This window comes from Fibrobacter succinogenes (assembly GCF_902779965.1).
Taxonomy (GTDB): domain Bacteria; phylum Fibrobacterota; class Fibrobacteria; order Fibrobacterales; family Fibrobacteraceae; genus Fibrobacter; species Fibrobacter succinogenes_F.
Genome location: NZ_CACZDK010000017.1, coordinates 57,672 through 173,014 on the forward strand (window position 1 = coordinate 57,672; position 115,343 = coordinate 173,014).

General features: G+C 47.2%; 94 protein-coding genes, 4 tRNA genes and 2 pseudogenes (2 of these 100 cut by a window edge). 54 read left to right on the top strand and 46 right to left on the bottom strand.

Annotation, left to right across the window (positions count from 1 at the left end):
• Window positions 1–1,983: the 5' portion of an MMPL family transporter gene (locus HUF13_RS09020; protein WP_173474818.1), read on the bottom strand. It extends 435 nt beyond the left edge of the window; the window shows 1,983 of its 2,418 coding nt (coding positions 1–1,983); its start codon is at window positions 1,981–1,983; its stop codon lies off the left edge, out of view.
• A 31-nt stretch (window positions 1,984–2,014) separates the two neighbouring features.
• On the opposite strand from HUF13_RS09020, the gene HUF13_RS09025 reads away from it, so the two are divergent.
• The 8 genes from HUF13_RS09025 to HUF13_RS09060 all read left to right on the top strand — a co-directional run bounded on the left by HUF13_RS09025 (window position 2,015) and on the right by HUF13_RS09060 (window position 9,374).
• A complete protein-coding gene (locus HUF13_RS09025; RefSeq protein WP_173474819.1) occupies window positions 2,015–3,466 on the top strand; it encodes a hypothetical protein in 1,452 nt (483 codons plus the stop codon).
• Between the two features lie 156 nt (window positions 3,467–3,622).
• Window positions 3,623–4,381, top strand: a complete 759-nt coding sequence (locus HUF13_RS09030) for a hypothetical protein (protein WP_173474820.1) — start codon at window positions 3,623–3,625, stop codon at window positions 4,379–4,381.
• Between the two features lie 93 nt (window positions 4,382–4,474).
• Window positions 4,475–5,572 carry an exo-beta-N-acetylmuramidase NamZ domain-containing protein gene (locus HUF13_RS09035; protein WP_173474821.1) on the top strand — a complete coding sequence of 366 codons (1,098 nt, stop codon included), beginning with the start codon at window positions 4,475–4,477 and terminating at the stop codon, window positions 5,570–5,572.
• Window positions 5,572–6,651, top strand: a complete 1,080-nt coding sequence (locus HUF13_RS09040; RefSeq protein ID WP_173355913.1) for an ABC transporter permease — start codon at window positions 5,572–5,574, stop codon at window positions 6,649–6,651. The genes HUF13_RS09035 and HUF13_RS09040 overlap by 1 nt, the downstream gene beginning before the upstream one ends.
• Window positions 6,644–6,805, top strand: a complete 162-nt coding sequence (locus HUF13_RS09045; RefSeq protein WP_173474822.1) for a hypothetical protein — start codon at window positions 6,644–6,646, stop codon at window positions 6,803–6,805. Before HUF13_RS09040 ends, HUF13_RS09045 begins: the two co-directional genes overlap by 8 nt.
• Window positions 6,798–6,959, top strand: coding sequence for a hypothetical protein (locus HUF13_RS09050; RefSeq protein WP_173474823.1), 162 nt, complete (start codon window positions 6,798–6,800; stop codon window positions 6,957–6,959). Before HUF13_RS09045 ends, HUF13_RS09050 begins: the two co-directional genes overlap by 8 nt.
• 205 nt (window positions 6,960–7,164) lie before the next feature.
• On the top strand, window positions 7,165–8,331 hold the full coding sequence (locus tag HUF13_RS09055; protein WP_304039012.1) for an ABC transporter ATP-binding protein: 1,167 nt from the start codon (window positions 7,165–7,167) through the stop codon (window positions 8,329–8,331).
• Between the two features lie 101 nt (window positions 8,332–8,432).
• Window positions 8,433–9,374, top strand: coding sequence for an FISUMP domain-containing protein (locus HUF13_RS09060; RefSeq protein WP_173474824.1), 942 nt, complete (start codon window positions 8,433–8,435; stop codon window positions 9,372–9,374).
• A gap of 181 nt (window positions 9,375–9,555) precedes the next feature.
• Here HUF13_RS09060 and HUF13_RS09065 read toward each other — a convergent pair whose 3' ends face one another.
• Both HUF13_RS09065 and HUF13_RS09070 read right to left on the bottom strand, forming a co-directional pair.
• Window positions 9,556–10,245, bottom strand: coding sequence for an NAD-dependent deacylase (locus HUF13_RS09065; protein ID WP_173474825.1), 690 nt, complete (start codon window positions 10,243–10,245; stop codon window positions 9,556–9,558).
• An 18-nt stretch (window positions 10,246–10,263) separates the two neighbouring features.
• On the bottom strand, window positions 10,264–11,634 hold the full coding sequence (locus tag HUF13_RS09070) for a M20/M25/M40 family metallo-hydrolase (RefSeq protein ID WP_173474826.1): 1,371 nt from the start codon (window positions 11,632–11,634) through the stop codon (window positions 10,264–10,266).
• Between the two features lie 118 nt (window positions 11,635–11,752).
• Here HUF13_RS09070 and HUF13_RS09075 point away from each other — a divergent pair, with 118 nt between their 5' ends.
• From HUF13_RS09075 to HUF13_RS09090, 4 genes and pseudogenes are all read left to right on the top strand, one after another.
• Window positions 11,753–12,928, top strand: coding sequence for a dihydroorotate oxidase (locus HUF13_RS09075; protein ID WP_173474827.1), 1,176 nt, complete (start codon window positions 11,753–11,755; stop codon window positions 12,926–12,928).
• 39 nt (window positions 12,929–12,967) lie between these two features.
• Window positions 12,968–13,495, top strand: a complete 528-nt coding sequence (locus HUF13_RS09080; RefSeq protein WP_304039039.1) for a hypothetical protein — start codon at window positions 12,968–12,970, stop codon at window positions 13,493–13,495.
• 9 nt (window positions 13,496–13,504) lie between these two features.
• The gene (locus HUF13_RS09085) at window positions 13,505–14,272 is read left to right on the top strand and encodes a thioredoxin-like domain-containing protein (RefSeq protein WP_173474828.1); all 768 of its coding nucleotides are present in this window, start codon (window positions 13,505–13,507) and stop codon (window positions 14,270–14,272) included.
• A gap of 197 nt (window positions 14,273–14,469) precedes the next feature.
• Window positions 14,470–15,382: pseudogene (locus tag HUF13_RS09090) on the top strand (type I glyceraldehyde-3-phosphate dehydrogenase).
• A gap of 253 nt (window positions 15,383–15,635) precedes the next feature.
• On the opposite strand, the gene HUF13_RS17350 reads toward HUF13_RS09090, so the two are convergent.
• From HUF13_RS17350 to HUF13_RS09100, 3 genes are read right to left on the bottom strand one after another with little or no spacing between them, the layout of a single operon-like run.
• Entirely contained in the window at window positions 15,636–15,761 is a 126-nt protein-coding gene (locus HUF13_RS17350) for a hypothetical protein (RefSeq protein ID WP_304039014.1), read from the bottom strand.
• A gap of 39 nt (window positions 15,762–15,800) precedes the next feature.
• On the bottom strand, window positions 15,801–16,652 hold the full coding sequence (locus HUF13_RS09095) for a hypothetical protein (RefSeq protein ID WP_173474829.1): 852 nt from the start codon (window positions 16,650–16,652) through the stop codon (window positions 15,801–15,803).
• 17 nt (window positions 16,653–16,669) lie between these two features.
• Complete coding sequence (locus tag HUF13_RS09100) at window positions 16,670–17,683, bottom strand: hypothetical protein (RefSeq protein WP_173474830.1); 1,014 nt, start codon at window positions 17,681–17,683, stop codon at window positions 16,670–16,672.
• Window positions 17,684–17,811: 128 nt separating this feature from the next.
• Between HUF13_RS09100 and HUF13_RS09105 the strand changes: the two genes are divergently transcribed.
• The 4 genes from HUF13_RS09105 (at window position 17,812) to HUF13_RS09120 (ending at window position 21,290) form a co-directional block, all read left to right on the top strand.
• Window positions 17,812–17,884, top strand: a tRNA-Lys gene (locus HUF13_RS09105).
• Between the two features lie 85 nt (window positions 17,885–17,969).
• Window positions 17,970–19,082: a DegT/DnrJ/EryC1/StrS aminotransferase family protein gene (locus HUF13_RS09110; protein WP_173474831.1), complete on the top strand. Its 1,113-nt coding sequence runs from the start codon at window positions 17,970–17,972 to the stop codon at window positions 19,080–19,082.
• Window positions 19,072–20,403 (top strand): O-antigen translocase, encoded by a 1,332-nt coding sequence (locus HUF13_RS09115; RefSeq protein ID WP_304039016.1) that lies wholly within the window; start codon window positions 19,072–19,074, stop codon window positions 20,401–20,403. The genes HUF13_RS09110 and HUF13_RS09115 overlap by 11 nt, the downstream gene beginning before the upstream one ends.
• Window positions 20,388–21,290: a glycosyltransferase gene (locus tag HUF13_RS09120; protein WP_304039017.1), complete on the top strand. Its 903-nt coding sequence runs from the start codon at window positions 20,388–20,390 to the stop codon at window positions 21,288–21,290. Before HUF13_RS09115 ends, HUF13_RS09120 begins: the two co-directional genes overlap by 16 nt.
• A 52-nt stretch (window positions 21,291–21,342) precedes the next feature.
• On the opposite strand, the gene HUF13_RS09125 is transcribed toward HUF13_RS09120, so the two are convergent.
• Genes HUF13_RS09125 through HUF13_RS09135 form a run of 3 tightly spaced genes read right to left on the bottom strand, consistent with a single transcriptional unit; the run spans window position 21,343 to window position 23,935 of the window.
• Entirely contained in the window at window positions 21,343–22,464 is a 1,122-nt protein-coding gene (locus tag HUF13_RS09125) for a hypothetical protein (protein WP_173474832.1), read from the bottom strand.
• A complete protein-coding gene (locus HUF13_RS09130; RefSeq protein ID WP_173474833.1) occupies window positions 22,461–23,426 on the bottom strand; it encodes a glycosyltransferase in 966 nt (321 codons plus the stop codon). Before HUF13_RS09130 ends, HUF13_RS09125 begins: the two co-directional genes overlap by 4 nt.
• Window positions 23,414–23,935: a hypothetical protein gene (locus HUF13_RS09135; RefSeq protein WP_173474834.1), complete on the bottom strand. Its 522-nt coding sequence runs from the start codon at window positions 23,933–23,935 to the stop codon at window positions 23,414–23,416. The genes HUF13_RS09130 and HUF13_RS09135 overlap by 13 nt, the downstream gene beginning before the upstream one ends.
• Before the next feature lie 116 nt (window positions 23,936–24,051).
• Between HUF13_RS09135 and HUF13_RS09140 the strand changes: the two genes are divergently transcribed.
• A complete protein-coding gene (locus HUF13_RS09140) occupies window positions 24,052–24,612 on the top strand; it encodes a hypothetical protein (RefSeq protein ID WP_173474835.1) in 561 nt (186 codons plus the stop codon).
• Window positions 24,613–24,623: 11 nt separating this feature from the next.
• Window positions 24,624–25,112, top strand: a complete 489-nt coding sequence (locus HUF13_RS09145; RefSeq protein WP_173474836.1) for a hypothetical protein — start codon at window positions 24,624–24,626, stop codon at window positions 25,110–25,112.
• 206 nt (window positions 25,113–25,318) lie between these two features.
• Here the strand turns inward: HUF13_RS09145 and HUF13_RS09150 are convergent, their stop codons facing one another.
• A complete protein-coding gene (locus HUF13_RS09150) occupies window positions 25,319–25,906 on the bottom strand; it encodes an L-threonylcarbamoyladenylate synthase (RefSeq protein WP_173387750.1) in 588 nt (195 codons plus the stop codon).
• Between the two features lie 87 nt (window positions 25,907–25,993).
• Here HUF13_RS09150 and HUF13_RS09155 point away from each other — a divergent pair, with 87 nt between their 5' ends.
• On the top strand, window positions 25,994–27,364 hold the full coding sequence (locus HUF13_RS09155; RefSeq protein WP_173474837.1) for a chloride channel protein: 1,371 nt from the start codon (window positions 25,994–25,996) through the stop codon (window positions 27,362–27,364).
• A 381-nt stretch (window positions 27,365–27,745) separates the two neighbouring features.
• On the opposite strand, the gene HUF13_RS09160 is transcribed toward HUF13_RS09155, so the two are convergent.
• The 7 genes from HUF13_RS09160 to typA all read right to left on the bottom strand — a co-directional run bounded on the left by HUF13_RS09160 (window position 27,746) and on the right by typA (window position 39,104).
• On the bottom strand, window positions 27,746–28,780 hold the full coding sequence (locus HUF13_RS09160; RefSeq protein ID WP_173474838.1) for a peptidoglycan DD-metalloendopeptidase family protein: 1,035 nt from the start codon (window positions 28,778–28,780) through the stop codon (window positions 27,746–27,748).
• A gap of 352 nt (window positions 28,781–29,132) precedes the next feature.
• Window positions 29,133–29,921 (bottom strand): hypothetical protein, encoded by a 789-nt coding sequence (locus HUF13_RS09165; RefSeq protein WP_173474839.1) that lies wholly within the window; start codon window positions 29,919–29,921, stop codon window positions 29,133–29,135.
• A gap of 204 nt (window positions 29,922–30,125) precedes the next feature.
• On the bottom strand, window positions 30,126–31,976 hold the full coding sequence (locus tag HUF13_RS09170) for an MBOAT family protein (RefSeq protein WP_173474840.1): 1,851 nt from the start codon (window positions 31,974–31,976) through the stop codon (window positions 30,126–30,128).
• A gap of 22 nt (window positions 31,977–31,998) precedes the next feature.
• Complete coding sequence (locus HUF13_RS09175) at window positions 31,999–33,873, bottom strand: GDSL-type esterase/lipase family protein (protein ID WP_173474841.1); 1,875 nt, start codon at window positions 33,871–33,873, stop codon at window positions 31,999–32,001.
• Window positions 33,874–35,511: a hypothetical protein gene (locus tag HUF13_RS09180; RefSeq protein WP_173474842.1), complete on the bottom strand. Its 1,638-nt coding sequence runs from the start codon at window positions 35,509–35,511 to the stop codon at window positions 33,874–33,876. It lies immediately after the preceding gene.
• 112 nt (window positions 35,512–35,623) lie between these two features.
• On the bottom strand, window positions 35,624–36,928 hold the full coding sequence (hisS, locus tag HUF13_RS09185; RefSeq protein ID WP_173474843.1) for a histidine--tRNA ligase: 1,305 nt from the start codon (window positions 36,926–36,928) through the stop codon (window positions 35,624–35,626).
• A 340-nt stretch (window positions 36,929–37,268) separates the two neighbouring features.
• Window positions 37,269–39,104 (bottom strand): translational GTPase TypA, encoded by a 1,836-nt coding sequence (typA, locus tag HUF13_RS09190; RefSeq protein ID WP_173474844.1) that lies wholly within the window; start codon window positions 39,102–39,104, stop codon window positions 37,269–37,271.
• 90 nt (window positions 39,105–39,194) lie between these two features.
• Here typA and ruvX point away from each other — a divergent pair, with 90 nt between their 5' ends.
• Together ruvX and HUF13_RS09200 are read left to right on the top strand one after the other, a co-directional pair.
• Window positions 39,195–39,608 (top strand): Holliday junction resolvase RuvX, encoded by a 414-nt coding sequence (gene ruvX / locus HUF13_RS09195; protein WP_173388267.1) that lies wholly within the window; start codon window positions 39,195–39,197, stop codon window positions 39,606–39,608.
• A 389-nt stretch (window positions 39,609–39,997) separates the two neighbouring features.
• Window positions 39,998–40,456, top strand: coding sequence for a hypothetical protein (locus HUF13_RS09200; RefSeq protein WP_173474845.1), 459 nt, complete (start codon window positions 39,998–40,000; stop codon window positions 40,454–40,456).
• A 184-nt stretch (window positions 40,457–40,640) separates the two neighbouring features.
• On the opposite strand, the gene HUF13_RS09205 is transcribed toward HUF13_RS09200, so the two are convergent.
• Both HUF13_RS09205 and HUF13_RS09210 read right to left on the bottom strand, forming a co-directional pair.
• Window positions 40,641–41,888: a lamin tail domain-containing protein gene (locus tag HUF13_RS09205; protein WP_173474846.1), complete on the bottom strand. Its 1,248-nt coding sequence runs from the start codon at window positions 41,886–41,888 to the stop codon at window positions 40,641–40,643.
• 279 nt (window positions 41,889–42,167) lie between these two features.
• Window positions 42,168–42,659 (bottom strand): peptide chain release factor-like protein, encoded by a 492-nt coding sequence (locus HUF13_RS09210; protein ID WP_173474847.1) that lies wholly within the window; start codon window positions 42,657–42,659, stop codon window positions 42,168–42,170.
• Between HUF13_RS09210 and HUF13_RS09215 the strand changes: the two genes are divergently transcribed.
• The 4 genes from HUF13_RS09215 to HUF13_RS09230 all read left to right on the top strand — a co-directional run bounded on the left by HUF13_RS09215 (window position 42,654) and on the right by HUF13_RS09230 (window position 49,537).
• On the top strand, window positions 42,654–43,373 hold the full coding sequence (locus tag HUF13_RS09215) for a hypothetical protein (RefSeq protein WP_173474848.1): 720 nt from the start codon (window positions 42,654–42,656) through the stop codon (window positions 43,371–43,373). The two genes, HUF13_RS09210 and HUF13_RS09215, sit on opposite strands and share 6 nt — an antisense overlap.
• 24 nt (window positions 43,374–43,397) lie before the next feature.
• Window positions 43,398–44,282, top strand: a complete 885-nt coding sequence (locus HUF13_RS09220) for a hypothetical protein (RefSeq protein ID WP_173474849.1) — start codon at window positions 43,398–43,400, stop codon at window positions 44,280–44,282.
• A 269-nt stretch (window positions 44,283–44,551) separates the two neighbouring features.
• Entirely contained in the window at window positions 44,552–48,658 is a 4,107-nt protein-coding gene (locus HUF13_RS09225; RefSeq protein WP_173474850.1) for a C25 family cysteine peptidase, read from the top strand.
• A 3-nt stretch (window positions 48,659–48,661) separates the two neighbouring features.
• Window positions 48,662–49,537: a hypothetical protein gene (locus HUF13_RS09230; RefSeq protein ID WP_173474851.1), complete on the top strand. Its 876-nt coding sequence runs from the start codon at window positions 48,662–48,664 to the stop codon at window positions 49,535–49,537.
• Window positions 49,538–50,201: 664 nt separating this feature from the next.
• On the opposite strand, the gene HUF13_RS09235 is transcribed toward HUF13_RS09230, so the two are convergent.
• The gene (locus HUF13_RS09235) at window positions 50,202–51,083 is read right to left on the bottom strand and encodes a YicC/YloC family endoribonuclease (RefSeq protein ID WP_173474852.1); all 882 of its coding nucleotides are present in this window, start codon (window positions 51,081–51,083) and stop codon (window positions 50,202–50,204) included.
• Between the two features lie 263 nt (window positions 51,084–51,346).
• Between HUF13_RS09235 and HUF13_RS09240 the strand changes: the two genes are divergently transcribed.
• Window positions 51,347–52,273, top strand: a complete 927-nt coding sequence (locus HUF13_RS09240; protein ID WP_173474853.1) for a hypothetical protein — start codon at window positions 51,347–51,349, stop codon at window positions 52,271–52,273.
• 60 nt (window positions 52,274–52,333) lie between these two features.
• Here the strand turns inward: HUF13_RS09240 and HUF13_RS09245 are convergent, their stop codons facing one another.
• A complete protein-coding gene (locus HUF13_RS09245; RefSeq protein WP_304039019.1) occupies window positions 52,334–54,127 on the bottom strand; it encodes a homoserine O-acetyltransferase in 1,794 nt (597 codons plus the stop codon).
• A gap of 560 nt (window positions 54,128–54,687) precedes the next feature.
• On the opposite strand from HUF13_RS09245, the gene HUF13_RS09250 reads away from it, so the two are divergent.
• The 6 genes from HUF13_RS09250 to HUF13_RS09275 all read left to right on the top strand — a co-directional run bounded on the left by HUF13_RS09250 (window position 54,688) and on the right by HUF13_RS09275 (window position 63,862).
• Window positions 54,688–55,422: a thioredoxin domain-containing protein gene (locus tag HUF13_RS09250; protein WP_173474854.1), complete on the top strand. Its 735-nt coding sequence runs from the start codon at window positions 54,688–54,690 to the stop codon at window positions 55,420–55,422.
• A gap of 102 nt (window positions 55,423–55,524) precedes the next feature.
• A complete protein-coding gene (locus tag HUF13_RS09255) occupies window positions 55,525–58,686 on the top strand; it encodes a carbohydrate binding domain-containing protein (RefSeq protein WP_173474855.1) in 3,162 nt (1,053 codons plus the stop codon).
• Between the two features lie 205 nt (window positions 58,687–58,891).
• Window positions 58,892–60,211 carry a hypothetical protein gene (locus tag HUF13_RS09260; RefSeq protein ID WP_173474856.1) on the top strand — a complete coding sequence of 440 codons (1,320 nt, stop codon included), beginning with the start codon at window positions 58,892–58,894 and terminating at the stop codon, window positions 60,209–60,211.
• A 137-nt stretch (window positions 60,212–60,348) separates the two neighbouring features.
• Entirely contained in the window at window positions 60,349–60,975 is a 627-nt protein-coding gene (locus HUF13_RS09265; protein ID WP_173474857.1) for a DJ-1/PfpI family protein, read from the top strand.
• On the top strand, window positions 60,972–62,417 hold the full coding sequence (locus HUF13_RS09270; RefSeq protein WP_173474858.1) for a hypothetical protein: 1,446 nt from the start codon (window positions 60,972–60,974) through the stop codon (window positions 62,415–62,417). Before HUF13_RS09265 ends, HUF13_RS09270 begins: the two co-directional genes overlap by 4 nt.
• A gap of 92 nt (window positions 62,418–62,509) precedes the next feature.
• The gene (locus tag HUF13_RS09275) at window positions 62,510–63,862 is read left to right on the top strand and encodes a Na+/H+ antiporter NhaC family protein (RefSeq protein WP_173474859.1); all 1,353 of its coding nucleotides are present in this window, start codon (window positions 62,510–62,512) and stop codon (window positions 63,860–63,862) included.
• A 131-nt stretch (window positions 63,863–63,993) separates the two neighbouring features.
• Here the strand turns inward: HUF13_RS09275 and HUF13_RS09280 are convergent.
• The 4 genes from HUF13_RS09280 to HUF13_RS17355 all read right to left on the bottom strand — a co-directional run bounded on the left by HUF13_RS09280 (window position 63,994) and on the right by HUF13_RS17355 (window position 64,829).
• A tRNA-Lys gene (locus tag HUF13_RS09280) sits at window positions 63,994–64,066 on the bottom strand.
• A 125-nt stretch (window positions 64,067–64,191) separates the two neighbouring features.
• Window positions 64,192–64,264, bottom strand: a tRNA-Lys gene (locus tag HUF13_RS09285).
• A 125-nt stretch (window positions 64,265–64,389) separates the two neighbouring features.
• Window positions 64,390–64,462: transfer RNA gene (locus tag HUF13_RS09290), tRNA-Lys, on the bottom strand.
• A gap of 79 nt (window positions 64,463–64,541) precedes the next feature.
• Window positions 64,542–64,829 carry a hypothetical protein gene (locus HUF13_RS17355; RefSeq protein WP_304039044.1) on the bottom strand — a complete coding sequence of 96 codons (288 nt, stop codon included), beginning with the start codon at window positions 64,827–64,829 and terminating at the stop codon, window positions 64,542–64,544.
• Between HUF13_RS17355 and HUF13_RS09295 the strand changes: the two genes are divergently transcribed.
• The 5 genes from HUF13_RS09295 (at window position 64,819) to HUF13_RS09315 (ending at window position 71,213) form a co-directional block, all read left to right on the top strand.
• Window positions 64,819–66,588 (top strand): FISUMP domain-containing protein, encoded by a 1,770-nt coding sequence (locus HUF13_RS09295; RefSeq protein WP_304039040.1) that lies wholly within the window; start codon window positions 64,819–64,821, stop codon window positions 66,586–66,588. The two genes, HUF13_RS17355 and HUF13_RS09295, sit on opposite strands and share 11 nt — an antisense overlap.
• Entirely contained in the window at window positions 66,585–67,502 is a 918-nt protein-coding gene (locus HUF13_RS09300) for a tyrosine recombinase (RefSeq protein WP_173474861.1), read from the top strand. The genes HUF13_RS09295 and HUF13_RS09300 overlap by 4 nt, the downstream gene beginning before the upstream one ends.
• Before the next feature lie 298 nt (window positions 67,503–67,800).
• Complete coding sequence (locus HUF13_RS09305) at window positions 67,801–69,000, top strand: hypothetical protein (protein ID WP_304039021.1); 1,200 nt, start codon at window positions 67,801–67,803, stop codon at window positions 68,998–69,000.
• Window position 69,001: 1 nt separating this feature from the next.
• The gene (locus HUF13_RS09310) at window positions 69,002–70,549 is read left to right on the top strand and encodes a hypothetical protein (protein WP_173474862.1); all 1,548 of its coding nucleotides are present in this window, start codon (window positions 69,002–69,004) and stop codon (window positions 70,547–70,549) included.
• Window positions 70,550–70,583: 34 nt separating this feature from the next.
• Window positions 70,584–71,213, top strand: a complete 630-nt coding sequence (locus HUF13_RS09315) for a hypothetical protein (RefSeq protein ID WP_173474863.1) — start codon at window positions 70,584–70,586, stop codon at window positions 71,211–71,213.
• Between the two features lie 148 nt (window positions 71,214–71,361).
• On the opposite strand, the gene glgB is transcribed toward HUF13_RS09315, so the two are convergent.
• Window positions 71,362–73,578: a 1,4-alpha-glucan branching protein GlgB gene (gene glgB, locus HUF13_RS09320; RefSeq protein WP_173474864.1), complete on the bottom strand. Its 2,217-nt coding sequence runs from the start codon at window positions 73,576–73,578 to the stop codon at window positions 71,362–71,364.
• Between the two features lie 374 nt (window positions 73,579–73,952).
• Between glgB and HUF13_RS09325 the strand changes: the two genes are divergently transcribed.
• The gene (locus tag HUF13_RS09325) at window positions 73,953–74,384 is read left to right on the top strand and encodes a thioesterase family protein (RefSeq protein ID WP_173474865.1); all 432 of its coding nucleotides are present in this window, start codon (window positions 73,953–73,955) and stop codon (window positions 74,382–74,384) included.
• On the opposite strand, the gene HUF13_RS09330 is transcribed toward HUF13_RS09325, so the two are convergent.
• On the bottom strand, window positions 74,385–75,656 hold the full coding sequence (locus HUF13_RS09330) for a hypothetical protein (protein WP_173474866.1): 1,272 nt from the start codon (window positions 75,654–75,656) through the stop codon (window positions 74,385–74,387).
• Entirely contained in the window at window positions 75,653–77,059 is a 1,407-nt protein-coding gene (locus tag HUF13_RS09335; protein WP_173474867.1) for a tetratricopeptide repeat protein, read from the bottom strand. Before HUF13_RS09335 ends, HUF13_RS09330 begins: the two co-directional genes overlap by 4 nt.
• 133 nt (window positions 77,060–77,192) lie before the next feature.
• Here HUF13_RS09335 and HUF13_RS09340 point away from each other — a divergent pair, with 133 nt between their 5' ends.
• Together HUF13_RS09340 and HUF13_RS09345 are read left to right on the top strand one after the other, a co-directional pair.
• On the top strand, window positions 77,193–77,948 hold the full coding sequence (locus HUF13_RS09340) for a YkgJ family cysteine cluster protein (RefSeq protein WP_173474868.1): 756 nt from the start codon (window positions 77,193–77,195) through the stop codon (window positions 77,946–77,948).
• Window positions 77,945–78,739 carry a hypothetical protein gene (locus HUF13_RS09345; RefSeq protein ID WP_304039023.1) on the top strand — a complete coding sequence of 265 codons (795 nt, stop codon included), beginning with the start codon at window positions 77,945–77,947 and terminating at the stop codon, window positions 78,737–78,739. Before HUF13_RS09340 ends, HUF13_RS09345 begins: the two co-directional genes overlap by 4 nt.
• Window positions 78,740–78,849: 110 nt before the next feature.
• Here HUF13_RS09345 and HUF13_RS09350 read toward each other — a convergent pair whose 3' ends face one another.
• Both HUF13_RS09350 and HUF13_RS09355 read right to left on the bottom strand, forming a co-directional pair.
• Window positions 78,850–80,442 carry a transporter substrate-binding domain-containing protein gene (locus HUF13_RS09350; protein ID WP_304039025.1) on the bottom strand — a complete coding sequence of 531 codons (1,593 nt, stop codon included), beginning with the start codon at window positions 80,440–80,442 and terminating at the stop codon, window positions 78,850–78,852.
• Window positions 80,443–80,599: 157 nt separating this feature from the next.
• Window positions 80,600–81,199: a TIGR01440 family protein gene (locus HUF13_RS09355; protein WP_173474870.1), complete on the bottom strand. Its 600-nt coding sequence runs from the start codon at window positions 81,197–81,199 to the stop codon at window positions 80,600–80,602.
• A gap of 159 nt (window positions 81,200–81,358) precedes the next feature.
• On the opposite strand from HUF13_RS09355, the gene HUF13_RS09360 reads away from it, so the two are divergent.
• On the top strand, window positions 81,359–83,053 hold the full coding sequence (locus tag HUF13_RS09360; RefSeq protein ID WP_173474871.1) for a hypothetical protein: 1,695 nt from the start codon (window positions 81,359–81,361) through the stop codon (window positions 83,051–83,053).
• Between the two features lie 133 nt (window positions 83,054–83,186).
• Here HUF13_RS09360 and lgt read toward each other — a convergent pair whose 3' ends face one another.
• From lgt to orn, 3 genes are read right to left on the bottom strand one after another with little or no spacing between them, the layout of a single operon-like run.
• Window positions 83,187–84,062 (bottom strand): prolipoprotein diacylglyceryl transferase, encoded by an 876-nt coding sequence (gene lgt / locus HUF13_RS09365; protein ID WP_173474872.1) that lies wholly within the window; start codon window positions 84,060–84,062, stop codon window positions 83,187–83,189.
• 33 nt (window positions 84,063–84,095) lie between these two features.
• On the bottom strand, window positions 84,096–85,430 hold the full coding sequence (locus HUF13_RS09370; RefSeq protein ID WP_173474873.1) for a penicillin-binding transpeptidase domain-containing protein: 1,335 nt from the start codon (window positions 85,428–85,430) through the stop codon (window positions 84,096–84,098).
• 4 nt (window positions 85,431–85,434) lie between these two features.
• Complete coding sequence (gene orn, locus HUF13_RS09375) at window positions 85,435–85,974, bottom strand: oligoribonuclease (RefSeq protein ID WP_173389213.1); 540 nt, start codon at window positions 85,972–85,974, stop codon at window positions 85,435–85,437.
• 461 nt (window positions 85,975–86,435) lie between these two features.
• Here orn and fabF point away from each other — a divergent pair, with 461 nt between their 5' ends.
• From fabF to HUF13_RS09395, 4 genes are all read left to right on the top strand, one after another.
• Entirely contained in the window at window positions 86,436–87,680 is a 1,245-nt protein-coding gene (gene fabF, locus HUF13_RS09380) for a beta-ketoacyl-ACP synthase II (RefSeq protein WP_173474874.1), read from the top strand.
• The gene (locus tag HUF13_RS09385) at window positions 87,680–88,663 is read left to right on the top strand and encodes a DUF2279 domain-containing protein (RefSeq protein WP_173474875.1); all 984 of its coding nucleotides are present in this window, start codon (window positions 87,680–87,682) and stop codon (window positions 88,661–88,663) included. The genes fabF and HUF13_RS09385 overlap by 1 nt, the downstream gene beginning before the upstream one ends.
• 20 nt (window positions 88,664–88,683) lie before the next feature.
• Entirely contained in the window at window positions 88,684–90,090 is a 1,407-nt protein-coding gene (locus tag HUF13_RS09390; RefSeq protein ID WP_173474920.1) for a sodium-dependent transporter, read from the top strand.
• Between the two features lie 396 nt (window positions 90,091–90,486).
• The gene (locus tag HUF13_RS09395) at window positions 90,487–91,224 is read left to right on the top strand and encodes a hypothetical protein (protein WP_173474876.1); all 738 of its coding nucleotides are present in this window, start codon (window positions 90,487–90,489) and stop codon (window positions 91,222–91,224) included.
• A 61-nt stretch (window positions 91,225–91,285) separates the two neighbouring features.
• Here HUF13_RS09395 and HUF13_RS09400 read toward each other — a convergent pair whose 3' ends face one another.
• The 3 genes from HUF13_RS09400 to hflX all read right to left on the bottom strand — a co-directional run bounded on the left by HUF13_RS09400 (window position 91,286) and on the right by hflX (window position 94,383).
• Window positions 91,286–92,236 carry a hypothetical protein gene (locus tag HUF13_RS09400; protein ID WP_173474877.1) on the bottom strand — a complete coding sequence of 317 codons (951 nt, stop codon included), beginning with the start codon at window positions 92,234–92,236 and terminating at the stop codon, window positions 91,286–91,288.
• 107 nt (window positions 92,237–92,343) lie between these two features.
• Window positions 92,344–92,961 (bottom strand): phosphatidylglycerophosphatase A, encoded by a 618-nt coding sequence (locus tag HUF13_RS09405; protein ID WP_173474878.1) that lies wholly within the window; start codon window positions 92,959–92,961, stop codon window positions 92,344–92,346.
• Window positions 92,962–93,183: 222 nt separating this feature from the next.
• Complete coding sequence (gene hflX / locus HUF13_RS09410) at window positions 93,184–94,383, bottom strand: GTPase HflX (RefSeq protein ID WP_173474879.1); 1,200 nt, start codon at window positions 94,381–94,383, stop codon at window positions 93,184–93,186.
• Between the two features lie 305 nt (window positions 94,384–94,688).
• Between hflX and HUF13_RS09415 the strand changes: the two genes are divergently transcribed.
• From HUF13_RS09415 to HUF13_RS09440, 6 genes are all read left to right on the top strand, one after another.
• Window positions 94,689–96,176, top strand: coding sequence for a hypothetical protein (locus HUF13_RS09415; protein WP_173474880.1), 1,488 nt, complete (start codon window positions 94,689–94,691; stop codon window positions 96,174–96,176).
• 159 nt (window positions 96,177–96,335) lie between these two features.
• Window positions 96,336–97,001 (top strand): hypothetical protein, encoded by a 666-nt coding sequence (locus HUF13_RS09420; RefSeq protein WP_173474881.1) that lies wholly within the window; start codon window positions 96,336–96,338, stop codon window positions 96,999–97,001.
• 94 nt (window positions 97,002–97,095) lie between these two features.
• A complete protein-coding gene (locus tag HUF13_RS09425; RefSeq protein ID WP_173474882.1) occupies window positions 97,096–98,508 on the top strand; it encodes a glycine--tRNA ligase in 1,413 nt (470 codons plus the stop codon).
• A gap of 255 nt (window positions 98,509–98,763) precedes the next feature.
• The gene (locus tag HUF13_RS09430) at window positions 98,764–99,723 is read left to right on the top strand and encodes an FISUMP domain-containing protein (RefSeq protein WP_173474883.1); all 960 of its coding nucleotides are present in this window, start codon (window positions 98,764–98,766) and stop codon (window positions 99,721–99,723) included.
• Between the two features lie 60 nt (window positions 99,724–99,783).
• Window positions 99,784–100,113 (top strand): multidrug efflux SMR transporter, encoded by a 330-nt coding sequence (locus HUF13_RS09435; RefSeq protein ID WP_173474884.1) that lies wholly within the window; start codon window positions 99,784–99,786, stop codon window positions 100,111–100,113.
• Entirely contained in the window at window positions 100,113–100,763 is a 651-nt protein-coding gene (locus HUF13_RS09440) for a hypothetical protein (protein WP_304039031.1), read from the top strand. The genes HUF13_RS09435 and HUF13_RS09440 overlap by 1 nt, the downstream gene beginning before the upstream one ends.
• 83 nt (window positions 100,764–100,846) lie before the next feature.
• Here HUF13_RS09440 and hisI read toward each other — a convergent pair whose 3' ends face one another.
• The 4 genes from hisI to HUF13_RS09460 form a co-directional block, all read right to left on the bottom strand.
• Window positions 100,847–101,194 (bottom strand): phosphoribosyl-AMP cyclohydrolase, encoded by a 348-nt coding sequence (gene hisI / locus HUF13_RS09445; RefSeq protein ID WP_173474885.1) that lies wholly within the window; start codon window positions 101,192–101,194, stop codon window positions 100,847–100,849.
• A 166-nt stretch (window positions 101,195–101,360) separates the two neighbouring features.
• Window positions 101,361–102,632 (bottom strand): glutamate-5-semialdehyde dehydrogenase, encoded by a 1,272-nt coding sequence (locus tag HUF13_RS09450; protein WP_173474886.1) that lies wholly within the window; start codon window positions 102,630–102,632, stop codon window positions 101,361–101,363.
• Between the two features lie 180 nt (window positions 102,633–102,812).
• Entirely contained in the window at window positions 102,813–105,644 is a 2,832-nt protein-coding gene (locus HUF13_RS09455; RefSeq protein WP_173474887.1) for a sugar-binding domain-containing protein, read from the bottom strand.
• A gap of 463 nt (window positions 105,645–106,107) precedes the next feature.
• The gene (locus HUF13_RS09460) at window positions 106,108–107,844 is read right to left on the bottom strand and encodes a hypothetical protein (RefSeq protein ID WP_173474888.1); all 1,737 of its coding nucleotides are present in this window, start codon (window positions 107,842–107,844) and stop codon (window positions 106,108–106,110) included.
• Window positions 107,845–108,331: 487 nt separating this feature from the next.
• Between HUF13_RS09460 and rplU the strand changes: the two genes are divergently transcribed.
• Both rplU and HUF13_RS09470 read left to right on the top strand, forming a co-directional pair.
• Window positions 108,332–108,817 carry a 50S ribosomal protein L21 gene (gene rplU / locus HUF13_RS09465; RefSeq protein ID WP_173474889.1) on the top strand — a complete coding sequence of 162 codons (486 nt, stop codon included), beginning with the start codon at window positions 108,332–108,334 and terminating at the stop codon, window positions 108,815–108,817.
• Window positions 108,818–108,820: 3 nt separating this feature from the next.
• Window positions 108,821–109,047: pseudogene (locus HUF13_RS09470) on the top strand (50S ribosomal protein L27).
• Window positions 109,048–109,113: 66 nt separating this feature from the next.
• On the opposite strand, the gene HUF13_RS09475 reads toward HUF13_RS09470, so the two are convergent.
• From HUF13_RS09475 to HUF13_RS09500, 6 genes are all read right to left on the bottom strand, one after another.
• The gene (locus HUF13_RS09475) at window positions 109,114–109,479 is read right to left on the bottom strand and encodes a type II secretion system protein (RefSeq protein ID WP_173474890.1); all 366 of its coding nucleotides are present in this window, start codon (window positions 109,477–109,479) and stop codon (window positions 109,114–109,116) included.
• On the bottom strand, window positions 109,476–109,826 hold the full coding sequence (locus HUF13_RS09480; protein WP_173474891.1) for a hypothetical protein: 351 nt from the start codon (window positions 109,824–109,826) through the stop codon (window positions 109,476–109,478). The genes HUF13_RS09475 and HUF13_RS09480 overlap by 4 nt, the downstream gene beginning before the upstream one ends.
• Entirely contained in the window at window positions 109,816–111,042 is a 1,227-nt protein-coding gene (locus HUF13_RS09485) for a Tfp pilus assembly protein FimT/FimU (protein ID WP_173474892.1), read from the bottom strand. Before HUF13_RS09485 ends, HUF13_RS09480 begins: the two co-directional genes overlap by 11 nt.
• A gap of 4 nt (window positions 111,043–111,046) precedes the next feature.
• Window positions 111,047–112,423: a GspE/PulE family protein gene (locus HUF13_RS09490; RefSeq protein ID WP_173474893.1), complete on the bottom strand. Its 1,377-nt coding sequence runs from the start codon at window positions 112,421–112,423 to the stop codon at window positions 111,047–111,049.
• Between the two features lies 1 nt (window position 112,424).
• Window positions 112,425–112,817, bottom strand: a complete 393-nt coding sequence (locus HUF13_RS09495; protein WP_173474894.1) for a hypothetical protein — start codon at window positions 112,815–112,817, stop codon at window positions 112,425–112,427.
• 106 nt (window positions 112,818–112,923) lie between these two features.
• A complete protein-coding gene (locus tag HUF13_RS09500) occupies window positions 112,924–113,775 on the bottom strand; it encodes an FISUMP domain-containing protein (RefSeq protein ID WP_173474895.1) in 852 nt (283 codons plus the stop codon).
• Window positions 113,776–114,186: 411 nt separating this feature from the next.
• Between HUF13_RS09500 and HUF13_RS09505 the strand changes: the two genes are divergently transcribed.
• On the top strand, window positions 114,187–115,343 hold the 5' portion of the coding sequence (locus HUF13_RS09505; RefSeq protein ID WP_173474896.1) for a hypothetical protein. 6,622 nt of this gene lie beyond the right edge of the window; 1,157 of the gene's 7,779 nt are visible here — the first part of the coding sequence; it begins with the start codon at window positions 114,187–114,189; its stop codon lies off the right edge, out of view.

Below are 115,343 nucleotides of genomic sequence, written 5' to 3' on the forward strand. Positions count from 1 at the left end.
AACAAGCATGAATAAGAATACAAGTACGCCGCCTGCTTGCAATGGCCTACGAATATGGTTTGTGATGCGGTCTAGGAAAATAGCTCGTGTGATGGGAATGCCTGCAATGAGATAACTCCCGTTGTTGATTCCCTTAATTTGGTGGAGCTCGTTAAATAGCTTTGTAACTTCGCTGCCGTAGTTTTCTTGAATATCCGTGAATATGAATGCGAATCGCCCTTGATCCCCTTGCTTGTCGCGAAACTTTTTTGCGATGTACTCGGGTGGCTCAAATTCGTCACCTTCGTCAAATTCAAGAGCTTGTTCCACTTTTTCAAGATTGACGAGTTCGCTCTTCGAAAGCGCTTCGCGAAATTCCCGGGTGACCATGCTGTGCAATTGTCTGAGCTTCTCCATTTTTCGCTGTTGCAAATTTGGGGAAAACTGTGCCAGTGTAAATATGGAATTGACGGTAGAAATGGCGCCGCTTTCCTTGAGCTTGTTGAACTGTTCCAACAGCGTTTCGCTTTCGGATTTATCGGGAAGCATGACGATGATTGGAGTCTTGTTCAAAAATCCAGTTTGCGCAATCAGCGAATCAATTGTCTCGTCTTTGTAATTGATTTCCGTTGCCGAAAAATCGTTACGGATATGAATCCGTGTACCGCCGATATAGAGACCTGCGAGACTTGCCGCGATGATAATCGAAAATATAATCCAGTTCAAGCGATTGGACAGCATGGATATTTTGTATTCATGATGGATTTGTGCGTGTCTAATCGAGAATGGTTTTTGGCGTTGTGTAACTTGCAAAAGGGCGGTGGAGAAAAGGAGTGTTATGGCCCAGTTTAAAATGCATCCGGTGGACCCGAGAACGCCAAGTTCTTGAAGGCCTGGTAGTGGAATCAAGATAAGGCATGCAAACAAGGCTGCGCATGAAAAACTTGAAACTGCGGTTGAAGGCCCGATGCCAAGGAGTGCACTTTCAATGCAAAGTTGCGGGCTTAAATTGTGTTCTCGTTCCCAAAAGTAACGGTTGAGAACGTGGTTGATAATTTGCAAAGCCTGTCCTGGGAGCACTATCGCAAGCAATAGCGTGAACAAATTGATGCGCCCGTAAAAAACATAGGAACACGCCAGAGTGGTAACAATGGGGGTTGCAATCGGCAATGCCGAAATGAAAATCAATTGCGGTTGTCTATAGAAATGTAGAATGAGGAGCAACAAAATCAAAATGGCGGTGACGATGCCGACCATCTTTGCTTCGGGCAAAAGTCGTTTTCCGGTTTGGATGGATTCGTAAACTTTTCCTGCAAAATGGATTCGCAAATCTGCGGGCTTGGTTTCTTTTTTCAGTTGTTTTTTGACTTCGTAGAATAAGTTGCGGTTTGCCTGCAAATCTGAGATTGAATGTGTCGGGTAAATTTCGACAATGCGGATGGTCCCGGTTTTGTTGGAATGGCTGGTGGCGAGTTTGTCGAAATACTTCTTTTCGAGGTCGCTTAAAAGCTGTTCGCGCTGTTTCGAAGTCGATTGTTTGAGGGAATCAATCGCACTCTTGAGGTCGATGTACAGCGGATTGTTTTTCATGATGTAGCGGTGCTTGAGTTCTTCAATGCGGCGCACCATGATGTCTATATCGTTTTCGCTGGCGTACAAGAACTTGTACTTCTTGTAAAAATCAATGTCTGTTTCGAAGTCTGCAAAATGAACAGAGCTGCTCTGTTGCATCTTGTTCGCGAGGTCTTTAGCGATACGGTAATTTGCTGCCGAATCCTCTGATTGCAGAATGACGATGAGGCTCCCGAGCCCGCCAAAAGCATCTTCGATTTTTTGAATGTTGCTTGGTTCGCGTGCACTTGTAATGGTATCTTGTAGTTGCAAGTCCCAGCGCAAATGCATGATGGGGTAAATGCTTAGGATGCCGATTGTGAAGAAAACCGTAAGGATAATCTTCGGATAGGTTGCTAATTTTTTGATAATTTTTGAAAAAAGAGAAAACATCGTACTTAATATAACTATATATTAGGGGAAAATGAAACGTTTGGTGACATTACTGGTGCTTATAGGTGTGCTGTGTTTGCCAGTACACGCGAAGAATGCGCACGAAGCAGTGCCGGATACTTCTTCGAGTTCCACGTCGTTCATTGAAATTATTTTTTGGCCGTTTGTTCATATTGTCCAGCCTGTTTTTGGAATGCTTGTCTATCCGGTGGCAGCTCCGCTGCATTATGCGGTTGATAATGGGGCTGCCGACAAGGCTGTGGACCTCATTACGTTTGGTGAAAATCGTAATATCCTCATTTATCCGATGTTTAACCTGAAGCCGGGGAGTTCCTCGATGATAGGCTTGTGCTACCGGCATAGGAACCTTTTTCAGCAGGGAGGGTATGGAGTATTTGAAGGTCATTATTATGCGAATAGCGATTTTGATATAAAATTACGTTATTCAAAACAAGGGCTCTTTGGAAAAAAACTCTATGGCTCGACAAGCTTCAATATGTATATGGACCGCGATAATGGTTATACATTGCCGGGAACCAAAGTGTCTTTTGATCAGGCCGATACGACGTATAGCTTTAGTGCGCAGCTTAGTTTTCCGATTACGGAATCGAGAAATTTGAACTTCAGTTTTGGCACAGAATTTGTTTATCATAAGGCCGATTTTACGGATACGAAAGATTCTGTGCTGGATGATCCCGTGTATCCGATTGAGGATCGAGGCTTGTACCAAAGCCACTTTGAAATACCTTTTTATGCGAACTTGGTATTTGATAATTTGGATGTTCCGTATGCGCCGTCGCGTGGTCAGCGCTTCAGTATAAGTGCGTCGTATGTGTTCACAGGAAAGTACGGTGGAATAAGTGCCGATGACTTTGCTCTAGCGGGGGTAAACCGTTCGGAAGCTTTGAAGGATGGCGGTAAAAATCATGATTTTGTGAATCTCTCTGCGTTCTACCAGATTTATTTCTTCATGGGTCGAAAGGATCAGTATGTTCTTTCTGTTAAAGAAGGCCGCCAAACGAGAAAGTTCTATACGGACTTTTCTCTAAACGAAGTGATGCGTGTGTGGCGTCCGGAAAATTTGGTGGAAACACTTTTTGAACATCGCGTGTTGGCGTTTCAGTTGCGTTTCCAGGGAATGTGGGAAATGGAAAAAGGCGGTGCTCCTTATTCGGCATTCTATTCATTGAACGCTAGGTATCCACTGCGCGGCTATTCAGGTTCGTGGATGAGCCCGTTCGTGCTTGGACTTTCTGCGGAATACCGTTGGCCGATTGATAGGCTTGTGGATGGTGTTGTGTTTAACGAATATGCTATGATTAGCGATAAGGTTAATCATTGGACTAAAGATAAACTCTACAACTCATGGGGTTTTGGTGTTCGTGTTCGCAAGCCGGATATGTACTTGTTCCGCGTACAGTGTGCGTTTCATGGCAGGCATGGTATAAATCTTATATTGACGATGGCGCCTGAATTTAGATAGCGGTTTTTCTATATAATACGCTCTCGAAAATAATTTGGATTTTTAGCTGTTTTTTGAGAAAAAATCAGTTGAAAAGGAGTATTCGGGGAATTGTAAAAAACGGCGTGATTGGTTATATTAAATGTGTGGTTAAATGGATTTTTGAAGGAGACCGCTATGTATAAACATTGGAAAAAAATTTTGCTTGCCTTGACGGCGTTCTTTTGGAATGCTTGCGATAACAGCTCTTCGCCGACGGGGCCTGTTGTTGGTCCGGAATCTAGTTCAAGTACGACAAATGGGCAGAACTCCAGTTCATCCATTGAAAATCAAAGCTTAAGTTCTGAAGCGAAATCTTCGAGTTCTTCTGTAGAACCGTCTAGCTCTTCTGTGGAATCATCGAGCTCGACCCCGATTGCCGAAAGTTCAAGTTCAGGGACAGAACCGCAGCCTTTGTATGGCGTTTTTGTGGATGATTTATGTGTGAAAACAGAAACCGATGGAACCTACGCTTGTTCTGATGGGGTGACATGCGTTGAGTCTTCGACGGAAGTGCAGCAACTTCAGGCAAGAGTGGATCCTTCGGAAGTTACTGCCAAATATGGCGTTATTTTTGTGAAGAATAAAACTTATACATGCAGTGACGGCAAGGTTTATAACGAAGCTGAATTTAGAGCGCGTTACAATATTCTCCTCAAAGAAGTTGAAGATAAAAAAACACCTTGTTACATGAATGGAACAAATGCTGTAGAATGTGATGATGGTGAAACTTTTTCTATAGTAACTGATGAAAAGGGAAATAAAATTTATAGCAATGCTTTTGTAGAATTGAGTGAAAAAAAGTTCTACGAAAAATACGAATTGCTTGAACGTATGCCGGTTCTTTATGGCCCTCCTTGCGCGTTTGATGGCACCTGCGGAGATGAAGAAAAGTAGTTTTCTGTTGTTAGAATGTAATTGGGTTAAAATTTGTGAATGAAAATGCGACTCGTAAAAGGGCCGCTTTTTTTATTTACTACTTTTAAAAACATGGTAACGTTAGCTCTTTCTCATTTTGAAAAAAGTTTTCCGGTGGCACTCCGTGGCAAGCGCTTGGGCGCGGTTTTGCACCCGGCTTCGGTTTGTGCGGATTTGCATTATACTCTTGATTTACTCAAGGACTTGGATGGCAAGCTCTTTAAGCTTTCGGCATTGTTTGGGCCGCAGCATGGCATCAAGGGCCACACGCAAGATAACATGATCGAATGGGAAGGCTACGAGGATCCGGAATTGCATATTCCGGTTTACAGCCTTTATGGTGAACATCGCGAGCCGACTGCAGAAATGCTTTCGCACGTGGATGCGATGCTTGTGGATTTGCAGGATGTGGGCGCGCGTTATTACACGTTCATCTGGACGCTCTTCCTTTGCATGAAGGCTTGCGAAAAGGCGGGAATCCCGGTTGTTGTCGTGGATCGCCCGAACCCGATCAACTGCGTTGATGAGGAAGGCCCGGTGCTCGACCTCAATTATACGAGTTTTGTTGGGCTCCATAGCATCCGCACGCGGCATGCTAAAACGATTGGCGAACTTGCCGAACAATTCAAGGCTGAGCGATTCCCGAAGTGCGAACTTTACGTGATGCACATGGACGGCTATGATAAGCGCATGTGGTTCGACGAAACGGGACTCCCGTGGATTTTGCCGAGCCCGAACATGCCGACTCTCGATACCGCTATCGTGTATCCGGGCATGTGCCTGTTCGAAGCAACCAACGTGAGCGAAGGCCGAGGCACGACACGTCCGTTCGAAATTTTTGGCGCTCCGTTCATTGATGCGGTCAAGCTTTGCAAGTACATGAACGGGCTCAAGTTGCCGGGTGTGTATTTCCGCGAGAACTATTTCCAGCCGACGTTCCATAAGGGCGCGGGGCAGATTTGCGGTGGCGCGCAGATTCATGTGACTGACCGTAATAAGTTCCGCAGTTTTGAAATGGCGGTGAAGCTGTTGCAGTACATTTTCAACGAATACCCGAAGGACTTTGCGTGGAAGCAGCCGCCGTACGAATATGAATTCAAAAAGTTGCCGATTGATATTTTGCTTGGTAACGGAACGTTCCGCAAGGAATTTATCGAGTCGAGTATTTAATGAAACTTAGACTTTCGACAGAAACTTTGAACCGCCTGAAGCGCTTCCGCAAGAACAAGCGCGCCTTTTGGTCCCTTGTGATTCTGGTGGTGGCTTACTTGCTTTCGCTCACGAGTCCGTGGACGGTGAATGATGAACCGTTCTATTTGCGCTACAACGGCAAGAATTATTTCCCGGCGTTCGCGCGTTACAGCGAAGCGGATTTTGGTGGCGAATACAAGACGGAACAGGATTACGCGAAGCTCTTTGCGGATGTCGCCGAATGCAAGCAGGATGAAGAAGACGGATTCCCGCGTGCGGGTGGCTGCCCCGAAATGTGGACAATCATGCCGCCTGTGCCGCACGATCCGCTGAAGGCGGATCTGAGCGAGGAGGGGACCCCTCCATTTGCGCCGAGCGCAAAACACTGGCTCGGAACGGATAGTAATGGGCGCGATGTTTTGAGCCGCCTCATTCACGGGTTCCGCATTTGTATTAGCTTTAGCTTGTTGTTGACCGTGCTGGGCACGTTCCTCGGAATTGTCATCGGCGGGATCCAGGGCTACCTCGGAAAGTTCTGGGATACGGGCATGCAGCGTATGATTGAAATCTGGTCATCGCTCCCGATGCTTTACGTGGTGATTCTCATCGGCAGTATTTATGGCCGTAGTTTCTGGCTTTTGATTTTGATTATGGCGGCGTTCAACTGGCTTTCGCTCAGCTACTACATGCGTGCGGAATTCCTGAAGCTCCGCAGCATGACTTATGTGATGTCGGCGAAGGTGCTTGGCCTTGGGCATCGTCACATCTTCTTCAAGGAAATTTTGCCGAATGCAATGACGCCTGTGGTGACGCTTTTCCCGTTCACGCTCATCGGTGGAATCGGAAGCCTCACGTCGCTCGACTTCTTGGGCTTTGGACTCCAGCCGCCCACGCCGAGCTGGGGCGAGCTCATGAGCCAGGGGCTCAACAACCTCTACGCTCCGTGGATTTCCGTGAGCACGGTCGCTGCGCTCTTCGTGACGCTTTTGCTTACGACATTCGTCGGCGAAGGCGTAAGGGATGCTATGGACCCGAAGTCGGGAGATAGGTATGTTTAATGCAAAACGACTGAGTGGTCCATGCCAAGCGGGAACGGCTCGTATTGACGAGCCGTGTGAGCGCGGAGCAATTGACCTCAGATGTTCTGATGGCGTTTTTAAGTCAATTGCGGAGTCGTCAACCGACCCGAAGTCGGGGGATCGCTATGTGTAATGCAAAACGACTGAGTGGTCCATGCCAAGCGGGAACGGCTCGTATTAACGAGCCGTGGAAGCGCGGAGCAATCGACGTCAATTGCAGTTTTATGAAGAATAAGTCGATTGCGGAGTCGTCACTCGACCCGAAGTCGGGGGATAGATATGTTTAGACGAAAGACGAAAGAACGGACCTTCGGTCCTATAGACGAAAGAGGAGAGACTTGTGTGCGTCATTCTGAATGGAGGGCTGCGGAATGAAGAATCCAGTGCACTTTTTGACTGGATCCTTCACGTTGTTCAGGATGACAGAATGGAAAAATCTTAGGAACTATGTGTCATTCTGAGCGAAATGTAGTGGAATCGAAGAATCTAGATATGAGCAATGCAGTTTTAAGCGTTAAAGATGTTTCGGTGGCGTTTGGGTTTGACAAGAATGGCAACTCGCGTGACGGCAAGCAGCCGTTGCAGGTGACGGACCGCGTCTCGTTTGACATTTTTCCGGGCGAATTTTTTGCCTTGGTGGGCGAGTCCGGTTGCGGAAAGAGCGTGACTGCCATGAGCATTTTGCGCTTGTTGCCGTGGCCAAGCGCAAAGATTGTGAGCGGCTCCATCTTGTTCAATGACGGCGATTCTTGTGTTGTTGACGATTCTCGCGATGCAACTGAAAATACCCGCGATTTGGCGATGCTTTCGCTCGAAGAACTACAACAAATTCGCGGTTCCGAAATCGCCTGCATCTTCCAAGAACCGATGCAAGCGCTCAATCCCGTCGTCACTATCAAAAAGCAACTGCTTGAAGTCTTTAAGTTCGGCGCAGTCTCGAAAAATGCTGTTTCAAAAAGCGCGCAATCCAAAAAAGAATCCGCGCAGTCCCAAAATGCGCAGTTCCAAAATGCGTCATCCCGAAAGGATTGTCATTCCCGACTTGATCGGGAATCTCCTTTAGACCTTATCCGCGAACAGCTCCGCCTTGCGGGATTCACCGACCCTGACCGTGTTTTGAATTCATACCCGCACGAACTTTCTGGCGGTATGCTGCAGCGCGTTTGCATTGTGATGGCGCTTTTGCCAAAGCCAAAATTGATTATCGCTGACGAACCGACGACCGCTCTAGACGTAACCGTGCAGGCTCAGGTTCTCGCCGTGCTCAAGGAAATGGCCGAAAAGACTGGAACCGCAGTTCTCCTCATTACGCACAACATGGGAATTGTTTCGCAGTATGCGCACCGCGTCGCCGTGATGTACGCTGGCCGCATCGTCGAAGAAGGTCCTGTTCGCGAGGTCATCAACCACCCGATGCACCCTTACACGCAAGGTCTCCTTGCTGCGATTCCCGAAAGCCATAGCGACTTGCGCACGCTCGTGTCTATTCCGGGTTCCGTGCCACATCCGAAGGATTTTGCGAAGGGTTGCCGTTTTGCGGACCGTTGCTGCAAATGCGCCCAGGCTTCCGCCGATGTTCGCGAAAAATGCCTTTCTGCCGAACTCCCGCCGAAAATTGCCGAAGCGGATCATTTCGCGTGTTGCTTTGGTGCCAAGTAACTCCGCCTTGCGATTGTTTTTTGCATAAGTTTTACATCCCTTTCATTCTTGTTTTTTAATATTAAGATTGAAAATACGAGAATCTTTTCGGGGAAAACGCTATGTTCTGTAAAGAGTGTCATAAGAATCTAAAAGATTTTGATGCTTTAATTGATAAAATGGAAAATTGCCCGTTCTGCGGTGCGAAATTGGTTCGGCCGCCAGTCAAGGTGGCGCAGAAAGATGTCAAAACGTTGTGCGAAACTCTTGTGCAAAAAGTCGGGGATTCCATTTTTGCTGATGAATCGACTTTGGAAAATGAATTGCGGAGCTTGAACGCCCCCGAATTTGCAGATGCAAAGGACCGTTTATTTTTGCTCGTACTCAAGCAAATTCCGTCGAGCATGTACGAGGTCAAAAGCTTTTCGGATGGCGAACAGCAGGAGGTCTTGGAAGCTTGCCAAAAACGTCTTTGCGTGGATTTAGGTTTGTCTTTCGAACCATGCGCGCAAATGCTCGATATTTTGCAAGAGTACATTTGGCAAAAAAGATTTTCGCTTTCCCCGAATCTTTATGAATCGCAGTTTGTCGATCCGCGTGATGGTCAGGTTTATAAGACCGTGAGGATTGGCAACCAGGTTTGGATGAAGGAACCGCTGAAATACAAGTGCGTGGGTTATACTGGAGACGGCATTTATGAATGGAATGCGGTGAACAAGTATTGTGCCGTAAGAGGCTGGCGCGTTCCCAAGAAAAAGGATTTTGAAATATTGACGCAAACTGCGGCGAGCTTGGGCTGTGGCGATCCGTCGAGTGTTTTAATGTCTCGCAAGGGGTGGGAAAAGTGCAGTGTGACTCCGACCGATAACCTTGGCTTTGAAGCGACTCCAGTAAAAAGCAATACGGGTATCAGCAATAATTACTTTAGCCATTTTTGGACATCTGAAGATAAATTTTGCTTTGAAATTTTTCCGGGCCGAGTCACTTTCAGCACGCATTCGCAATCGTACGTGCGTTTGATTAAAGACGATATTGCGGAATCAAAAACGCCAGAAAAGAAATAAAAAAAGCGGGCAGTGATGTGAACTGACCCGCGCAATTTTCGTGGCACCTTTTAGATTCTAGCCACTTCCTACCGCCTACTTGTACTTTCACTATGTTCAAGTACCAAATGCTAGACTCGGTCATGCCAAAGCAAGCTTTGTCGCGACGCTCATCTTACGCATTTGTCCTACTGTCTACTAATCACTTGAATTCTTCGCACCACTTTGGAACGACTTCGGTTGCCTTTCCTTGAATGACAACATCCGTGTACGGGTCGCCGTAAGGTGCTTCGAGGTTGAGACATGTGACCTTTGCTCCGTAGGAGTGGGCAAAACTTTTGAACCCAGCAGCCGGATACACTACGCTACTTGTTCCAATATAGACAAATTCATCACAGTTCATGAGCGCGTTTTGGATTTCGTCCATGTACAATGGCGTTTCTCCAAAGAACACGATGTCTGGGCGCACGGGGCTTCCGCAAATAGGGCACTTGGTGTCCATCGTTTCTTCGCCCGTGAAATCGAATTCATGCTCGTGCTTTGTGCAGCGGAGCTTCATCAGGTCGCCGTGCATGTGCAACACTCGCTTGCTGCCTCCACGTTCGTGGAGGTCGTCGACGTTTTGCGTCACAAGCAGGAATTGGTCGCCGAGGCGCTCTTCGAGCTTGGCAAGCGCGATGTGCGCCGCGTTCGGGGCATGCTCGGGGAGTCCCTTGCGCAGGAAATTGTAAAAATCCTTGACGCGTTTCGGGTCACGGCGGAGGGCTTCCGGCGTGCAGACGTCCTCGATGTTTTCGTGTTCCCACATGCCGTCGTTTCCGCGGAACGTGCGAAGACCTGATTCAGCGCTGATGCCTGCACCCGTCAGAACCACTAATCTATAACGTTTCATATTTTCTCCTTCTTCTTGCTACAGGTTTGCAAAGAAAAGCGATTCCGCGATGATTCCGCTTTCGAAATCGGGCAGGTAAAGGCTTTCGTTTTCGCCATGGGCGTTGCATTCCGGGTCTTCGAGGCCGGTTAGCAAAATGGGAATGTTCCCGAACGTGTTGCGGAACAGTTCTGCACCGGGGATGCTTGCGCCGCAACCGATAAATTTTGTGGGGGAGTTGTAGGCGTCCGTCATGGCATCGCTCATCTTTTGGAAGAACGGGTGCGTTGTGTCGGTGACGAACGGATTGGCTCCATCTTCCTTGTCAATCGTGATTTCCAAGTTGTTCGGAACTTGCGCTTTAAGGAAGTCGGCGAGCATGTCGGTGCATTTTACAGCATCCATGCCGGGAGCAAGGCGAATGCCGATTCTTGCATAGGCGCTATCTTGCAAGACGTTTCCGGCATTCACGCGGGAACCCGCTTCGATGGTGCTTGCGATGATGCTTGGGCGGCGCCACAGCGAAATCAAAATTTCGTCTTCGGGTACATTCAACTTCACTTGTTCGAGAACGCCACCGTCGTTGCGGAAAATTTCTTCGGTCATGCCGAGCGATTTGTAAGATTCCAATTCTTCTTTAGTTGGCGGAATCACATCGTCTTCGTAATGCGGAATGAGAATCTTGCCGTCTTTATCGGTGAGGCTTGCTATCATGCGGCAAAGCGCTTGTGCGGGATCTGGAATCGGGCCGGACCACGAGCCGGAATGGAGCGGAGCCTTTGTCGCGCGGAGCGTGACGTTGATGGCGCTCATGCCGCGGAGTGTTGTCGTAATGGATGGCGTTCCTTTCGCAAAATTTCCAAGGTCTGCGACAATTACGGCATCGCATTTCAAAAGTTCTGCATGTTCCGAGAGAATCTTCTCGAAGCCTGCGCTTCCGGATTCTTCTTCGCCTTCGATAATGAACTTGAGATTCGGGCCGTTGCCTTTAAGTTCTCTACGGACCTGTTCCAAAGCGGCGAGATGCGTGATGATTCCCGCCTTGTCGTCTGCTGTGCCGCGTCCAAAAAGGCGGTCTCCTTTAAGCGTTGCCGTGAACGGCGGCGTGTTCCAAAGCGCTTCTCTCATGGGCGGCTGCACGTCATGATGGGCGTATAAAAGAATGGTCGGCTTGTCCGGGCTCGTGAGGCTCTCGGCATAAACGCTCGGACGCCCGCTGGGCGGCATCAAAAACTGGATGTTCGTGAGTCCCGCTTTTTCAAACATCGTCTTTACGGCGTTCGCGCTGTCCAAAACGTACTTTTGGTCAAAATTGTCAAAACTGATAGATGGAATAGCGACCAAGCTCGAAAGCATGTCGATATAGCGAGGCATGTTTTCGTGAATGTTTTTCTTGATTTGATTTTGCATGATTTTCTCTCTTTTTGTAGAATTATAATTTTTTTCAAAGCTCTGCAATAGGTCCTTTATTCGTTCTATCGGCCTTGCGTGTGTGTCTTTGATGGCGGATTTTTCTATCTTACAGAATATGAACGTTAATTGCATCAATCACGAATACTACATGCGCGTCAGTGACCGCATTCTTGCTTTGATTCGCCGCATTTTCCACAATAATCCGGAATTTCGCCATGATTCCTTGAAGCATGTGGCGCGATTTGCTCCGATTATCCCTCTTATGGGCGGTCGTCCGGACTTGAGCAAGACGCTGAATCGCGTGGTGACTTTTGCCGATGGCTCAAATCCGCTTCATTTCGGGGCTCCGATTGTGCTTGCGGCTGGTGCAAACAAGACGGCGAAGCGCATTTGTGATTTTGCAAATATGGGTTTTGGTGGAATTTCTGTGGGTACAGCGACTCGCCATGTGCGCGAAGGAAACACGCATAGACCGCGTATCGGATTCATCGAAAACGATCGAGCCATTCATAACAGCATGGGCCTCAACAACGATGGTGTCGAGGCTGTGACTCGCCGTACGGATGCTCAGATTGCCGCAGCTCACAGGGCTGGGATGTGCGTGGGCATTTCCGTTGCCGAAACTCCGGGCCTCACCGATGAAAACGAAAAAATCAAGGATATCATCGAGAGTTTTTCCATTGCTTATCGCGTGGCAGACTACATCGAAATCAACGTGAGCTGCCCGAATACGGGGGAGAACCGCCTCGATCTCGATATGTCCTTTATCGACAAGATTTTCTCTGAAATTAAGAATTATCGCGATGCGCAAAACTATCGCAAGGCGGTTTATGCCAAGCTCAGCCCGGATATGGCTGAAACGCATACGGCAACGATTATGGATGCGCTCGTGAAGGCTGGCGTAAACGGCGTTGTCATCGGTAACACGTATCCGACCAAGAAAATCGAAAACCTCCCGGTCCGCGTCAAGTTTAACGAATTGACTCCGCTCCGTGCTGATGGCGATTGCGGTGGCATGTCAGGCCGCCCGCTTTACGAAAACATGGTCAAGAATGTCAAGTTTATCCGTGAACATTATCCGCAGATGAGTGTGATGGCTTGCGGCGGCATTGACCATGGCTACAAAATTTACGACCTCATTAAGCTCGGTGTCGATGCGGTGCAGTGCTATTCCGTAGTGGCATTCCGCTGGATGGCAGCCCATGCGATGCGCAAGGAACTTCAAGAAGCACTTTCGAAAGACGGTTATAAGACTTTAGCGGATTACGATGCTCAAAATCCGAAGGATTAATACACGTTGATGTTACGAGGCGTTAAAATATTCTTCGCAGTGCTTTTGCTTGTTTGTGTCCAGTCTTTTGCTGGATACTTTATCGAGCAATCCTACGATGAAGCGCCTGCGAAGGATTCTCTTGCTTCGTTTTCTTTTGGTGGTGAACTGGAACTCGTTTATTACTTGAGTTCCATACATCTGGGAATTTTGTTGAGTGGTGAGTATCGCTTTCATAAGCACCATTCAGCGGACTTGTTCGCGGTAGCTTTATTCTCGGGCGATTACTTTGAGCTCGGCGCAGATTGGCGGTTCTTTTTCCGAGGCTCACGCGAAGATGATTTTTTGCGTTTAGGCGTTTCGTTTGTTTCGTTTGAACGCTACGACAAAAGCTATTTCCCGCCTCGAATCACCCTTGGGTACGGTCGCGACATCACGTTTTTCAAGAATGCGAGTTTCTTGTGCCGTATAGAACTCGATGCTAGCTATATTATGGGTCGTGCGCTTGTCGATCATAAAGAGAATGATTTTTTCGGTCGCGAAGCCCATTTTACAGCCGCTTTGAATATTGGTTTTTATCTGTTTTAGGAGGGTCTAATGTTTAAAATAGTACGTGCATTATGCGTCATGATGTTTCTCTCGGTTTCTGCGTTTGCGGGGCCGTGGCTTGGACTTATTTACAAGAAAGATCTCTATGAAAATCACCTCGCGCTCCGAGTTTCTGGCGTGCATCCTGAATCGGGTTGCCTTGCTGCAGGCGTTGTCTCGGGCGACTTGGTCATCGGCATTGACGGGAAGGACTTGGTGAATGTCGCGCAACTCCAGAATGTTTTGAAAAATGCGAAGGTCGGTTCACATGTCGCCATTGAAATTTTCCGCGAAGGAAAGCGCATACCACTCACTGTGACGCTGACGGAACGCCCGGACGATATTTCTAGCTTGACGGGCTCTGCAATCGGAAGTAAAATTGCAAAGTTCGGCAATAACTTCTATAAGAATGCGGAGAAAAGGCAAGAAGCTCCGAAGGCAACCCTTTTGGACTTCTGGGCAACTTGGTGCGGGCCATGCCGCCAGACGCTTCCCGTGCTCGAAAAAATGTACAACAAGTATTCTAGCCAGGGGCTCGAAGTCATCGGAATCTCTTCCGAACAGAAAAATACGCTCCTCTCGTTCTACAAAAAGCAACATGCGTCCCCGTATCCGCTGTATCGCGATGCCGACCAGGGACTCTGGCGCCGTTATGGCATCCATGCGGTTCCGACGCTCATGCTCCTTGATGCGAATGGCTATATCAAGCGTGTCTGGAGTGGCGCTCCTAGCTTCGAAATGCTTGAAAAGCTAGTGCTCGAAGTGATGGAAAAGTAGCTGGTAGTCGGGTGTAGGTGGTAGATTTTTGGAAGTCGGAAGTGGCACGACCTCACATGGCGGTCTTTGGTCGTTTTAGTCGCTTTTTTTTTGAGATTATTACTACACAAATATCCCGTTTTTTTGTATCTTTCCTGCCAACAAAGCTCCACCGTGTAGGTGGGTAGCAATTTCAACAATAAAAAAAGGATCCAATAATGGCTCTCAAACTCGGTATTAATGGTTTCGGTCGTATCGGCCGTATGGTGTTCCGCGCTGCTGTGGAAAACTTCGCAAATGACATCCAGGTTGTCGGTATCAACGACCTCCTCGACGCAGATTACCTCGCATACATGCTGAAGTATGACTCCGTCCATGGTCAGTTCAACCACGACATCAAGGTCGAAGGCAACTTCCTCATCGTCGACGGCAACAAGATCCAGATCTTCGCTGAAAAGGATCCGACCAACATTACTTGGGGCAAGGTCATCATGTCTGCTCCGGCTAAGGACAAGACTCCGATGTTCGTTTATGGCGTGAACCAGAACACCTACAAGGGCGAAAAGATCATCTCCAACGCTTCTTGCACCACCAACTGCTTGGCTCCGATTTCCAAGGTTCTCAACGACAAGTTCGGCATCGTCCGTGGCCTCATGACCACCGTTCACGCTGCAACTGCTACTCAGAAGACCGTTGACGGCCCGTCCAAGAAGGACTGGCGCGGTGGCTTCTACGGGTGCTGCTAAGGCTGTTGGCGTTGTTCTCCCGGAACTCAACGGCAAGCTCACTGGTATGTCTCTCCGCGTGCCGACTTCCGACGTTTCCTTCGTTGACCTCACTGCTGAACTCAAGACTCCGGCTGGTGCAGACAAGGAAGAAGCATACAAGAACATTTGCGCTGCTATGAAGGAAGCTTCTGAAGGCGAACTCAAGGGCATCCTCGGCTACACCGAAGACGCTGTTGTTTCTACCGACTTCCGCAACAATCCGTGCACTTCTATCTTCGACGCCAAGGCTGGTATCCAGCTCGACCCGACCTTCGTTAAGGTCTGCTCTTGGTACGATAACGAATGGGGCTACAGCAACAAGGTTTGCGAAATGGCTCGCGTTATCACCAACTACAAGGGCTAATTTAGGCTCGATTAGTGTTAGTGGTGTGGGCGCAACAGCCTAAAGCAAAATAGATTCCCGCACCTCCGCTAAAAAGTTTAAGCCCCGCTCGATAGAGCGGGGTGATTTTTTTTACCCCGGACTCTGCTCGGGGTCACCATTTTTATAGGAATGTAGATCGTTGCATCTCGTCATCCCGAAGACCGCAGGGATGAGGGATCCAGTTATTTCTAGATGTTACTGGATGGGGCAAAGCCCCAACTCCTTGGCTCGGTTATGCCCATGCTAGCATGGGCGCAACATTGACGCTTCGCGTCTTGCTAAACGGCTCAGCCATATTTGTGCAAGCACAACTGCGGCATTCGCCTTGTGGCATACTCGCCTTCTGAGTTGTCTTCATGGCTTACGCCATTCAGGATGACGTACTGTCTACTTCCTACTAACCACCAACCACTTCTTTCAAAAAATCTGCTTTGAGCTTGGAGAGAAGTGTTGCGGCTTTGCGCTTTTCATTGATTTCGCTTCTATTGCGGAGCAATGTGGGGATGACTGATGGGTGGTGTAGGGCGAACGGCAAAGACGCTTCGATTCCGAATGCTTTGGATAAAATAATTGCAGTCGCTTTAAGATCCGGTGCGCACTTCGTCAAGTCTTGCGCGCATTCCCCATGCGAAATTTTCTCATGCGCGTTTTTGCTTGCGGTTGCTGTGTTGTTTTCGGCGTTTGGTTTTGCTTCGTTTTCGTAAGCGTTGGCTTCGGCACCACCAGCTTTTATTTGCGCCACGAGGTATGGGACCGAAAACATTTTGCCGCCCGCATGCATCATGCGGAGCGTGAAATCGGCGAGGCGCGCTGTGGGTGGGAGCGTCATGTCGAAACCGCCTGTACGTTGGATTATGCGTCTAGAATAAATTCCAAGGTAGGGATGAGGTGCCGCGACGTAACGCAAGGGAGCATTCTCATCGATTTCGATAAAGCCGGAATCTTTGGCGGCGGGCCTTAAAATATACCCACTCAAAAATTTTCTTTTATCTGTACGAATCCTTGGCGCAAAAGCATCGACCATCGGAAAACTGTCGGTGACTTCTGCAACGTTGTTCAAAAACGTGCGGTCGATCTTGATACATGGGTGCGCAAAAATGACCCATTCTCCTTCAATCTCGTTCAGGTGCTTGTTCCAATCGTTTGTAAAGAACCAACCGAGTTCAGCATCCGTGAATGGCGGTTGGGGAATCTTGCCTTGCGCTTCGTCAAAGTTTTCGTCAAAAACAAAAACGTCGAACTGCCGCATTGCTTGCCTTTGTGCTTTTAGAATTCGACGCGGAGACCAAGCCTGTGCTCGTAGCCTAAGCTCTCTGCAAGGTACGAAAATGCATAGTCGAAGGCGAACAAGTTAGATACGTAACCAAGGCCAAGGCTGAATATACGGGCTTCATTTGTTTCGTCCGGTCTGCTGGAGGAAGATGCTAATTCCTTGAAGTCGCGGGAAATGTCTAGCCATGTGCGGGTGAAGCCGGCACGGATGCGGAAGAATTCACCGAGTGCGTATTCTGCACCAAGGTTTAAATCGGGTTCTGCGTAGCGCGGAAAGTCGGTTTCGGCAAACAAGGTCAATCGCGGAACGCTGCGAGGCTTAAGGAATCCACCGATAGCGAATGTCTGCGACAGCGGGTAGGAGTCGTCCGCATCCTCTTTTACGTAACCGCGGAGCATGGCGCCAAAATCTCTTGCAACAAACGAAAAACCGTAGTTCCTGGCGTCGGACATCCATGTTAAGCCCCAGTCAAATGCGGCTGCCATGGCGGTCTGGTCGGTGGCGTCTCCTGTCATTTTGTCTGAGATAAACTTGAGCGTTGCGCCGAAACGGATATGTTTCATCGGGAAGGCTGCTGTTGCCGTGACGAGTTGGCTGAATGGCTTGTATGTATTGCCATCAAGTTCTCCTTGCTCGTTATAGCCCTTGATTTCTTCCGTAGTGCTCCAGTTATACGAAACCTGCACAATGTATTTGTCAAACTGCGTTGTATATGAGATCGTTCCTTGGTTGGCTTCGAATTCTCCAGTTTGCCAATGGATTGCTGCAACGCGCTTTTTGCCCTCGGTAATGAGAATTGCTGCTGGGTTTAGCTGGGTAATGCTCGGGTCCGTTGTGGGGAGTGCCGATGCCGATTTTTCGAGAGCCGCATTACGCGGGCTGTCAAAAGTCGATAGGAATGGAAAAACTTCTTTACCCGCATCGTGTTTAGAAAAGTAGCCAAAATCTGATGCCGGGCATGCGATAGCGAGTGCTGCAATTGCTGAAAGTTTTTTCAATAAATCCATGACGTAAATTTATAAAAATGTCAAAGAAAAATTTGCAATAAACGTGCATTAGGTGTAAATTTTTTTGCTTATTATGGCTTATAATGCCTTTACAATACGAAAATGTTTTTATATATTTGCTCCTGCTCGGGCTACTAGCTCAGTTGGTAGAGCAACGCCCTTTTAAGGCGTGGGTCGAAGGTTCGAGCCCTTCGTAGCTCAGTAATCGGTTCCGTTTATCGGAGCCGATTTTTTTTATATTGAATGATAAGTTCCTAGCCACTATCTACAACAAGGAGAGCCGCAGATGGTTCCTTTCTTGGACCTGAAAAGAATAAACGAACCATACAAAGATGCGCTGAATAAAGCCGCTATTTCCGTAGTTGAGTCGGGATGGTATATTCGCGGGCATTATGGCGAACGTTTTGAACAGGCTTTTGCTGAATATTGTGGTGCAATGTATGCTGTAGGTGTCGGGAACGGCTTGGACGCTCTCACGCTCATGTTGCGTGCTTCGATGGAACTTGGGCGTCTCCATGAAGGTGACGAGATTCTTGTGCCGGCGAATACGTATATCGCGACGGTTTTGGCGGTGAGCGCTGTGGGGCTTAAACCTGTGCTTGTGGAACCTGCTGAACATAGTTACAACATGGATCCTAAGCGCTTGAAGGATGCTTGCGGGGCGCATACACGTGCGATTCTGGTCGTTCATTTGTACGGGCGTCTTTGTGCGATGGATGAAATTTGCGAATTTGCCAATTCGCGTGACTTGCTCGTTTTTGAAGATTGTGCGCAAGCTCATGGGGCGCGTCTTTGCGATGGTCGTGGTGTGGGCACGTTTGGCTCTGCAGCGGCGTTTAGCTTTTATCCGACGAAGAATTTGGGGGCGCTTGGCGATGCCGGTATGGTTCTCACGAACGATGCTGATGTGGCTAAAGTTGTCCGTGCGCTTGGCAATTACGGCTCCGAGCAAAAATACGTGAACAAGTTTAAGGGCGTAAATTCGCGCCTTGACGAAATGCAGGCTGCGCTTTTGCTTGAAAAACTCCCGCATCTGGATGAATGGAACGAGCGCCGTCGTGAAATTGCAGCACGTTATTGCAACGAAATCAAGAACCCGAAAGTCTTGTTGCCGGAACTTCCTTCGACGCCTTCGGAGCATGTTTATCATGTGTTCGTGATCCGCTTAAAGAGCGAGGAATCCCGAAATGAAATGCAGGCGTACTTGAAAAAGCGCGGCATAGAAACGCTAATCCATTATCCGATTCCGCCGCATTTGCAAGAAGCGTATGCTCATGAATTTAGCGGTGAGTACCCGATTGCCGAATCGATGGCCAAGACGATTCTCAGTATTCCTATGAGTCCGGTGCTGACCGATGACGAAGTCTCTGAAGTGATTGGTGCGATTAATGAGTTTTAATAATAACGCAAAAGATAATGGTGTTCCCGGCACTAAGGCTGGAATGACTTCATCGCGGGAACCCGTGAATTTCATGAAGTTGTTTTTAGGTTCGGGAATGGTGACTTTCCTGAATGCCGTGCGCGTTTTTGTAGTCAATAAGTTGCTTGCCGTATTCCTCCCGCCGACAGCTTTTGCATGCGTGGGACAGTTCATGAATTTTATGACGATGGGGCAGGCGACGTCTTCACTTGCATTACAGAACGGTTGGGTGAGCCTCTCGGCGCAGAATAAAAACAATTTGGAGCAGTTGCGTGGCGTGTGGCGTGGCGGTTTTCGCCTGACGACGTTTGCAAGCATCATTACTTTCGCGGTGGCTCTTGTTCTTTGCTTTATGCTTCCGCTTGAAAAGTTCTTTCCGGAGATCCATCCGCGTCTTGTGCAGGCGGCGATTATTTTTGCATTGCCAGGCGTTTTTGCTACGAATGTCATTACCATTACCTCGTCTGTGATGAACGGGCTTGGGCATTACCGCCGTTGGGCGCTCATCAATATGGTGACGTCGTTATGGCAAATGCTGTGGGTGGCGTTCTTCCTTTACACGGGGCGGCTGAGCGTGCTTTCGATTGTGGCAACGCAGTCTGTTGTTGCGGGTGTTTTTGCCGCGCAAATTGCATCCCGTGCTGGCTTCAGTTTGAATGAAATTCGTAAAACGGCGTTGGATATTCGCGCTCCGTGGATATCGTATGCACTGATGGGAATTGTCCCGATGGTTTTAACGCCGGTGGTGCTTACGTTTATGCGACTGACGATTGGTGAAAACTTAGGCTGGAATGCGGCTGGCATTTGGCAGGGCATTTGGAAAATTTCGGATTTCTTGACGGCGTTTTTCTCTGCGATTCTTGGCGTTATTATTTTGCCGAAAGTTTCTGCTGCGTTGACGAAGTCTGAATTTTGGGGAATGTTTCGCCCGGTTCTGATTAAGACGATGGCGCTTGCGCTTGTGGCGGTTGCGATTCTCTATTTCGGTCGCTCTCTCCTTGTGACGGTGATGCTTTCTTCGGCGTATGCAGGTGCCGCCGATTACATCCCGTTGCAGTTATTGGGAGATTTTTTCCGTGTGGGCGGTTGGGCCCTTGGACTTGTGTTGATCGCTCGTCGCGAAACGAAAAAATTTCTGATTCTAGAAATTTGTTCTGAATTTGTCCTTGCTTCTGCAACGTACGGCTTTGTAAAATTGTATGAATTTAATGGCCCGATGATGGCTTATGCGCTTGAAAATTTCCTCACGCTAGTGGCATCGTTCATTATCGTTAGTCGTTTAGATTGGGCGAAAAAGTAATGGTCGAAAAAATGACTCCGAAAGTTTCTGTAATCTTGGCTAGCTATAATCACGAAGAGTTTGTGGAAAAGTCCGTGCGTTCCGTGATGGAGCAAAAGGGCGTTGACTTTGAACTGATTGTTGTTGACGATGGTAGCAAGGACCGTTCTCCAGAAATTCTAAAGCGCTTGTCGGATGAATTTGGGTTTACTTATGTCCACCGCCCAAATAAAGGTGTGATGGAAACGCTTAAGGAAGCGCTATCTTTGGCGACTGGGCGATATGTTTGTTCTTTTTCGTCGGATGATATTATGCCGCCGGATCGCTTGAAAAAACAGAGCGATTTTTTGGATGAACACCCTGATGCGGCGATATGTTTTGGACAAATTATCCCGTTTTATAAAGATGATGAAATTGGGACCGAAATGGATGAGCGTTACCTCCGCAGTGCGCCGCAAGTGACGTTTGAAGAATCTTTCCTTGGAAAAAAGGCGTTGCATGGTTGCGCCGAAATGTTTGTGCGTGAGAAAATTTTAGCCATTGGCGGCTATGACATGCGCTATGCGTTCGAGGACTATCCGCTTTACCTCAAGATTCTTTATAATTACGGGCCGCAGCCGGTTTCGAAAGATTTTGTGTGCTGCTATTATCGCGAACATGGTGATAACATGCACGTGAATCATGAAAAAATATATGGCGAAATTTTGCGTGTATTGTCTGAAAATTACAGCTCGCATCCGCTCTATAAGCAGGCTGTCCGCGCTTGGAAGGCTAATTGGTTTTCGGCGGAGGCGGCGCAGAGTAAGCTAGGTGCGCTTCGTCTGATTCCTAAAGTGATTTCGCTTTCGCCGCGTTTTTGGCTTAGATTGCCGAAGTTGTTTATCCCGCGTAAATTGCTGAAATATTAGCGATTATCAAAGATGAAAAAAAGAAGTTCCTGCCGAAGGTTCTTGTGCAATTTTATTCTTCTACAATTTCGTACGGAACATGTCCGAGGCTGGCGGCATATTTCGGAAAGTTCGATGGGTATGTTTTGTATTTACGGTTGCGGTAAAGCTTTGCTTGCTTTGCTTTTGAAATCAAGAAAAATTCTGTAAAAGCTTTCAGGTAGTCTACCGCTTTTTTTGAACTGTTGAAGTCTATGTGGATGCTTGTGCCTTGGACCGTAATAACGTTTGGCAATTTTTCGGCTTCGGCAAGAAACGTCGGGCTATCCGCTGTCACGAGAATCTTGCTTGTTTCATTAACCAGATGGCGGTGCCCGTTTGGTGGCGGGCATGACAATGTTGTATCCGCAATAATCTTGTCATGCCCCACTTGATGGGACATCTCCTTTTTCAAAGCATTTATTGCCGCGTTCATCAATTTTTGTTTGCCTTTCGCTGGCAATTCCTTGAACGTAAATTCCTTAAAATCTCCGAGCTTGTTCTGGAAGCGGAACGAAAACGATGTGTAATTTGTTCCTAACAGTTTGCTGTAATGCTCAATTTCTTGCGCCAGTAGCGCCGATGGCTTGAACAAATCGTTGAAATATTCCGCAAATTTTTCACCAAGAGTATCTACGCAAGAATACAGGTGGAATTGCTCATGCGTTTTGTCGAGTTGTCGCTCCAATGCGGAATCGTTGTTGAAGTCTTCGCGGTAAAGCAAAACTGGCTTTGCAACGGAACAATTCTTGCTGATTTGCTTTTCGTCTATAATCCAATTAACTTTATTGGGTTCAAGGATTTCTTGCAGTAAAAACGGCGAGGTGTGATAAATCTTGAAATCGAGATTGTGCTCGACTGCGAATTTGTATGCACTAGCCATTCCGCGGAGCCGGTCTGTAAGTCCACCGTGCATCCATTTGCCATCGGCCATGAATATAAGCGTCTGGCGTTCGGCGCAATCCCCATCAAGTCCTTTGCGAATGTCTCTATCAAATTCTTCACGTCTTTCTTCGACTTCGCGGCCCCCTGTGTACCCGTCTTGCAAATGCCTTAATTTAATCCCTCGCTTTATCAGATGGTCGTGAACGCGTTCTTCTCCGAGAACGTGCCGCGCAATGCGGATAACGGCTTCTTTGGGCGTCAAGGAAATCACGAAAGGCCTTTCTTCAAGAGTTTTAAAAACAGTGGGCGGGGGAGGTACGAAAGCATAATCGCAACGCGGTTGCGCATGCGAATATTCAAATCGAAGAATGTACTAAAGCGGTATTTGCGGATGTGTGCAAGAGCGTTCTTGCGAAACTCTGCTGTTTCTTCGTTTTCTTTGGTGCGCATCAGAATGCTGAAGCTTGCGCTCACGAGCATGCTGCGGGCTGCCTTGTACAGCGGTTTTGAAACCGTCTTCATTTTTTCGAAAACGTTTTCAGCGATGTCTAGCAACTGCACAATTTTTTGCTTATCAATTTGCGTGGCAAGTTCGCTACCCGGACGCTTGCGGTAAAAGTAAAGCTTTGATTTTGTTGTCGCTACTTTGTTTGCTTCAAGTAAAACTTCGGGCACCACCGCAAGGTCTTCGTAAATCGTTCCAGCCGGGAATAGCTTACCTTTCCAGAGATTTGCTTTGTACAGTTTGTTCCATACGGAATAGTCGGGCAAAGAATCTTGGTAAAGCGAAATCTTTGCTGCTTCTTCGGCGGTTAGCATTTTAGAAATCGCTGTGCTTGGCTTGCTTCCGTCAATTTTGTGGGCTTCGTTGATATTCTGTGTGGAACAGCAAACGATATCGACCTGGTGCAATTGCGCTAAAAAGAAAAGCGTCTCAAGAAAGTTCGGCGCCACGCAATCGTCGCTATCGACAAAGGTAACGTAATCGCCACGCATAATCTTGAGCCCCGTATTGCGGGCTTCGGACGGACCTTTGTTCGGTTGACCGATCAATCTAAAACGAGCGTCGGACGAGGCGTAACTTGCGGCGATTCTTGCGCTTTCGTCGGTGGAACCATCGTTAATAATGATGGCTTCGAAATCAGTGAATGTCTGAGCAACAAGGCTGTCGAGGCAATCGTTGATGAATGCCTCGGTGTTGTACATCGGGATGATTACGCTTATTGCGGGCATTTTTCTTCGTTTTCCATGTAGCCTTTAAGCATTTCTACCCAGCCGAGTCGGACAAATTCACCTGCTTTGACAAGTTCGTCTTGCGCTTTCTCGTAAGCTTTGAGGAGGTTATTGTACTCCGAAACATCGCGCATCATCTTGACATCGTGATGGAGCTTTTTTTCGAGCATGTCCTGCTTCCACTGGGCTACGTCTGCAAGGCATTTGCAAGAGGTGTCAAAACTCTCCAGATAGGGCGGAATGGTGCCGAGGAACAAATCTTCGAACTTCAAGGCTTTGGATTTAGCTTCTTTCACGAGTGCCTTTTGCGAAACCACGTTCTTTCGCAATTCGTCCATAAGCCTAACGATACGGATAAAATCTACTTGCGGCCAAATAAGGCTGAACGGCCACATCTTTTTCCAATGAAATTTGAAAATGGAATCGTGTGCGGTGTTCTTGGCACGGACCATTTCTTTGAGGTTGTTATAGATGATTTGGGATGGCAATTTATTGATATCAACGTTCATATACGAAGAATATAAAAAATGGGCGTGTATGTGCTCTATTTTTACTTTAAATTTTCTTGATTTTTTTAAATTAAAGTTTAGATTGTTTTTGAAACGTCTTTTTTTAAAGGAATATTATGGATAAAAAGAAAATGAAGATCCTCGTCGTGGTTGACGTTGTCATCCTCGTCGCTCTTATCGTTATCCTGATGACGCTCAAGGGCGGCTATGAGGAACAGGCTAAGCGCACTGCGAACGAACAGGAATCGGCTTATTTGGAAAAGAATACCCAAGTTCTCGTGGAACAGTGGCGCTCTGTGGACCAGTACGGCATGGCTTGGAAGCTTGTCTATTCCATGCTCTCCGGTGCAAAGACCGAAGCTGCGTTCAAGAATGCCCTTGCCGCAATCGAAGGGGACAAGGACGCCCGCTTCAAGCAGATTTCTCACCTTTACACTGGTGCTGGCATTAATGACGCTGTGCAGAACGGCATTTACCAGAAGGCTGGCCTTGCCGAAGGTACGATTCTTGTTAAGAACGAAAAGGGTAACAAGGAAGTGGCTTGCGGTAAGAATTGCGTTGTGAAGTTCAGCTTTGCCAAGGGCAAGCTCAAGAACGTTGATTACAGCGCTTTGGTCCAGTACAACCTCGCTAACACCCTCAAGATTGAAAAACCGGGTGAATATCATTTCGAATAAGGGAGAACGTCATGAATTTAAAGAATATTTCTATCGCACTTACCGTTCTCGTCTTTGGCGTTATCGCTATGCTCTTTATGCAGAAGGGTAACTATGTCAACCAGGCCAAGGAACATTACGAAGCCACGACTGCAAAGTCCTTCAAGGGCAATTCCATGGTTCTTGAACTGGTCAATAATGCCATTGACATGAACAAGCAGACTTGGGCCATCGCTTGTGGTGCTCTCCAGACGGTCAAGAATTCTCAGGACATGGCAAGGCTCGAAGCCAAGTTCTTCCCGGCCACCAAGGGTTCCAACAGCATTGCGAACAAGACTCGCCGCTTTGAAGCTAGCTCCGCTAATGTCATCGTGTCTACCTTCGGCAAGGTCGAAGAAGACAAGAAAACGGGCGTGAAGAGCCTCGCTGATTTGCAGTCTGTCGATGTGAGCGTCTTGCTTGGTAACTTCGCCGCTGCAACAGCTGATAGCGACGAAGCCGAAGAAGAAGGCGAAGAATAATTATCTGACGAATGTTCTTTATGAAACTTCGTCATTCCCGCGACTTGTGGCGAGCCAGTCGAACTAAGTCGGGAATCTATTAAGATTGAAGATTGAAAAAATTTGCCCCGCTTCGTTGCGGGGCTTTTTCTGTCTTGCAAGACTTCGCGGAATTTTTACAGTGAACTTACTGCGGTTTTCTACAACAGAACTTTTACAACGGTTCTTTACAGCAATTCGCCACGGATGATTTCGATGGAGTCGCCGACGAGGCTTATGATGTTTGTCGGGTTGATTTCGATATTGCCGCAATCGACCATCATGTCTACGGAATGCTGGAATGTTTTCCAAATGTCATCGGTATCGTAGATATCTTCTTCGCTGAGCTTTGCTGCCGTGCTGAGTATCGGCTTGTCGAAATGCTGGAAAAGTTCCTTGAAAAATGGGTGCGTCGGAATGCGGATGCCAATTTCCGGGCGCTTCACATCGAGCTTGCGTGCGATGTGCGGGTCGGCTGGGAGAATGAATGTGTACGGGCCGGGCACGCGTTGCTTGATGATGCTGAATGCAAAGTTACTCACGTGGGCGTAACCGGTGGCAAAGCGAATATCGGGAACAATCAGCGCCATGACGAATTTTTTCATGGGCTTCTTGAGCGCATAAAGTTTGTGTATCGCTTTGGGTGATTCGGCGTTGCATCCGATGGCATAACCGGATTCAGTGGGATAGAGGACGAGGCCGTCGTCTTCGAGAATTTCTGCCGCTTGCTTCACAACTCGTGCTTGCGGATTTTCTGGATGTACTTCAATTCGCATAATTTTCTTACAGCATTTCGCTTTTGGAGGAATAATATATAAAAAAATGTGTTGGGGAGGCTATATAAAATTTCTATCTTGCGGCCTGTGAAGCGATTTCATAGAACAATTGCGAAACTTCTCGTGGTGAATGGCTATTTGCCGAAGCTAGCGCTTGCTGCGGTTATTGGGGGCGTGACGGGGTTAGTTGCTGTGGCGTTCCATTTTGGACTGTGGGCTGCAATGGAATTTGTACGTTTGCCATGGACGCTTGGGGTTCTTCCGTGGTGGGCTTTTGCGGTGGTGCCTGCGATTGGCGGGCTTTTAGTCGGACTTTTCATTCACAAGGTGGCTCGCGCGCCAGAAACGGCGGGGCAGGGCACCGACAAGATGATTTATTCTTTTCATCACCAGGGCGGAAATGTGCGCGCACGCGTGGCGCCGGTGAAGTTTGTTGCAAGCATCATTACGCTTTCGACGGGCGGTTCTGCAGGTTACGAGGGACCGATTTCGCAGATCGGTTCCGGAATTGCATCGACGATTTGCAAGTTTTTCAAGATGCCTCGGATGTTGCGCGGACAGTTCTTGCTCGCGGGGACAGCAGCTGGGCTTGGCGCTATTTTCAAGGCTCCGCTGGCGGGGGCACTCACGTCGGTCGAAATGCTTTACCGCGAAGACTTTGAATCGAACGCTTTTGCTACATCAATTGTTTCGTCCGTTGTTTCGTTTACGGTCTATATTGCGTTTGTTGGGACAGCGCCGATTATTAGTGGCGTGTCTGCGTTCCCGTTTACGAATGCGGTTGAACTTTTGGCGTGTGCGCTCCTCGGAATTTTCTGTTTTCCGTTTTCGTACATGTATGTGCGTAGTTATTATGCATCGGAACGTCGCTTTAACAAGTGGGCGGCTCCCGCATGGATCAAGCCTGCGGTGGGTGGCGCGCTCATTTCGCTTTTGGTGCTCGCGTATCCCGAAGTCTCGGGTGGCGGTTTTGAATTTATCGACCATTTAATGGCTGGGCTTGTGCCGCATTCGGGCTTGGGCGTGTTGCTTTTGCTGGGCGTTGTGCTGGCGAAGATTCTCGCGACGGCGTTGACTGTAGGCTCGGGTGGTTCAGGCGGTGTCTTTGGACCGTCGCTGTTTATTGGAGGCGTGGTAGGCGCTATGTTTGCTGGAATCTGTGAACTTGCGTTCCCGGGCTTGATTCGCATGCCGGAAATGTTTATCTTGGTTGGGATGGCGGCGTTTTTTGCAGGGGCCGCGAAAGCTCCGATTGCTGGTGTCGTAATGGTTTGCGAAATGACGGGGAGCTATAGTTTGCTGCCGGGGCTTTTAATCGCTGCCGTGATGCACATGGCGTTCTCGCGTAACTGGACTATCTACAAGAGTCAGGTGCTGAACAAGTTTGCGTCCCCGGCGCATCGTCGCGACATGGATCGCGAAATCATTCAAGCATACGATAAGATCAGTAAACAGTAAGCGGATCGCTGTTAGGTTTGCTGTGGAGGAGGCTTTTTTCGAAATTTTGTTACCAAATCCGTTTAAAAATGAATTTTGGTATCATTTTTTATGGATAAATTAAGTCTTTTGGGCTGAAATATCGTATTGTTCTCTGTAATTGTGGTACCAAATGGGTGAAAATATGGAATTTGGTCGCATGTAAACTCGTTATCGGGTGAAAAATGTGGCGAATAAAGTAATAAATGTGGTGCCAAATAAGCAGAAAAATGAATTTTGGTATCAAAAAACGGCAAAATCGGGCTAATTGTTCCTCAAAAGTGCTTTTTATGCAAAAACAGCCCCCGGAATCCAGGGGCTGTTAAATGGAGTATAGAAACTCTTGTTTCGAGTTACTGCTAATTACGAGCAGCGAAGAATTTGACCCGGACGGATCTTTTCGGACTTCAAGTTGTTCAAGCGCTTGATTTGTTCGATTGATGTGCCGTACTTGTGTGCAATCTTTCCGAGGCAATCACCACGACGAACTCTATAGAATCTGCTCTTGCCGATTTCCTTTTGGTAAGCGGCTTCGACTTCTTGGAGCTTGTCTGTATCGAGTGTGATAGAAATGTCTCTGAAAGTGCCTTCTGCAAAATCGTAAACGGTTTCGGGATTGATGTAAACGCCGTTGTAGCGCATTTCAAAGTGCAAGTGTGCGCCGAACGAGCGACCCGAGTTGCCGCCAATACCGATGGTATCGCCAGCCTGGAGTTCATCGCCAACCTTCACCTTCCAGCGTTCGAGGTGGGCGTAAAGCGTTGTAAGTCCATTGCCGTGATCGAGAATCACGTAACGGCCGTAACCCTTGCGGCGGCCCTGGTTGCGGACCTTGACGACCTTGCCTGCAAAAGCGGCAACAATCGTGCGGTCTTCGCCGTGGCAGAGGCCAAGGTCAACTCCGCGATGCATGCGGTGCTTGCGCGGACCGTAGTGTCCTGCGACGCGGCGGCTTGTCGTCGGGATTATGGATGTCGTCATGTCTAGGACGAACAGCTTGGCCGGAGCTCCTGTGGATGCAGAATCTGTCGTTGCTTTGATATCTGCATCGGCTTCGGCGTATTCGCGTGCGGCTTCTTCTGTATCGAGGCTATCGCTATTGATGCCTTCTTCGGTGCCTAGGTCATTTGTTTCGACCTTGGAAACCTTGGCCGGTGCTTTAGTCTTGCTTTGCTTTTTGGGCTTAATTTTCTTGCTGGAAAAATTGCTTTCGGTGATGACAAATTTTCCAACGGAAGGATCCTGAGTGTCGATGCTGGCAAGATTTTCAATAGAACTGGTTAATTCAGTGCTTTTAGAATCAACCAAGCGAGGAACGATTTTTCCGGCCATATCGTCGTCTTTCGCAAAAAGAGCGATAGGCAGGACTCCTGCAATGAGTATAGTTTTAATCTTCATAAAAATTCTTGTATTATATATATGGGTCAAATAATACTCATTTTAATCGTTTTTGTCACTAGATTTCTGTCACATTTTAACGAGATATTAACAAGAAGCATTAATATAAGCTTGTTGTAGTAAAAAGAAGCTGTTTAAAAGTGTAAAATTCTCTTAAAATGGTCAAAATGTCGTGTTTTGTGAATGTAAAATATTGTTCGGACGCCTTATTCTATGCGAAATGCGCGCAATTTCTAAAAAAATGGTTTTTGGTAATAAAAATTTTTTGTAACTCTCGATGTATCAACGACTTACGTGTCATATTTGTCAATTTTTTCGTTGATTTTTCTAATTTAGCTCGGTTTGTTTCGAGCTATTCCAGTGAGTCGCAGCGAACCGCTTTATTGACTGTTTCTTTGAAAACATCCATGTATTCTTCGTAAAAAAGCTCGTTTCTGGCTTCAAGCGCCCTGATGTATGCTTCATCAATTTTTACGGAATCTTTGCCCTCGTTTTCATGTTCGCAAGAATACCATATAGGAATCCCATAATCTGGAAGTCCTTCCCACGAACTGTATTTTAAATCGAGGATGCATTTTTGTTTTTCTTCTGAATATGTGACTGCTTGAGGGCTTTCAAGAAGAGAATCCAGTTCGTCATTAATCATCCTTTTTGCGGTGTTTCTGGATGAAGTGGGTAAAGCACTATCATAGAAGTTATATCGAACTCCCTGCAATGTTGTTCTGCAATAGTCCGAAGCGGAAACTTTTTTGCCCATTAAACCCGCTGTATCGGAGAGGGCATGGTTTTTGTTTATAATTTGATCGATATCAAGAAAAGATACTTTGGGTAAATCTTTTGGAGTAAGTTTGCTAGATGAGCTTGCAGGGGTGTTTGATGAACTGGAAGGAACATTATTAGAAACACTTGAATTTGTCTGTACGTCGCTAGAACTTGAACGGGCCTCGGTTGACGAAGATAGTTCTGCACTTGATGAACGCTGCTCGCTGGAAGAAAAAGCTTCGCTTGATGAAGAATTTTCGTTGGCTTGGTTGGGCAGATTTACAGGAAATTCGCTGTTTGAGTCGGTGCAACCGAACCAGAAAAAAGCGGTGCACGCGAGGAATATTTTCCCTAAAATGTTATGGATTTTTTTGAACATTATACCTTCTTCTAATCAATAAAACTAAATAAATAGAAGGTGCTAGAATGAATGATTTATGTAAAATCATTTTTTTTGCTAATAAATTATACAGATAAATCAGTGCGGTGTATTATATGCAAAAAATCCCCGAACAGATCGGGGATGAGTTTCCACTCAGGAATACGATGCTTTTACCGCCTACTTCCTACTGCTGCTTTGCCGCTAGAACTGGAAGTAAATGAATGGGCAGCTATCTGCACTCATGAACTGGTAAATTACGAAGATGATGAACGCCGTTACTGCAACCATCGCCGGAATCGGGAGCGATGCAAACGTGATGCGGTAGCGGGACTTGAACTTCTTCGGAATCCAGTGGATGAGCATGCCTGCGATAAACACGAGGATGATGTTGATGTGTTCCATCGCGATGGGGTAAATTGTGTCCCAGCGCCATGCGGTACCCATCTGGTGCACCATGTTCTTTGCCGTGTTCCATGCGACTTCGTTTGCTTCTGCCGGGTCGAGGTTCGAGCCTGCGCGGAAGAAGAGACGTGTGAACGTGATGAACACGAACGTAAGCGTAACGTTCCATGCTGTACTGAGCCATGGCAAAGCCTTGTTGCAGAACAAGTGATAAATGATGGTCGAGTAAATACCTACAAAGAGTACGCCAAACCATACGGCGGTAATTGCGCATATAGGAATCGTGTAGTGCTTGTAGAGGATGGCGCTCAATGCAAAGAACCCGAGTGCAATCGAGGCGCGTACCGTTGCGCTGCGCTTGACCCAGAGCTTGTTGAACACCTGGCCAAAGCCGTTCAAACCGCCCCAGATGATGAAGTTCCAACTGGCGCCATGCCACCAACCGCCAACAATCTGCGTTGCCATGGCGTTCATGTTCGTGGTAATTGTCTTGCGGGATTCTGGCTTGAAGTAGGCGAAAATGCCAATGTAAATGAAGAATACGCCGAGCGAAACGCCGACCCACACGCTTCCAGAAAGAAGGATGGCCACAAGGCTCAAGAATCCCATCCAGAAGAATGTGCCTACGGTTGCGTTTCTGTTACCGCCAAGAGGAATGTACAAGTAGTCGCGCCACCAGCTAGAAAGCGAAATATGCCAACGGCGCCAGAATTCGGTCGGGCTCTTTGCCTTGTAAGGGCTGTTGAAGTTTTGCGGCAAGCGGAAGCCCATGAGGAGTGCAACACCAATCGCAATGTCCGTGTAACCCGAGAAGTCCGCATAAACTTGGAGCGAATAAGCGAAAAGTGCAATGAGGTTTTCGAGGCCGGTGAACAGGAGTGGAGTGTCGAAAACGCGGTCCACAAAGTTCGTGGCGAGGTAGTCGCTCAAGATAATCTTCTTGGCAAGGCCGTTCAAAATCCAGAACACAGCCATGCCGAAAGCGCGGCGGGGGAGGAAGTACGGCTTGTAGAGTTGCGGAACGAACTTGTCGGCACGAACAATCGGGCCTGCCACGAGCTGCGGGAAGAATGAAAGGTAAAAGCCGAAGTTCAGAATGTTATCGACAGCCTTGATCTTGCCGCGGTAAATATCGATGCAGTAGCTCATTGCCTGGAACGTGAAGAACGAAATGCCCACAGGGAGGATAATCTGATCGACGAGCGAATGCGTGCCGAACATGGCGTTGCTTGCAGCGGCAAAGAAGTTGTAAACGTGGAGTTCGATGCCGGTAAAGTCGTAAAGCGCGTCTAGGAAGAAGTAGGAATACTTGTAATAGCAAAGGACGAGCAAGTCGATGATGACCACAATGATCATCAACATTTTCTTTTTCCATTTTTCAGTAGACTTTTCAATCCACTTGCCAATGAAGAAGTTCGCGATGACGCAGAAGATGAGGATGCATACGTAACTTCCGCTCGTCTTGTAATAGAAGAACAAGCTTGTCGCAAAGAGGAATGCGTTGCGTAACAAAAGCTTGCTATGTATGAACGAGAAAATGGCGAATACGACCGCGAAGAATCCCCAGAAATAGAACTGGGTAAAGAGAAGCGGGGAGTTCGGGTCGAATGCGAATGTGCGGGTCAGGTAGGGGATAATGTAGTCGAGCATGATATTTGGACTTTAGGAGCGGTTATTTGTCCTGTGCTTTAGTGGCTGTTGATTCCGTATTTTGTGGTTTCAATGGAATTTGAATTTGTTGTTGCGTGTTTTTGGACGCTTGTTTTAAAACTTTGGTTATGGGCACATCGGCTTTGGCGATGGATGCCGCGGGAGCTGGCTGTGCCGTTTTGGCGGGTGCTGCTGCCGCTGCTTTGGCTGGCGCAGTTGTCGTTGCTTTGGCGGATTGTTGTACCGCTAAAGGTTTTGACGTTGATGTTGTTATGGACTGGATACTTGCTGCCTGCTTTGATGGGAGCGTTGACGCTGGTGCTGGCGGCTCCGCTTTTGCAACTACCGGTGCTTCGGCCGGGAGGTTGGCGATATGGTCGAAATAGGCCTGCATCAAAGCCTTGTAGAACATGTCGCCAAGCAATTGATAACCGGCAGTCTTGAAATGAACCTTGTCTTTCTTGGCGAGGTCTGCTTTTTCCCATTTAGCCATGGAACCTAAGCCTCCCATGATGGAGAACTTGTCCCATACGCCTGCCTTGTGCTTGTCGGCGAGCATAAAGAAAGCCTTGCGCGCAACTTCGCCATTCGGGTGCTGCACGTATTTTCTCTTGCGGATTTTGCGGTAAGAGTCGTTGTTGGTTTCAAAGATGAATGCCGTTTTGGGGCTCACCTTGCGGATGCGCTTGATGAGCATGTCATAATCTTCGCGGAAAACCCTGTCGTTAAAGACTTCGACGTTTGCATCGTTGATGCCGATGGCAAAAATCACGAGGTCCGGTTTGTAGTACGACATTTCTTTTTCGAAGTACGGGCAAATTTCTTCGAAGTAGTTTGAAACTTTAGCACCATTGATGCCTACGTTGGTGTAGGTGATGCCAGGAGCATTGTTTTCGGCGAGAATGCCTGTAAGCGTAAAGCGCGGGCGCGGTGGAACTGTATCAACGGCAGCGGCCTTCATGGAGCCTTGATCTTCGTCGCGGTTGAGGCAGTTTGTGTCGAGAACGTCTTCGCAGTCGCCTTGGAACATGGAATCGGCCGCCGTTTGCGCTCCTGAACTTGTTTGCGGCAAAAGTCCGAGCGAATCGAGATGCAATGAATCTGCAACGCGGGCGAGGGAATCGGCTCGTGCTACAGAATCTTTAAAGAGCGAGTCCGTGATGAATTCGGCAACTTCGGCTTGCTTTATGGAGTCTGCCCAGCGGAATGCGATTTGGATAGTATCAATCGGGCGCGGGCTTGTGAATAAGTAGCTTTGGCTTGCGGTATCGAGCGTTCCGTACACATCCATCGAATCGATACGGAGCACGGGCTCTACGTTGTTGCTGTCGCTAAATCCAAAAACTCTAAAGCTTGTTTCTCCCCAGATCGGTTCTGAATTGTATTTGTCCAACAGGAGTGTAATTTCTGCGCGTGGGTCGCTGGTGCTAATAGCAATGCCAAGGAGTCCAAGCGGTTTCGTGATTTCACGCTGGACGTTCTTGTTCTTGTCCCAAATGCCCTTGTAGGAGCTCGCGTAGCTTGCCGGAGTATTTGTTCTTGCAGCCGAATATGGAAACACGAATCCGCGACCCGCCGAAGCACCTGGATATTCTTTAATCAAGTGCTCGCGAATGCGCCCGGAAATAACGTCTGCCTGCAAGTGCGAACCGCCGATGTGGAGAATCCTCACTTTGCCCCTGTTCTCGAAAACAAGTGTATCAAGCTTCTTGAAAAAAGGCTCAAAGCTCGCATTTCCTTGCGGGAACTGGATGGTGTTTAGCGACGTATCAATAAAATCGTATTTCGAAAAGTCAACATCATAATAGCCCGGCGTAATTTCCATGTCCTTCGCGGAAACGGAACCGAAGCTAAAAATGCCGAGAATAGCAGCAATAACGGCAAGCTTCTTTCTCACTTATAAACCCCCTCCGGTTTCTGTGGATTTAGCTTTTTCTTCGTTAAGGTCAATTACTTTGGTTGTGTCTGCGTCAGCTTTCTTTTTATCCGAGAATTTGCGGATGTCCTTGAGCTTTGAATCGTTCAAGTTGTGTCTGTCGCGGAACTGGTAGTAATCGTAATACATGTGGAGTGAAGAGCAGAACAGGTCGCCCATGTAGGCGGCACCACGGCGTGTAAAGTGGACGTGGTCGGTAAAGCCGAGCGGGGGAGATTTCTTGACCCACTTGATCATGGATCCTTCGCCGCCCATCACGCGGTGCATATCCCAGTAGGCAAGGCCATTTTCAAGCGCCACTTCGCGAAGCATCTTGATGGTAATGCCAAGACCCGGGTATGTCTGCCATTTCCCGTTAAATTGTTTTGCCATGTGGGCCGGACCGATAAAGAGAATGTCTGCTTCGGGATTTGCTCTTTGTACGGCTTGAATTTGTCTAGTAATGAGTTTTTTGCTCCAGTCCAAAGTCTTGGTCGTCATGCTCGGCACCATGTTGCCGCCGTATTCCATGATGATAAGCTTTGCATTGACTGCCTTGTAGGATTCTGCAAGCAATTCGCTGTCAATCTTGTGGAAAATTGTACCCGAGCTACCGCGCATTGCAACGTTGTCAACAGCGACGCCGTATTCGCCGTCAACGGAAATGCCGTAAATCTCAGTGCGTCCGCTCAAGTAAAGCTTGATGTTCGAAGTCGTATCTGGAAGTTTCCATGTATAAACTCTCAGCTTGTTGAGTTCTTCGTAAGCCGGAGCGTCTGCCGTTTCCTTCTTGTTCTTTAATTTGTACTTGGTCGTGCCATCTGCGTTGACGCCCACGGAATCATTAACCATGTGCTCGTATGTGAGGCGCAACTTCAGGTTGCCTTTTTTGCCGGCGAGTACCTTGATAGTGGAATAGCCGCCGACATGCGGGAACATATCTTTCTTGCTTTCGCGTTTCTTGATGCCGACGACTGCAGAACCGTTGAGTTCGCCCACTTGGGCAAGTGGTCCGTAGCGATTATGAGTTGCTTGTTCTTCCTTGGGGCCAAAGATGATATAGCGCTTCATGTCTCCGTTGTTCCATTGCGATGTCGATTGCGATGGAATGTGCATCACTGCAGGGAGGAGTCCCGGACCGTTACCGCCAAATTCCGTCTGCAAGTCTTCACGAATTGTGGAAGAAATGCGGTCTTCTTCGAGCTGTGAGTCGCCGTAGTGGATCACGTGAACGGTGGTGGAATCTTTTTGTGCGTTCTGCAAGCTCTGGAAGAATCGGTCAAACCACGTCAGGTCGTCGCCAGGCAAGTCAAAGCGTGTGCGTCCTTCTCTAAAGAAATCCTCGTAATACTTGAGGGAATCCGAAAATGCCGCAAACTGCTTTTGCTTTGTCTCTTCCATCATCTGGCGGATGGCTTCTTCCGGATCCACCTGCTCGACTTTGACCTCGTTTCCGGCGGAGTCCGTCTTTGTTTCTGCCTTCTCGAAAACTTGAGAAAGCTTCGGGTAGCGGAGCGTCGTATCGCCAATGTGGATTCCGTCTTCGGGGTAGGCAAGAGCCATCACCCCGAGAGTTAAGAACAACGAAAGGATGCTGAGTAGTACTTTTACAGGTGTCATGCAGATTAAGTTATTAGTTCTGAGTTACTAGTTACTAGAAATTTTCCCATGCAGTCATCCTCCAAAGGAGGATCCATACAAGTTTTGGGCTTGTATGGAGTCGTTAGGAAAACTAGACTTTCTTCGGTTCGATAACCATCTTGCTGCGTTCAACAATCGCGGCTACGTCGCCCACGTGCATGGTGCCGTCGCGCAGGTCCTTGAATTCGAACTGGCCTTCGGCTGCCTTGTCGCCATCGACATAAATGACGATAGAAGCGCCCTGGTAATTTGCCTGTTCCAGCTGCTTGCCCATCTTCATGGTGGCAAGCGGGTGAGAAACAGAGTTCCCGTTGGCACGGAACACCTGGGCCGTTTCGAAAATCTTCTTCATGTCGTTGGTGAAGCTTGCGATGTAGAAGTCCACATGCTGCTTCGGGCTCGGCAAAAGTCCACGTTCGCGGAGGAGGTCGGCGAGCACAACGTCGCCCATGCCAAAGCCAACGCCCGGGATGCGGTCGCCACCGAGCTTTTCGGTGAGGCTGTCGTAACGTCCACCGCCAGCGATAGCGCGCATGGATTTACCCTTGTCGAACACTTCGAATACGATGCCTGTGTAGTAGGCGAGGCCGCGCACAATGGAAAGGTCGAGGTTCACGCATTCGCTAAAGCCAGCTGCGGCAAGCGTTGCGAACAAGTCTTCGATTTCCTTGAGGGCTGCCGTTGCGTTTTCGCTCTTTACGGCGGCGCGAACTTCTTCAATAGACTTGCAGCTCATGAAATCATCGAGTTGCTTGATCTGAGCTTCGGAAAGTCCTGCTTCGGTAAGTGCCTTGGCAAAAGCTTCTGGACCGATTTTCAAGCGACGGTCGAGCACCGGGTAAACGAGCGCCGGGTTCGGTGCGCCAATTTCTTCGAGGTAGGTGGCGAGGAGCTTGCGGCTCGAAACTCCAATGGCAAAGTCGTTGTCCTTGAGGCCGAACTTGCGCAGCATCGTTGCGATGGAAGCGAGCAAATCTGCTTCGGCGTAGATGCTTTCGGTGCCGATAATGTCCATGTTCAGCTGGAAAAATTCACGGAGACGACCCTTCTGAGCCTTTTCGTAACGGAACAGGCGCGGCATGGAGAACCACTTGAACGGCTTCTTGAGTTCGCGGGCCTTCTGAATCACGAGACGGGCGAGCGTCGGCGTCATTTCCGGGCGGAGTGCGATTTCGCGGTCGCCCTTGTCTTTAAAGTTGTAAAGCTGGCTTACGATTTCTTCGCCGGATTTTCCGGTGTACAGTTCCAGATGTTCAAACATCGGGCCTTCGTATTCTTCGTAGGCAAAAGATTCGGCGACTTTGCGCCAGGTGTCAAAAATGTAATTCTGGATGCGTTCAGCTTCCGGATAAAAATCGCGTGTGCCCTTAGGCAGTTGAGGAATAGCAATACTCATAGTGCGGTGAAATTTAGAAAAATAGTTACTAATTATTAGATTCCAGTTACTAGAAATGCTATTTGAAATGCGTTGGATTCGTTTCGTTCTGATTTACCGAAAACTTTTGGTTTGTGGGGTGGCGCGGAATCAAAAAAAGTTTTTTCAAATCGCAATGTGGTTTATTGGAAAAATTGTTGCTTGCATTTTCGGGCTGAAATATTCTAGAGATATGTTGTTCGAAATGTTCGCGAGATGAATACAAAAAAGCACCCCGCAGGGTGCTTCTTAAGTTTGATGTTTTCGGCTTTAAAATGACCGCAGGTTGCAATGCTTCCTACTGTCTACCGCCTACTTTCTACTAGTCGTCGTCTTCAGCCGGACGCTTGGACATCTGCTTACGCTTGATCGGGTCGAGCTCGGTCTTGCGGATGCGGAGCACTTCCGGAGTGACTTCGATGCATTCGTCTTCGTTGATGAAGGTGACGCATTCTTCCAAAGTCATGCGGCGGTACGGCGTGAGCTGGATCATGTCGTCAGCGGACTTCGAACGCATGTTGGTGAGGTGCTTGCCCTTCGTGACGTTCACGGTGATATCGACGTCGCGGTTGTGTTCGCCCACAATCATGCCCGGATAAACTTCGGCACCCGGACCAATGATGAGGTAGCCACGATCTTCCAAGTTAGAGAGAGCATAGCTTGCTGCTTCGCCCGGTTCCTTGGCGATGAGAACACCGTTGATACGAGACGGAATTTCTCCCTTGTACGGCTGGTATTCCTTGAAGAAGGACTGCGTCACAGCGTAACCCTTGGAAAGGGAGAGTAGCTTCGGACGGATACCGATGAGGCCACGGGAGGGAACGATAAATTCGAGAGAAACGCGGTCGTTTTCGTCGGTGGTCATGTTGACCATTTCGCCCTTGCGCTGCTGGATTTCCTGGATGCAAGCGCCGCTGAATTCGTTCGGAACTTCGACCTTGAAGTCTTCGACCGGTTCCAAAAGTTTGCCGCTTTCGTCTTTTTGGAAAATGACCTGCGGAGACCCGATGGTGAATTCATAAAGTTCACGGCGCATGTTTTCGACGAGAATCGTGAGGTGCAAAATGCCACGGCCAGAAACCTTGAATGTAGATGCACCTTCGGCCTTTTCGACGAGGAGGGCGGGGTCAGCCATGTGGGCGCGTTCCAAACGTTCCTGGAGCTGGTTACCCGTCATGAACTTTCCACCGTACTTGCCTGCGAGCGGCGAAGTGTTCACGGTGAAGAGCATAGAAATTGTCGGCGGGTCAATGTGAATACGCGGCAAGTGAACTGGATTGTTCGTAGAAGAAAGCGTATCACCGATATCGAAGTAGTCAAGACCTGCGATGAGGATGATTTCGCCCGGACCAGCTTCTTCAACCGGCTTCGGGGTGAGACCTTCGTAGCGGAGGAGCTTTTGCGGACGGACGTTCTTGACGGTTCCGTCAGGGAATGCCTGAGCGTAGGTCTGGTTCGGCTTGAACACGCCCTGCTGCACGCGACCTACAGCCAAACGACCCAAGAAGCTGGAGTATTCGAGGGAGGCAATCTGGAGGAGCGGTTCTGCATTCGGATCGCCCTTCGGAGCCGGAATACGTTCGATAATCTTGTCCATCAAGATGCTGAAGTCGCCATCCGGGTCTTCAAGTTCGGCGCGGCAAATGCCCTTACGGCCACTGCCAAAAACTCTGTCGAAATCGAGCTGTTCTTCGGTAGCATCGAGTTCGCAGAACAAGTCAAAGACCTTGTCGAGAGCGAGGAGCGGGTTGCAGCCGTCGCGGTCGATCTTGTTCACGACGATAATCGGGGTAAGTCCGAGTTCCAAAGCCTTCTTCGTCACGAAGCGAGTCTGGGCCATGGGGCCTTCGAATGCGTCAACAACCAGAAGAACGCCATCGACAGTACCCAAAACGCGTTCCACCTGGCCACCGAAGTCGGCGTGCCCCGGGGTATCGACGATGTTCACGCGGTATCCCTTGTACATCACGCTCGTGTTCTTGGAGAGGATGGTAATGCCGCGTTCGCGTTCAAGGTTGTCGGAGTCCATCACGCGGTCCACGATTTCTTCACCTTCATGGAAGGTTCCGCACTGTTTGAGGAGCTGGTTCACCAAGGTCGTTTTACCGTGGTCAACGTGGGCGATGATGGCAACGTTTCTGATTTTTGATTGATCCATATTTTACCGTTTGGCTTTAATTTTCGGCGCAAAGATAGAAAAATGAGCGGAAAAATGCAATATTTAGCGTTCGTATTCTATATTTAGGGCGTGAATTACTTGGCTTTGGATTACGGAGAGCATCGTGTCGGGGTCGCATTTGGCGATTCCGAACTCAAAATGGCGTTTTCTCGCGAGACGATTGACCAGAAGACAACGAACTTGTTCGAGCGTCTGGACCAGCTGGTGAAAATCAACAAGATTGACGAATTTGTGGTCGGGATGCCGTACCACCCGGATGGCCGCAAGGACGGAAAAAACGTAGTCGTTGAGGCTTTTATCAAGGATTTGGCGCTGCGCTTCCCGGGAATGAAAATCCATACGCAGGACGAATCGTATTCCAGCGTGCAGGCGCAGGAATTTACCTCGTACATGAGCAAAAAGAAAAAACAGAAGAACAAGGCCATTATCGACCGCACCGCCGCTGCGATTATACTCCAGCGCTGGTTTGACGAGCAGGGCTAGCCCTGAATAGACGAAAGAACGGCTCTGCGAGCCTATAGACTACAAATGCGTTAGGCGAATGAAGTAGGATTGCTTGCAAGGCTATTTCTGAGCCGGGCATTTGGCACTTGTGCAAAGACGAAAGTGGAATAATGGTGCTTCGCACGGATTCTATGAAAAATCTTTCGTCTTTCGTCTTTGTACATTCGCTTTGCTCATGTACCAACCATTCGGCTCGGCCATGCCCAACTGCGTTGGTCGCGTCGCTCGCCTTGTTTGGTTGTCGTCTTTCGTCTAATACACTCCTAATACCAAACTCCTAAAACCTAACCCCTAAAACCTGTCACCTGTAACCTAATTCCTAACCACCAACCACTGTCTACTAACCACTTTTTTACTATATTTACAACATGGCTAAAGAAATCGATAATTTTGATGATGAAGAAATGGACGAAGCCAACGGTGCGATGCTCGATGCATTGAACGCCGAAGAAAACTTTGTTCCGCAAGTCCGTGACTACAGCGATCGCCGCATCCTTATCTGGGAAGAAGACGATGTCCGCCGTGAAGCATGCCTCGAAGTCCTTTCGGATTTGCTTGTTGGCGCTTATATCAAGACGGTTAAGACCGAAGCTGATGCGCTCCAGCAGCTCGAAGAAGACGATTGGGATACGTTTGTCGTGGATTTCTACACCGAAGGCGTTTCTGTGAGCGACTTCATCAAGCGTGTGAACAACTATCCGGGCTCAATCTTGGTGGCAATTGCCATGGCTCCACTCACGCTCCCCGAAGAACGCGAACCAGCCAAGGCCGAAAACCTGCGCCGCCTGTTCGACATCGAACGCGCCAGCTCGCAGATTCACGCTTAAATAGTAGGCTGTAGACGGTAGGAAGTCGGAAGTTCCCGCCGTCAACAACCCTGTCATGCCCGCCGCTGAGCGGGCATCGTCATATGGTAAAAAAACGGCCGCCCCAAAATGGGACGACCGATTTTTTCATCCTGGAGCCGTCATCCTCGACCCTATGGGATCCAGTGACGATTTGTATTGAACGTTAATTCCCACAGGCGGAAATGCTTCCCGGTGTCGGGGCGCCTGTGCACCAAGAATCCGGTTCGTTGCGCTTGTTCCACAGCCCAATGTTAAGCTGCGAACTCTTGGGGGCCGTTGCCGAAGACGAACCGATAGAAATCGGTGCAACATGGAGCGAATCGGACTTACCGTAATAAAGCGAGTCGAGTACAGTGCCATCGCATTGCAGCACGATTGAACCGGACGTTTTACCGAATTGCGGCATGTTTTCGGCATACTTGTAGATGCTTGCAATATTGGCTGTTTCTCGATTGCCTACCACAAGAACTTCGTTTGGCGGGAGTGCTAACGCATCGATTTCGGCTGCTCCGTTTACGCTTGATGTTTTACCGAGCGTACACTTGTCTAGCACCAGCGTATCTGTGCTGCCGTTGTAGAACTCCACAAAGTTGTATTGCGAAGAATCTTTGTCGTTTGCAACAACGAAAAATTCACTCATGATAAGGTCGTTTGCGACCGGAGTGCGCTTAGTTGCAGGGAGTTTGAGCTTTACTTGTACGTTCACATCTTTGGCTAGTTCGATTGCAAGTGCAATCTTGCTGCGGAGTGATGCTATTTGGAAGTTCGGGATAGGCGAGTTCTCGTCGAGCATAAAGTTGTCTTCCAAACTGAAAATATTCTTTCCGCTCTCGTCTTGCATCGTGATGGTGATATGGTATTCGCGATTCAATTTGAGGTCGCCACTTGTAAACGATACATTGTCGGAATCAAATACCATGGGATAGGAGTACGATTCGTCTTTGCTCGTCAGTTTCATTTCTCCGTTCTTGATGCCGGCAGGGTTTCCAAAACCGATGGGAACTTCCACATAAACAAAACCGACAAGGGCATGCATTGGAATTTTCAGGTTGATGGTAGCGCCGGCTTCGAGTGCGGTTGTGATTTCACCTTCTTGCATCAATGTTCCGTTTGCGTAGAGCTTGGCTTTGAAAATCCATTCATCGCTTGGGAAAACATCAAGGTTAAACAACTTTTTCTCAACGGAATGGACAAAGTGTAGCGTGTCCGGTCCATAGCAATCGAGCACAAGGCTGTCGATTAGCGGTGTATCAGAGTAGTCCAAGTTGAGGGCGACGTTGGCTTGCGTTCCGAGTTGGAAGGCTTGGATGGAATCGTCGTGCGAAGAATCGCTGGAGCAATTCCACAGGGCAAGAGCGGTGAGAGTTGTAGCCGCATAACGGCAGACGTGTTTTTTGAATGTAGGACTCATATAACCTCCTGTTTGTTTTGGTTGGTCCTACTTCTTTAACACGTTTTTTTCTGGCTTTTGTCCGGAAAAATTTGTGTAAAATTTTCTAAATACATTTTTCCCTTGTCATGCCCGTCCCCGAACTCTTTGATTACTTAGTGGTTGACGCTTCGCGTCAGCAGTTTCGGCTCGATCATGACAGTCTGCATGCAGACTGTCGCGACATTCGCCTTGAATGCTATTTAGCACTTATGTGAGCATGATCCGCGTATGGGAATGGCATCTCTTTCTTGTTGCATTTTACAGGTGCAATTTGCTCTTCCCGTTTTCTACGCGGTTGCCTTGCAGTTTTGCGGCGCAGGCTTTGTCTTGCCTGAGAATTTTCACAAGCGCACTCGGGCTAAGCCCGAACGCCGCGGCTGCGGCTTTTGTATCGCCATTCTTTGTCGCCATAATGTCAAAGACATGGGCGACGAACAGCGGAAATTGCGGGTTGCTCGGCTGGATATGCCCGTTGCTTCCCGGAAATTTCATCTCCACAGCCGGAGGTTCTTCTCGGACGTTTAATGCGAGCGCCATTTGCATGCGGTGTAGGGCGTGAATTTTGTTCTCTTTTGCGCTTCTGCTCTCGGAAGACTTAATTTCTAAATTATATTGTTGTAACGAAAGATGAACGCCGGTATTGGTCTTGTTCCTGTGCTGGCCGCCGGGGCCACTGCCTTGATAACCTTTCAAGGAGCAGACTCGTAAAAGTTCATCTAGGTTCATTTTCAGGTAGGTATCGCGATGCATGTGCTGAAAAATAAAATAGTTCTAGCTCTTTTGGTAAGCGTATTTGCTTTTATGGCGGGCTGCGCCGGTTCTTCTGGCGGCTCTTCTCAGGAATCTCCCGAAACTGCGGCTACCCGTGATGCCAAGGTGAAGGCTCAAGAAGCGGATAAACTTGCCATGCTCGAAAGCATGTTCACTGTTTTTAAGGAATCGGTTAAGAATCGCGCACCGTCCGATATTTTACTTGACTTTTTGACGGATCCTTCGGAAGCCTGGCTCGATGAACTCGAAAGTCATGCCAAGTCTTATGATGCTGCCGCGATGGACACATGCCAGTTCTATGAGGCTTATGCCATCGTGCTTTACAGGCTTTTTGAACGCGAACATCTTTGGGATGTTACCGATTACCGCATGCTCTATTTGCTCCTTTATAATAGCGGATTCTTGGATCTGGTGGACCGCGTGAACATGGGCCCGTTCGAAGTCAAGAACGATCGCGGAAGCGTTGGGCTTGCCAAGAGCCCGAAGGTGCCGATAATGCTTTTCACTTGGGATGATACCAAGTGGAAACTCGACCTTATCGAAACGTTGCCGCTTATCACGAAGGGCATTGAAGCAACTGCCGCCAAGAAAAACTGGACGGGCGCAAAACTTGCTCTTTACTGGCTCGACAAAAAGTACCACTTGCAGTATTCTCGCCTCGACGAATCGCTCTTTGAACCGATTGGTTTTTAACGGAAATTTTAAGGTGTAGAGTTTATGCGTAAACTTCTTGCGACTTGCGCTCTTGTTCTTGTTTCTGCGGTATTTGCTACGGCGGCACCTTCTAAGTCGGCGGTTTCGAATAGCGCTTCATCGAATAAAATTTATGGTGCGGTCGAAGCGAAGGAAGGATTTGTAGGCGGTCGCCTCTTTGATGTTTTGGATTCTGTTGGGGGAACGGGAACATGGATGGAATGGGACGTGAACGGCGTTCGCGATCCGTCATTGATGAAGGTGCTCGACCCGATTTTGAATTCCCCGAACAAGCCCAAGATGGTTTGGCTCATTACCGAACGCGAAAAGCCTTTGCTTTCGGTTCTTTTGCCGAAGGGAAAAGGCGAGGTCCTTGTCTTTTACGAACTAAGTGCGCTTGATGCTAAACCTGTTCCGCTCAAACTTAACAAGGTCCTTACTCCCGATGTTGTGTTCAGGGATTACAAACAAATTTCAGAAAACCAGTTCGAACACCTCGATCGCTCGAATTTGAAGATTACGGCTTCTGACAAGTTCATTCGTTTTAGCTACGATAATCCCGATAAAACTCCGCTCCGTTACGATACTGATTTTGCGACAAAAACAATTGTCGAAAAGCATGCGGAGGTGAATGATTATCTCGGTTTCTTGAAATATGAATATTCTTTGATGCTCCGCGCTTTTGTCCAGTCGACTCGTGGCATTTTCAACTGGCAACCATGGCACTGGTACATGGAAAAGTGGAACAAAAAGTTCATGATTACACCCAAGGAAATCGAAATGATTCTCTCCAAGGGGGTTCGTCCCGATTACATAACGCTCTTTAAGGCCAAAGCTACGGGCGGTGAAGTTGTCGAAATGCGCACAACGGGGAATGGATTCCTCGAAATGGTCATTACAAGACCCTAGTTGTAAAAAAAGGAGATGCCCCATCAAGTGGGGTATGACACTCGGCTTCTTTGTCATTCCACTTCGTGGCTTGGCTGCTGCGGCTCGGCAATAAGAATGAGTATACTCATTCTTGCTGCGCTCGCCTTGCATGTCATTCCACTTCGTGGCATGACTAGTTCGCCTCGGATATAGAAACATGCAAGCATGTTTCTGTATCACTCGGCTTCTTTGTCATTCCCGCCTCCGAGCGGGAATCTCCATTTTTAATTTTTACTATCTTAAAATTTGTGAATTCTATCATCAAAAAATTTCAGATTCTTCTGGTTGCTTGTGCAACTGTATCTAGCTTGGCTTCTTCTGTCGTGGAAGATTCCAAGAAACGTTTTATTTTAGACGATGAAGTCTTGGATTCGTCGACGAAATCCTGCGAAGACGGTTCGGGAATGCGCTTTGTTCCCGAAAATGCCTTTTATGTGGATGTCGGTAACGTGCCCGTTCGTCATTACCGCGTGGCGCTCCCGTCGAATGCGAAACCTTCGGTCTCGGTGACAACCAACAAGGTTGTTTCGCTGGGGGCTTCGCCTTGTAAGTCAACGCCGGCAAAGATTCCTTCTGTTGACGTTTCGAGTCCGTTCTTCAAGGATAACTTGTGGATGGTCGATGTGTTTGTGCCGCTTTATGTCAAGGATGGTGGCTCGGTTGCTCTTCGCAAGAATTTCCGCTTGAATGTGGATTTTGGATCAGTAAAGGTGAGTGGTCGGAATCCGGGGGCCCGTGCGCTCATGCTGGTTGAAAACGCCGTCGCTGCAGCCCAGTTTGGTTCAACCTCTACTAATGCGGCTTTGCGCCGTGAAGCAACTTCGGAATTTGATAACGTCGTTCAACTTGCCGAACTGGTTGTAGGCGACGAGAATATGGCTACGTTCAGTGAAGATGGTTGGTTTGCTGTCGGCTATAATACGATTCGCAATGCGCTTCTGAAGGTTGGGCGTCAAGATGAACTCGATGCTATCCCTGTCGAAAAGGTTTGCTTGTATGGTGCCGCGCCGGATACACTCGCTGATATGGTGCCTGGTGCAGCCCTCCGTTCTCCTAACCAAATTTTTGAACTGCCTATTAAAGTGGTTGACCGAAATTCTAATGGAAATTTTGACGAAGGCGACTCGCTTTATTTCGTAGGCTACGGAAATGCTTTTTGGAAACGCGTGGATTCAGAGCCGACACAGATTTCAAATGTGCCCAAAACGAACATGGGTTATTTCCATTCTTACTCGCCATATTCCTATTACCAACATTTTGTTTTCGGTTATAAGCAAACAGGGAAGGGGCTCCGCCTAGAAACGCTTGCTGCGCCGAAGTCTTCTGCAAAGAATATCGATTGGTTCCGTTATGTTCGTGCCGAAAGAGATGAGCTGTTGCGTGATGGTTACCATGGATCGGATTGGGACAAAACAACGGGTAAGGAATACTTCTGGAAATGGCGTGAGCAAGGGGATACGCTTGAACTGTCAGCGGAAGATTTGGAATTCAAGGCAACGACGACAAATCTGCCGGGCCTTGTTTCCGGTGGCAAAGGCTTTGTCGCTGTTTCGTTCTTCCCGCTTCGTTCGATGAACTCCACTTCGATTTCGGATAGTAGCTATGCAATACGCGTGAGTCCTATTTGCTTTAGTCTGAAGGTAAATGGTTCTTCGTATTCTAAAGTACGTGGGGAAGAACTTTACTGGGGCGATGGCGATATGTTGCCCGGCGGCAATTTTAGTGTACCGACTAGTGCGCTCAAGTCTTCCGGTAACAAGTTTGAATTGTCGATTTTCAATTGTACGGCCCAAGCGGACCGCTTTGACGGTTATTCTGTGGCTTACCAGTGGGATCCGTCTGCGGTTTCCATTGATTCTGCGGAATGGATGTTGCCGGGTTTTGCAACAGGCGTAATTCGCATTCCTGTGGGCAAAGATTCAGATTTGCGTTTGATGAAGTTTAAGAACTTGGCGCCTGTAGGCCTTTTGAAAATTACAGACGGAGTTGCAATCGATAGCATTGGAAGCAATGATGATGTTCGCTATTTGCTGTATAGCGAAAAAGATCGTCGTCGAGCGTTTAGTGTAAAGGGGATTCCTGTTCCGTCCAAAAACTCGGTTCAGAAGCTTGCTAATATTTCTTCGAAGACGGAGTATCTCATTGTTTCGCCAGAAGAATTTTTGGAACAGGCCGAGGCTTTGGCGGAGTTCCGCTCTGGAGAAAAGTCGGCATCGAAACTTGTGACGGCGGTTGTTCCTGTTGAAAATATCTATAGGCATTATACGGGTGGTGCGCTATCGCCGATTGCCATTAGAAACTATATCGCCTATGCTCGAAGCGTGTGTCCTAATTTACGATTTGTCTTGCTTGCCGGGTCTGGCCATTATGACTACCGTGGAAGCAAGCACGGTAAAAACTATATCCCTCCGTATGAAAAAGAATCTACTGTGACGGAAGACTTCTTTAGCGTCTTGGACTCCGGTGAAGTTGTACGTGGTGGTAAATCGTATGATGTCGATATGGCTGTGGGGCGCTTGCCGGTTTCATCTGTGCAGGAATTTGAATATTATAATGAAAAGGCGAGAGATTACGATGAAATCCAGAGGTTCGATCACGGCGAGTGGAAATCTACGTTGTTGCTTGCTGCCGATGATGCTTATAACGGCTTATCTCCGGACCCGATGGACCATACCATCTATCAAGAAAATTTGGCCAATTTGGTGGATTCGACAGCCGATTCTCTTGGCTTTAGAATGAACATGAAGAAAGTTTATCTTTTGAATTACGAAGCCGATGCTGCGGGGCAAAAGTTGGATGCCGCCAACGATTTCTTGAACATGTTGAATCAAGGTGCGCTGATGTCCTCCTATTATGGTCATGGCTCCAAGGTGGCTTGGGCTTCGGAAGGTTTGATGAAACTTTCGTATCTCTCTAGACTTTCGAATAAAAAAAGATATACGGTGTTGAATTCTTTCTCTTGCACGGTTGGCCGTTTTGATGAAGGCGATTCCAAATCGATGACTGAAGCTTTTGTGCTTTTGCCTCAGGCAGGTGCTATCGTTGCAATTGGTGCCGCTCGTGAAACGTATGCTGGTCCCAATGATATCTTTGCCAAAAATTTTGTGAGCCGTGCGCTTCTTAAAAATGGCAATTACTTGGGCTTGGCTTATATGCAGGCTAAGGACAACGTTTTCATGTATAAAAAATCAGTCCCGACTTATACGAGTAATGTCTTTAATGCAGAGCATTACGTGTACGTGGGTGAACCTGTAATTCGCATGCCTTTGGCCGATTTAAAGATTACTCTGGATTCGCCGATTGATTCCATTAAAGCTCTGGATAAAGTAAAATTGTCTGGAAAGGTGTCTGGAATGTCTTCGGGAAATATTGCTCTAACTTTGAGAGAAGGCCGCTATACCAAGCACCTTGATATGATAACGACATCTCATTATGCCGATGTCAAATATGATGGAGCTCTAATTTATTCGGAAATTGTTCCTGTTGTCGGTGGCCGTTTTGAAACGGAATTTGTGACTCCGAAAAAGCTGAACATTGGTGATTCTCTTGCGGAATTCCGTGCTTGGGCATATTCTTCGAATGATGTAGCTATTGGTCGTTATTTCGAAAAGAATATCAGTATTACGAGCGTTTCGAATTATGCGGATTCGTTGAATGATAAAACTCCGCCGACAATCAGTATTCAATTGTGCAATGCCGGCGAGAAAACTTCATTTGTTGATAAACAGCACGTTAAACTTCAAACTCCGACTTGCTTGCAAGTCGTTGTTGAAGATGAAACGGCTTTGGATTATCGCGAACAAGCTGATGAAGGAATTACGTTTGAAATGTATGGACTTGAAAATCCGTATCATCCGTCTCCGTTCTTGGAACAGTCCTCGAAACGCGCTGTTGCTCGCAAGACGTTGACGACGGAAGCTTATCCGCCGGGATCCTATTCGTTTGTGGTTCGTGCTTTGGATGTTCTTGGAAATGTTTCGACAAAGATTGTGTATGTTGACATTATGGAAAATATGCAGGAAGGCCTTGCCGATGTATTCAACGTTCCAAACCCGATGGGCAAGAAAGGAACGACGTTCTACTTCAAAAACCTCTCTTCCGATACGGATCCGGACGTGAACATCTTTATCTATAACCAACATGGTAGACTTGTTAAGGTCATCAAGAATGCCAAATCTGGTGAAACGCATTGGGATGGTAGAGATAATTTCGGGCGTTTGCTGGCTAATGGTTTGTACCACTATGTAGTGCGGAGCAAAACCAAGATTTCGGATGCATTTAATTCTACGGAATCTAAAACAAAGACTAAAACTCAAACTTGGACTAAAAAACAAAAATTGTTGATATCGAGGTAATCAATGGAATTGCGTGAAAAACCGGGTAAAGTTCAGAAACTTTTGGAACTTTCACTCCGCTTTCGTTTAATTTTTGTGCTTTTGATGATTGGCTTTTCTGTGGCCTTTGTGGCTACAGGTTGGCAACAGATGGCATCGCTCCCGCTCGGCGCCTCAGAAGCGCTTGGCATGTGGATCTCTAGGTTTACGAATGTAGTTTCGGCTTGGCATTCTTCGCAGTACATTATTGTTGCTGCGCTTTCGATGATTGTCCTTTATTTTGTATTTGGCGGTATGCGTGGAGGTTTTGGCGGTTTATTTGCGCTAGCTGCTTTTGTGGGCGCGCTGTTTGCGCTTGGCGGCGATGAGGACATGCTTTTCGTGTTCTTTGCCGTGTTTGCGGGCTTGGCGCTTTTGCTCGTGCTCTTTGTCAAGTGGAGTGTCGCTTGCGCCCTGTTCCCGTTTGCGCTTTCGTGGGTGTTGCTGACTGGATTTTTGGCTTGGTTTCCGCTGATGGTGGGGAAGGCTTGGCTCATGTGGGCGGTACTTAGCGCCATCGCTTTTTCGGGCGTTGTCGCATGTGCCTTGGTCGCCGGTAAGGAACTCGGCGAAGGTTCTCCGCAGGCGGGTGCGCTTGTAAAGGCGGGTAAAAGGATGCTAGCTCCGGTCTTGATTGCATCTTTGCTTGCGCTTTCGGCTCTTGTGGTTGATATGAGCGTCATTGTGGACTGGAGGCGCATTGGCTGCGCTTCGATTATCTGGGTGGCTTTTAATGTGTGGTTCTTCGGATTTACCTTCGGAACCATGTCTTTTGCTCCGTGGGAACGCATTCGTGCGGGTTCACGCCGAGTAAAAATGAGCGACAAGAAGAAACCTGCAAAAAAGAAAAGTAAGAATTAGCTTGAGTGCTGCTCAGACGTGTCATCCTGAGTGTGGTTTGCTTCGATAAACTCAGCACAGGCTTAAGCTCACCAACCTGCAAGGTCCCTGAGCTTGCCGAAGGGCAAAGTCGAAGGATTAAAAAAATTCAAAAGCGTCTCGGGCAATTTGCCTGAGACGCTTGTTGTTGGAGTGTGGATGTTTTATTCTTTCTGTTCTTAATATTAGATTTCTTTAAAGCGAAAAGCCCTACTTTCGTAGGGCTTTTTATGGATAAAAAATCCATGTTGAGAAATGGTGTTGAGAATTTTGTGGGGTGCAACTCTCGGCTTACGCAACGTGAGAATTTGCTTCGCAAATTCTACGTCGCTGCGGCTCGGTTATGAAAACAAGCAAGCTTGTTTTCGCAACTCTCGCCTTAAGCAATGTGGCGCTACTTCGTAGCGCATGTTGCTGCGCCTCGGATATAGCAACATGCAAGCATGTTGCTGCATCGCTCGGCTTAGGCAACGTGGCACTACTTTGTAGCGCATGTTGCTGTAGCGCATGTTGCTGCGCCTCGGATATAGCAACATGCAAGCATGTTGCTGCATCGCTCGGCTTAGGCAACGTGGCACTACTTTGTAGTGCGTGTTGCTTCGCCTCGGATATAGGAGTAAGCAAGCTTACTCCTGCATCGCTCGGCTTACGCAACATTCATACTCTGTTCGCGGATGCACTCGATTTCGTTCTTGAGTTCGATGGCGAGGGCGGCGATTTCGGCATTCTGGCACTTGGTGCCGAGCGTGTTCGCTTCGCGACCCATTTCTTGCAAGATGAACCCGAGATTCTTGCCCTGGGCGCCGCCCTTGGCGAGCGCGTCGAGGAACAGCTTGTTGTGGCTGCGGAATCGCGTGATTTCTTCGTGGATGTCGAGCTTGTCCGCCATGATGCAGGCTTCTTGCAAAAGGCGCACTTCGTCGATTTCGGAATCCTTCATGAGAGTATTAATGCGTTCGCGGAACTTCGTTTTCCACGTCTCGATGCGCTGCGGATCGAGGACTTCGACTTTGTCGATGACTTCGTTCAGGTGGATGACGCGGCGGGTGAGGTCCACGGCGAGATTGGCGCCTTCTTTTTCGCGCATGGCGATAACGCCGTCCAAAGCCTTGTCGAGTTCGGTCTTCAAGTGCTTTTCCCAAACTTCATTGTCGTCGTTTCCGTCGGTGAACTGCAAAACTTCTGGAATCGCAAGCACATGTTCGAGCTTGATATCGCCGGCAATGCCGTACTTTTTCTGCATGGCCTTCGTGATTTCTACGAACTTGGAAACAGCTGCTTCGTTGTAGCAAACGGGGATGTTCCCGGCGTTGCCAGCCCCGAGTGTGATTGAAAAGTTCACGGAACCGCGGACGAGTTTGTCCTTGATTTGGGCCTTGAAATCGTTTTCGAGGTAGGCGAAATTCTTTGGAATCTTGCTTGAAATTTCAAGAAAACGGCTGTTCACGCTGCGCACTTCGATAACGCAACTGACTCCGTTCAAAGTGGATTCGCTTTTACCGAATCCGGTCATAGAAATAATAGACATACTACAATTATAATAAAAAATGAAGGTGGAATGATTTCGTTCCTGGATGTGAGGTTCTTTGTATACTTGATTTTGTTTTTTGCATAAAACGAATTGATAATGTTTGTTTTTGTGGTTTTTGTATCTTCATGATACAATATGAATCATTTTTACTATAAAGTATTTAACTTTTTACATTAATTTATATTTGTTATTTTAGTTTGATTGTATATTTATTACGCTGTAAGAAATAAATCTTACAAATTAATAAAGGTGCGCATTAAATGTTAAAAAGATTCATCCCCTTGCTTTTCCCGATTGGTATGATTGCTTGTTCCCAGGATTCTGGCGTTGAACAGGTGTCTGGAGGCTCTGCTTCTGCTACTAAAACGGAATCGCTTGAACCTTTGCCGTTCTTTATCTTTGGCGAAGATGGATCTCGTTTCAATCAAGATGCTGAAAGCGGTACGCTGCTGAAAAAAGAACTGAAGCGTTCTAAGTTGGTAGTTGCCAACGAAGAAACGTTTGATTCTTTGAGAGTTGTCTATCGCTCTCTTGCCGAAAATATGGAAGGCTTTGAATATCCTGCAAACTATTTCTGCCAAAACGAACTGCTTGCTATCAATACGGATTATAGCGAAGTCGTGACGGAAAATGGAAAAGTCCTTTTGAATGATGCTTTGTTGTTGGAAGGATGTGTTGATATTTCAAAGGATGAAAATGAAATATCGTTAAAGAAAACAACGACGTTTACAGATTATCCTCAGACTAGAACTTATACGAAGTTCCCTGTTAGAGTTTTTGGTGAATCGTACGCAGCACCATTCCGTAAGCCGAGCCCAAATACTGGCTACCAGTATAAGGGTATCTCCGCTTTGAGTGTTTACGTTTATGTAAGCGGTACTGGCTATGTTCCGTATAAGCCTAGCTATGCTAAAGTGATTAGTGTTCCGTTTAGAATTGCCTCTTGTGGTGGCACGGGCTCTGCTTTTGCGTGCGAACATCGTAAGGGTGAAGCGCTCATGTCTTCTACTGGTTATGCAGAACACTGTGATGGTAATATCTCATGGACTTATGATGATATGGTTGGCGTAGTAGGTAAGCATGTCGTCATTAGTGGACAGGATACGATTATATTTAGAACTTCTTATAACATAAACGAATCCTTGGCATCTCGCGTTTATAGCAGATATTTGCACTATAGCTTCTAATCAAACTTTTGTTTGTAGAAGTAAAAAAGCTTTCCTTTTTAAGGAAAGCTTTTTGTGAATTTACTTTTTGCTAATTGTTGCAATGACGTGTTCGGCACCGAAGTTCGGGAGCCCAATTGCTGTCAAAAGCTTGCTAATCTTGTGGTAGCTTTGGAAGTGCAGATTTTCAATCTTGAACCCTTCCTTGCGGCACAAAGTGTAGAAGTCCTTGAGCGTGAGCACACGAATGTTCGGCGTATCGTACCATTCGTAGGGGAGTTCCTTCGATTTTGGCATGCGCCCGTGGAGCATAAGGCTTCCGCGCGTTGTCCAATGTCCAAAGTTCGGGAACGTGACAATAACTTTCTTTGCGATGCGCAAAAGTTCGTTCAACAGTGCGACTGGATCGCGGATTTCTTGAATCGTGCGGTTGATGATGGCGTAGTCAAAGCTTCCATCCTTGATGTCCTTGAGCCCGCTTTCGTCAAGATCTCGCTGAATCACTTGTACGTCATTTTCAAGGCAATCGAGAATTCCCTTGATATTTTTTTCGATACCAAAGCCGGTGACCTTCTTCTTTTGGATAAGGTAATCCAGCAGATCGCCGCTGCCGCAACCGAGGTCGAGCACATGGCTCCCTTCCTTCACGAGCTTGCCCATAAGGTCAAAGTCGTTCTGGTTGTGGAATACAGGCACCGCTTGCGTTCCGTTTTCCGGAATGATTTTGGAATCGAGGAAGCGGCCCACAGCCTTTCCGAGCTCGCCGACTTCAATCAAGAATCCGTCATGGCCAAATTGCGTGTCGAGTTCGAGACTTGTGACCGATTTTCCATCGTTCAAAAGGGCGCTTGTGATGCGGCGGCTTTCGTGCGGCGGGAAAAGCCAGTCTGTCGAAAGGTTTACGTTCAAGACTTCGGCCTTGATATCCTTGAAGGCGTTTTCGATGGAGCCGTATTCCGTTTCGAGGTCGAATGCGTCGGTCGCATGGGCGATGTGCAAATAACTGTTCGCGTCAAAGCGGTCAACGAACTTTGTTCCCTGATAACGTAAATAGCTTTCGATGGGGAGTTGCAGATCGAACGGCGTCGTGTAAGTTACGGCGTGGTTCCTGTTTTCTTGGTCTTGGGCGCGCTTGAACTTCTTCTCCATGCCAACGGCAGAGAGATACGTGATGTGCGCAAGTTTGCGGGCGTTGGCAAGGCCTATATCCGGACGAGTCTTACCTTCTTCGTAATAGTCGCCGCCGTGGAAGTTCGGGTCTTGTGTAATCACATCGCGGGCCACGACTTCGAAACCGAGAGCCTGGCTCGAAAAGCGCGGAGAACTTGCGATGATGATGATGCGCTTCACTTGTTCAGGGTAGTAGATGGCCCACTTCATGGCCTGGAAGCCGCCCATGGAACCACCGATAACGCTGTAGAATTCCTTGATGCCGAGATTGTCGGCAAGTTCCTTTTGCGCATGAACCATATCGCCTATCGTAATGGTAGGGAAGGTGCTGCCGTAAGGCTTGCCCGTGCGCGGATTGATGGTTGCGGGGCCTGTAGAGCCTTTGCATCCGCCGAGGATGTTGCTGCAAACAACAAAGAATCTGTCTGTATCGATAGCTTTACCAGGTCCGATGAGTTCGTCCCACCAGCCGGGTTTCTTGTCATTTTCGGTGTACCAGCCGGCGGCGTGCGCATCGGCGGTTAACGGCGAACAAACCCACACGGCGTTATCACCGGCGGCGTTCAGCGTGCCATAGGTCTCGTAACGGAGGGTGAGGGCGGGGAGCGTCTTGCCGCTTTCCAACAAAAAGCCATTCTCACCATAATCCTTATTAAAATCCTTCGGGACGACGGGACCAAACGATTTATGCAAATATTCACTCATATGCATAAAAGATAGTAAAGTTTTAGTAGGAAGTAGACGGTAGACAGTAGGAAGAGATGGATCTTTCGCAGATTGCCTTACTGCAATAGTTTTTGTTTATTATTGCCTATAAAACGAACTGAGCATAAATGAGGTCGGCACGTTGTGCCTCTGGGCTCGCTTCGCTTTGGGCTATGAGGTCTGTTGGAATCGCAAGCATTTTCTGCGACACTCGTTTTGCTCGTTATTGGGATGAAGTTTGGCAGCGAAGATGCGATTATAAAAACTTCCTACTTCCCACTTCCTACTAAATTGTAAATTCTTTTTGTGCGATTTTTGTCACAATTTTCATCCTCTTTACTTTTGTAACTTGTTAATTCACATATAGTTACGGATTCTAGTTTGCTGAAATTCTTCGGAAAAAACAGATTTTACAATTGAAAATAGCTGCTACAGATGAGACGATTGTGTATGTTTTTTTGAAGTTTTCGTTGTATCAAACTAAATTTTCATTATTATATTTCTCTAAACTTGTGGGTTTTACCGGCCCTCATCCGTTTTTTTTAACTCAAAGGACAAAAATGAAACGTCTCTCTATTATTGGTATGGCTATTTTGGTCTCCAGCCTCGTTGCTTGCAACCAAGCTTCCGCTGGCGGTTCGTTCAACCAGCAGGCTCGCTTGGATAACCTTGAAAAGGATTTCAAGCAGGTCAAGGAAGAATTTGAAATCATCAAGTATGCTCTCGACAAGCGCGGAATTTCCCTCGAACAGGCTCGCGCCGAAATGGAAGCCGACAACAAGGTTTGGGACATTCCTGATGAAGATAGCCCGATTTTTGGTAACTCCAAGAACCCGAAGCTCACGATTGTCGAATTCACTGAATTCCAGTGCCCGTACTGCTCTCGCATTGCTCCGGCTATGCAGGAACTCAACAAGAAGTACCCGAACGATATCAAGTTCGTTTACAAGCACTTCCCGCTTAGCTTCCACTCCAACGCCAAGGCTGCAGCCGCTTCTTCTATCGCAGCTCAGAAGCAGGGCAAGTTCTGGGAATACCGCTATGCTCTCGCACCGCACTCCCGCGAACTTTCTGATTCCATCTACATCGCCGTTGCTAAGGAAGTTGGCCTCAACATTGAACAGTTCAAGAAGGACATGGTTCTCGATTCCGCTATGAACGCTCGCATCGACAAGGACTTCCAGTTGGGCGTCAAGGTTGGCGTTCAGGGAACTCCGAACTTCTACATCAACGGCAAGCGTCAGGACCGCTTCAGCCCGGATCTCGTAGAAAAGCTCCTCAAGGAAACCAAGTAAAAACGTTTTCAAGCGTACACGCTAAATCATTTGGCGTGTGCGTTTTTTCTTATTTACGATTTTAATTTAAAGATCAAAAAAAACAACAAAAGGATGCACAATATGATTAAGCAATCATTGAAAGTTGCCTCGCTCGCCGTCCTCGGTTTGAGCGTTACAGCTGCAATGGCTCAGCCGAAAAAGCCGCATCTGGCCGTTTACAAGTTCTTTGATGAACAGTATCGTCCGGGTGGATACGACTATTCTTACGGCGGAACCAGTAAGGGTGTGACTATCACTAAGTCTGGTGGTTACAAGTCCAAGGCTGCCCTCAACATCAAGCTGGACCCGAAGGAATACTCCGGTGCTTCCATCTGCCTTTACAATGAATTCTTCGACTTGAACAAGTACATGCTTGATTCCAAGGTCGAATTCATGATCAAGGGTAAGCATGGTGGCGAAGCCGTGAAGGTCGGTCTCCTCGACGAAGAAGTCTCTGACGGCAAGAAGACTCAGGTTGTGCTTCCGATGAACAAGTACATCGAAGGCGGTGCTGTTACGACGGATTGGAAGAAGGTTTCCATTCCTCTCGTGGACTTCCCGGACCGTGGTCTCTACTGGGACAACACCCGCAAGTCCGAATTCCCGTCTCGTATCGACTGGGACAAGATTGCTGAAATCCGTTTCTCCATTGACAAGAGCGCTGCAAGCGAATTCGAAGTCTGGGTGGACAACATCGAAATCGTGAAGGGCAACAAGAAGGCTGCCCCGAAGAAGCAGATGGTCTACTGGGATGAAAATAACGACGTCATCGACGGTCCGAAGAACCCGGAAAAGCTCGACGGCAAGGCCAAGACGCTCGCTACGTTCTACGATAACCAGGTCAAGGGCTTCTCTTACAGCTACGGTGGTCTCACTGCCCAGCGCGAAGCTCAGTCCAAGACTCCGGGCAACAAGAACGTGCTCGCCATGTACATTGATAACAACGACTGGTCTGGCGTGACCTACTCTCTTGGCGAAGGCAAGTTCATTGACCTTTCCAAGGTCCGCAACAAGGGCGGTCTCTACTTCTGGGTCAAGGGTAAGCTCGGCGGCGAAAAGCTCTACGTCGGTATCCTCGACAACCAGGGCAACGATATCAAGAGCCAGACGAAGGTCGGCCTCAACGACTGGATCAAGGTCTCCAAGGATTGGCAGCTTGCCAAGATTCCTCTCAAGCGCTTCACCGACAAGGGTAAGGCTTGGGACGCTAACAAGCAGGCCGAAGTCGCTAAGGACATCCAGTGGAACAAAATTCAGGAAATCCGCTTCTCCGTTGGCAAGGGTGAAAACCAGGGCGAACCGGGCAAGCCGGCTCCTGTCACGGTCTTTGTTGACCAGATCACCTTCACCGAAAACATCGACTGGATTGACCCGGATCTCAAGTGGGATTCCTTCAAGTCCAACGCTCCGGACTACGTGATTTCCGACTTCGAAGGCAAGTATGCCAAGGACAAGTGGGAACCGTCCACCGGTCCGAAGTCTCAGCTCAAGTTCAAGGTTGAAAACTGCGCCGAATTCAAGGGCAACTGCTTGAATATCGAACATTACCTCCTTGCTGACTGGGTTGACGTTGTGCTCGACTTGAAGAAGAATGGCCGTCCGGCTGCTGACCGCGACTGGACCAAGCACTGGGGCATCATGTTCGACGTGTTCTCCGAAAAGGCTTGGCAGTCCATCACCGTGCAGATCCAGGATGCTGGCAACGAAATCTTCGTTTCCAACGTCGGTGCTCCTAAGGGCAAGACCACCATCCTCGTTCCGTTCCGCACCTTCGGCAAGTTCCCGTACTATCAACCGCCTGACGCTGTTGAAAACGGTCTCTTCGACCTCAAGGGTGTAACCGCTCTCGACTTCAAGCCGAGTGGTGAAGGTACTGCAGGTGGCTTCAAGATTGACAACATCCGCTTGACCAACCAGCGCGAAGTCAAGGCTAAGGAACGTCCGGCTGTCATCAAGGTCTTGGTGAAGGGCGAAAAGGAAGTTCTCAACCCGGAAATCTCTGGTGGCCTCTTCGGTATCAACGCTGCCCTCTGGGATGGCGACATGCTCGACAACAAGAACTTCAAGGTTCAGACTCGCGAATTTGCTAAGCGCGTCAACCACGGCATTATCCGTTACCCGGGTGGTCTCCGTGCTGATGACGACCACTGGAAGGAAATCCTCGACAACCACGACTGGATGGTCGACACCGACGAATTCCTCGAATGGTTGAAGAAGACTGGCTCTAACGCTATGTTCACTGTGAACTTCGGTTCCGGCACTGAAAAGGAAGCCGCAGACTGGGTCAAGCACACGAACATCGACAAGAAGGCCGGCATCCTCTACTGGGAAATCGGTAACGAAATCTACGGTAACTGGCATCCGTACTACGAAAAGTATGGTAAGGACGGCGGTACCATCTATGGTAAGCGCGCTCGTAAGTTCATCGAAGCCATGAAGAAAGTTGACCCGACCATCAAGGTGGCTGTGCTCGGCGTTCTCGAAGGCGACTGGAACGAAAAGGTTCTCGCTGAAACGGGTGACATCGCTGACGGTCTTATCGTCCACCACTACCCGCAGCACTTCGGCGAAGAAAACGACTTCGCTATGCTCTCTGCTCCGCAGACCCTCACTGCAATCTACGAACGCTTGCACAAGGTCGTTGACAAGTGGACCAAAAAGTTCAATAAGGACAAGAAGATTGAACTCTGGCTTACCGAATGGAACTCTGTTGACTTCAACCCGGGCCCGCAGACCTTGTCTGTTGAAAACGGCTTGTTCGTCGCTGACTACCTCGGTATGCTCGCTACTGAAAACGTCGACAACGCTCAGTACTGGGATATCCACAACGACATCACTCCGGAAGGCGGTGACTACGGTTACTTGACCCGTTCTGGTGAAGAATGCATGAACTGCCCGCGCCCGAGCTACTGGGCTTTCCAGATGGCTTCCGACGCTCTCCGTGGCAAGCTCATGAAGACCACCATCAAGGGTGACGAAGACGCTCTCCTGACCGCTTACTACACTGTAAACGGCAACAAGAAGCAGCTCCTCCTCGTGAACAAGAGCCCGTACAGCGATTTCGATATCAAGCTCGACATCCCGGGCTTCAAGGGCAAGGCCAGCGTCCAGACTCTCGACAAGAGCTCCGAAAAGCTCAAAGAAGGCTGGGCAAACGACCCGTCCAAGAAGGCTAAGACTGTCGATATCACTAAGGGTATCAAGGTCGGCAAGCGCACCCTTACTCTCATCACTTTGCAGTAAGGTGTAGTGCCAGCTTGGAGCGTCCCGGAGTAAGTCCGGGATAAACTCCTAGCGCGAAAGGCCATGGCTTTAAAGCAAAAGGACTCCGCAGCAATGCGGGGGTCTTTTTTTGTGGAGTGGCGCTTTTGCGATATTTACAGGTTGTTTTTGCCGATACGCTTTGTGTATATTGCTCTAGGGCTTTTTTTAAAGGAGATTCCTTAAAATGATTATACGCTGCTTTGCACTCCTTTTGATAATTTATTCATGTTCATTTGCAGAATGGAATGTTGCCGATTGGCGTATATCTTTCAAGTCTGTTGTAGATAAGTTTGCAAAGTCGCAGACGGTGGCACAAAAATTGGAAACTGCGCCCATCGCCTACTACGGGAAGCTTATACAAAGAGAATATCTGAACCGTGATTATTTCGAGATGCGTAGCTCGGAATTCGAAAAGAATTATCCTGAGGTGTACCAAACTTTTATGGGCTGGTCGGAGTATAAGCAAAATCAGCAGAAAGAACGCCTGATGCAAGCTCCAGCAACGTTCCAGCAGATGTTTGAAGAACGTTACTCCTCAATGGCTGTGCGGGGCTTTTTCCTTGTGCACGATGAAATCCGTGTGGACAAAGTCTATGACAAGGAAACTAAAACGTGGGTGACGCCAAAGTCTGGCGAAGAGAAAAAGGAACTGTTTTCGTTTGCATACGTCGGACCGGATATTTCAAAAGATTCATCGTGGAAATTTTCGCAGAGAATGATGAGCCTTTTGCCAGAGACCGAAGATCTGGTAAAACCGACTAAAAGAATCTTCTTTTTGGATGGATTTTCTGAGGAGTGCTATTCTTTGATGGATGCTCCGCTTCTTGAACAGTTGCAATATTATCCGCACCGGATGAAGTATGATATTGACCCCAATGCCGTGAATTTCCAGAAAAGTGAACCTGTTGTCGCAACGATGCCTAGACCGGATCATGCGCCTGTTGCTCGCTCTGTTGGTTCGTTTGGCTTTAACGCATATGCCGATTTTGGGCGACCGTTTTTGGTCGGCGATTTCCCAGATTTTGATCCGTTATTTTATCTAGGATTTGGTTTTAATGTTTACTTTGGCGACTGGTTTGGCGGGATTGGGTTGAGTATCCGCAATTTGGATGCCAAGTGCGATTCCTGCGGCACGGGCGATTTTGGAGCCCATGTAGAGTTCGGCTATCGGTGGCTGAAAAAGGATTATATCGAAAGTGGCGTCTGGGGCAATCTCGGTTTTTCGGCGATAGAAGTTCCTCCGCAAAAAGGTATTGAGGATTCGGAGTATCAACATGAGCGTTATTTCCGCTATGGATTTGGCGTTTATGCCGAGGCTCTTTTCCCGAAGCTTGTTGTAAAACCTGTCGAAAGCTTAGAGAGACGCGAAATCAAGAATCGTTTTGGAGCACGTTTAAAGCTTGGCTTGCAGAACATGAATGTTTCAGAAATTGGGCATGCCAAGGGCTTTTCGCCATTCGTATCGCTTGGATTCACGTGGCATTTGATTAGTTTGGGCAAATAAGTATTTTGAGTAAAGTGCAGAGCATTTGCACTTTGTATGTTAATATTTGGCAACAAATGTAATATTTTACAAATTAATATTATATTTAAAATACGTAAAACTTACAAAAATTAAATTTATATCCACAAGGGGAGCCGGTGAAACCGATAAAACAAAAGTTGGCGGGCAAGAAAGTTGCCGTTCTAGTTGAAACGGAATACATTCCAGACGAAATTAAACAATACCAATCGTTTTTTGGTGCTTTGGGTGCAAAAGTCGAGTTGCTGACGTACCTTTGGGGGCAAAAAGAACGGACTATCGTCAGCGATGTGACGGAGCCGAATAAAATGCCTGAAACTTTAGTGGTGAGCAAGGATGTTTCCGATGCTAATCCTAATGATTACGCCATCGTGCTGTGTGCTGCCAACTACGTCGCTTGCCGTTTGCGCGAAATTCCTCCAATGGGAAGTCTCGGAAGCGCAGAAGAGCTCCGCTCTCCATCTGCAGTGCGGTTTATGGCAAGTGCCATGATGAACCCCAGTATCGTCAAGGGATTTCTTTGCCATGCCTTATGGCTAATGACTCCATGTCCGGAACTTTTGAAGGGGCGCAAGGTCATATGCCATACGGTCGTGCTTTCGGATGTTGTGAATGCAGGTGCTGTTTTTGTTCCCGACGAATCGCATGTTTACGCTGATAGGGATTTGGTAACGGGCAGATCTGCGGCTGACTTGAAGGTTTATTGTAACAAAATAATCAAAACATATGAGGTAATCAACAAATGATAATAAGCGAAAAAGGCTTCGATGTAGAAAAATTGCTCAATGATGCAATATCGCCGCAGGTTTGGAAAGATCATGTCGTCCGTGATCTCATGAAGTTTTGGGATAAGCCCGATATTACGGATATGAATGACGGACTTTTCCCGACTTACGTCACGAACGATGGTCGTGTTATCCCGGAGGATGCTTCGTCGACAGAATTTGATGCCGCAAAGAATTCGAAAGATACTGAGGGGTTGGTCGATCGCGGCAATATTTACATTAGGGCACATTCCCGCCTTACTTATGCTTTCGGGATTGCCTTCCACATGACCGGCAAGAAACATTATCTTGAAATTTGCCGTAAGGGAGCCATGGCGTTGATGGAGGCTTTCGATGGCAATTACGGGATGCATGTCACCAAGAATATTAAGAGTGGCCAGTTCGATAAGGATTACTTATGCAGAACAAGTCAGGATTTGGCTTACGGATTGACTGGCCTTGGAATGTATTATTTCTTGACGCATGACAAAACGGTTCTGTACCGTATTCTCCAGCTGAAGGATTATATTTTCTGCGTCTATATGGACGATGCTAGGGGCTACTTGACGTGGTTACCAAGCAAGCTGAAAGATAGTGAAGTTCAAATTGTGGCTCAGCTCGATCAGCTTTACGCCTACATGCTTATGCTTACGCCTGCGTTGCCCGAGCCTTTCAAGTCCCAGTGGAAAAAGGACATGAAGAAGATTGTGGATATTCTTATAACGCAGTTCTACAGCGAGCGCTATAAGTTCTTCTGGGGTGTTGACAGTGATGCTCGTTCTATGCAGCTTGGAACGGACCATACCGATTTCGGTCACTCTGTCAAGACTTTCTGGGTGATATTGAAGGTTGGCGAATTGATTGGCGAACCGTTCTACATCCAGTTTGCTAGGGAAAATATTGACAAGATTTTGAAAGAAGCCTACTTGAAAGAAAATGGCTCATGGGCTAGGCGGTTTAAAAAAGGTAAGGAACTTGACGTGGATAAGGAATGGTGGATTCTTGCCGAACTAGACCAGGCTGCTGAAATTTTGGCTATCCACGATCCAACGTATTATGAATATTTGAACCATACGCACAGGTATTGGTTCGATTATATGGTCGATAAGGAAAATGGTGAAATTTGGCACTATGTTGACGGAAAAACAAATAAGCCGTTGATCAATTATCCTAAGGCGCACAATTGGAAAACATCCTTGCATAGCTTTGAACATGCGTTGTTTGGCTATATGACGGCAAGTATGGCTAAGGATGAAGATTTCGATCTCTATTATGCTCTGCCTGAATGGGAATCGATTACACAAGATTCTGTGGCGCCTTATATGTTTGCTGCAAATCTTTTAGGTGATGCTTTGATTGAAGTTCCAACCTTTATGCCAGACGGCAACAAGATTTGCAAGGCGACATTTAATTCGTTGCATTAAAATATTTTATTCAAATAGCTCTCGAAAATTCGGGGGCTTTTCTGTTTATTGAAAGCTTGGCTTTGGGCTGAGCTTTTTCTATCTTTTGGCGCATGCAAAACGAAAATTTCGAAGAAAAAATCAAGGGTAACCCGATTGCCCTTTTGCCGGTCGCCGTGTTCTTGGTGTTGTACCTGGGACTTGGCATTACATTTGAATACATTCTCCATATTTCGATGGGTTTCTATAACATTCCCATCGTGGCGGCTTTCTTGATTGCGATTTTTGTCGCATGCATGCAGAACCGCAAATTGAATTTTGACAAGAAGATGAATATCATGGCGGGGGCGCTGGGCGACCGCAACATTTTCTTGATGATTCTCATTTTCCTTTGCGCGGGCATTTTCGCGGGAATTCTTGGGCGTTCGAGCGCTTCGGCAGCTGCTTACTTGCTGTTGGATTTTATCCCGGCGCAGTTTGCGGTGGTTGTGCTGTTCCTGGTAGCGGCGTTCGTCTCTACGGCGATGGGAACCTCGGTAGGTACGATTGCGGTTGTTTCGCCGATTGCGGTTGAGGTGGCCCAGATGGCGGGGTTCGGTGTCCCGTTTTGCGTGGCGACGGTGATTGGTGGCGCGATGTTCGGCGACAACTTGAGCTTTATTTCGGATACGACGATTGCGGCAACTTCGACGCAGGGCTGCAAGATGAAGGACAAGTTCCATGTGAACTTTATTATCGCGCTCCCGGCGGCGCTTGTGGCGGTGGTGATTATTACGGCGATTTCGTTTGCGACGAAGGCTCATGCGGTTGCGGAAAATCCTTACAGCCTGGTGCAACTGATTCCGTACGTTTTGGTGTTGGCGCTTGCGCTCACGGGCATTAACGTGTTTACGGTGTTACTTGTTGGCATTGTCGCGGCTTCGGTGATCATGGTCGGTTTTGGTCCGCTTGACATGATGGGGCTTTTGCAGAACATCGGGAACGGCATTTCGGGCATGTACGAGACGATTCTTGTGGCGGTGCTGGTGAGTGCATTGTGCGGCCTTATCCGCATTCATGGCGGTTTTGCCGCGTTGCTCGATTTCATCCATAAGGTGTTCAAGGGCCACCGTAGCGGGCAAGTGGGTGTTGGCCTTTTGGTGAGTGCGCTCGATGTGGCGACGGCAAATAACACGGTTGCTATTGTGATGGCTGGCCCGATTGCAAAGCAGATGGGCGATGAATACCGCATTTCGCCGAAGAAGACGGCTTCGCTTTTGGATATTTTCAGTTGCGTGGTGCAGGGCATTTTGCCTTACGGTGCGCAGATGTTGGTGGCGCTTGCGGCGATTTCTACGGCCTTGCCGAATGCAAATGTGAGTGCGTTTGACCTTATTCCATACATGTTCTATCCGTTCCTGTTGCTCATAAGCGTGCTCGTGTTCATTGCGATTTCGCCTCGCAAGAAAAAGGACTTGAACGGATAAAAATTCGAACGCTTTGCGTTTCCACAAAGTTTTTTGAAGAACGACTCAGGGATTTTGATTCCTGAGTTTTTTTGATTGACTGTGGGGGAGGATGGAAAATAAAAACACCATCTCATTGAGATGGTGTTTAGTGGATGATGCAGGGGTCGAACCTGCGACCCGCTGATTAAGAGTCAGCTGCTCTACCAACTGAGCTAATCATCCATAGTCGCCTTCCAGCAATGTCTTTTTGCAAAAATCAAAAGTCGCAGTTTCAAAGTTCGTTAGACGCTTAGCTTTGTCTGACGCTTTTGTATTTGCAGCACCTTGCCTTGCGGTTTAGTGCTTAGTGGATGATGCAGGGGTCGAACCTGCGACCCGCTGATTAAGAGTCAGCTGCTCTACCAACTGAGCTAATCATCCATAGTCGCCTTTCAGCAATGTCTTTTTGCAAAAATCAAAAGTCGCAGTTTCAAAGTTCGTTAGACGCTTAGCTTTGTCTGACGCTTTTGTATTTGCAGTACTTAACCTTGCAGTTCAGTACTTAGTGGATGATGCAGGGGTCGAACCTGCGACCCGCTGATTAAGAGTCAGCTGCTCTACCAACTGAGCTAATCATCCATAGTCGCTTGGACGCGCTCAATTTTAGAAATATCATAAAGAATTGGCAAGGGGGATGCGCTAATTTTTTTGAAAAATTTTATATTATTACGTTGTTAGAACCTTTTTCAATTTGCATTATGAAAAAAACAGCTATTCCAGTCCTATTGTTGTCGTTAATTTTCGCCTGCTGCGGAGAAGACAAATCCCCCAATAACGCCCCCGAAGACGAAGAAGATATTTCAAGTTCTTCCCTATCCTCCTCAAAATCGAAAAGCAGCTCGTCTTCCAAAAAAGGCAGTTCTTCATCAAGTAAACTTTCCTCCTCCTCTACAAAAAGTTCTTCTAGTTCAAAAACATACTCCACAGAATTTAAAATTGACCCCAAAACGGTCACCAAAGGAAAATTCACCGACAAGCGCGACGGAAGAGTCTATAAAACCGTAACCATAGGCGACCAAACATGGATGGCTGAGAACCTGAACTACAAGACGAGCTCCGACAGCGAATGCGAAGCCGACTCCACAGATAAAAAGTGCGAGAAAAAAGGATTACTCTACAAATGGCAAGCCATAATCGATGCTGCTTCAGGTTATTGCGAACCCTATAGAATATGCGCTGAACCCATTCAAGGTATTTGCCCCGACGGATGGAGAATTCCTACAAGAGATGAATGGGACACACTTTTAACCCGCATCGGCATTCGAGATAAAGACGGAATAAAAATTGAAGCAGGTTATCGCCTTCGCTCAAAGGACTTCTACGGTTCTGACGTTTACGGATTTTCTGCGCTTACCGTGGAATTTTGGACATCAACAAACTTTAGAGACCAAAGAGACGACAGACGCGTTGTAACCGCAGTATTACGTGAGGACGCATACTTGTCTGGATCTGCCCAAAACTATCCAAAAGCATATCTTCGTTGCATCCAAGATACAACCCCCAAACCTGATTTAAACAACCCAGCTACAATCAGGTCTTACGACAAAAACTGCAAAGATTCGGTTTGGACCCCTAAGATTCCGCCTTGCAATATCAATGGCAAAGACAATTGCGAATACGGCGAATTTGAGGGCAAAAAAACAATAAAAATCGGAAATCAAAAATGGATGGACTACGATAAAATCGTATATCCGCTTTACGACTCACGAACATGCCCCTTGGGATGGCGAGTTCCAGACCCAGAAGATTGGAACGAACTCATTCAAAATGTCGGAGGAAAATGTTTTGCTACCAAAATGTTGGCTTCGCAAAAAGGCTGGGAAAGCGGGAATGGTTTTAACGCTTACGGATTTGACATTAAGCCGACGGGCTACTACTCCACATGGCTTGATTACGAGAAAAAAAGAGTTTCTCAAGGGCGAGAATTTTATGAAAAAGAAACAGCAACCACATTTGTCGTCAGAGACAGCTTAAATACAACATATAAGTACATGGCATATTTTTCCACAGGACGTTCGTTCTTTTTGCAATACAATGATGATTATAGTGCCAATCTTTATTGCGTCACAAGTACCCCTGCGCCGGATATCTCAAGTTCTTTCTTTAATCCAAATTTCAATTACGGAGAATTCACTGATTCTCGCGACGGGAAAACATACAAGACGACAATAATCGGTCCGCAAAAATGGATGGCTCAGAACCTGAATTACGAAAGCGATTCTAGCGTCTGCTATCAAGACTACTTTTATTCAAGTTATTGCAAATCCCTAGGACGGCTATATTCGTTCGAGGATGCTCAAAACGCATGCCCCGCAGGGTATCATTTACCATCAAAGGACGAATTCGACACACTGATGTCCTTCGGAGCCATTTACCACAAAACAAACAACTTGTTCTCGGCCTACAACTTTGGTGATGATACTTACGGATTTTCATTAGTTATGGCGGGTGGTGGAGAAGGTTCTACGTTTTTTAGTGGTTTTTACGACAAAAAACAAGCAAAAAAAATGTCTTATAGCGGTGTGGCGTTCCTTTGGAGCAGCACGCCAAAATCTGATTCTACTGCATACGGGTTATATGCGTACAAAAGCGATGTGTCTGACACTTTACATGCAAGCTATTCAAAAACATCTGGATCATGGAGAACCTACGCGTCCGTCCGTTGCTTAAACGACACTCTCTTTAACGAAGAATCCAAACAATGAGCCTCAATTCCAACCGTTTAGACGCATTCCTTTCGCACTTGGGAGTAGAGCGGAATCTTTCCCCGGTGACGATACAGAGCTACCTGGAAGACTTGAGGCATTTTATTGCTTGGCTAGACGAGAAAGGTATTGACCTCAAGGATTTGAAACCCGAAAAATTGGACGAATTCCTGACGTTTACGGCGGGGCAGGAAGAATATTCACCCACATCGGTCGCGAGGCATTTTTCGAGCTTGCGCGGGTTCCTCAAGTACATGCAGAACCAGGGCGAGTACGATTACAGCACGGAATCGATGCTTGCAACGCCAAAGCTTGGGCATTACTTGCCGCAGTACCTGACCCGTGAAGAAATCGACAGTGTGTTTGAAAGCGCCGCCAACGGCAAAAACCCGCTCCGAGATACTGCCTTGATTGAGCTGATGTATAGCGGAGGACTCCGCATCTCGGAGGCGCTAGGTATCAAACTCGCGCAAGTCGACCTCGCCAATGAATGGCTCATGCCGATTGGCAAAGGTAATAAGCAGCGTCTTGTACCGCTTGGGAGCAAGGCAAAGGAAAATCTCCGCGCCTGGATTGAAGAAGGGCGCCCTTTAACGCATCCGACAACGGACAATATCATCCTGAATGCGCATGGTAAGCCGATGAGCCGTATGGGCGCCTGGAAAATTGTGCAGTTGCACACGATGCATTTGAGTAAGCAAGTGTCGCCGCATACGTTCCGCCATAGCTTTGCGACGCATTGCCTAGAAGCGGGAATGGATTTGCGCGTTTTGCAGGAACTCCTTGGGCATGCAGACATCAGCACCACGCAAATTTACACGCATGTTGACAAAGATTTCATCAAGCAAGAACACCGCTCTTTCCATCCGAGGGTAATGACCGCACAGGCTAGACTCAAGGATGGAGCGCCCTAGGCCTGTGCTCTCGCCGACAAGCCTTGTTGATACAAGGCTCTTTCTGCTCACGGAAAAGACCGCACAGGCTCAAATCAAGGGCGGAATGCCTTAGGCCCGTGCTCTCGCCGACAAGCCTTGTTGATACAAGGCTCTTTCGGCTCACGGAAAAGACCACACAGGCTCAAATCAAGGGCGGAATGCCTTAGGCCCGTACTCTCGCTTGTGATTTGCGCAAGTATTCTTGGAGTAACGCAACGGTTGGTGTGCAGCGCCGAACCATAGGATTCATAATTTCAAAACTTTGTATATTTCTTACATGAGAGAGTCTTTAAATCGTTTGGTTGTTTGGGCATGCGCCCTGACGTTTTTTTTGAATTGTGGCGTTTGTGCAGAAGAGTCTGGCGTGCGTGATTCCGTGATAAACTTGTTTGTGCACGATTATGAAGATTCGAACTCTCCAGATTCGTTGAGTCTTGTTGAAAAATTCAGTGAAACAGAAATGCTTCGGCAGGAGCTTGATCAGGTCCAGTATCTCCGTAATGCGATGAAAAAAGCGTTGCAAGACGATAATCTTGAACGATTAAAGACTTTGGTCGATGTCGCCGAGTCGTATGAAAAGGCGTCTACTTATTTTGTAATTCATGATGATGAAAAACTTTTGCTGAAATATTTTTTAGGCGATTTTGAATCGCTCAGTGATGTGCAATTTGTGTCTCGTTATAATACTAGGCCGGATTATGCTTACGATGCGTTCTATAAAACCTTTAAGGAAAAGTTGAAAGCGGAAATCGAATCCGGAAAACTTGATGAAAAACTCAAAAGTGTTGATGATGAGAGTGACCGACTTTTTATTTATATTGTACTAAACGGTTTCTTTAAATATAATTATGATATAGCATCGTTGATTGAAAAACACAAGTTCCAGTTGAAAAAACGGGAACAGTTAGATTATCTTGTTGATGCTTTTTGGGACCGAAAGGTTGTTGATCCACTCAAGTCATATACGTTTTTCTTAGGTGGATCCTATATCGCTTTTTTAGGAAATATTTCGGATAAGGTTGAAAATGGTTTTGGCTTTTATGGAGGAACAATCTGGTATTGGAATAATGTTCATTTTGAAAGTCAAATTAATGCACATTTTAATGATGTTCGTTCCGGTGATACTCTTCATTTTTCCAATATTGGTTTGAATGTAAATGTCGGCTATTTCTTTAGGAATATTTCGTTGTTGTGTTATTTAACGACAGGTGTAGAGGCTGATTTCTACGGTGAAAATAAAAGTTACGATGATGAAAAACGATCAAGCAAGGATTCATATCAGGTTTATCCGGTGTATGGTGCAGGTATTTTATACGATATGTATTATCTTCGTTTCAGAGCGGGTGTAAAAAATATTTGGGGTGATCATACGGTGAACGCTTCTGGTTTTAGATTTTATATGTCGTTCGAGTTTGCTATACCTGTGTTAACGATGAAACCGGTGAAATTTGTTTATCCAGAGAATATGGAACGCTAATATGGTTAAGTATTTTTTTGCGATTGTTTTGACGTTGCTTTCTTATAGCTTTGCTTTCGATGATGTTGTGGTGAAGTCGGAATCAATGGCGAAAAAATTGGAAAAAGCGCCTGTCGCTTATTATGGCATGCTTATCACTAGTAATGTGTATAGTAAAGACAAATTGCCTTGGGTTCTTTTTGATAAGGATTATCCGGATGTCTATAAATCTTTTATGGAATGGTCTGAATTGAAGACTGCCCGAATGCAGCGGGACTTGGCCGACGCTCCCGAGATTCTTCGCAAAACTTTTGAACTGCGTTCGCAAAAAGAATCCAATGGTTTCTATTTAATCCATAACATTATTCATGTAGATAAAGTATATGATAAAGCGACGAGAACATGGGTGAATCCGCCACCAGAAAATTCAAAAAAAGTTTTCACTCAGTTTGCATACATGGGGCCTGACATTTTAAGAGATTCTTCTTCGTTTAAACTGATCCAGCGCGTGATTTCTGTGCCCGAATTTGATTCTGAAACTTTGAATAAGCGAATTTTCTTTTTGGATGGCGTATCTGAACCTGTTGCGTTTTTAGACTCTCCGCATCTTGAAAATGTGCAATTTTTTCCGTACCGTTTGAACTATCGAGTGGAACCGAATCAGGCAATTGAAGTTCGTAAACGCATAGAATCTCTTGTTTATGCTGGCGATTATGCAGCTGCAGTACAACTAGCGGATTCAGCGGACTTGTCGCCTCGTTCGAAAATTCTTTTGAAATACTTGAACCGTGATTATGAATTTATTGCAAATAAAGATTCTGTGTTGAATTATTTAGTGTCGCAAAGTACGTATCGTTACGAAGATGGACTTGATTTGCTTTTGAATCGAACTGCGAAACGTGATTATCGTGAAAATTTTAAATGCGATGAATTGCAAAATATGTCCGAAGTCAATAAAGACATGCTGTGTTCTGTAGTGGAGTCTATTGTTCTTGGCAAAATGCTCAATGCAATGATTGTTGGTGAGTCAAGTTTTAGTTTAGGATTGGGTTCTGATTTTGGAATTCCGTTCTTGGCGGGCGATTTCCCAGATTACAATTCGTATTTTTTCTTTAATGCGGCTCTGGATTTTAGGGTTTATGATGTCGTTTTCGGCTTTGATTTTGCAATACGTGCGCTAGATGCAAAGTGCGATTCCTGTGGCAATTTGGATTATGGAATTCATTCTATGCTGGGGTATAGATTCTTGAAGACAAAGTATTTTGAAAGTGCCGTTTTTGGTAATTTAGGTGGCGCATTTTTTGTAGTTCCAACCTCAAAAGATGAAAAAAATAAACAAGAATCTTATTTCCGCTATGGCTTGGGCGCATATGTGGATTATCTTTTCCCGAGTCTTGTGGGTAAGACCATGCCTGAGGGAGATCCAATAGCGGGACGAATTGCAATTCGTTTGAAGGCTGGATTTCATAATATGAAAGCTTCGAAATATGGTCATTCCAATGGTATCTCTCCGTATATATCGCTAGGCTTTAGGTTGCGCGGTGATGTTGTCAAACTTTGGAATCGCTAATGTTTTTTACTAAATTTGATGTCTAAAATTAGCTATGAAACACCTCTTCGCTTTATTGTTGCTAGCCTTGTCTTTGGGGGCCTCGGTTGCTTTTGCCGGGCCTCTAGAAACCCTGAAGGGTTCTCCGTTTGCACATGACGGTTTGTTTGCGAATGCTTCGATGGGCCTTGGCTATGCTTCTTTTGAAAATGCTGATGGCGAAGAAACTCTGAGTGCCTATGGATTTGGCATGAGACTTCATGGCAAGCTTGGTTTTTATTTCATTCAAAATCTTGCGTTACATGCCAATATAGGCTATGTGATGTATTCCAATTTCCGTGATGCGCGTTATGGACTTCCTGTTTTCGTGGACCATGAATTTTATGTGCTGAGTTCTGTATTTGTGGGAGCGGGCGTCACGTATTATGTGCCCGAATGGAGCAACATGTTCTTTAGTGGTGCGCTTGGTGTAACGGGTTACAGAATCGATAACCGTAGGTACTACGGGACCACAGGGCTTCGTGCATTTACTTTTGATGTGGAAATGGGCAAGGACTGGTGGGTGAACGAATATATTACTTTGGGTGTGTCACTGGTGTTCAACTCTGGAGACTATTGGTCTGATGACGATGGCGTGTTTCGTTCGTCATCGTTCATGCTGATGTTTTCTGTATCGTTTAATTAGTGGGTCCCAAACGTCATTCTGAGGCCTTAAGGAACGTTTCTGTTATTTTTTTTTGAAAAAAAACGCCCTCGATTTGCGATCGAAGGCGTTTGGTTTAAATTCTAGTAACTATAAACTAGTAACTTATAACTGCGCCAAAGGCGCTATATTATCGTTCCAGCTTAAAGTATACTGCCGCAAGCGGCGGAAGCTTAATGTTCAAGCTCCACTCACGATTCTGCCACGGAATGTCCTGTGTCCAGACTTCGCCGAGGTTTCCGACGTTTGAACCGCCGAACATGGCTGCATCGGTGTTGAAAATTTCTTTCCAAGCACCGCGGGCCGGAGCTCCAAGACGGTAGTCGTTGCGAACAACCGGTGTAAAGTTGAATACGCACAAAATCATATTGCCGTGGTCATCTTTACGGACAAAGCTTACGATGGAATTGTCTGCATCGTCGCACCAGATCCATTCAAAGCCGGTGTAGTAATGGTCGATTTCCCAGAACGGGGCATTTTCCTTGTAGATGTGGTTCAAAACTTTCATCATCTGCAAGACCTTGCCATGGCTATCCCAGCTGACCAAGTGCCAGTCGAGCGAACGCTTTTCGTTCCATTCGCGGAACTGCCCGAATTCGTTGCCCATGAAGTTGAGTTTTTTGCCCGGATGTGCGTACTGGAAGGCGTAGGTGAGGCGGAGATTTGCGAACTTCTGCCAGTTGTCGCCAGGCATCTTGCCGAGCATGCTGCCCTTGCCGTGCACCACTTCGTCGTGGCTGAAAACTTGTATGAAGTTTTCGCTGTAGGCGTACACCATACTGAACGTGAGCTGGTTGTGGTGGTACTTGCGGTGGATCGGTTCGTGCTGGATGTAGCTGAGGAAATCGTTCATCCAGCCCATGTTCCATTTGTAATGGAAGCCGAGGCCGCCCTGCTCAGGCGGGCGCGTGATGCTCGGGAAGCTTGTGGATTCTTCAGCAATCAAGATTGCATGCGGAGTCAAGCGGCCCATGATGCTGTTCAAGTGCTTCAGGAATTCCAGCGTGTCGTAGTTGATGTTGCCGCCATCCTTGTTCGGAACCCATTCTCCCGGACCTTTACCGTAGTCGAGATAGAGCATGGAGGCTACAGCGTCCACGCGGAGACCGTCGCAGTGGAATTCCTTGAGCCAGTACATGGCGTTTGCAATGAGGAAGTTCTTGACTTCGTTACGGCCGAGGTTAAAGATGTATGTACCCCAATGCGGGTGTTCGCCCTGACGCGGGTCGGCGTGCTCATAGCAGGCGGTGCCGTCGAAACGTCCGAGTGCGTGTGCGTCCTTCGGGAAGTGTGCCGGCACCCAGTCGAGAATCACGCCGATTTCGTTCTGGTGGCAAAGGTCCACAAAGTGACGGAACTGGTCCGGTGTACCGTAACGGCTGGTGGGCGAGTAGTACCCCGTCACCTGGTAGCCCCACGATTCGTCGAGCGGGTGTTCTGCAATCGGCAAAAATTCAACGTGGGTGTAACCCATTTCCTTGAGGTAAGGAATCAAGCGTTCCGAAAGTTCGTCCCAGTTGAGGAAACGGTCCGGATTCGCCGGGTCGCGGCGCCAAGAGCCAGCATGGACTTCGTAAATGTTCATCGGCGAACCGAAGACCTTTGTCGCCCAGTGTGTCTTCATGTAAAGATCATCGCCCCATTCGTAACCGTCGAGGTGGGTCGTGATGGATGCTGTTGCCGGGCGGACTTCGGCGAGCTTTGCAAGCGGGTCCACCTTGACATGCAAGTTGCCGTCTGCTCCGTGAATTTCGAAACGGTAGAGTTCGCCTTCGCCGAGGTTCGGAATGAAGATTTCCCAGATACCGCTAGAGCCGAGCATGCGCATTTGGTGACGGCGTCCGTCCCAGCTGTTGAAATTGCCAACGACAGAAACGGCTTGTGCGTTCGGAGCCCATACGGCAAAATGGATGCCCTTGAATCCTTGATGTTCAACGATGTTGGCGCCGAGCTTGCGATAGAGTTCGTAATGCGTGCCGGTTGCAATCAAGTGGCGGTCAAATTCGGAGAGGACCGGAAGGAATGCGTAAGGATCCACCAAGGTGTATTCGTTGCCGTCGTCTTGTTTGATAATCAACTTGTAGAAGAACGGTTCGAATTCCATATCGAGGATTGCTTCGAAAAAGCCCGTGTTGCCGAGTTTGACAAAGTCGAATTCTTCGGTTCCATCGCAAGATTCGCCGCGAACGAAGCTCGCTTGTGGCTGGTAGGTGCGGATGACTGTCTTTATTCCTCGGTCTGTTTCGAGGGGGTGTATGCCTAAAATTGAAAAGGGGTCTTTTGTCTTGAAATCCCAGATAGCCTGCATGTTTTCTGCGGTCAGGCTGGTAAAATCATTCAATTCCATAAATCTTCTCACTTAGTGTTTTAGTGAAAAGAAAAATAAAATAAAAAGACATAAAATGTGGAATGTTGCGAAAAAAACTATAAGAATTTGATACTGGTCAATGGTCGATGCTCTTTAGTCAATATTCAATGGTTGTTTGAACTTGGAATAATACGTCGTTCCTCTTTGATGCATGACTTTTGCGGTTATCCAATACGAACGCAATCGTTCGTGCAGTCTAACCTTGTTTGTCATTCTCCGTTAGGAGAATCCATAATTTCTTGTTTTATGGATCCTTGCCTTCGCGGGGCTCATCTTTGCTCTGCCCACAGCATTCTGCCAACTAGCTACTTTCTACAGTCTTTACTACATTTGCCCACAACAGGAGGTCCCGAATGGCTGTAGCTATGGAAGAAAATGCGAATCCGGTGAAGTTTGAAAAACTCTTCAAGGTAACGCCCGAGATGATTGACGAAAACAAGCACATGAACAATGTGTGGGCGGTGCAATGGGTTCAGGATATTTCGATTGCTCATTCCGATTCTGTCGGAGCAACAGATTTGATGTACCAGTTAGGATGTGCTTGGATGATCCACACGCAGTTTGTGGAATACAAGAACCAGGCTTTCTTGGGTGATGAAATCCGTGGAACAACGTGGGTGGCAAGTTACAGCAAGGTGATGAGTGTTCGCAAGTGCCGCTTTGAACGTGTTTCCGATGGCAAGGTTGTCTTTGAATCCGAAACGCAGTGGGTCTTGATGGATCCAAATAGGGGACGGCCTTTCGCCATCCCGCAAGAAATCAAGGACCGTTTCCAGATCAAGTAATTAGAAGCCTATGCTCGCTTGAACCATGTAGATTCGGTTTTCGTCCTGACCGGTGTAGTAGCCGCGTTCTTCGCCCCAAGTTGCTGCTTCAACCGAGAAGAATCGCAGGAGCTCAATTCCGATACCGGCAGACGGATAACCGCCTCTAAAACCGCCTGCAAGACGCAAGACGAGAAAGCGGATTTCGTTGTTGAGGCCCGGGAAGGCGGCGATGTTCTGTTCTATTTCAAAACCGAAGTTCAGGTGCGTAAAGAACTTGTAGTTGCGTTCGTTATTGAACATATCGGCAAAGTCAACAGCCACGTTGAACTTGCGTCCGAAACCTGAGTTGCTGTTCATGAATTTCGGGCTGTAGTTTGCGCCAATCGTAAAGTTTGGAATGAGCGTTTCATCGGCGAGTGACTTGAAGTAGATGTCGCGGAGCGATGCTCCGAAACGTATTTCGCGGTTGAACTGGTAGAGTACGCCCAGGTCTATGCCAAACGAGAATGTCTTCGAATCAAAGAAATCGTCCGTGCCATCGCCTAGCTGTTCTTTAAGGGTATCTGCAATAGTATTATAGTTGGCAAGGCCGATTGTAACCATGTTAGTCTTGTGACGCTTGACGATTTTTCCTCCCAAACCGACAGAAAGTTGATTTGGAATGATTTCGTAAGCACCTCCCATTTGGGCGACTGCATCAATAATGAATGTATCGACGACAACATAGGGGAGGATGAGACCTGCATCGATGTATGGCGCTACGCTTCCGTTCATCCAGAAGGCTGCTCCGAAGTTGTGGAACGCCAATTCTGCATCAAACTTCACTCTAGCTTCCAACGCCTTGTGGTCGTACGAGTTGATTGTCTTGATGTACTTCGGATTTTTGACAAGTGAATCGAGAATGGCGCTTGTCGTGCTTGAAATTTGAGGATGGTTGAATGTTATTGTATTGGCGTCTTTTTGGGCGTCTCGGAATAAGTCCTGAAGATCCTTGACATCGCCATACGTCGAAAGGAATGCAAAAATGTCGCCTGCACCACCAAACGTAACGCGTGCATCGCCAATCCAGTTGCGAGGGTAATAACCTTGTTCCGGGCGCTTGTCATAGTTGCCGAGTCTGTTAATTTGGGTCAGGCCTGCATAGTTGTAATGGAGGGCTTCTTTGTCATCGACTACTGCAACATGGGCTCCACCCATGGATTCTGCACGGAGCGAAAAATGTGTTGGAGATTTTGCTGTAGCTATTCCAAAAGCGCAAGCGATAAGTACAAGTATTGTTAGTTTATTCATTCTGCGTTCCTCCCATTGAACCATTGGAGGAATTGTTCTTCGCTGTAGTACTTCCAGCAACCACCGACCATTCTTATGCGTTTTTGCAAGTTGTACTTGATGTTGTTCACATCGGTATCGTGACGAATGAGTTCTTTGTTCCTGATTTTTTCGTCAAGGTCGCTGCCTGGGAAAAATAAGTCAATAGCGAATTTGAGCAAGTGGTTGTTTTTCTCGTCGCGAACATTCGGGTCGCGATAAACGAAATGCCATTCCGCTTCGTCCAAGGGTTGCCAAGTTGCTTCGGGAATGGAACGGTCTTCTGGTCCGAAAACTCCGTTCATGTTGATATCGACGGCTTGGTAGCTTCCGATAAACTTAAGCGAATCAACTTGAGCTTTGGTGAGGTCGTATGTTTTTGGATCCATTCCCTGTGCGATGAGTTCGGCGTAGTTTCGCGGCTTTCTCATCAAGACTACGGTGCGGTAGTCGCGAGCGTCTTCATCGACTTCTCCGTCACCGTCGTTATCGTAATTGTCAACAATTTCTTCGTCAACGCAACCGTCGCCATCGTCATCGATGTGGTTGCCGAATTTGAAGAACACGTCGTTACGGTCTTCACCAACGGTTTGGGCTCTTTCGTTCAGTTCTATGACTGTGTTTGCAAGCCCCACAGAAAGGTCTGCGTAATCTTCATCATCGAAATCATCACGTGTGGAGTCTGGCAAATAGGCCTTGATAATTTCGGAGGCTGTTTCCGGTGACGATTTAATGGCTTCTGCGGCTGCGGCTATATCGTTGAGGAATGGCTTTAGGCTATCGCCAAGTTCGTTCAGCGCATTGAGGTTCACCATCATGCCTGAATTGTCTGCCGAGATTACTGATGTAAGCTGCGTATGCATTCCCCTGATGCGAATTGCCGCCTTGGAAAGTTGGAGAATCGTGTAGCTATCGGCAATGTCTTTGAATTGGATTTTTTTATCGGTTTTATCCGTTGTGTCAAGAATGATGAACTTGTTGAGAAAAATCATGACGGAATCGATTCCTTTCGAAATGGAATCTGCTTTTTCATCGCTCATATCGATGAATCCGTTGGAGCTCTTGCCGTTCTTTTCAGTCCTTTGTGCGTAAGAAGCGAGCTCGAATACATTAAGCCCTTCTTGCATTTTTAGGACGGATTTACTGAGGCCAACCCACGCTTCGGAATTGCCTGAGTCCGCCCGGATGGCTTTGTTAAAATATTTGCGTGCGGCATCGTAGTTTGAGTTTTGGTATTCCAAGTAGCCATCGAGAGTAAGTGCTTCTGTGTCGTTGTTGTCGGCGTCGCGGCTACCGGTTGGGTGGAACAGATTACAGCCAGCAAAGCCTAAAGACAAAGCGAGAGCAGCAAGCCACATCCATTTGCCATGCGAAGATTTTCTCATACTGCCATTCCTGAAGAATATTTTTCTATTACTCCATACATTAAAATAACATCATTCTTTTGAAAATGAATATCTTGCTTTTTTTTATTGTCGCTTTTTACGGTATTCTCGTAAAAAAATATATTTGCGCTCGATGAATGCTTATAAAGAGTATTTTCCGACCAAGGCTTACCGCATTGCAGAAATGCGTCTTTCCTCCCTGCTCAGGGTTGAGAGGGATCGTCTAGATTCTATTGCTGCGGCGTTGGGGCGTGAGTCGGCTATTGGTCCCGACAACTTGCGGGAACAGTTGCCCGAAATACTCAAGTTCACTGAGGCATATCATGCAGCCTATGACCAATATCTAAAGGCTGTACTTGTCCAGCAACCTCGCCCTATCCAGTGCAGGCCTGCATGCGGAAATTGTTGCCACCACTACCCGATGTCGGTGGAACCTTTTGAACTGATTTTCATGTACAGCGAACTGCGCAAGAGGGACGACCTCTTGTCTTTGATGGAATCGTGCCAAATGCGTTCGGACAAGTTCGAGTCGCTTTTTGAATCGCGCAAGAGCGAAGGGCTTTCTGAAGATGACGCCGAAGACAAGGCGCTCCACGATTATTTCTCGTGGTGGAAATCTTGCCCGTTCTCCGATGGCAAGGGCGATTGCTCGGTCTACCCGTTGCGGACGGTTTCTTGTCGTATGTACTTTAGCGAAACGGACCCCGCTTATTGCACGCCGGATATGCTCCAGACCGAAAAAAACGATAGCTATATAGTTTATATGCCAGATGTCGTCGAGGATGCCGTTTACGGGATCTCGGAACATTATGCAGCGCTCGATTTGCCGGAGAGTTTTTTTGGCGGACTCCTGGCGCTGAATGGCTATGAAGGAGTCTTGGGCGCGTGAATCTGAATGATGGACAATTGGACTTGTTCGGATTTGTCCCGGCAGAAACTTTGCCCGAAGTCAAGCCTCCGTCGCCGGACTGCTCCCAGAATGGGCTTGTACACTTTAAGTACAATCCGTTGATGAAAAAAAGCATCCGCTGTAAAGGCGGGTTCTTGTTCGGGCACCCGGAAGTTTTGCTGCCCGCTTATATGAAGGCACCTGAGTTTGCGGCTGCTCGTGAACTCGCTGCTGAATGGGCCGAACATGCGGTGCGCCGCAAAACGCAAAAGAACAAGGCTGCCATCAAGGATTTGGTAAGCCGTTTTTGGCAGGCGGTCGATCAGATTTTTTCAGATAAAGGCGAAGCGCCTCTTGCAAGCAAAGGTCGTTTGCCGCCGATCCGTCCGCAAGGTGTGCATCACAATTTGACCGATGTGCTTGCTGCAATCAACAACACCTATTTTGACGGAACGCTCACGTGCCGTATCACTTGGAGCAACCGCGTGGGCGGACTCAGTTTCCACTCTGTACGCAAGGATCCGGTGACGGGCGAGGATTTTCACCTTATTAGCATTAGCCGTGGGTACGACGCTGCGAATTGTCCTTTGTATGCAATTGCAGGTGTCGTTTATCATGAATGCCTGCATATCGTGATTCCTGTCGAGGAACGCCAAGGGCGCCGCATTGTTCATGGGCGCGAGTTCCGCCAGCGCGAAAAACGCTACATTTATTACGATGAATGGATCAAGTGGCACAAAGAAGTGCTGCCGCGAAATATCCGCGCAATGAGGCACCACAAGGCTCTTTAGAATTTAGCTCGCTTCGCTCTTAGAACTTTGGTTCGACAGGCTCACCAACCTTTAAGGTCCCTGAGCTTGCCGAAGGGCCAACTAAGTTCTGCCAACTAAGTTCTGCCAACTTAATTAAATATGTCATGAATTTTCTGGAAGAACAGACTCAAGACGCCTGTGGAGTCTCCGTTTTTTTCAAGGGCGTGCTCTGGAGTGTGTACGACAATCACGGATTCGTTCTTGTCGTAGGGAATCGAGAAGTCGATGGAATTGCTGCGTTCTTCGGTGATGCTCATGGCCGCGATGCAAAGGTCTGTCTTTTCATTCACGAGCGACGGAATCAAGATATCGAAGTTCATGTCGGCAAATTTGATATTCTTGTTGAGCATCTTGCCGATTGTGTACATGATGTCGATATCGATTCCCGAAAGTTCGCCCCACTGGTAAAATTCATAAGGCGCATATAGCGCTTCGGTCCCGACAATAAGCGTGTCGCTTCCGACCCAGTCTTGTTGCATGACTCTGACGGCAGACCTGCTTTTAGACCATTTATCCTTGATTCGTTGGATTTCGCCTTTCTTTTCCAAAACTCTGATGCATGAATCGATCCTTGTTTTGAGGGGATTGTTTTTCCTCATGGCAATCCCAAATTCATCCTTGCTCAAGCGGTCCTTCAAAATGGAAAATTCTGAATGGTGTTTGAGGATGGCTTCTGCAACAGAGTAGTCTACAGCAATGGCATCGAGGTCCCTTTCTTCTAATGCTTTTGTCATTTCAGGGATATTTGCGAAATACTGGAGGCGTGGGAGTTTTATCAACTGTTGCACTTGTTCGTCAAGAGTGGCTCCCGTCTGTACACCAACAGTTTTTCCAGATAAGTCGGCAAGCTTGTAGATTTCATCGGACTTTTTGGGTTCAAGGTAAGTCATCTTGGGGACTTTGCTCAAGGAAACTTCTTTGTCGAAATCGCTTTTGCGGACAACGAAAGCTGTTTTGCCGATGTAATAGGGCTTTGAAAATTCGATATCGCTCAAGACGCTTTCAGCTTTGGTGAATGCCGAAATAATGAGGTCCGCTTCGTTGTTTTTGAGGGCTGAGACTAGCTTGTTACGTTCCGTTCTGACAATCTTGGTTTTGATGTTGAGCTTGTCTTCGAGAAGTTTAGAGATATCGATGTCGATACCTACAATTTGACTTCCGTTGATGAACGAAAATGGAGGAACGTCGGCTGAGGTTGCTATTCTCAGGACCTGCTCGGATTCGCTTTCCTTGGTGCTAATAAGTGGATTGGTTTTGGAGTTTTCGTTCCAGTGCTCGTTGAGTTCGGCCAAGGTTCCAGCCGCGTTTAAGCTGTCGATAAACTTGTTGATAATCCCCTTGAGGTTGGGAATAGAGCTGTGTTTGTTCATGCCGATAACGATTTCTTCGGTGATGCCGATATCGTTGGGGATGTAGCTAAGCCCGCTCATGCTGTCGTTAAAGGTGTGGGTGAGGATGGTTTCGTTGTAGGCGAGCGCATCGATTTCCCCGACTTGGAGTGCAAAGTAGGCGGTAATCAAGTCCGAATACGGCTTGATTTGTGCTTTGGGAAGCGTTTTTTCAATAGATTCATGAATGCCGGATGATTGCTCGACTCCAACAATGCATTTAGGTGAGTTTGCCTTGGAAGCGGCTGTCAGTTGCTTATTGTAAGTTCCCTTACAGCCTGTATTTATTGCCAAAAACGCACCGATAATAAAATTGAATATTACATAACGTATTTGCATATGTTAAATGTAAGAAATTTAAATAAAAATGCAACAAAAACATAATATTATTCAAATAAAATGTGACCGGCGTTAACCGGTCACCGTTGCAAAAGCAAAATTTTTTTTTCGTTTAAAACTCTGGATAGCCGTCTTTCAAGCTTTCGTTATAGTGCGCGCGTTCACCACCAATGAATTTCGGTCGGGTGCGGGCCGCGATTATCATGGCCTTGCCGATGTGGTTTTGCTTTAGGCGCACGGGCACGGCGACTTCGCGGAGGTGCATGCCGATAAGGGTCCCGCCGATGTCGATTCCTGCGTTTGCCTTGATATGTTCGAGCGCTACGGGAGCCTTGAAGCTTGCGTAGCACGCGGTAGCGAAGGAGCCACCAGCCTTTGGCTGGGGAACGACATTCACGATTTCGGCGTTCGGGACGGCTTCGTGCTCGATGATAATGGCTCGGTTCAAGTGTTCACAGCATTGGGCCGCGATATAGATGCCTTGCGCTCCGAAAATGCTTTGAAGCCCTTCGTAAATTGCTTTCCCGACTTCCGGGACGGAATGGCTACCGACTTGGTTGCCTAAAGTTTCGCTGGTGCTGCAACCGACAACGACGATATCGCCTTTTTTGAGTTTCGCCACTTCGATAAGTTCTGCCGCGACGTTCTTGGCATCGGACTTGATTTGTTCAACAATACTTTTGTCGTCAATTTCGTAAGTAATACCCGCCATCGATTTAGCTCCTGCTGTTTTTTTTTTGCCGTTAAAGATAAATTTTTTTTGGATTTTGTGCAAAAAAAGGCTGATTTATGGCAAAAAAATGAAAGCGTTCTGCCCAAATGCTTCTATTGCAATGTATATTGTTAATATATTGTGTGATTTGGTAATGTAATGAGTGACGAAACAGACTACTCCTCGAGCGTTATAGGCCTTGATCGAAAGAAAATCAAGGATTTCTTTTTGCGGAAACTTCCGGAAATGAAGGAAGCGGTTATTGATGCTATTATTGAAATTTTACCAAGTGTTCCGCACTATCAAGAAGAAAACGATCACTTTACGTTTAGAATTATCATGGGGAACGGAAATCCGCCCATGGGCTGGAACCGCCGTATTTATGATTTTTCGGGTGATTCTCTAGAGAACTTGTTCAAGGAACGTGTCAAGGCGTGTTTGAAGGACGTTATTCATTTTTGCAAGAGCGGTTGTGACCTGATTATCCAGCAGATGCCCGCCCGAGAAAAGGCGGAAATGTCTATCCAGGTGGGGGTGTTCCAGTCGGATTTGGGTAATGCTGGCGAAACGGAACGCGCTCTTCTCGAAAAAGGCTTTTTGCTAATCGAGTGCGTGAACCGTTCCAAGATTTGCATCAATTCGCATACTTCCACTGGCGTGAGCGACCATTTGCTTATCCGTTTTGACTTGGATGAAAATGAATTTTCGGACAATTTGCAAGATAAGGATTTGGATTCGTATCCGAAGGGATTCTGGGCCGGCTTGTTCTCGCAAATCAAGAGGGAAGTTCATGGCACCATTTGCTTGTTCGTAGATCCGTCCTGGAAAGGCAATGAAGACGAAAACTTTGACGCCGGAAAGATAGTCATCGAAGACTACAAGGAAATGCAAATCAAGCCGGATTCCATGCTGGATTCGCAATCGTACCGCGATTTGTACGAACAGAATTTTATTCGTAAGATGTTCATCTCGATGCTCAATTACGATGGCATTACGGTGATTGATACGAGTGGCTGTGTCCGTGCATTCCACTGCTTTGTGTCTATCCATCGAGGAAAGTTTACGTCGGGTGGTGCAAGACACCGTGCTTATAGGGCCTTGGCCAATTTGTTTAAGGATAACGAATATTATAAGGCTCTTTATTTCCAGTCGCAAGAAGGAAACATCAGGTTCTATCACAAGTTCCGTGTTTCTCCGGCGTTTGATTCTGCGGTGATGGATGATTCCGGGGACGAACAGGATAATGTTAAGGCAGTATCGCCCAATGCGGATCATGTGGATGCAAAAACGGCATCGCTTGCTTCGGCTGTCAATGCGGGCGTTACTGAATCTTCTAGTATTGATGAGACGGCTCCGTTGTCGGAATTCCTCAATCGCTTGCGCGATGCGCACTTGGGTATTGACAACTTCTACAATGAACCTAAACCAGCCGAAGATTTGTACAACGCCACTCTCGAAATGACGGATGAATCCTGGGGACGCGTCAATGTGGAACGTATTGTTAACGTGCCGCTTATTTGCTTGATCGGTAACTCGTACGGTTATTCGACGAACGCTGAACCGTTCCTCAAAAAGATACTGGAAAAAATCCCGAATTCCGTTTGGACGATTTACTTGAACAACAAGTGCTACGAGGACTCTTCGCTTTCTTCAACGCTGGGGAGCAAGAACCAGGAAAGCCAGTGGTCCAAGCTCATGAACGAGACCGGCCCTGACGATGCCAATGCAGAAAAGTATGTGACCGATGAATTGGCGGAGCACATCAAGACTGTCTATAAGCACGTGAGCAAACAGTTCGCCGAGAAGTTCGAAGAAGAACGCAACCTCTGGGAAAATTTGTTTAAGGGATACTAGAACTTAGAACTTAGCTCGCTTCGCTCTTAGAACTTAGAGCTTTGGTTCGACAGGCTCACCAACCTTTAAGGTCCCTGCCTGTACTGAGCAAGGTCGAAGTAAGCTTGCCGAAGGGCCAACTAAACTCTGCCAACTAAACTTTTTCGGTTGCTTTCTTTTCCTTGTAGAACAGATACACCATCCACACAAGTCCTGCGAGGATCATCACGGAGCAGAGGGTTTGACCGCGGCTCATGCCAAAGAGATCCACGCGTCCAAGATGGGCGTCCGGCTTGCGGAAAAATTCAATGAAGAAGCGGAATAGACCGTAGCCCATTAAGTAAAGGCAAGGAATCTTGTCGTGAAGTTTTGGAATTTTGCGTAAGTTGTACAAAACGATGAACAACACAACGCCTTCGAAAATCATTTCGTAAAGCTGGCTCGGGTGGTGGAGTATCGGGTTCGCGAGAGTGCTGTCGTGGGCGAGCGGGAACCACATACCGATAGCGCTAGTCGTTGCTTCTCCGAAAAGTTCACCGTTGATGAAGTTGCCCCAGCGGCCCCAGGTGTAGGCAAGCGGTGCGGCAAGCATGGCTAGGTTTAATGTTTTCCAGACGTCGAGCTTGTTGCGCTTTGCGCCGATGCAGAAAAACAAGATGCCCAAAATAAGTCCACCGTGGTAAGACATTCCTGAAATCCCGACAAAGTGGCTGCCGAGTTCATCGTGCGTAAACGGCAAGATGATTTCGAGGGGGTTCGAAAGATAGTAGCCCGGTTTATAGAAGAAAACGTAACCGAGACGGGCGCCGAGCAAGATGCCTGCGATAATCCAGGTGAATATGTTATCGAGCTGTTCCTTGGTGTAACCCAGTTTTTCTTTCTCGCTGATTTTCCACATGGTGAGGTAGGCGGTCACGAACGCAAAAATGTACATGACACCGTACCAGTGGACTGGAAAACCAACGAAAGGAATCGTGAAGGCTATTCCGTCGAAGTAAGTCGGTATTAAGTTCCACCAAGATAATTCCATAATGTTCCTGCTTCTTTTGTGTTCAAATCTAAATTATTTTTTTTGTTCGAGGTTTTGGTGCGCCCAATAGTTGATGACTGTTGCTGCGACCTGCGTTGCCGGTTGCGAACGAATTTCTTTGTGCATCTGCATGACGATGACGACAATGGATTTGCTCGGGTTCGCCCTGGATTCGGCAAATCCCATGAACCAGTCGTAACGGCCTGCAGGATCTTTCCCGTCGAGCGAGCCAGTTTTTCCGCCGAGGCGGAGCGCTTCGAAGTTTTTCTTTGCCATGTTCTTTGTGGACATGTGCTTGTGGGCTGTGCCTTGCGCTACTGATCGGAGCATGGATTCGCGGAGACCATAGTAGGTGTTTTCAGTGAATTTTCCGATGTCAAGCGCGAGTGACCGTTGCGGGGCGAATGGCGCCATGTCGCGAGCCCATGGGATTTGGAGCGGCTTCTTTGTGAGGATAGCGCGGACTTGCGCTGCGGCAAGAAGCGGCGTGAGTGTTGTCGATGTTGTAAAACCGCAGGCGACTTCGGCAAGGCCGTAGCCTGTGTCCGGGGCGGTGTAGCTCGATGCGTTCGGGGCGTTGCCCGGGAAGCGCTTGTTGTAACCTAGCTTTGCGGCGGCAGAGAGCAGGCGCTTTGCGCCGACTGATTTTCCGACGATGGCCATCGGCGGGTTCGCGGAGCGGGCAAACGCTTCGGAAAGTTCCATCGTGGGGCCTTTATATTTTTCGGGAACGCGGAGCTGGTTCAAGTAGAGCGTGTGGTGGCGCCCCATCATCGGGATACGTGTGTTGAGCGAATAGCGGTTGCTTTCCATGGCGGCGGCGATGGTTACAAGCTTTGCAAGGGATGCCGCGGGGAAGGTGGGACGCCCAATCCAGTCGGGCCTGTTTTGTATTTTGCCGTCGCGGCGTTCACCCCAGGCAATGATTTCGTTTGTCTTTGTATCGACGACGAGGATGATGCCCAAGTCCGGGTGGTAGCGACGTAATAAAATGTCAATTTTTTCAGCGAGGAAGGGATTCTTTTGCGACTTGATGTGGAGCGTGTCGCGGACGTTGTTTGTGCTGCCTGCGGTTCCGGTGCTGTCGAGAGACTTGTCGAAGTCGTTGTCTTCGATTCCGGTGAGGGCGGCAAGTCCGTTGGGGTTTTCGCTAACAATGGAATCGAATGCGTTTGTGTCGCTAAAGTCGGTTATAAAGGCGGCTGTGTCGGCTAGCGAATCTATGGCTAGCGCTGTCTCTTGTTTTTCGACGGTTGGCGCTACCTCGTCTTTCGTGGAACAATGAACAATGGCTACAATAATCAATATAAGAACGGTAATCGCGATGGCGCGGTTACGCATTCTTTGTGCGTAGGGGAGTCTTTCCATGGAGTTACTTGAAGAATGTCTTTCTGTAGTAAGCGAGTTCGGCAATACTTTCGCGGATGTCGTTTAACGCTTCGTGGCGCTTTTCTTTTTGAAATTCTTCGAACTCTGGATACCAGCGGAACGTGAGTTCCTTGATGGAGCTTACGTCAACGTTTCGGTAGCAGAGCCATTCCGAAATTTCGGGCATGTATTTGTACAAAAAGCGCCTGTCTTGCGTGATGGAATTTCCGCAAAGGAGGTTCTTTGTCTTTTCCGTGAAGGGCTTGATAAAACGGAGCGTTTCGAGTTCGGCGTCCTTGAGGGAATACTGCGAACGGCGGCAACGATCGACGAGCCCGCTTTGATTGTGGTGTCGCGTGTTCCATTCGTCCATGCTTTCAAAAACATTTTCTGGCTGGTGAATGGCTATGACAGGCCCTTCGGCGAGAATGTTCAAATTGGCATCGGTAACAATGGTTGCTATTTCGAGAATGACATCTTTTTCAGGATCGAGACCGGACATTTCCAGGTCCATCCAAACTAAATTTCTAGAACTTTTGGCCATACGCGCGAATAATAGCATTTTTTTGATATGTCGTTCCCGCCTCTAGACTTGTCGTTCCCGCCGGAACCTGTCCTGAGCGTAGTCGAAGGAAGCGGGAATCTCCATTCCTGACATGAAAATTTCACTGTTCCAAGTTGCAAGAACGTCTTAAAATGAAATCAAGATCTGCAATGTATGGATTCCCTCCTTCGCTATGCTCCGTCGAGAATGACTTTTTCTCGGAATCACTAGTAACTGAGCCGAAGGCTCTTAGTAACTAACTTCCAACTTCCTACCGTCTACTGTCTACTAGATTTTCGTAAGTATTATGTAATAGAAATAAAACAAAAACCTATATATATGGATAAATTAGACTGAAATTGCAAAAATATTCCTGAAAACGTAATTTTTTGCTACAAATTGTCTTTTTCTTCACACTCTTACGAAAATATTACCGTTTTTTTTGTTATATTTGGCGCATTATGGAAAATGTTGTTATTACAGGTATGGGCTGCGTTTCCTCTCTTGGAAACTCCCCCGAATTATTGTGGCAGAACTTGCTTGCTGGCAAGTCTGGCATTGCTACCATCCAGCGTTTCGACGCCTCCGCTTACACTTCGCGTATAGCAAGTGAAATTCGCGAGTTCGACGCAACGGGCATTTACAGCACAAGAGACCAGTCTAGGTTCTCCCGCTGCATCCAGTATGCCGTCTATTCGGCATTGCAGGCTCTGCGCCAAGCTGGCATTGCTCCGGAAAACGAAAATCCGGAACGCTGCGGTGCGATCATCGGTAGCAGTATCGGTGGCCTTTTGCACTGCTATGAAGCTGCTGTGGCTCTTAGCACTCGTGGTCCGTCCCGCGTTTCTCCGTTCTATATTCCGATGGCAATTGTGAATATGCCGGCCGGTGAAGTTTGCAACCGCATTGGCTGGATGGGTCCGTCTTACACGGTGACATCTGCTTGTGCAACTTCCAACCACTCCATCGCGAACGCTTACGACATGATCCGTCTTGGCCGCTGCGACGTGATGCTCGCTGGTGGTGCCGACGAAACGGTGAACCCGCTCAGCCTCGCTGGCTTTACCAGCATGAAGGCCGTCAGCAAGCGCAACGACGCTCCGGAACAGGCTTCCCGCCCGTTCGACAAGGATCGCGATGGTTTTGTAATTGGTGAAGGTGCTGCAGTTCTCGTGCTCGAAAGCGAATCTCACGCTAAGGCTCGTGGTGCAAAGATTCTTGCCCGCATCGCCGGTGTTGGCGCAAGCTCCGACGCTTACCACATTTCTGCTCCGCGTCCGGATGGCAAGGGTGTTATGCTCGCAATGACCAACGCTATGAAGGAAGCTGGCATCGAACCCAAGGATATTAGCTATATTAATACGCACGGAACTTCGACACCGCTCGGTGACATCGCTGAATGCTCTGCCATCGAAACGCTCTTCAAGCAGTCCTCTGCATCGGCTCTCGAAAACCTCAAGGTCAATTCGACAAAGTCCATGCTCGGCCACTGCCTGGGTGCTGCAGGTGCTCTCGAATCCGTCGTGACTATCATGTCTGTTCTTGACCAGAAGGTCCATGGTACTCTCAACGTGTTCGAGCAGGATCCGGCTATTCACCTTGACGTTTGCGCAAATGGTGCAGTGAACCAGAAGATTGACTACGCTATGAGCAACGGCTTTGGCTTTGGAGGCCAAAATGGAGTTATCATTTTTGCGAGGAATTAATGCGTAAGGCCAATGGTTCTGCTTTTGGCTCTTCCGCTTCTCGAAAAATAAACGCTAAAATTTGTGCGTTTTTGCTTATGCTGTCGCTGGTGTTCCCGGCGGCAGCTTTGTCGTCTCCGGGGGATCCGCTCACGTGGCGCGATTCCACGTGGGATTACCGAAGTGAAGATTCTCTTGATATTCAGCCTGAAATAAAACCATGGAGAATGGCGGGTGTTGCATCCCTGACTTTGATATCCTATGGTGCCGCTTACGGGTTTGTCTTAAAAAAGGGCTGGTGGGACGAAAAGGGGCATGACTTCCATTTCGAAAACGATTTTGACTACGCACTGAATCTCGATAAAATAGGGCATTTTGCCGCAGGCGTTGCCTTTAGTGAGTTTTTCTACGAAGGTTATCGTTGGGCGGGGGCGTCTGAGTTCAGGTCTTATTTGTACGCGGGTCTTTCCGCTTTGGCAACCCATATCGCCATTGATATCAAGGATGGTTTTGCGCCCAAGTGGGGCTTTAGCATTTTCGACGTACTTTCGGGCGGGCTTGGCGGATTCTTGCCGATGGCGGAGCGCTATGTGCCTTTGTTCAAGTACATTGATTTGAAGTGGAGCTATTGGATTAATTCCAACGCCTATTACAACCAAAATCATCAAGCGTCAGATGGCATATTTACGGATGATTACGTGAACCACACGTATTGGCTTTCGGTGAAACCCTACAGGTTGTTGCCGGAAGCGGCTCGCAAGTATTATCCGAGCTGGCTTGCTGTTGCTGTAGGGCTCAGCATTGACGATGGGGTGTTTACGGGATCAAAAAATCCGCATCGTGAAGTTTATATCGCACTTGATTATGATTTGGAAGCGTTCCGCCCGCAGAGTCGCTTGGCTCGCACTATTATCAAGGCGCTGAATTATTTCAAGTTGCCGGCACCGACGATTCAGGTTTATCCTAAATTTAATTGGTATTTGCTGTATCCTATAAAATTTTAGATTTGTGTATGAGGTGAATGATGACAGAAAGAGAAAACTTTAAGTCCCGTTTAGGTTTTATCTTGATTGCCGCTGGTTGTGCCATTGGGCTTGGCAATGTGTGGCGTTTCCCGTTCATTACAGGGCAATACGGTGGTGCCGCTTTTGTTCTGATTTACCTCTTTTTCCTTTTGATTTTTGGATTCCCGATTCTTGTAATGGAATTTGCGGTAGGGCGTTCGTCTCAACGTGGGGTCGGTCGCTCGTTCAAGGTGCTTGAAAAGCCGGGCCACAAGTGGCATTATGCGAGCGTTCCGATGATCGTCGGTAACTACCTCTTGATGATGTTCTATACGACGGTCACGGGCTGGATGCTCTATTATTTTTACCGCATGGTGACGATGGGCGACCTCATGGATATGTCGCCAGCCGAAGTCGGTGCTGAATTTACGAATATGCTCGGCAATGGTCCGCTTCTTTCGTTCTGGATGGTGGTGGCAACATTTGCGGGGCTCTCGATTGTGGCGCTTGGGCTTCAGCGCGGTGTGGAACGCATTACGAAGACGATGATGTCTGCGCTCCTTATCATTATGCTTATCTTGATGATCCGCGTGCTCACGCTCCCGGGCGCGGGCGAAGGTCTTAAGTTCTACTTGCTACCGGACTTTGCGAGACTCAAGGAAGCTGGGCTTGGTGAAGTGGTTTTTGCCGCACTGGGTCAGTCGTTCTTTACGCTTAGCCTTGGTATTGGCTCCATGAGCATTTTCGGAAGTTACATCAAGAAAAAGCATTCGCTTTTGACAGAAGCAGCGCATATTTGTGTGCTCGATACGGGTGTGGCTTTGATTGCTGGGCTTATCATTATTCCGTCTTGCTTTGCGTTTGGACTCAAGCCGGATGCAGGTCCGGGATTGATTTTTGCGACGCTCCCGAATGTGTTTGCGCAGATGCCGGCGGGCCGTGTTTGCGGTGCTGCATTCTTCCTTTTCATGTCGTTTGCGGCACTTTCGACGCTTGTGGCGGTATTCGAAAACATTGTCGCTTACTGGATGGACGTGCGTAACGTGGAACGCCAAAAGGCGGTGAAGTGGAACTTTATTGCGATTGTGATTTTGTCGCTCCCGTGTGCGCTCGGCTTTAATGTGCTTTCTAGCTTTGAACCGCTTGGCCCTGGAAGCTGCGTGCTTGATCTCGAAGACTTTTTGGTTTCGAATACGCTCTTGCCGCTGGGCTCGCTTGTTTTTGTGCTGTTCTGCAACTCGCGCTATGGTTGGGGGCAGTTCAAGTTTATTGCCGAAGCGAATTTGGGTGTTGGCATGAAGTTCCCGAAGTTAAAGATTTTGCACCTTTACTTCAAGTGGGTTTTGCCGATTATCATTGCCGTGATTTTCGTGCTCGGGTACATGCAGAAGTTTGCCCCGGGCTTGTACAATAAAATATTTGAATAAAGATTGTAAAAATTGAAGTTTTTTACGTAAAAAACGAAGCAAATGTCCTGTTCTTTACGTAAAATTGTGTATAAAGTAATCTATTTTGGCGCTGAAAGAGGTATTTGGATTGCTTTAAAGGCTGTTTTGGATTGCTAAATTGCGTTTTTCCTTGATTTGGGAATGCTGTTTTTGTCAAAAAACTTGAAATTGTACAGTTTTATTACATACAACGTTAAAAATTTACGTAAGAAAAAAATGAAAACTAAATTTTCTTACGTAATTTTTTGCGTTTTTTGAGTTTTGCCTTTAAAAAGTTCGAAAAATACTTTTGCACAAGACTATGGATAAATGAATGTTGCCTGAAAAATCATAAGTTTTTATATTATTTTTGAATAACATTTTTTTGAAAAATTTATGCTTCGCGTACTGTTTCTTGTTCTGTTGCTTGCAGCTTTTACTTTCGCTCAAGACGAAAGCGTTAGCGATTATGATCGTTGGATGCAAGCGAAGGCGCACCGCGATAGCGTCAGGAACGCGGAACGGATTCAGAAGAATTCAGTCCCGTTCGATTTTTTAGTCGGGATGACTCTGAATGTGGGCTTTAAAGTTATCAATAACGAAACGCAGTTGAACCATTACGAAAAGGTGGAACGGATTGTCTTTTTTGAAGGAGCTTTTTTCCAAGTGGGAGCGTCTGTTCAATGGCCTCTGCTGCAATATCATTTGGCGGTAAGGCTTGGCGTGCTGTTTGAATATGCTCCGCTGTTTTTGTCGGAGCCGCTATACGTTGAAGACGGTAAAGGGGGATACAAGCGTGTTACTGATGGAGGCTTGTCGCAGGGGCGGATTGCGTTCCCGATTCTTTTTGCAGTGAAGCCTCGCTCTAGTTTTGTATCGTTCGAGTTTGGCCCTCAGATTTCCATACCGCTTTTCGATAATCTGGAGTTAGATGGTGCACGCGATAGGGAACTGGACTCGTCTATGGAATTTAGTATGCTTTTGGGCGTGGGTTTCCGCGTCAATGAACGAATCTATTTAGACTTGCTTTTGGATGCCAAGTTCTATCACAAGTATAATGAACGCTTTGCAGATGGTTTGGCCCATTGGTCTTCGGTCGCTATCAAGGCGGGCGTGACGTTTAACCCGTTCTAAATATATCACAAGATTTTTAAATCAGTGGCGGAGCGGTTTGAGTATGTCTTGTGTGTAAATGTTATTTACAATTAGATGGCTTGATTGCGTCGTAGCAGGTTCTATTGCGAAAACTAGATAAAGAATCGGAGTCATCGTATTCAAATTTAGTGGTTATGTTCAACGTATCCGTACGATGGTATTGGTCTGTGTACACTAACTTCCAAGAAATAGTCGTATCTTGGAATGATTTAAGAGTGCCATTGAAAAATTGGAGTCTCTTGTCGTCAAGTTGTTCGGGAAGAGACTTTCTATAGATAAGAGAATAATGTGAACTCATAGTGTACTGATCACGAGAACCTTGAACAGAGCACATCTCTTGATCGGAATCATTCCTATCAATGTATGCATCATACCCTAATATCTCATCTTTTCGATTTTTCCATGAAAATCCCGAAAGACCAATAACCTCAAGATTGTAATTGGATCTAAATTCAAAAATTTGAGAGCACCGCTTGCCGGATAGCTTGGAAAGTGCTTTTGCTACGGCATCTCTATCGAGTTTAGGGATTTCTGCAATTGGAGTGTAGTGGACTAGTGCATTTTTTCCAAAGTTTATATCTATATAAGTTGTATCGTAAATGATTTTTTTGTGACTGGAGCGTTTTTTAAACTTATCCCCAAATATTTCAAGACGAATATCATCCCTTACGCCAAATGAGTAGTTATGCCGTTCGATATGATTGCAGGAAAAAGTCGATTTACCAATCTTACAGTCTGACGTATCCCAAACTGTCGTATCTTTGTTAAAATTAAGAGCTCGATATCGTGTTAAAGGTTTGTGTATTATTTGCTCGAGGATTGTATCATTTAGAGAAATGAGTTCGAGTTTACTTGCCGAGTTATCGGTTTGAATAGCCGAATTTTCGTTAGTAGTGTCAGTAACGTTTGTTTGGCTGATGACTTTGTAGCTAGTGTATGAAAACAAGATTGCAATGCAAACCAGCCCGAAAAACAACAATTTTATTTTCATTCCAATACTCAGCGAATAAAGTGTTGATCCTCAGCCACAAAATACAAAAATGGATATAAGAAAATCGGTCAAGATTGGCGTGACGTTTAACCCGCTTTAGTTATGTATCACGAAAATATAATTTTGTAGATTCCGGCAGCAGCGAAACAGAGCAGGATTCCGGCGTAGATTCCACCGAGCAAGTCGTCCGCCATCACGCCCCAGGCTCCCGGAAATTTTTCAAATCGATGAATGCCGAGCGGTTTCAGGATGTCGAAGAAGCGAAACAGCCCGAATGCAATTGCTAGGAACCATGGATGAAGGACTATTAAATTTGTCGGAAAGAATGCGAGTGCCATGAAAATCCCGCACACTTCGTCAATGACAATCCAGCCGGGATCTTCGGTGCCGGTATCTTTCATCGCTTTTTTCACGAAGGGGATGGCCGCAAAAAAGACAAAAAGGGCGGCAGCAAGAAAGAACAAATTGATTAGAAGTCCACATTCTGTTTCGCCTATATGAAGAGGGACAAACAGTCTTTCCTTTCCGTTGAATAGATGGTCGGCTAGAACTGCCATGGGGTAGGCGACAATTGCTGCGGCTAGGCTTCCCATGGTGCCGGGAGCTTTCGGTGACATCCCCGAGCCGAAAAACGTCACGACGAGTGTGGTGAACCAGTCCGTCTTGCGCCATTCGTGCGGAACGCGCTTCTTGCCATATTTTTCTTTAAGTTCTTGTTTGTTCATGATGAAGTGGTTGGTAAACAGTGGTTAGTGATTAGGGGGAATGGTCGTTAGTCGTTGGTTTTTAGGCTATGGGGTATGGGCTATGGGCTCGTGGGCTATGGGCACGGAGCTAAAGCTCCTATGAGGTCGCTTCGCTTTGAGGTTGCCTTGCTTTGCAAGGCATTGAGCTCTTCTTATTACAATTGCCCATACCCCAGAGGCACAACGTGCCGACCTCACACCTCATCCCCCTTCCTCCGGCGGCCACGGTGCTTCGGCGAGTTCCTTTTCTTTGGCTTCGGCGTCGGCGCGTTTTTCGTGCCAGCGTTCAAGCTGTTCCTTGAATGCGGCGCGGAGGCGTTCCATGCCGATGTTCTCCTTGGCGCTGATTTGGATGGCGTCCGGGTAGTTTTGCAAGAGTTCCGTGCGGCGCGCTTCATCGGCGACTTCGACCTTGTTGAACACGCGGAGGCGAGGCGTGTCCTTGTCGATGATGCTTTCCAGCGTCTTGTGCGTGACTTCCAGATGCTCGCGGTAATCCGGGGCGCTCCCATCGACGACTTCCAGGATGCAGTCCGCGTGGGCGGCCACGCCAAGCGTGCTCTTGAACGTTTCGATCAAGTTGTGGGGGAGCTTGCGGATGAATCCGACGGTATCGGAGAGGATGATGTTTTCGCCATCGAGGTATAGCTTTCGCGTGGTGCTGTCCAGCGTTGCAAAGAGTTTGTCTTCAACATACACATCGGCGCCTGTCAAGCGGTTCGTAAGTGTGGACTTGCCGGCGTTCGTGTAACCGACGATGCCCACTTGGAAAATGTCTGTGCGTTTGTCGGCTTGCTGCTCGCGGGCATCTTCGATTTTCTCCAGCTTTTTCTTGAGTTCCTGGATGCGCTTGCGGATCATGCGGCGGTCCGTTTCGAGCTGTGTTTCGCCCGGCCCCTTGGTGCCGATGCCGCCATTGTGCTGGCGGCAAAGGTGCGTCCACGCACCGGTGAGACGCGGCATCATGTATTGCAATTGCGCCACTTCCACCATCAAGCGGCTTTCGGCGGTCACGGCGTGCTTCGCGAATATGTCGAGGATAAGCCCCGTGCGGTCGAGAACCTTGATTCCCGGCATTCGTTCTTCGAGATTGCGCACTTGCGAACCGGAAAGGTCATCGTCAAAGACGACCATCTTCGCGTTGTCTTCTTCGAGCGCGCGCTTGACTTCGTTCACTTTGCCTTCGCCAATGAGCGTTGCCGGGCTGAAGTTCTGCACGCGCTGCAAAAAGCTGCGCGTAACAAATGCCCCCGCTGTTTCTGCGAGTCGCCCCAATTCTGCGAGCTGCTCGCCTGCAAGCCAAGAACGAATTTTGGGTGTGGCGATTCCCACTAGAATGCAGCGTTCTTGTTCCTTCTTGTTCTCGACGGGATTGATGCCTTTTTTTCTCGGTTCTTCCATATATACATGTATGTAATAAATTGTGTTAATAATATATCAAAAAATTAAATGAGCCTTTGGCGGCAAGAGTGTTTCTTCGCACTTTCTATAAAGAATCAATGTAATTGTAAGTTTACTTTTGAACAAACTGTTGAGAAAATCTCAATGACTTTTAAAACGTTATTTAAAACTTTTTGAAAAAAATGAACCAATGGATATATTTATTTGTGTACAAATTTCTTATTTGTAATCTTTCTTTAAACGTGGGCTTTATCACTTTTAAAATTATATACTAAATTTGAAGGCTCAAAATAGGACGAGTGAGTATGAGGAAAAATATTTGCCTTGGATTGGGGGCTACGCTTGCATTTGCTGTAAGCGTGTATGCTCAAGAATATAAAATCAATAAAGTCGGAAGCAATGATGAACAGTCGTTCAATATTTTGCTGAATCAAATTGCAGTAACACAAGCTGCTGCTGGTTCCTGGCTTGATATTTCGCCTGTTGTTCCTGAGGGGAAAGTTTTTAAGGGCTTTACCGTCTATGACGAATATGGAATGTTTCCGAACCAGCAACGTGTTTCGACAACAACGAAAGAAGATACACGATTTTTGATGCCGAATCATGATGTTTACGTGAAGGCAACGTATGAATCATTGCGTTATTCTCTTGTTGTAAATAGTACAGATAACGGAAATGTTTTGATTTCGTTTAACGACCGCACTCGTGACCGTACAAAACCGGGAACGAAGGTGACTGTGACGCCAAATCCGTCGGACGGCTATACGGTTGAATCTATTGTTGTTTGCAAAAAACAAGACGCAAATGTATCGGTTGAATGTGTTAAGGATACGGACCGTACCGACGGAAGTTGCTCTTTTGATATGCCGAATTTTGACGTTCTGGTTTCGGCGAATTTCGTATCGCTTGCTGAACTTTCCAGTTCTAGCGCGGTGCTTGTATCTAGCAGTTCTCAGGAACCTTTGTCGAGTTCCAGTATTGTAGAGTCTAGTTCTAGCGTTGCTCCTGTCTCGAGTTCTGCTGTTGAATCTAGCTCCAGCGCTGTGGCGCCTGAGTCTTCTAGCAGCGCAGTTCCTTCATCGAGCAGCGTGGTTGCTTCGAGTTCCAGTGCCGTACAATCTAGCTCCAGCGAGACACCCGCATCTTCGAGCAGCGTGTTTGTATCAAGCTCTAGCGCAGTTCCTTCATCGAGCAGCGTGGTTGCTTCGAGTTCCAGTGCGGCGGTTTCGTCTTCTAGCGCTAAGCCCGCATCTTCGAGCAGCGTAAAAGTTTCAAGCTCCAGTGCGAAACCCGTTTCTTCGAGCAGTGCAAAGGCTGCCTCAAGTTCTAGCAAAAAGGCTTCTTCCTCTAGCGCAAAACCGGCCAGTTCTTCTTCCAAGCCGACCTCTAGCAGCGCCAAGTCTTCTTCTAGCATTGCAGATGTTGTTGTAGAAGCAGTGGCAACTGAAGAAGATTTGCCGAGTTGCACTGTAAAGCGCGAAAACATGACGTATTACGTTTCGACTCTTAAGGCTGTCTTTGTTTGCAAGGGCAGAATGTGGAACCGCTATAATCCGGGTCCGAATGCTCTCCCGATTGTTGCTTTTACGCCGAAGTTCTCTGCCGTTGTCAAAGGCCGCAGTCTGCAAGTCACCGGTGCGAAGGTTGGCGCTAATGTGGGCTTGTTCGATTTGCAGGGTCGTGTGATTTACAACGGACGCGCTGAATCGGCAAACTTCTCGATGAATGTGCCTCAGAGCGGTTCGTTCTTGCTCCGAGTTGGAACTCAGCAGAAAATTGTGAACATTCACTAATTTGCGTTAGATATATCGTTTCTTAAAACATTATATCGTTCCTTAAAAATCACCCTGGCCGCTGTGGCCGGGGTTCCTTTTTTATGGCTTTTATCTTTTTTTATGAGAAAATGAGTTGAATTTTTTTTATGCGCTCGATTATTATGTAAATTGAATTTTATGATCAAGGGTTCGGTTAATAAACTTCTTCTTTGTGGTTTTATTGTGAGTACGGCGTTGTTGCTGTATTGTTTGAATGAATCTGATTTTTATTATATCTATTCGACGAAATCACAAGAATTTGCAATCGCTTATCGTTTACCATCGTTGCATAACGTGAAGGTGCCGGCTTCGCCCGATTCTTCGTGGACTGAAGAGGAATGGAAAAAGCACGAAAAAAAGTTGGAAAAAGATATCTTTATCCGTTTTCTTGATTTAACTGGAGAAAGAAGTAAAGTTTATTCGTATCATCAGGATTCGAAAGATTCTTTAAAAAGTGAAATGACTTTATGTACTGAGGATTCTATTGTCGGATTTGTTCCTCGCTGCGTTACAAAAAAAATTCCAAGTAGGGTTCTTGATTCTTATTTGAGTGATTATCATCTAGAACTCTGTGAAATTCCTAGCGTTCGAAAAGTAAATTGGGCGAAAAATTTAATTGGATGTTTCTGGGATTATCCGAATCCGTTTGGGTTTGGTGTGGAACGAGTTATTGTTGAAGCTTTATCTGACAATTCCTGCATGAACTTTATTCACATTGAAGTGGGCAATTACAATAATTACATGGTGAAGCGTCTCTTAAAGACTTTTTATGAGTTGAGAGATGAAATGGAAGACGCGTGGTAATTTTATTTTTCTATCTTTGCCCCCGTCAGGGCCTATCATCCAGGTAGGTTCCTAGTCCGGCACGCTATAAGAGCCTGCCGATAAAGGATATAAAATGGCAAAGAAAGTCCAGGATGCCCTCAAGGACATCATCTCCCTCTGCAAACGCCGCGGCTTCATTTTCCCCGGCTCCGAAATTTACGACGGCCTCGCCAATACTTGGGACTACGGTCCGTATGGCGTAGAACTCAAGCGCAACATTAAGAATCTCTGGTGGAAGAAGTTCGTCACCAGCCGCCACGATGTGCTTGGTCTCGATAGCTCTATTCTTTTGAACCCCCGCGTTTGGAAGGCTTCTGGCCACGTGGGTAACTTCTCTGACCCGCTCGTGGACTGCCTCGCTTGCCACGAACGTTTCCGCGCTGACCAGCTCCTCGAAGAAAAGCTCGGCGAAGGCTGCTGCGCTGGTAAGAATTTTGATGAAGTTCACCAGATGATGGTGGACAACAAGATCGAATGCCCGACTTGCGGCAAGACCGATTGGACAAAGCCGCGTGCTTTCAACCTCATGTTCCAGACTGAAATTGGTGTGATTGAAGGCGAAGGCAATAAGGTTTATCTTCGTCCGGAAACCGCTCAGGGTATCTTCGTGGACTTCCGCAACATCGTTGACAATGTCCGTCCGCGCATCCCGTTCGGTGTAGGCCAGATCGGTAAGTCTTTCCGTAACGAAATTACTCCGGGTAACTTCATCTTCCGTACTCGCGAATTCGAACAGATGGAACTTGAATTCTTCTGCGAACCGGGTACTGAACTCGACTGGTACAACTTCTGGCGTAAGTACTGCTTCGAATGGCTCGTGAACGATCTCGGCGTGAAGCGTGAAAAGCTCCGCCTTCGCGAACATGCCAAGGAAGAACTTTCTCACTACTCCAACGGCACCACCGACGTCGAATACGAATTCCCGTTCGGCTGGGGCGAACTCTGGGGTATCGCTTCTCGTACGAACTACGACCTCACGCAGCACCAGAACGAATCCAAGGTCAAGCAGGAATACATCGACCCGGTCCAGAACAAGCGCTACATCCCGTACGTTGTTGAACCGTCTCTCGGTGTGGAACGTTTGCTCCTCGTGCTTCTCTGCAACGCTTATGAAGTCGAAAAGCTCGAAAACGACGAACGCACTGTGCTCCACTTCGATCCGAAGGTTGCTCCGGTCAAGGTCGCCGTGCTCCCGCTCGTGAAGAAGGGCAAGGTCAAGGAAAAGGCCGAAGAACTTTACCAGAAACTCCTCAACCGTTGGAACGTGGAATACGACGAAACGCAGTCCATCGGTAAGCGTTACCGCCGTCAGGACGAACTCGGCACGCCGTTCTGCGTGACCGTTGACTTCGACACTGTTGGCGAGGGTGAATCCGATCCGGCAAAGCTCGGCTACGTGACGGTTCGCGAACGCGACTCCATGAAGCAGGAACTCGTCGCTATCGATAACCTCGAAGCTTACCTCTTCGAAAAGCTCGGCTGCTAAGCGCGGCGATGCCGCGCAGTGGTTAGTGGCTAGTGATTAGTGGTTAGAATTTATAATCGCGGCGGAGCCGCCCTGTTTACTAATTACTGAAAAGAATCCGTTCGCGGGTTCTTTTTTTATTTGTGTGTAAAATAAAAGTTGCTGAATTTTAGTTCTGTTTGACTCAAAGTAATGTAAATCTAAGAATAGAAATAAAAAGATATGCAAACTCTTATAGTGATAATGTGGCTTTAGGTTTTTCAATGAGGTGCGCTTATGAATAAGAAAATCTTGACTCTTGCATTATCTTCCTTTTTATTTGTCGCTTGTGGCGAATCTTCTAATGCAAGCGACTCGTTTAATGCAAATTCTGTTGAAGCTGGTAATTCTAGTTCGTCTGAAAAAGATTTAGTTCTTGATGACTCGGTACTTTTGGAGTGTGAAAAATCTTTGCCAAGTCCTTTTGGTGATGATTTGACTAAATCTCAAAAAACGTCGAAAGATACAGTTTGTTTCTATGAAGACTTTGTTGTAAAAGATACCATTTGTTGTTTTGGTGAAGTAGGTACGTATCTGTTGAAAGGCGAAAATGGCAAATTTATAAATGTAAGTTCAGATTTTGGGATTGCTTTCAAATATGATACGTTGTTCGCTTCAATTGAACCATCCACAGTTCATCGCTGTATGGCTACTGTCGGAAATGAACGTTATAGGGCTGTCAAAATAGGTTCACAGACTTGGCTTTCTGAAAATGCTGGGGGAGAGGGACGTTGCTTAAATGATGACGACGAAAATTGCAAGTTGTTTGGTTCGTTGAAGCCTTATGATGAAGCGGAAAAAATTTGTTCTGGGGATTATCGTTTGCCAACAAGTGTTGATGTCGAAAAATTGATGCAATCTGTAGGCGCCAAAGTTGAAATTTCATATACTAGGGATATATGTGGTGAAATTCCTAGTGAAACACGTTATTACGATGTCCCTTTATTTGTAGATACTCAAGATTCTTCAAAAAATGATAATATCTATGAATTTTCATTCAAAGTGGAAGGCGGAACATATGATCATAATTTTGAAGGTAAACAAGCCTATTTGACTGATAAAACATGCTTCTTTTTACAATCTGACGAAAAAAACAATTTTCGGATGGCGTTTTGCTATGATGTCAAGAAAAAATATGCTGTTGTAACAGAGATTGCAAAAGATGCTGAAGTTTATGTACGTTGCATCATGAAATAGTTCCTTTTTTGAATAATTTCTACTGAAATTTTTTATTTTGTATTACATAGGAGGATTCTTATGTATTACTTGATGCTTTTGCTTGCGATTGTCTGCGAAACGGCGGGCACGACTCTGCTAAAAATGTCGGAAGAGTTTACGCGCGTTGTTCCGAGCGTTGCGTCGCTCATCTGCTATGTGGCATCGCTTTATTTCTTGAGTGTATGCCTCAAGGTGATTCCTGTGGCTGTTGCGTATGCGACTTGGTCTGCGCTGGGGGTTGCCTTAATTACTATAATTGGTATTGTTGTGTTTAAGCAGGTGCCCGATATTGGAGCTTACGTAGGCTTGCTGCTGATTGTATCGGGCGTCGTGGTGCTAAACCTGTTTTCAAAAATGGATGTGCATTGATGAAAAAATTAATGTTGCTGGCTGTTGTTGGTGTGTCTGCGTTTGTCGCTTGCACGGATGAAAATTCTTCTCAGGTATGGATTTCTGCGGAATTGTCATCAAGCGATAATGCAGCGCAGTCCTCGTCCAGTATTGAAATCATTGCTGAGTCTTCATCTAGCGTTGGTGAGGAACCGTCGTCCTCTGGCACAGAAAATGTCGAGGAATCCTCGTCAAGTGCGATTGGTGGCGCTGAATCTTCATCGGCGGTTGCAGACACGGTTTGGCATCAGGCAAATTTGACGTGGTACACTTCTTGGCCGGAACCGGGTAGCGAAGAATGCATTGAGTACAATGGCTGCACATGGGCGGGCTATTTTGCTGGCGTTGAAGGCCAAATGACCGAAGAATGGGTGAGTCAACATAACATCATTGCTGTTCACGAAAAAGACTGGAAAAAGTACAAGTTAAAGACATTCCGGTTGCGAATGAATGGCTCGACGATTGATGCTGTTGTTTATGACATGTGCTCCGATAGCGATTGCGATGGCTGCTGCACCGAAAACGCTGGTGATATTGGATTCCTCATAGACATTGAAAAATACACGCGTGAACGTTTTGATGGTAATGGCGATGGCGTTGTCGAATGGACGTGCCTCGATTGCGAATAAAATTGTAAATGCATAAAACAAAATAGCCCAGCGTTGCTGGGCCATTTTTGTATAGCTGTAACCCGCCGTTGGCGGGCTTTCTTTTAATCACATTTTTTAAAGAAGCAGCTGCGAGCGCCTGTGTGGCAAGCAACTTGTGGCCCCTTCATTCGCACTTTGAAAAGCAGAGCGTCGGAATCGCAGTCAGCGGCCCACTCCACGACGGTCATCACGTTTCCGCTCGTGTCGCCCTTGTGCCAGTATTCCTTGCGGCTTCGGCTCCAGAACACCATTTCGCCACATTCGTGTGTGCGGCGGAGGGCTTCTTCGTTCATCCATGCCATCATCAGCACGTCGCCTTTGTCGGCATCTTGGACGATTGCCGGTGCGAGCTTCTCGCCACCGAATTCCACTTCAAACTTTACTTCTTTGATTAAATCTTCAAATTTCATAGTAATTCACTCTTTATTCATCTTGTGTCATTCTGAGCGGACCCTGGAGCCGCAGGCGATAGGGGTAGTCGAAGAATCCAGTGAGTTTTGCTCTGGATCCTTCGGAGCGTCGCTCCTCAGGATGACACATTCGTGTCGCTTCCTACCGCCTACTTCCTACTGCCTACTATCCTCTCACTTGTCCGTTGCCACGAAGAATCCACTTGTAGCTGCAGAGGCTTTCGACACCCATCGGGCCGCGTGCATGCAACTTGTCCGTGGAAATTCCCACTTCGGCACCGAGGCCGTATTCGCCACCGTCTGCAAAGCGTGTGCTGGCGTTCACCATGACGCTGCTGCTGTCGACGTTTGCGACGAAGTAATCTTGCACAGAGGCATCTTCGGCAACGACCGCTTCGGTGTGGCGGCTGCTGTTCTTTTCGATGTGGTCGCAGGCTTCTTCGACGTTATCGACGAACTTGACGCTAGCCTTGAGGGCGAGGTATTCGTGATGGTAGTTGCTGTCATCGCCGATGTCCTTGATGCGGCTGTCATGCGATTGGGCGTCCTTGTTGCCAAAGAGTTCCACGCCGCGGTCGGCGAGGCAATCCAAGAGCTTCTTGACGTTGGCATCATCGATATGGCGGTCGATAATCACGCATTCCATGGCGTTGCACACGCCGGTGCGCTGCGTCTTGGCGTTAATCAAGATGTTTACTGCTTTTTCCATGTCGGCAGACTTATCGACATACACGTGGCAAATGCCGTTGAAGTGCTTGATGACAGGAATCTTGCTCTGTTCCACGACGGCGCGGATCAAGCGTTCGCCACCGCGGGGAATCACGAGGTCGAGGCAATCGTTACGCTGCAAAAGCATGCCCACGAGGTCGTGGCTCGTTTCAGTCACGAGCTGTACAGCGTCCTTGTCAACACCGTTTTCTTCAAGAGCCTGGTGGAAAATCCCGGCGAGGCATTTTGCGGAGTTGAGCGATTCCTTGCCGCCACGGAGAATCACGGCATTGCCCGCCTTAAAGCAAAGGCAAGCACCATCAATCGTCACGTTCGGGCGGCTTTCAAAAATAAAGAACACAGAACCTATCGGCACGGCGACACGGCTAATCTTGATGCCGTTCTTGAGTTCACGGGATTCAAGAACACGACCCAGCGGGTCGGTAAATGCGGCGATTTCTTCGGCGCCCTTGGCCATCGATTCGATGCGGGCGTCGTTCAAAGTCAAGCGATCCATTTTGGAATCGTCCAGTTTGCCGGCGGCGGCTTCGAGGTCGAGCTTGTTGGCGGCGAGAATTTCCGGCTTCTTTGCGCGGAGAATTTCTGCAACACGTGCGAGCACGGCGGAGCGCTTTTCGGCGCTCAAAGTACGGAGTTTCTTGCTCGCGTTCTTTGCGTTGTTGGCGAGCTCGTCAGAGTATTTTTCCAAATTAACGTTATTCTGTGTCATAAACGCAAATATAGAAATTTAATAAGTTCAGCACTGGATCCTTCGTCCCTTCGGTCCTCAGGATGACGGATTGTAAAAGTATTGCACTGGATCCTTCGTTCCTCAGGATGACGGATTGCAACGAAAAAGTCCCGCGCTAGGCGGGACTCTTGTAATTACGTTTGAACTGTGTCGAACCAATTACAGCAAGTTCACGATAGCCGTGAACAGCGCATCCGAAAGTGCGTTTGTTTCCAAACCTTCAATCACGCTGAACTGGTTGAACATAATCTGGCCATTGCCAAACGGCACAAGCTGCAAGTCCACACCCGTCTTGATTTCGCCATCCTTGAGCGTTACAGAGCGTGCGTAAACCTTTGCGCCTGCGAGCTCGTTCAACGAAATGCCCGGCATTGCCGATGCGGAATTGTGGTCGAGAACGCCGTTGCCGCCGAACACAGCGAGGAGCGGGGAGTCCTTCGGCAAATAGTGCAAGCTGAATTCGTTTGCGCCAGTTGTCCAGTGCGCTTCGATGTTGTGTTCAAAATGATGACTCTGGTTCAAAAGATCAATATCTTCAGTCGTCATATCAGAGAGCAACAGAGTCTTGCCGCCGTTCTTCGTCACATCGATGATCTTGTCCAAAATTTCATCCGGCCAAGAACTCAAGTTTGCAGTGAAGATAATTTGTTCAGAACCATCCAAAGCGGCAAGGGCATCGCTCGATTCGTCATAGTTATCGAGGAAGCAGACCTTGTCCATGGCTTCCTTCACATCCGTCTGTTCGATGACAATCAAGTCTTCGAAGCTGGAGTGGATTTCCTTGCCGTTGTCCTTGAGCGTGAGCTTTATCTTGTACATGCCCGTCGTGCGCGGAGCCATGAGCGTGCAAATGCCAAGCTGCGTAAGGGTTTTCTTGTCGGCCGGTTCTTCTGGGAGAACCTTCTGCGTGTTGAGCTCCTTGTCCTTGCTGTCAAGAAGCGTCACTTCGATTTCCACATCTTCCAAGCGACTGTTGTTCAAAAGCGTAAGCTGGAAGCTGACTTCGCTCTGCGGAGCAACGACATGTTCCAATTCGCTAATGAGCACGCGGCTCGGGGCCGTGATTTCGCGGGCAAAATTCTGCAAGCCCTTGGACTTTCTGTTTTCGTCCGTGATGCCGCTAAAGTCGGTTCCGTTGTCGGCCCACTGGTCCAAGAAGAAACCGGAAATCTGCGGGTTGCTCTGGAATGCCGTAATCTGGTCGTACTTGCTTTTGAGTGCGATACGGTAAACATCGGCATTGAACGATTCGAAGTTCGGCCAAATCGAAAGCTTGCTGTCGGTAACAAACATTTCAACAGACTTGAATTCGTTCTTGATGGCCTTCTGGCTCTTGATGCTGCGAGGACCTGCAATGGTGGTTGCTCGTTTCGGGAAGAGCGTGTTGTTCTTGAGCGTGACGAGAACCTTGTTTTCGACATCGTTCAAAACAGGTTCTTCTTCGTCTTGGAAGTGGCTGTCGCCAAGGCCCGTGTCCGGGACCGTGAGTTCCAAGTCTTCCTTGTCGAACATGTGGGCGAGGTAGTGCGTGTAAGCGGCACTCGGGTTTTCACGCGGGTTCACGCGCATCGTGGCGTACTGCGAAATGCGGTCGATAGAAACCGGGATGATTTTACCCGTATCCTTGTGGAAGTTCGCTTCGTTGTCGAGATAAATACTGTTGAAGTTGCTGATTGCCGGGCGGCACGTGTCAATCGGGCTAATCGCATTCAAAAGCTTGTTACCGTTCTGGAGCATGAACGTTCCGTTTTCTGAACCAAGAATCCAGGCGGCGATACACGGATGGTTGTGCTGGTCGCGCACCATGTCGTTAATCAGCTTCTTCGTGATTTCAAGACCCTGAGCGGTAGAACGCATCGTGTGGATCGGGAATTCCTGGAATACGAAAAGACCGATCTTGTCGCAAATATCGAGAGCCGTGCTGCTGAGCGGAGCGCCGCAAGAACGGATGACGTTGAAGCCCGCCGTCTTGACTGCGTTCAAGTCCTTTTCCAAAGCCGGGTTCTGGTCGGTCCAAAGGCCACCTTCGCTCCATTGCTGGTTGTAGCTTACGCCCATGAGCTTCACGATGGAATCGTTGATGTAGTAGTCGCCCTTGAGACAGTCGAACTTGCGGAAACCGAATGTCTTCACGACAGGGAAGGTGTATTCCGGAGCCTTGCCCTTAGCGCCCTTGATTTCGAGCTGCATTTCGATGGCGAACAAGTTCGGATGTTCCGGACTCCAGACGCACTTGTCCCTCTTCCAGTCCTTGATACCGAGCAGGAACTTTTGCGTGGCGTTTTCTTTCTCAAGTTTGATGTCCTTGAAGTATTCGAAAACGTCGCCGTTCGGGTTCTTCATGAGAATGCGCAAGCGAGACTGGTAACCGCGCGGGTTGTTGAAGAACGCTTCGACAGAAACACGCTCTTGGTCCATGTCCGGTTCAACGTGAATATCGGAAATGAACGCCGCGTTACCGAGAATCAAATCGACGTGACCGCAGATACCGCCATACGGATACTGCGACCAGGGGAGACCCACCGGCATTTCGCCCGGATGAGCGTAGCGGTCGTTTGCGCCTTCCTTGCTCTCGCGACCGAAGTCGATACGGCTGTTCGTTGCACCCATGTTTGCCACGCGGATGCAAAGGATGTTTTCTTCGCCGAGCTTAATAGCCTTTTGCGTTTCGACAACAAAGGACGTGTAGGCGCCAAAGTGATCGCCAAGGAGCTTGCCGTTCAACCAAATAGTTGCATGTGTTGCAATCTTTTCAAAACGGAGGAAAATACGCTTCGTGACCTGCTTTTCATCGTCAATCGTGAATCTCTTGAAGTAAAAAGCGCAGTCCTGGGCCATCAAAAGCTTGTCAAATGCTCTTTCCCAAATGTGGGGAACGCTAACAGTCTGAGTTTTTTCAGGATACGTTGCATACCAACGATTGGAGATGCCGGTATCTTCTGTGTCCCAGATCATCTGCCAGTCGCCATCAAGGCTAATAATTTTGCTCATTCGGAGAATCCTTTATAAAATTCCGAAGAAAAGATAGAAATTTAGACGAGAGACGAGAGGCGCGAGACGAGAGGATGCTGCTGAAAACGTCATTCTGAACGAAGCGTAGTGCGTAAGTTTTCTGTAAATCGTCATTCTGAACGAAGTGAAGAATCCAGTAAATTTTTTTCGAATTGATTTAGGAAGGGGAACGCCTTCCCCTGATTTCTGTTTCGACAGGCAATGCCATAGAAAAGGTTGGTGAGCCTAAGCCTGTGCTGAGCTTGCCGAAGTAAACCATCCATCACCCCTTCGCCTAGTGGCGCTGCCCCTAAAACCCTGTTGCAAAGTGAATTTTTTAGAAGTCAATTCCGGTTTGGTCGGGAATATGTTTTATTTTATTTGTGACTAGCTTGCTGTGCTAAAAAAGAACCGCTCTCCGAAAAGAGCGGCTCTGTTTAAATAAATTTAATTTATTCTTAAACTACGGCGTGACTTTATGCATGTTGTAGCCCAAGATAACGCGGTCGCCCGTGTTGCGAGTGCGTTTGATTTCGATCTTTAGCTGTGTGACGCCTGCCGGAACGGTTATGGATTTTTGACGGAATGTGGCTAGGCCTGCTGAAGATGTGGTTTGTGCAATTAATGCTCCGGTTTGATTGTTCAGGATTCTAAGTTGGTAATTAGACGAAAGGTGACGGGCTTCATTAGCATAACGACCACTTACGAGCCAAGCGATAGCGATGTTGTATTGTGCGCCAGCTTCTACAGTTTCGTTGAAAGAATAGGTTTCATCGCTGTTGAAAAAGTCGCCATTGTTGCCATACCAATAACGAGAAACGTTGTTTCTGACCATTTCATCAAATAACGGCATGTTCTTATCGGGAAGAACGGTTGCGTTGTTTAACATGCTGTAGTTAAACTGATAGATATTATCTGTATTAACTTTAATTATATGATTACCTGGATTGTAAGCCGTCAACATGAGTGCCTTTACCACTTCAGGATGCCATTTGTAGAAGGGGTATTTTGAAAGAAGGTCGGCGGCCATGCCGGCTGCTATCGTAGATGCACCCCAACCATCAGAAGCGGCCCTAAAATCAACTGTGTTACCGTCGTGCTTAATTCCTTTGGTGTAATCGTACTCGGAGTTGTATGTGTAGGCGGGAACGTATATTTCGGGTTTTGTGTACTCTGCGCCCTGTTTGTTTGCGAACTTAGGTCTGGCTTGGTTTGGGAGAAGTACTGCTAAATCGTCGTTTGTTGCACCGACGCTAATTGCATTTAAGGAAATGCCGGCGCCTGTTCTTTGTCCGTTGATAGAGAACGGAGCAAATTCGATAACACGATTGTGGTAAATGTAGTTGTCCTGTTCAGCGGCTTCGTCGTTGTACAGTGTTACATTTGTGGTTGTAGATGTTATGGAGTTTCCTATATGTTGCTCGTTTCTATAGGGATTCTGCGGGCGTGTGACGTAGTGTCTTGTAGCACGTGCGCTTCCTTCGTTGATTGGAGTAACTGTAGCGTTTGGTGAAATTCCTTTGAGAACGGAATTGGAGTAGTAATGCTGAATGCCGTATTTGTAGTTGTATGCTACATTGCTTGTGCTGCAGTTGTTACCTGAAAAAGTTATAGGATTGTCGGCGACAATGTTATAAATATTGATGCCTGCACCGCAGGTGTTTGTCGCTTCCGCCCTGGAACAGTCCTTTTGAACGATTCCTCCGTTTGGAAGGCGTTTCAAAGGCCCTACATGCAGCATGTCGAATGTAAGCTCTCTATGTGAATAGTAGCTTTCGTTATCTGCTTTGCTTACAACGGTGCAGCTACCGCTTTTGCTTGGATATTGTGCTTGCGAATGCGTGTAATTGATTTTGCTATAGGAATTTCTGGGGGTGTCGTTGGCTTCAAAATTATTAATTGCGCTGAAATAGTTCGTTTCGGAGCGCATGTTCCCGTTTAGATGGTATTTGTTGGTGTTCGTGTTGAACATTGCCCATACTTTTGAAACATGGTCTACGGTTCCTATGGGCGTTACCTTTGCAAGAGCGCTAGGCTTGTTAATGTTACTCTTTGCGGTTGTGGCTTTGTTCTTTTCGAACTTGACGATGCCTGGATTTTTAGCATCTTTGCTGTTGATGATTTTTCCTTGCGCATTGAATGTGGCTGCGTTTGCGGATACGGCAACGCATGATGCTAATAGTAGCGGAATATATTTCATTTTTTTATCCTTCTTATTTGTTAGTATGTGCGAAATTTATTGAATAAATTTCGTTGAATAAATTATAATACTTTTTATGTTTATTGTGCAAACCATAATTTCTCTTATTTGTAATTCTTTATACGGAAATATTTGTATTTGTACGAGATGTAAGGGGTTGGATGAATTTAAAAATATTTGTGAATTTTTGTTTACAATTGTTTTTGGTGCCTTTTTGTATGATTTTTGTCGTTTTGGATTGGTTCGAAATGTTCCTGAGGACCTTTTTGAACGTCTCTCGTTTAAAAGACATTCCGTCCCTCGATAAAAGGGCTCGACTCCGTATTTTTGTCTTTTTTGCCTTTTTTGCCTCGAAAAATTGTTTTTTTTTGCGTTTTTTGCGATTATTAACAAGAAATAAGCCACTTTTTACCAATCATCCCCTTTGATTTTCTGTGCACTATTACTAAATTTGTGGTCCCAATAGCAACCTAAAAAGGATTACAAAATGTATTCTATTGTTGAAGCAGGTGGTTTCCAGTATAAAGTCGAGCTCGGCAAGGCCTACAAGCTCCCGTTGATCGACGCCGCTGTTGGTTCTGAACTGGAGCTCAAGTCCGTCCTTCTTTTCTCCGGAAAAGAAGTGCAAGTCGGCACCCCTGTCCTGAATGATGCTTCTGTCAAGGTCGAAATTCTCGCCCATGGCAAGGAAGACACGATCATCGTGTTCAAGAAGAAGCGTCGTACTCGTTACGAACGTCGTAACGGTCATCGTCAGGGCTATACCGAGGTGCTCGTCACGGAACTCCGCTCTGGCGCTGAATCTGCAGTCGTAGACCCTCAAGTTATTACCCGCAACCGCGCTCGCGTGGCTGCCCTTGCTAAGCAGAAGGTTCAGAACAAGCCGCTCACTCGCAAGGAAAAGATCGCTCAGGGACTTCCGAAGCCGGCTAAGGTCAAGAAGAACTCTTTGCGTAAGGCTAAGGAGGCTTAATCCATGGCACATAAGAAAGGTCAAGGTTCAGTACGTAACGGCCGCGACAGTAACGCCAAGTACCTTGGTGTTAAGAAGTATGCGGGCGAAACCGTCAAGGCTGGCAACAGGGCAACAATGTCGGTATGGGCAAGGACTTTACCTTGTTCTCCCTCATTGATGGCAAGGTGAAGTTTGAACGCCTCGATGCAAAGCGCCAGAAGGTCTCTGTCTATTCTGAAGAAGCCTAATAACTTTGGTTAGCTTTTAAAAGCCGGACGCGAAAGCGCCCGGTTTTTTTTGTATAAAACAAACTTTTATTCCCCAATAATCGTGCTGAAGCCCACGAGGGCGTGTTTGCTTGAATCCATGTATCCTTGGAAATACACGAGATAACGTTTTTTGTCTATGGCCTTGCATTGCAGCGGGCTCAGTGGCAATTTGTATTCGAGTTGGTATTTGTCCGGGCGATCGCAAAAGTCGGGATGTTCCTGCAAAAAACGTTCTGTTTTTGATTTTAGAACATTGTATTCGAAGTAGAGCTCGTCGTATTTCTTGTCGGTGACAAATGCCCTGTTCGCTGTGCTGTACAGGTTCATGGCCATGGAAAAAAATACGCCCGATATGGCGATAGTTACCACAAGCTCAATGAGCGTAAAACCGCTCTTGATTAAACGCTTCATTTGCTAGCTCCGTATTTGCAGTAGTGGAGCGTGCGTGTAGAGTCCGATTTGTGTCGGACTGAAACCGCACTGTAGCATAATTCTTCGTTGTCTTTCTGAACTTTTACAACGGTTTCCCAACGGTTCCCGCTTGCATCGGTGTGTGTGACTATGGTGTCACTTGCAATCGGAGTTGTCAATAAAATGATTTTGCTTAATTCTTGCCCGTAATTGTTAATCCAAGCTTTGTTCGACATCGGGTTCCGGAATAAATAGCCGACTACAAGAACCCCGGTGGAAGAGAGGATGGCAAAGCTGATAAGCACCTCGACAAGTGTGCTCCCGATTTTTGAGCGCTTAATTCTCATAGCTAGCCTCGCCGCCGAGATAGATGATATCGGGAAGGAATGTGTGAATCGTTGTGTCGCCCTTAATTTGTCCGTTCCTAAAGAACCCTCTCCATAGAGTTTCACCTTCGTAAAATCCAAGATAGTAGGCTATCATTTGCCCTGTCAGTTTACCGCGAAAATCAATCATCCCTCTTGAAATGACGGATCCCTTGATATCAACGTTTTCGGTGATGGTTACGGGGATGCCTTTCGTGGTCTCATCCCAGTTATCGCCCATAAACAAGACTAGAGCTTTGTCTGCTTTTAAGTTGGAGATTAAGAGGGTGCCGGTATAATCAACATCGCTGGTTTTGCGACCTTGAACAGCCAAGTTGATTGTTTTTTCTTGCTTGCGCTTTACGGATACTTCCAGTGAATCCTGTGCGAAGAATGTTCCCGAAAGCAATACGCTGTCTTTTATTGAAATTGTTCGTGCAATGATATTTGCCTTTGTTGATGCAGCTCTCTCTCGTAAAAAGACTTTGTCTGCTATAATCTTGCAACGGTTACAGCGGCTGTCGCCCTGCATCGTGACTACGCGGCAACTGAGTTCTGTTGGTACGGCATCTGTTCCGTCAAAAACGCAGCGCTCCTTTTGAAACTTATCTGTAAATTGCTTACGGCTGATTTCTGGGTAAAATTTTAGCGTGTCAAAATAAGGGAGGGAGTCGCCGACATAGACTGTATCGTAAAATGCATCTTTTTCCGCACGCATCTTGTAATGGCTGCTGTACGAAACGGTTCCGCTCATGAGCGCTGTGCCGCCATCAATACGTGCGTTTCCGACGAGGCTTATGTTGGCCTGCGATGCGAGCAATGTCAATGCAGGGCGTTTTGTCGGAATGAATCCTGTGTGTGCTGTAAAATGGCGCGATGAATCGTGATTGAACACGTTGAGTGAGGCGTACGCGCCGTCTTGTATTTGCGAAAGTGAAAAACGGATTTTTCCGTCTTTGCTTGAATGTTGCAAACTATCGGTGCGCCAAGGCTTGTGCTCGGCTTGCATGCGGAAAAATGCGTAATTGACGCCGCTTTCTAATTCTAGTGTCGCTTGAGCATCGGTAAATCTGCGGGACGATTCAATCCGTTCGTTTTTGACCATGGTGTAAAACGACGAAACAAGAAACCCGATGATGACAAGAATAGCTATGGTAAGGGGGAGGGTGAATCCACGCTTGTTGCTTACCGCGCCCATTTTGCTAAATCATTGCCTCTGCGGCAATTTCTGATTCTGTGGTGAATCCTAGCGTGACTTTATCTGCACCGTCCATGGCAAGAGTCTTCATGCCCTCGGCAATGGCTGCTCGGCGGAGCTCTGCATTAGAAGTTCCTTTATGGACCATCTCGCGGATTGTCTCGCTCATTGGCATCATTTCGAAAATGCCAACACGCCCCTTGTAACCGCTACCGCCGCAAGTGAGACAGCTCGGATCTTTACCGCCGCATTTGGGGCAAACTTTACGGACAAGCCTTTGTGCCATGATAAAGTTCACAGCAGACGCAACGAGGAACGGCTCGATGCCCATATCGATAAGGCGCACGATTGCAGACGGAGCGTCGTTCGTGTGGAGTGTGCTGAAAACCAGGTGACCCGTAAGTGCCGCGCGTATGGCGAGTTCTGCCGTTTCGCTATCGCGAATTTCGCCCACCATGATTACATCCGGGTCTTGGCGGAGGAGCGTGCGCAAAGCAGCGGCAAATGTCAAGTCGATTTTTGCGTTTACGGCTGTCTGCGTGATGCCATCTAGCTTGTATTCAATAGGTTCTTCGATTGTCGAAATATTCAGTTCCGGGCACCGGATCATCTGCAATAGCGTATAGAGCGTAGTTGTCTTACCGCTACCCGTTGGGCCTGTAATCAAGAACATTCCATACGGCTTGTGAATTTCTTTTTCGCAAAGCCCGATTTGTGCTGGCGTCATACCGAGCGAATCCAGCCTGTGGATAATCGTTCCCTTGTCCAAAAGACGTAACACCATCTTTTGCCCGTAATCCGTAGGCAAAGCTGAAACGCGGATATCGACCGCCTTGGTGCCATCGTCAAAATGAATTCGGCCATCTTGAGGACGGCGCTTCTCGGCGATATCGATGCTCGCCATAATCTTGATACGCGACGTGATTTCTGAAATGGCGCGCAAGGGGAGCTTCCTTGCAATCTTCAGCACGCCATCCTTGCGGAATCGAACGAGGAACGATTTTTCACCCGGTTCGAAGTGAATATCGGAAACGCCCGTGTGCATGGCCTCCGAAATAATCTCGTTCACCATGCGGATGGCGGGGGAGTTTGCCTTGTTCCCTGCAACACTCATGCCGAATGTCGGAACTGCGCGCTCGGCAAATGCGTTAATCCATTGGATGACTTTATCTTCATCGGCCTTGACCGGATTCACGTAAACACCGGCTGCAACTTGAATGTCGTTGATCAAGTCGTAATCGTCGATATCAGCCATAGCGACCGTCAACCGCTTGGTTTCTTCGCTGTAATCGATCGGAATGACGGAATAACGAGCCATGAGCTCTTGTGGCAAAAAGCGGAGCGCTGCTTGCGAGGGCGGGTTCTTGAGCTCGAAGGACATGTTACTTCTTTGTCGAATCCACCGAGGCCGTATCTGTCGGGACAAGGAATATGCTTATGGAACGCAAAATCACACTCAAAGCAGTGTCTGGATTGCTGATGACATCGACCGTGTCTTTAGGGAAGTAACCGTCCTTTGTTACAACAATCTGGTTGACGTAGCTTTCTTCGGATGGAAAAAATACCGTCCCGCTAGAATTTGTTGTGAGAGATTGTGCCGACTGGACTTCGTTGGTCAGTTCGACTTTGGCTTTTTCTACAGCCTTGCCTGAAATCTTGTCGGTGACGATAACAGTATAGCGAACAGGAATACGAGCATCCGAATCGTCATTTTGGAGGCAAGAGGTGAGGATGAACAGACTGATAGATAAAAGAACTAAAAATGCTTTTTTCAATGTGATGTCCTTAAGGCTTACGACAAATTTAGAAAAAGTTATTAAAAAAATAAAGACCAATGAATTGATCATCGGTCTTTGTGAGATTGTTAGAATTTTTTACAAACTAGTCCATTAGGCAACGGAGATAAATATTTTCAACGTCTTTTAACGGAAGATTTGTTTCCATTGTTGCCATGGATGTCCAATCGTTGAAAACCATGGTGTAACCTTTTTTGTTTGAATTATCGAGTGTGATGAATTCAATAAAGTCATTACCATTTTGTGGCTTAAGAACGTTGAATCCATATTCGTCTGTTCCTGTGTAGCCTCCACTGACCCATTCTGTAGATAATAACTTGTTTATGTGGTTGTCAACTGTTTCTGCAATTTTTTTCCATTCATCAATGCTTGGGATATGCCATCCTTTTGGACATGCACCTTGATGCGGTAGGGGAAAATCTCCGCTACCAAAGGAAATGGTTTTAGACATGTAATCGCAGGGGATTCTTGTTGCTCCTAACCATGAATAATGTCTCCCGTATGTAGCCAATTGCTCTGGTTCTTCTGTCTCATCGACCCATAAAAAATCACAGCCTTCTGCCAGGTCTTTGGGTAGATAACGTAGGCCTTGCGCCATCCAAATCTGCTCACCGATTTTAGCGGTCTTGTAAGCTTCTCCATCGCGCTCGTCTGTTAAAATTCCAGTTTCCTGATTGTAATTAGCTGGGAAACCTTTTGTACTTGCGCTACTTGTGTAGGTTCCTTTGCTGGAACTGCTTTGTGCAATTGAACTACTGGAAATTTTGTTTGAAACACTGCTTCCAATTGATGAAGATGTCTGATTGTCTGTTGTTGAGGAGCTTGAAATTTGGGAGGTGCCGGAACTGTTTGTGCTCGGACCTGTGGTTGTATCATCGCCGCAAGCCGCTAAAAGGCATGCGGTTGCTATGCTGCAAATTAAAATTTTTTGTTTCATTTTAAACGTTCCTTATCTAAGAGAATAATATAGCAATTGCAATAGTTACTTCTTGTAAAAAAGAATATACAATGTGGTTTTATCTTAAAAAATCGTGGGTTGAAAGAAAAAATAAATGTATTGCGAATTCGTATAGAATTGTTTGTTTAAAAAATATGTGTGTAAAATTCATTTACTTTAACTTGTTGATTCTCTTATAAATACTTCCTTTTTTTTTATGTGTGTTTATTTTGCTTTCTGAGTTTTTGTTTGTTATCTTGCTATTGCTTCTGATTATTACTTCTTGTATAAATTGTTTATAATTTGTTTAGTCTTTTAAGAGGTATATTGTGTGCAAGTTAAAAATAAGATTGAATGATTTATATGTTTTTACTAAATGTACCGCGGACAAATTTATAAAAGGGTACTATTTTGTTTAAAAAAATATCTTTTATCCATATTCTATTGATTGCTTTTTCAGCAGCGTTTGCTGAAGATGGCGGTAATTCCAATGCTTTCAATAAGTACATGTCTCCCGAAGGTGGTATAAATCCTATGTCGGGAACGGTTGCGTTGAGTAAATCCCTTGCGAATATCTCTGTTGGGGAGGTCTCTGTCAATTTTGACTTGAGCTATTCTGGCAACGTTTTCAAAGAAGTTCAAACAAGAAATGATCAAACAACCGTCGGACTTGTTGGACTTGGTTGGAGCTTAGGTAGAGCGAAGGTTGTTAGTGATAATCGCGGAACTAGCTTTATTGGTGATGACCAATACTATTTAATGCTTGCTTCTGGTGGCCGTTTCAAAATTTTCAAGAATAACCCGTCTAATCCTAATGAAAAATGGTGGGTAGAAGGCAATCCGTTCATGAAGGTCGAACAAGTAATCGGTTCGACCGATGTGACCGGAAAAGGGGACTACATAACCTATGTCAAGGGATGGAAGATTACGGATACGAAGGGCGTGGTTCACGAGTACGGTGATATCACTGAGCCGGACAATAAAATTTTGACGAATCCGCAGCGAAATGCTACCGAATATGATTTATTTTGGCCACTGGATGACAAGGGCGAGCTTGGTTACGGCCTGATTGGTAAGGCTATAAGTGGTGACCCGTGGCTATATCCGACTGTGTGGAATGTCAGTAAGGAGACTGATGTTGAGGGGAATTATCTTGTATATACCTATGAACAAATAACGGAAGGACTTTCCGGTAATTTCAATGTTAGTGGTCCTTGGAATTCAAAAGGTAAGGAATATACCAAGGAGTCTTACCTGACTAAGGTTGTTTCGTCCATGAATGATGAACTTCAGTTTGAGTATGGAAATAAGGGTGAAGGTGAATTCTTTGGAGAGTTTGTTGATTATGAAGGGAAACGCAATGAACTTTTGGGCGATAAGAAAAATGACATGTCTATAGAGAAGGTCGAACGCAAGTATTTGTCCAAGATTGTGATTTCGGGGAGAAATGGAAAAATCGGTACAGTCGAACTTTGTTACACCCCGCTTTTCCAGTATACGAATGGTGGCGTGAACGGAGTCAAGAAGGAAGGTTTTGTTAAGAGACTCTTGTCTGCCGTTCGTTTCTT

Coding starts and splice junctions, on each gene's coding strand:
- HUF13_RS09405 (WP_173474878.1), bottom strand. CDS start 92,961: ATGAACAAACAAGAACTTAAAGAAAAATATGGCAAGAAGCGCGTTCCG.
- HUF13_RS09420 (WP_173474881.1), top strand. CDS start 96,336: ATGATCAAGGGTTCGGTTAATAAACTTCTTCTTTGTGGTTTTATTGTG.
- HUF13_RS09110 (WP_173474831.1), top strand. CDS start 17,970: ATGGTTCCTTTCTTGGACCTGAAAAGAATAAACGAACCATACAAAGAT.
- HUF13_RS09135 (WP_173474834.1), bottom strand. CDS start 23,935: ATGAACGTTGATATCAATAAATTGCCATCCCAAATCATCTATAACAAC.
- rplU (WP_173474889.1), top strand. CDS start 108,332: ATGTATTCTATTGTTGAAGCAGGTGGTTTCCAGTATAAAGTCGAGCTC.
- HUF13_RS09150 (WP_173387750.1), bottom strand. CDS start 25,906: ATGCGAATTGAAGTACATCCAGAAAATCCGCAAGCACGAGTTGTGAAG.
- HUF13_RS09435 (WP_173474884.1), top strand. CDS start 99,784: ATGTATTACTTGATGCTTTTGCTTGCGATTGTCTGCGAAACGGCGGGC.
- HUF13_RS09205 (WP_173474846.1), bottom strand. CDS start 41,888: ATGAGTCCTACATTCAAAAAACACGTCTGCCGTTATGCGGCTACAACT.
- hisS (WP_173474843.1), bottom strand. CDS start 36,928: ATGAGTATTGCTATTCCTCAACTGCCTAAGGGCACACGCGATTTTTAT.
- HUF13_RS09165 (WP_173474839.1), bottom strand. CDS start 29,921: ATGTTCAAAAAAATCCATAACATTTTAGGGAAAATATTCCTCGCGTGC.
- HUF13_RS09025 (WP_173474819.1), top strand. CDS start 2,015: ATGAAACGTTTGGTGACATTACTGGTGCTTATAGGTGTGCTGTGTTTG.
- HUF13_RS09415 (WP_173474880.1), top strand. CDS start 94,689: ATGAGGAAAAATATTTGCCTTGGATTGGGGGCTACGCTTGCATTTGCT.
- HUF13_RS09250 (WP_173474854.1), top strand. CDS start 54,688: ATGAAACGTCTCTCTATTATTGGTATGGCTATTTTGGTCTCCAGCCTC.
- HUF13_RS09460 (WP_173474888.1), bottom strand. CDS start 107,844: ATGAAATATATTCCGCTACTATTAGCATCATGCGTTGCCGTATCCGCA.
- HUF13_RS09255 (WP_173474855.1), top strand. CDS start 55,525: ATGATTAAGCAATCATTGAAAGTTGCCTCGCTCGCCGTCCTCGGTTTG.
- HUF13_RS09040 (WP_173355913.1), top strand. CDS start 5,572: ATGAAACTTAGACTTTCGACAGAAACTTTGAACCGCCTGAAGCGCTTC.
- HUF13_RS09440 (WP_304039031.1), top strand. CDS start 100,113: ATGAAAAAATTAATGTTGCTGGCTGTTGTTGGTGTGTCTGCGTTTGTC.
- HUF13_RS09325 (WP_173474865.1), top strand. CDS start 73,953: ATGGCTGTAGCTATGGAAGAAAATGCGAATCCGGTGAAGTTTGAAAAA.
- HUF13_RS09395 (WP_173474876.1), top strand. CDS start 90,487: ATGCTTCGCGTACTGTTTCTTGTTCTGTTGCTTGCAGCTTTTACTTTC.
- HUF13_RS09045 (WP_173474822.1), top strand. CDS start 6,644: ATGTTTAATGCAAAACGACTGAGTGGTCCATGCCAAGCGGGAACGGCT.
- HUF13_RS09170 (WP_173474840.1), bottom strand. CDS start 31,976: ATGCTCGACTACATTATCCCCTACCTGACCCGCACATTCGCATTCGAC.
- HUF13_RS09235 (WP_173474852.1), bottom strand. CDS start 51,083: ATGTCTATTATTTCTATGACCGGATTCGGTAAAAGCGAATCCACTTTG.
- HUF13_RS09385 (WP_173474875.1), top strand. CDS start 87,680: ATGCGTAAGGCCAATGGTTCTGCTTTTGGCTCTTCCGCTTCTCGAAAA.
- HUF13_RS09065 (WP_173474825.1), bottom strand. CDS start 10,245: ATGAAACGTTATAGATTAGTGGTTCTGACGGGTGCAGGCATCAGCGCT.
- HUF13_RS09400 (WP_173474877.1), bottom strand. CDS start 92,236: ATGAAAATAAAATTGTTGTTTTTCGGGCTGGTTTGCATTGCAATCTTG.
- HUF13_RS09300 (WP_173474861.1), top strand. CDS start 66,585: ATGAGCCTCAATTCCAACCGTTTAGACGCATTCCTTTCGCACTTGGGA.
- hflX (WP_173474879.1), bottom strand. CDS start 94,383: ATGGAAGAACCGAGAAAAAAAGGCATCAATCCCGTCGAGAACAAGAAG.
- HUF13_RS09475 (WP_173474890.1), bottom strand. CDS start 109,479: ATGAAGCGTTTAATCAAGAGCGGTTTTACGCTCATTGAGCTTGTGGTA.
- HUF13_RS09130 (WP_173474833.1), bottom strand. CDS start 23,426: ATGCCCGCAATAAGCGTAATCATCCCGATGTACAACACCGAGGCATTC.
- HUF13_RS09310 (WP_173474862.1), top strand. CDS start 69,002: ATGGTTAAGTATTTTTTTGCGATTGTTTTGACGTTGCTTTCTTATAGC.
- HUF13_RS09115 (WP_304039016.1), top strand. CDS start 19,072: ATGAGTTTTAATAATAACGCAAAAGATAATGGTGTTCCCGGCACTAAG.
- orn (WP_173389213.1), bottom strand. CDS start 85,974: ATGGCCAAAAGTTCTAGAAATTTAGTTTGGATGGACCTGGAAATGTCC.
- HUF13_RS09390 (WP_173474920.1), top strand. CDS start 88,684: ATGACAGAAAGAGAAAACTTTAAGTCCCGTTTAGGTTTTATCTTGATT.
- HUF13_RS09330 (WP_173474866.1), bottom strand. CDS start 75,656: ATGAATAAACTAACAATACTTGTACTTATCGCTTGCGCTTTTGGAATA.
- HUF13_RS09245 (WP_304039019.1), bottom strand. CDS start 54,127: ATGAGTGAATATTTGCATAAATCGTTTGGTCCCGTCGTCCCGAAGGAT.
- HUF13_RS09240 (WP_173474853.1), top strand. CDS start 51,347: ATGTTAAAAAGATTCATCCCCTTGCTTTTCCCGATTGGTATGATTGCT.
- HUF13_RS17350 (WP_304039014.1), bottom strand. CDS start 15,761: ATGAAGACAACTCAGAAGGCGAGTATGCCACAAGGCGAATGCCGCAGT.
- HUF13_RS09215 (WP_173474848.1), top strand. CDS start 42,654: ATGCATGTGCTGAAAAATAAAATAGTTCTAGCTCTTTTGGTAAGCGTA.
- HUF13_RS09230 (WP_173474851.1), top strand. CDS start 48,662: ATGGAATTGCGTGAAAAACCGGGTAAAGTTCAGAAACTTTTGGAACTT.
- HUF13_RS09270 (WP_173474858.1), top strand. CDS start 60,972: ATGATAATAAGCGAAAAAGGCTTCGATGTAGAAAAATTGCTCAATGAT.
- HUF13_RS09500 (WP_173474895.1), bottom strand. CDS start 113,775: ATGAAACAAAAAATTTTAATTTGCAGCATAGCAACCGCATGCCTTTTA.
- HUF13_RS09220 (WP_173474849.1), top strand. CDS start 43,398: ATGCGTAAACTTCTTGCGACTTGCGCTCTTGTTCTTGTTTCTGCGGTA.
- HUF13_RS09305 (WP_304039021.1), top strand. CDS start 67,801: ATGAGAGAGTCTTTAAATCGTTTGGTTGTTTGGGCATGCGCCCTGACG.
- HUF13_RS09260 (WP_173474856.1), top strand. CDS start 58,892: ATGATTATACGCTGCTTTGCACTCCTTTTGATAATTTATTCATGTTCA.
- HUF13_RS09055 (WP_304039012.1), top strand. CDS start 7,165: ATGAGCAATGCAGTTTTAAGCGTTAAAGATGTTTCGGTGGCGTTTGGG.
- HUF13_RS09480 (WP_173474891.1), bottom strand. CDS start 109,826: ATGAGAATTAAGCGCTCAAAAATCGGGAGCACACTTGTCGAGGTGCTT.
- HUF13_RS09340 (WP_173474868.1), top strand. CDS start 77,193: ATGAATGCTTATAAAGAGTATTTTCCGACCAAGGCTTACCGCATTGCA.
- HUF13_RS09425 (WP_173474882.1), top strand. CDS start 97,096: ATGGCAAAGAAAGTCCAGGATGCCCTCAAGGACATCATCTCCCTCTGC.
- HUF13_RS09370 (WP_173474873.1), bottom strand. CDS start 85,430: ATGGAAAGACTCCCCTACGCACAAAGAATGCGTAACCGCGCCATCGCG.
- glgB (WP_173474864.1), bottom strand. CDS start 73,578: ATGGAATTGAATGATTTTACCAGCCTGACCGCAGAAAACATGCAGGCT.
- HUF13_RS09095 (WP_173474829.1), bottom strand. CDS start 16,652: ATGCGGCAGTTCGACGTTTTTGTTTTTGACGAAAACTTTGACGAAGCG.
- HUF13_RS09355 (WP_173474870.1), bottom strand. CDS start 81,199: ATGGCGGGTATTACTTACGAAATTGACGACAAAAGTATTGTTGAACAA.
- typA (WP_173474844.1), bottom strand. CDS start 39,104: ATGGATCAATCAAAAATCAGAAACGTTGCCATCATCGCCCACGTTGAC.
- HUF13_RS09145 (WP_173474836.1), top strand. CDS start 24,624: ATGAATTTAAAGAATATTTCTATCGCACTTACCGTTCTCGTCTTTGGC.
- HUF13_RS09100 (WP_173474830.1), bottom strand. CDS start 17,683: ATGGATTTATTGAAAAAACTTTCAGCAATTGCAGCACTCGCTATCGCA.
- HUF13_RS09315 (WP_173474863.1), top strand. CDS start 70,584: ATGAAACACCTCTTCGCTTTATTGTTGCTAGCCTTGTCTTTGGGGGCC.
- HUF13_RS09075 (WP_173474827.1), top strand. CDS start 11,753: ATGAACGTTAATTGCATCAATCACGAATACTACATGCGCGTCAGTGAC.
- HUF13_RS09490 (WP_173474893.1), bottom strand. CDS start 112,423: ATGTCCTTCGAGCTCAAGAACCCGCCCTCGCAAGCAGCGCTCCGCTTT.
- HUF13_RS09450 (WP_173474886.1), bottom strand. CDS start 102,632: ATGACACAGAATAACGTTAATTTGGAAAAATACTCTGACGAGCTCGCC.
- HUF13_RS09200 (WP_173474845.1), top strand. CDS start 39,998: ATGGCTAAAGAAATCGATAATTTTGATGATGAAGAAATGGACGAAGCC.
- HUF13_RS09035 (WP_173474821.1), top strand. CDS start 4,475: ATGGTAACGTTAGCTCTTTCTCATTTTGAAAAAAGTTTTCCGGTGGCA.
- HUF13_RS09160 (WP_173474838.1), bottom strand. CDS start 28,780: ATGAAGATTAAAACTATACTCATTGCAGGAGTCCTGCCTATCGCTCTT.
- HUF13_RS09360 (WP_173474871.1), top strand. CDS start 81,359: ATGAGTGACGAAACAGACTACTCCTCGAGCGTTATAGGCCTTGATCGA.
- HUF13_RS09275 (WP_173474859.1), top strand. CDS start 62,510: ATGCAAAACGAAAATTTCGAAGAAAAAATCAAGGGTAACCCGATTGCC.
- HUF13_RS09210 (WP_173474847.1), bottom strand. CDS start 42,659: ATGCATCGCGATACCTACCTGAAAATGAACCTAGATGAACTTTTACGA.
- HUF13_RS09060 (WP_173474824.1), top strand. CDS start 8,433: ATGTTCTGTAAAGAGTGTCATAAGAATCTAAAAGATTTTGATGCTTTA.
- lgt (WP_173474872.1), bottom strand. CDS start 84,062: ATGGAATTATCTTGGTGGAACTTAATACCGACTTACTTCGACGGAATA.
- HUF13_RS09335 (WP_173474867.1), bottom strand. CDS start 77,059: ATGAGAAAATCTTCGCATGGCAAATGGATGTGGCTTGCTGCTCTCGCT.
- fabF (WP_173474874.1), top strand. CDS start 86,436: ATGGAAAATGTTGTTATTACAGGTATGGGCTGCGTTTCCTCTCTTGGA.
- hisI (WP_173474885.1), bottom strand. CDS start 101,194: ATGAAATTTGAAGATTTAATCAAAGAAGTAAAGTTTGAAGTGGAATTC.
- HUF13_RS09085 (WP_173474828.1), top strand. CDS start 13,505: ATGTTTAAAATAGTACGTGCATTATGCGTCATGATGTTTCTCTCGGTT.
- HUF13_RS09050 (WP_173474823.1), top strand. CDS start 6,798: ATGTGTAATGCAAAACGACTGAGTGGTCCATGCCAAGCGGGAACGGCT.
- HUF13_RS09430 (WP_173474883.1), top strand. CDS start 98,764: ATGAATAAGAAAATCTTGACTCTTGCATTATCTTCCTTTTTATTTGTC.
- HUF13_RS09485 (WP_173474892.1), bottom strand. CDS start 111,042: ATGGGCGCGGTAAGCAACAAGCGTGGATTCACCCTCCCCCTTACCATA.
- HUF13_RS09180 (WP_173474842.1), bottom strand. CDS start 35,511: ATGACACCTGTAAAAGTACTACTCAGCATCCTTTCGTTGTTCTTAACT.
- HUF13_RS09030 (WP_173474820.1), top strand. CDS start 3,623: ATGTATAAACATTGGAAAAAAATTTTGCTTGCCTTGACGGCGTTCTTT.
- HUF13_RS09455 (WP_173474887.1), bottom strand. CDS start 105,644: ATGAGCAAAATTATTAGCCTTGATGGCGACTGGCAGATGATCTGGGAC.
- HUF13_RS09070 (WP_173474826.1), bottom strand. CDS start 11,634: ATGCAAAATCAAATCAAGAAAAACATTCACGAAAACATGCCTCGCTAT.
- HUF13_RS09140 (WP_173474835.1), top strand. CDS start 24,052: ATGGATAAAAAGAAAATGAAGATCCTCGTCGTGGTTGACGTTGTCATC.